At 62.9% G+C, this 108,233-nt stretch carries 113 protein-coding genes and 1 pseudogene (2 of these 114 running past the window's edge); 82 read left to right on the top strand and 32 right to left on the bottom strand.

All coding sequences use genetic code 11. The features are described 5' to 3' along the window. From PARACOCCUSGL_RS0103265 to PARACOCCUSGL_RS0103255, 3 genes are all read left to right on the top strand, one after another. Positions 1–543: the 3' portion of a hypothetical protein gene (locus tag PARACOCCUSGL_RS0103265; RefSeq protein ID WP_010393023.1), read on the top strand. 267 nt of this gene lie to the left of the window's left edge; the window shows 543 of its 810 coding nt (coding positions 268–810); its start codon lies beyond the left edge, outside the window; it ends in the stop codon at positions 541–543. A 77-nt stretch (positions 544–620) separates the two neighbouring features. Next, the gene (locus PARACOCCUSGL_RS0103260) at positions 621–1,772 is read left to right on the top strand and encodes an RsmB/NOP family class I SAM-dependent RNA methyltransferase (RefSeq protein ID WP_010393020.1); all 1,152 of its coding nucleotides are present in this window, start codon (positions 621–623) and stop codon (positions 1,770–1,772) included. Between the two features lie 54 nt (positions 1,773–1,826). Beyond that, positions 1,827–3,875, top strand: coding sequence for an ATP-binding protein (locus tag PARACOCCUSGL_RS0103255; protein ID WP_010393018.1), 2,049 nt, complete (start codon positions 1,827–1,829; stop codon positions 3,873–3,875). 7 nt (positions 3,876–3,882) lie between these two features. Here PARACOCCUSGL_RS0103255 and PARACOCCUSGL_RS0103250 read toward each other — a convergent pair whose 3' ends face one another. Continuing rightward, positions 3,883–4,467 carry a sulfotransferase family 2 domain-containing protein gene (locus tag PARACOCCUSGL_RS0103250; RefSeq protein ID WP_010393016.1) on the bottom strand — a complete coding sequence of 195 codons (585 nt, stop codon included), beginning with the start codon at positions 4,465–4,467 and terminating at the stop codon, positions 3,883–3,885. 235 nt (positions 4,468–4,702) lie between these two features. Between PARACOCCUSGL_RS0103250 and recA the strand changes: the two genes are divergently transcribed. The 4 genes from recA (at position 4,703) to PARACOCCUSGL_RS0103230 (ending at position 9,808) form a co-directional block, all read left to right on the top strand. Next, on the top strand, positions 4,703–5,773 hold the full coding sequence (gene recA / locus PARACOCCUSGL_RS0103245) for a recombinase RecA (RefSeq protein ID WP_010393014.1): 1,071 nt from the start codon (positions 4,703–4,705) through the stop codon (positions 5,771–5,773). A 229-nt stretch (positions 5,774–6,002) separates the two neighbouring features. Continuing rightward, entirely contained in the window at positions 6,003–8,660 is a 2,658-nt protein-coding gene (gene alaS / locus PARACOCCUSGL_RS0103240) for an alanine--tRNA ligase (RefSeq protein WP_010393011.1), read from the top strand. After that, positions 8,657–8,947 (top strand): DUF1330 domain-containing protein, encoded by a 291-nt coding sequence (locus tag PARACOCCUSGL_RS0103235; protein ID WP_010393009.1) that lies wholly within the window; start codon positions 8,657–8,659, stop codon positions 8,945–8,947. The genes alaS and PARACOCCUSGL_RS0103235 overlap by 4 nt, the downstream gene beginning before the upstream one ends. Before the next feature lie 66 nt (positions 8,948–9,013). After that, positions 9,014–9,808 carry a class II glutamine amidotransferase gene (locus PARACOCCUSGL_RS0103230; protein ID WP_010393007.1) on the top strand — a complete coding sequence of 265 codons (795 nt, stop codon included), beginning with the start codon at positions 9,014–9,016 and terminating at the stop codon, positions 9,806–9,808. Positions 9,809–9,818: 10 nt separating this feature from the next. On the opposite strand, the gene ureG is transcribed toward PARACOCCUSGL_RS0103230, so the two are convergent. From ureG to PARACOCCUSGL_RS0103185, 9 genes are all read right to left on the bottom strand, one after another. Beyond that, a complete protein-coding gene (gene ureG, locus PARACOCCUSGL_RS0103225; RefSeq protein WP_010393006.1) occupies positions 9,819–10,433 on the bottom strand; it encodes an urease accessory protein UreG in 615 nt (204 codons plus the stop codon). Next, positions 10,430–11,104 carry an urease accessory protein UreF gene (locus PARACOCCUSGL_RS0103220; protein WP_010393004.1) on the bottom strand — a complete coding sequence of 225 codons (675 nt, stop codon included), beginning with the start codon at positions 11,102–11,104 and terminating at the stop codon, positions 10,430–10,432. Before PARACOCCUSGL_RS0103220 ends, ureG begins: the two co-directional genes overlap by 4 nt. Next, positions 11,064–11,519 (bottom strand): urease accessory protein UreE, encoded by a 456-nt coding sequence (locus PARACOCCUSGL_RS0103215; RefSeq protein WP_010393002.1) that lies wholly within the window; start codon positions 11,517–11,519, stop codon positions 11,064–11,066. The genes PARACOCCUSGL_RS0103220 and PARACOCCUSGL_RS0103215 overlap by 41 nt, the downstream gene beginning before the upstream one ends. A gap of 19 nt (positions 11,520–11,538) precedes the next feature. Further along, positions 11,539–11,760: a hypothetical protein gene (locus PARACOCCUSGL_RS0103210; RefSeq protein ID WP_010393001.1), complete on the bottom strand. Its 222-nt coding sequence runs from the start codon at positions 11,758–11,760 to the stop codon at positions 11,539–11,541. A 121-nt stretch (positions 11,761–11,881) separates the two neighbouring features. Continuing rightward, entirely contained in the window at positions 11,882–13,582 is a 1,701-nt protein-coding gene (gene ureC, locus PARACOCCUSGL_RS0103205) for an urease subunit alpha (RefSeq protein ID WP_010392998.1), read from the bottom strand. Between the two features lie 10 nt (positions 13,583–13,592). Continuing rightward, complete coding sequence (locus PARACOCCUSGL_RS0103200; RefSeq protein ID WP_010392995.1) at positions 13,593–13,901, bottom strand: urease subunit beta; 309 nt, start codon at positions 13,899–13,901, stop codon at positions 13,593–13,595. Continuing rightward, positions 13,898–14,446 carry a HupE/UreJ family protein gene (locus tag PARACOCCUSGL_RS0103195; RefSeq protein WP_010392993.1) on the bottom strand — a complete coding sequence of 183 codons (549 nt, stop codon included), beginning with the start codon at positions 14,444–14,446 and terminating at the stop codon, positions 13,898–13,900. Before PARACOCCUSGL_RS0103195 ends, PARACOCCUSGL_RS0103200 begins: the two co-directional genes overlap by 4 nt. Positions 14,447–14,455: 9 nt before the next feature. Beyond that, complete coding sequence (locus PARACOCCUSGL_RS0103190) at positions 14,456–14,758, bottom strand: urease subunit gamma (RefSeq protein ID WP_010392992.1); 303 nt, start codon at positions 14,756–14,758, stop codon at positions 14,456–14,458. A 13-nt stretch (positions 14,759–14,771) separates the two neighbouring features. Beyond that, entirely contained in the window at positions 14,772–15,578 is an 807-nt protein-coding gene (locus tag PARACOCCUSGL_RS0103185; RefSeq protein ID WP_010392989.1) for an urease accessory protein UreD, read from the bottom strand. 199 nt (positions 15,579–15,777) lie between these two features. On the opposite strand from PARACOCCUSGL_RS0103185, the gene PARACOCCUSGL_RS0103180 reads away from it, so the two are divergent. The 4 genes from PARACOCCUSGL_RS0103180 (at position 15,778) to PARACOCCUSGL_RS0103165 (ending at position 19,173) form a co-directional block, all read left to right on the top strand. Further along, the gene (locus tag PARACOCCUSGL_RS0103180) at positions 15,778–17,070 is read left to right on the top strand and encodes an adenylosuccinate synthase (RefSeq protein ID WP_010392988.1); all 1,293 of its coding nucleotides are present in this window, start codon (positions 15,778–15,780) and stop codon (positions 17,068–17,070) included. A 4-nt stretch (positions 17,071–17,074) separates the two neighbouring features. After that, positions 17,075–17,287 (top strand): DUF2842 domain-containing protein, encoded by a 213-nt coding sequence (locus PARACOCCUSGL_RS0103175; RefSeq protein WP_010392987.1) that lies wholly within the window; start codon positions 17,075–17,077, stop codon positions 17,285–17,287. Then, positions 17,284–17,928, top strand: coding sequence for a thiamine diphosphokinase (locus tag PARACOCCUSGL_RS0103170; protein WP_010392986.1), 645 nt, complete (start codon positions 17,284–17,286; stop codon positions 17,926–17,928). The genes PARACOCCUSGL_RS0103175 and PARACOCCUSGL_RS0103170 overlap by 4 nt, the downstream gene beginning before the upstream one ends. 75 nt (positions 17,929–18,003) lie before the next feature. Beyond that, positions 18,004–19,173 (top strand): M20 aminoacylase family protein, encoded by a 1,170-nt coding sequence (locus PARACOCCUSGL_RS0103165; protein ID WP_010392985.1) that lies wholly within the window; start codon positions 18,004–18,006, stop codon positions 19,171–19,173. Positions 19,174–19,260: 87 nt separating this feature from the next. On the opposite strand, the gene lpdA is transcribed toward PARACOCCUSGL_RS0103165, so the two are convergent. The 4 genes from lpdA to queA are packed head-to-tail and all read right to left on the bottom strand — an operon-like array spanning position 19,261 to position 23,637. Beyond that, positions 19,261–20,652 (bottom strand): dihydrolipoyl dehydrogenase, encoded by a 1,392-nt coding sequence (gene lpdA / locus PARACOCCUSGL_RS0103160; RefSeq protein WP_010392984.1) that lies wholly within the window; start codon positions 20,650–20,652, stop codon positions 19,261–19,263. 45 nt (positions 20,653–20,697) lie between these two features. Then, complete coding sequence (locus PARACOCCUSGL_RS0103155) at positions 20,698–21,279, bottom strand: DUF924 family protein (protein ID WP_010392982.1); 582 nt, start codon at positions 21,277–21,279, stop codon at positions 20,698–20,700. Between the two features lie 58 nt (positions 21,280–21,337). Continuing rightward, positions 21,338–22,582, bottom strand: a complete 1,245-nt coding sequence (locus PARACOCCUSGL_RS0103150; protein WP_010392981.1) for an MFS transporter — start codon at positions 22,580–22,582, stop codon at positions 21,338–21,340. Then, positions 22,582–23,637 (bottom strand): tRNA preQ1(34) S-adenosylmethionine ribosyltransferase-isomerase QueA, encoded by a 1,056-nt coding sequence (gene queA / locus PARACOCCUSGL_RS0103145; protein ID WP_010392980.1) that lies wholly within the window; start codon positions 23,635–23,637, stop codon positions 22,582–22,584. The genes PARACOCCUSGL_RS0103150 and queA overlap by 1 nt, the downstream gene beginning before the upstream one ends. Before the next feature lie 121 nt (positions 23,638–23,758). Here queA and PARACOCCUSGL_RS21365 point away from each other — a divergent pair, with 121 nt between their 5' ends. Both PARACOCCUSGL_RS21365 and bfr read left to right on the top strand, forming a co-directional pair. Next, complete coding sequence (locus tag PARACOCCUSGL_RS21365; protein ID WP_010392978.1) at positions 23,759–24,049, top strand: bacterioferritin-associated ferredoxin; 291 nt, start codon at positions 23,759–23,761, stop codon at positions 24,047–24,049. Beyond that, a complete protein-coding gene (gene bfr / locus PARACOCCUSGL_RS0103140) occupies positions 23,997–24,482 on the top strand; it encodes a bacterioferritin (RefSeq protein WP_010392976.1) in 486 nt (161 codons plus the stop codon). The genes PARACOCCUSGL_RS21365 and bfr overlap by 53 nt, the downstream gene beginning before the upstream one ends. A 70-nt stretch (positions 24,483–24,552) precedes the next feature. Here bfr and PARACOCCUSGL_RS0103135 read toward each other — a convergent pair whose 3' ends face one another. Continuing rightward, positions 24,553–25,227 carry an HAD-IA family hydrolase gene (locus tag PARACOCCUSGL_RS0103135; protein WP_010392974.1) on the bottom strand — a complete coding sequence of 225 codons (675 nt, stop codon included), beginning with the start codon at positions 25,225–25,227 and terminating at the stop codon, positions 24,553–24,555. Positions 25,228–25,330: 103 nt separating this feature from the next. On the opposite strand from PARACOCCUSGL_RS0103135, the gene glmU reads away from it, so the two are divergent. The 3 genes from glmU to PARACOCCUSGL_RS0103120 are packed head-to-tail and all read left to right on the top strand — an operon-like array spanning position 25,331 to position 29,215. After that, on the top strand, positions 25,331–26,671 hold the full coding sequence (gene glmU / locus PARACOCCUSGL_RS0103130; RefSeq protein WP_010392971.1) for a bifunctional UDP-N-acetylglucosamine diphosphorylase/glucosamine-1-phosphate N-acetyltransferase GlmU: 1,341 nt from the start codon (positions 25,331–25,333) through the stop codon (positions 26,669–26,671). Between the two features lie 3 nt (positions 26,672–26,674). Next, the gene (glmS, locus tag PARACOCCUSGL_RS0103125) at positions 26,675–28,492 is read left to right on the top strand and encodes a glutamine--fructose-6-phosphate transaminase (isomerizing) (RefSeq protein WP_010392968.1); all 1,818 of its coding nucleotides are present in this window, start codon (positions 26,675–26,677) and stop codon (positions 28,490–28,492) included. 33 nt (positions 28,493–28,525) lie between these two features. Then, positions 28,526–29,215, top strand: coding sequence for a DNA alkylation repair protein (locus tag PARACOCCUSGL_RS0103120; RefSeq protein WP_010392966.1), 690 nt, complete (start codon positions 28,526–28,528; stop codon positions 29,213–29,215). Between the two features lie 3 nt (positions 29,216–29,218). Here the strand turns inward: PARACOCCUSGL_RS0103120 and PARACOCCUSGL_RS0103115 are convergent, their stop codons facing one another. After that, positions 29,219–29,755, bottom strand: coding sequence for a hypothetical protein (locus PARACOCCUSGL_RS0103115; RefSeq protein WP_040601670.1), 537 nt, complete (start codon positions 29,753–29,755; stop codon positions 29,219–29,221). A 144-nt stretch (positions 29,756–29,899) separates the two neighbouring features. On the opposite strand from PARACOCCUSGL_RS0103115, the gene moaA reads away from it, so the two are divergent. Further along, positions 29,900–30,907 carry a GTP 3',8-cyclase MoaA gene (gene moaA, locus PARACOCCUSGL_RS0103110; RefSeq protein ID WP_010392964.1) on the top strand — a complete coding sequence of 336 codons (1,008 nt, stop codon included), beginning with the start codon at positions 29,900–29,902 and terminating at the stop codon, positions 30,905–30,907. On the opposite strand, the gene PARACOCCUSGL_RS0103105 is transcribed toward moaA, so the two are convergent. Next, positions 30,904–31,257, bottom strand: a complete 354-nt coding sequence (locus tag PARACOCCUSGL_RS0103105; RefSeq protein WP_010392963.1) for a GFA family protein — start codon at positions 31,255–31,257, stop codon at positions 30,904–30,906. The genes moaA and PARACOCCUSGL_RS0103105 overlap by 4 nt on opposite strands. A 148-nt stretch (positions 31,258–31,405) precedes the next feature. Here PARACOCCUSGL_RS0103105 and uvrA point away from each other — a divergent pair, with 148 nt between their 5' ends. The 28 genes and pseudogenes from uvrA to aroA all read left to right on the top strand — a co-directional run bounded on the left by uvrA (position 31,406) and on the right by aroA (position 58,158). Beyond that, the gene (gene uvrA / locus PARACOCCUSGL_RS0103100) at positions 31,406–34,264 is read left to right on the top strand and encodes an excinuclease ABC subunit UvrA (RefSeq protein ID WP_010392961.1); all 2,859 of its coding nucleotides are present in this window, start codon (positions 31,406–31,408) and stop codon (positions 34,262–34,264) included. Then, on the top strand, positions 34,261–34,632 hold the full coding sequence (locus PARACOCCUSGL_RS0103095) for a DUF4260 domain-containing protein (RefSeq protein WP_010392959.1): 372 nt from the start codon (positions 34,261–34,263) through the stop codon (positions 34,630–34,632). The genes uvrA and PARACOCCUSGL_RS0103095 overlap by 4 nt, the downstream gene beginning before the upstream one ends. Before the next feature lie 179 nt (positions 34,633–34,811). Then, on the top strand, positions 34,812–35,177 hold the full coding sequence (locus PARACOCCUSGL_RS0103090; RefSeq protein WP_010392956.1) for an NADH-quinone oxidoreductase subunit A: 366 nt from the start codon (positions 34,812–34,814) through the stop codon (positions 35,175–35,177). After that, a complete protein-coding gene (locus tag PARACOCCUSGL_RS0103085) occupies positions 35,168–35,701 on the top strand; it encodes an NADH-quinone oxidoreductase subunit B family protein (RefSeq protein WP_010392952.1) in 534 nt (177 codons plus the stop codon). Before PARACOCCUSGL_RS0103090 ends, PARACOCCUSGL_RS0103085 begins: the two co-directional genes overlap by 10 nt. Positions 35,702–35,704: 3 nt before the next feature. Further along, a complete protein-coding gene (locus PARACOCCUSGL_RS0103080; RefSeq protein WP_010392949.1) occupies positions 35,705–36,331 on the top strand; it encodes an NADH-quinone oxidoreductase subunit C in 627 nt (208 codons plus the stop codon). Between the two features lie 53 nt (positions 36,332–36,384). Continuing rightward, positions 36,385–37,623 (top strand): NADH-quinone oxidoreductase subunit D, encoded by a 1,239-nt coding sequence (locus tag PARACOCCUSGL_RS0103075; protein ID WP_010392947.1) that lies wholly within the window; start codon positions 36,385–36,387, stop codon positions 37,621–37,623. Next, positions 37,623–38,330, top strand: a pseudogene (gene nuoE, locus PARACOCCUSGL_RS0103070) (NADH-quinone oxidoreductase subunit NuoE); the annotation flags it as partial. The gene PARACOCCUSGL_RS0103075 and the pseudogene nuoE, both read left to right, overlap by 1 nt. Before the next feature lie 38 nt (positions 38,331–38,368). Continuing rightward, positions 38,369–39,025: a hypothetical protein gene (locus tag PARACOCCUSGL_RS0103065; RefSeq protein ID WP_010392944.1), complete on the top strand. Its 657-nt coding sequence runs from the start codon at positions 38,369–38,371 to the stop codon at positions 39,023–39,025. Beyond that, the gene (locus PARACOCCUSGL_RS0103060) at positions 39,025–39,288 is read left to right on the top strand and encodes a DUF5337 domain-containing protein (RefSeq protein WP_010392942.1); all 264 of its coding nucleotides are present in this window, start codon (positions 39,025–39,027) and stop codon (positions 39,286–39,288) included. Before PARACOCCUSGL_RS0103065 ends, PARACOCCUSGL_RS0103060 begins: the two co-directional genes overlap by 1 nt. Before the next feature lie 4 nt (positions 39,289–39,292). Further along, entirely contained in the window at positions 39,293–40,588 is a 1,296-nt protein-coding gene (gene nuoF / locus PARACOCCUSGL_RS0103055) for an NADH-quinone oxidoreductase subunit NuoF (RefSeq protein WP_010392940.1), read from the top strand. 169 nt (positions 40,589–40,757) lie between these two features. Beyond that, positions 40,758–41,159 carry a DUF5333 domain-containing protein gene (locus tag PARACOCCUSGL_RS0103050; protein WP_010392937.1) on the top strand — a complete coding sequence of 134 codons (402 nt, stop codon included), beginning with the start codon at positions 40,758–40,760 and terminating at the stop codon, positions 41,157–41,159. A gap of 8 nt (positions 41,160–41,167) precedes the next feature. Next, positions 41,168–41,617 carry a hypothetical protein gene (locus PARACOCCUSGL_RS0103045; RefSeq protein ID WP_010392935.1) on the top strand — a complete coding sequence of 150 codons (450 nt, stop codon included), beginning with the start codon at positions 41,168–41,170 and terminating at the stop codon, positions 41,615–41,617. A gap of 109 nt (positions 41,618–41,726) precedes the next feature. Next, on the top strand, positions 41,727–43,745 hold the full coding sequence (gene nuoG, locus PARACOCCUSGL_RS0103040) for an NADH-quinone oxidoreductase subunit NuoG (RefSeq protein ID WP_010392933.1): 2,019 nt from the start codon (positions 41,727–41,729) through the stop codon (positions 43,743–43,745). A gap of 4 nt (positions 43,746–43,749) precedes the next feature. Then, a complete protein-coding gene (locus PARACOCCUSGL_RS0103035) occupies positions 43,750–44,523 on the top strand; it encodes a hypothetical protein (RefSeq protein WP_010392930.1) in 774 nt (257 codons plus the stop codon). An 18-nt stretch (positions 44,524–44,541) separates the two neighbouring features. Beyond that, positions 44,542–45,579: an NADH-quinone oxidoreductase subunit NuoH gene (gene nuoH, locus PARACOCCUSGL_RS0103030; RefSeq protein ID WP_010392929.1), complete on the top strand. Its 1,038-nt coding sequence runs from the start codon at positions 44,542–44,544 to the stop codon at positions 45,577–45,579. 3 nt (positions 45,580–45,582) lie between these two features. Continuing rightward, the gene (locus PARACOCCUSGL_RS0103025; protein ID WP_010392926.1) at positions 45,583–45,765 is read left to right on the top strand and encodes a hypothetical protein; all 183 of its coding nucleotides are present in this window, start codon (positions 45,583–45,585) and stop codon (positions 45,763–45,765) included. Continuing rightward, positions 45,765–46,256, top strand: a complete 492-nt coding sequence (nuoI, locus tag PARACOCCUSGL_RS0103020) for an NADH-quinone oxidoreductase subunit NuoI (protein ID WP_010392924.1) — start codon at positions 45,765–45,767, stop codon at positions 46,254–46,256. The genes PARACOCCUSGL_RS0103025 and nuoI overlap by 1 nt, the downstream gene beginning before the upstream one ends. After that, positions 46,253–46,657 carry a carboxymuconolactone decarboxylase family protein gene (locus PARACOCCUSGL_RS0103015; protein ID WP_010392922.1) on the top strand — a complete coding sequence of 135 codons (405 nt, stop codon included), beginning with the start codon at positions 46,253–46,255 and terminating at the stop codon, positions 46,655–46,657. The genes nuoI and PARACOCCUSGL_RS0103015 overlap by 4 nt, the downstream gene beginning before the upstream one ends. Beyond that, on the top strand, positions 46,654–47,256 hold the full coding sequence (locus PARACOCCUSGL_RS0103010) for an NADH-quinone oxidoreductase subunit J (protein WP_010392920.1): 603 nt from the start codon (positions 46,654–46,656) through the stop codon (positions 47,254–47,256). Before PARACOCCUSGL_RS0103015 ends, PARACOCCUSGL_RS0103010 begins: the two co-directional genes overlap by 4 nt. A 96-nt stretch (positions 47,257–47,352) precedes the next feature. Next, complete coding sequence (gene nuoK / locus PARACOCCUSGL_RS0103005) at positions 47,353–47,658, top strand: NADH-quinone oxidoreductase subunit NuoK (RefSeq protein ID WP_010392916.1); 306 nt, start codon at positions 47,353–47,355, stop codon at positions 47,656–47,658. A 6-nt stretch (positions 47,659–47,664) separates the two neighbouring features. Continuing rightward, positions 47,665–49,767 (top strand): NADH-quinone oxidoreductase subunit L, encoded by a 2,103-nt coding sequence (nuoL, locus tag PARACOCCUSGL_RS0103000; protein WP_010392900.1) that lies wholly within the window; start codon positions 47,665–47,667, stop codon positions 49,765–49,767. A gap of 1 nt (position 49,768) precedes the next feature. After that, positions 49,769–51,310 carry an NADH-quinone oxidoreductase subunit M gene (locus PARACOCCUSGL_RS0102995; RefSeq protein WP_010392899.1) on the top strand — a complete coding sequence of 514 codons (1,542 nt, stop codon included), beginning with the start codon at positions 49,769–49,771 and terminating at the stop codon, positions 51,308–51,310. 9 nt (positions 51,311–51,319) lie between these two features. Continuing rightward, complete coding sequence (gene nuoN, locus PARACOCCUSGL_RS0102990; protein ID WP_010392897.1) at positions 51,320–52,804, top strand: NADH-quinone oxidoreductase subunit NuoN; 1,485 nt, start codon at positions 51,320–51,322, stop codon at positions 52,802–52,804. Further along, positions 52,797–53,555: a biotin--[acetyl-CoA-carboxylase] ligase gene (locus PARACOCCUSGL_RS0102985; protein ID WP_010392896.1), complete on the top strand. Its 759-nt coding sequence runs from the start codon at positions 52,797–52,799 to the stop codon at positions 53,553–53,555. The genes nuoN and PARACOCCUSGL_RS0102985 overlap by 8 nt, the downstream gene beginning before the upstream one ends. A gap of 3 nt (positions 53,556–53,558) precedes the next feature. Further along, positions 53,559–54,338, top strand: a complete 780-nt coding sequence (locus PARACOCCUSGL_RS0102980; RefSeq protein ID WP_010392895.1) for a type III pantothenate kinase — start codon at positions 53,559–53,561, stop codon at positions 54,336–54,338. Continuing rightward, positions 54,331–56,007 (top strand): ribonuclease J, encoded by a 1,677-nt coding sequence (locus PARACOCCUSGL_RS0102975; protein ID WP_010392894.1) that lies wholly within the window; start codon positions 54,331–54,333, stop codon positions 56,005–56,007. The genes PARACOCCUSGL_RS0102980 and PARACOCCUSGL_RS0102975 overlap by 8 nt, the downstream gene beginning before the upstream one ends. Positions 56,008–56,052: 45 nt before the next feature. Next, positions 56,053–56,754 carry a tRNA (guanosine(46)-N7)-methyltransferase TrmB gene (gene trmB, locus PARACOCCUSGL_RS0102970; RefSeq protein ID WP_010392893.1) on the top strand — a complete coding sequence of 234 codons (702 nt, stop codon included), beginning with the start codon at positions 56,053–56,055 and terminating at the stop codon, positions 56,752–56,754. 72 nt (positions 56,755–56,826) lie between these two features. After that, on the top strand, positions 56,827–58,158 hold the full coding sequence (gene aroA, locus PARACOCCUSGL_RS0102965; RefSeq protein WP_010392892.1) for a 3-phosphoshikimate 1-carboxyvinyltransferase: 1,332 nt from the start codon (positions 56,827–56,829) through the stop codon (positions 58,156–58,158). Between the two features lie 232 nt (positions 58,159–58,390). On the opposite strand, the gene PARACOCCUSGL_RS0102960 is transcribed toward aroA, so the two are convergent. Continuing rightward, on the bottom strand, positions 58,391–59,056 hold the full coding sequence (locus PARACOCCUSGL_RS0102960; RefSeq protein ID WP_010392889.1) for a helix-turn-helix transcriptional regulator: 666 nt from the start codon (positions 59,054–59,056) through the stop codon (positions 58,391–58,393). Between the two features lie 72 nt (positions 59,057–59,128). Here PARACOCCUSGL_RS0102960 and PARACOCCUSGL_RS0102955 point away from each other — a divergent pair, with 72 nt between their 5' ends. Genes PARACOCCUSGL_RS0102955 through PARACOCCUSGL_RS0102945 form a run of 3 tightly spaced genes read left to right on the top strand, consistent with a single transcriptional unit; the run spans position 59,129 to position 60,193 of the window. Continuing rightward, the gene (locus PARACOCCUSGL_RS0102955) at positions 59,129–59,452 is read left to right on the top strand and encodes an NIPSNAP family protein (RefSeq protein WP_010392887.1); all 324 of its coding nucleotides are present in this window, start codon (positions 59,129–59,131) and stop codon (positions 59,450–59,452) included. Continuing rightward, entirely contained in the window at positions 59,449–59,811 is a 363-nt protein-coding gene (locus tag PARACOCCUSGL_RS0102950) for an antibiotic biosynthesis monooxygenase (RefSeq protein WP_010392885.1), read from the top strand. The genes PARACOCCUSGL_RS0102955 and PARACOCCUSGL_RS0102950 overlap by 4 nt, the downstream gene beginning before the upstream one ends. Further along, entirely contained in the window at positions 59,804–60,193 is a 390-nt protein-coding gene (locus PARACOCCUSGL_RS0102945) for a hypothetical protein (protein WP_010392884.1), read from the top strand. The genes PARACOCCUSGL_RS0102950 and PARACOCCUSGL_RS0102945 overlap by 8 nt, the downstream gene beginning before the upstream one ends. A 178-nt stretch (positions 60,194–60,371) precedes the next feature. Here PARACOCCUSGL_RS0102945 and PARACOCCUSGL_RS0102940 read toward each other — a convergent pair whose 3' ends face one another. Together PARACOCCUSGL_RS0102940 and PARACOCCUSGL_RS0102935 are read right to left on the bottom strand one after the other, a co-directional pair. Beyond that, the gene (locus PARACOCCUSGL_RS0102940) at positions 60,372–62,276 is read right to left on the bottom strand and encodes a propionyl-CoA synthetase (protein WP_010392882.1); all 1,905 of its coding nucleotides are present in this window, start codon (positions 62,274–62,276) and stop codon (positions 60,372–60,374) included. 240 nt (positions 62,277–62,516) lie between these two features. After that, positions 62,517–64,796 (bottom strand): NADP-dependent malic enzyme, encoded by a 2,280-nt coding sequence (locus PARACOCCUSGL_RS0102935; RefSeq protein ID WP_010392880.1) that lies wholly within the window; start codon positions 64,794–64,796, stop codon positions 62,517–62,519. Positions 64,797–64,955: 159 nt separating this feature from the next. Between PARACOCCUSGL_RS0102935 and PARACOCCUSGL_RS0102930 the strand changes: the two genes are divergently transcribed. From PARACOCCUSGL_RS0102930 to PARACOCCUSGL_RS0102905, 6 genes are all read left to right on the top strand, one after another. After that, positions 64,956–65,351 carry a cytidine deaminase gene (locus PARACOCCUSGL_RS0102930; protein WP_010392878.1) on the top strand — a complete coding sequence of 132 codons (396 nt, stop codon included), beginning with the start codon at positions 64,956–64,958 and terminating at the stop codon, positions 65,349–65,351. Further along, positions 65,348–66,640 carry a thymidine phosphorylase gene (locus tag PARACOCCUSGL_RS0102925; RefSeq protein ID WP_010392876.1) on the top strand — a complete coding sequence of 431 codons (1,293 nt, stop codon included), beginning with the start codon at positions 65,348–65,350 and terminating at the stop codon, positions 66,638–66,640. The genes PARACOCCUSGL_RS0102930 and PARACOCCUSGL_RS0102925 overlap by 4 nt, the downstream gene beginning before the upstream one ends. Then, the gene (locus tag PARACOCCUSGL_RS0102920; protein ID WP_010392875.1) at positions 66,637–67,821 is read left to right on the top strand and encodes a phosphopentomutase; all 1,185 of its coding nucleotides are present in this window, start codon (positions 66,637–66,639) and stop codon (positions 67,819–67,821) included. Before PARACOCCUSGL_RS0102925 ends, PARACOCCUSGL_RS0102920 begins: the two co-directional genes overlap by 4 nt. Further along, entirely contained in the window at positions 67,818–68,786 is a 969-nt protein-coding gene (locus tag PARACOCCUSGL_RS0102915) for an adenosine deaminase (protein WP_010392874.1), read from the top strand. The genes PARACOCCUSGL_RS0102920 and PARACOCCUSGL_RS0102915 overlap by 4 nt, the downstream gene beginning before the upstream one ends. Further along, positions 68,783–69,418: a uracil phosphoribosyltransferase gene (gene upp / locus PARACOCCUSGL_RS0102910; protein ID WP_010392872.1), complete on the top strand. Its 636-nt coding sequence runs from the start codon at positions 68,783–68,785 to the stop codon at positions 69,416–69,418. The genes PARACOCCUSGL_RS0102915 and upp overlap by 4 nt, the downstream gene beginning before the upstream one ends. A gap of 71 nt (positions 69,419–69,489) precedes the next feature. Continuing rightward, positions 69,490–70,533, top strand: a complete 1,044-nt coding sequence (locus PARACOCCUSGL_RS0102905; RefSeq protein WP_138918271.1) for an SPOR domain-containing protein — start codon at positions 69,490–69,492, stop codon at positions 70,531–70,533. Between the two features lie 100 nt (positions 70,534–70,633). Here PARACOCCUSGL_RS0102905 and PARACOCCUSGL_RS0102900 read toward each other — a convergent pair whose 3' ends face one another. The 3 genes from PARACOCCUSGL_RS0102900 to PARACOCCUSGL_RS0102890 all read right to left on the bottom strand — a co-directional run bounded on the left by PARACOCCUSGL_RS0102900 (position 70,634) and on the right by PARACOCCUSGL_RS0102890 (position 73,942). Continuing rightward, positions 70,634–71,653 (bottom strand): hypothetical protein, encoded by a 1,020-nt coding sequence (locus tag PARACOCCUSGL_RS0102900; RefSeq protein WP_010392866.1) that lies wholly within the window; start codon positions 71,651–71,653, stop codon positions 70,634–70,636. 291 nt (positions 71,654–71,944) lie between these two features. Beyond that, complete coding sequence (gene rpoH / locus PARACOCCUSGL_RS0102895; protein ID WP_010392865.1) at positions 71,945–72,850, bottom strand: RNA polymerase sigma factor RpoH; 906 nt, start codon at positions 72,848–72,850, stop codon at positions 71,945–71,947. Between the two features lie 66 nt (positions 72,851–72,916). Beyond that, entirely contained in the window at positions 72,917–73,942 is a 1,026-nt protein-coding gene (locus PARACOCCUSGL_RS0102890) for an RluA family pseudouridine synthase (RefSeq protein WP_010392862.1), read from the bottom strand. On the opposite strand from PARACOCCUSGL_RS0102890, the gene PARACOCCUSGL_RS0102885 reads away from it, so the two are divergent. Next, positions 73,941–74,246, top strand: a complete 306-nt coding sequence (locus PARACOCCUSGL_RS0102885; protein WP_040601659.1) for a DUF6476 family protein — start codon at positions 73,941–73,943, stop codon at positions 74,244–74,246. The two genes, PARACOCCUSGL_RS0102890 and PARACOCCUSGL_RS0102885, sit on opposite strands and share 2 nt — an antisense overlap. On the opposite strand, the gene PARACOCCUSGL_RS0102880 is transcribed toward PARACOCCUSGL_RS0102885, so the two are convergent. Continuing rightward, on the bottom strand, positions 74,237–74,530 hold the full coding sequence (locus PARACOCCUSGL_RS0102880) for an accessory factor UbiK family protein (RefSeq protein WP_010392859.1): 294 nt from the start codon (positions 74,528–74,530) through the stop codon (positions 74,237–74,239). The genes PARACOCCUSGL_RS0102885 and PARACOCCUSGL_RS0102880 overlap by 10 nt on opposite strands. Positions 74,531–74,683: 153 nt before the next feature. Here PARACOCCUSGL_RS0102880 and lgt point away from each other — a divergent pair, with 153 nt between their 5' ends. The 4 genes from lgt (at position 74,684) to PARACOCCUSGL_RS0102860 (ending at position 77,733) form a co-directional block, all read left to right on the top strand. Next, the gene (gene lgt / locus PARACOCCUSGL_RS0102875) at positions 74,684–75,574 is read left to right on the top strand and encodes a prolipoprotein diacylglyceryl transferase (RefSeq protein WP_010392857.1); all 891 of its coding nucleotides are present in this window, start codon (positions 74,684–74,686) and stop codon (positions 75,572–75,574) included. After that, entirely contained in the window at positions 75,571–76,644 is a 1,074-nt protein-coding gene (locus PARACOCCUSGL_RS0102870; RefSeq protein WP_010392854.1) for a class I SAM-dependent methyltransferase, read from the top strand. The genes lgt and PARACOCCUSGL_RS0102870 overlap by 4 nt, the downstream gene beginning before the upstream one ends. Then, entirely contained in the window at positions 76,628–77,392 is a 765-nt protein-coding gene (pgeF, locus tag PARACOCCUSGL_RS0102865) for a peptidoglycan editing factor PgeF (RefSeq protein WP_010392850.1), read from the top strand. Before PARACOCCUSGL_RS0102870 ends, pgeF begins: the two co-directional genes overlap by 17 nt. 86 nt (positions 77,393–77,478) lie before the next feature. Continuing rightward, a complete protein-coding gene (locus PARACOCCUSGL_RS0102860; protein WP_010392848.1) occupies positions 77,479–77,733 on the top strand; it encodes a hypothetical protein in 255 nt (84 codons plus the stop codon). A 52-nt stretch (positions 77,734–77,785) separates the two neighbouring features. Here PARACOCCUSGL_RS0102860 and PARACOCCUSGL_RS0102855 read toward each other — a convergent pair whose 3' ends face one another. After that, positions 77,786–78,289, bottom strand: coding sequence for an Lrp/AsnC family transcriptional regulator (locus PARACOCCUSGL_RS0102855; RefSeq protein WP_029371393.1), 504 nt, complete (start codon positions 78,287–78,289; stop codon positions 77,786–77,788). 162 nt (positions 78,290–78,451) lie between these two features. Between PARACOCCUSGL_RS0102855 and trxB the strand changes: the two genes are divergently transcribed. From trxB to PARACOCCUSGL_RS0102835, 4 genes are all read left to right on the top strand, one after another. Beyond that, positions 78,452–79,468, top strand: coding sequence for a thioredoxin-disulfide reductase (gene trxB, locus PARACOCCUSGL_RS0102850; RefSeq protein ID WP_010392844.1), 1,017 nt, complete (start codon positions 78,452–78,454; stop codon positions 79,466–79,468). 32 nt (positions 79,469–79,500) lie between these two features. Beyond that, entirely contained in the window at positions 79,501–80,310 is an 810-nt protein-coding gene (locus PARACOCCUSGL_RS0102845; protein WP_010392842.1) for a transcription antiterminator BlgG, read from the top strand. A gap of 73 nt (positions 80,311–80,383) precedes the next feature. Further along, positions 80,384–81,163, top strand: a complete 780-nt coding sequence (locus PARACOCCUSGL_RS0102840; protein WP_010392840.1) for a hypothetical protein — start codon at positions 80,384–80,386, stop codon at positions 81,161–81,163. Then, the gene (locus PARACOCCUSGL_RS0102835; protein ID WP_227493402.1) at positions 81,109–81,966 is read left to right on the top strand and encodes a glycosyltransferase family A protein; all 858 of its coding nucleotides are present in this window, start codon (positions 81,109–81,111) and stop codon (positions 81,964–81,966) included. The genes PARACOCCUSGL_RS0102840 and PARACOCCUSGL_RS0102835 overlap by 55 nt, the downstream gene beginning before the upstream one ends. A gap of 121 nt (positions 81,967–82,087) precedes the next feature. Here the strand turns inward: PARACOCCUSGL_RS0102835 and PARACOCCUSGL_RS0102830 are convergent, their stop codons facing one another. Together PARACOCCUSGL_RS0102830 and PARACOCCUSGL_RS0102825 are read right to left on the bottom strand one after the other, a co-directional pair. Further along, on the bottom strand, positions 82,088–82,315 hold the full coding sequence (locus PARACOCCUSGL_RS0102830) for a DUF1150 domain-containing protein (RefSeq protein WP_010392836.1): 228 nt from the start codon (positions 82,313–82,315) through the stop codon (positions 82,088–82,090). 13 nt (positions 82,316–82,328) lie between these two features. Beyond that, positions 82,329–82,739: an Hsp20 family protein gene (locus tag PARACOCCUSGL_RS0102825; protein ID WP_010392833.1), complete on the bottom strand. Its 411-nt coding sequence runs from the start codon at positions 82,737–82,739 to the stop codon at positions 82,329–82,331. Positions 82,740–82,926: 187 nt separating this feature from the next. Between PARACOCCUSGL_RS0102825 and PARACOCCUSGL_RS0102820 the strand changes: the two genes are divergently transcribed. From PARACOCCUSGL_RS0102820 to PARACOCCUSGL_RS0102810, 3 genes are read left to right on the top strand one after another with little or no spacing between them, the layout of a single operon-like run. Continuing rightward, a complete protein-coding gene (locus tag PARACOCCUSGL_RS0102820) occupies positions 82,927–83,145 on the top strand; it encodes a YdcH family protein (RefSeq protein WP_010392831.1) in 219 nt (72 codons plus the stop codon). Between the two features lie 52 nt (positions 83,146–83,197). Next, entirely contained in the window at positions 83,198–83,695 is a 498-nt protein-coding gene (gene purE, locus PARACOCCUSGL_RS0102815; protein ID WP_010392829.1) for a 5-(carboxyamino)imidazole ribonucleotide mutase, read from the top strand. Beyond that, positions 83,688–84,731: a 5-(carboxyamino)imidazole ribonucleotide synthase gene (locus tag PARACOCCUSGL_RS0102810; protein ID WP_010392827.1), complete on the top strand. Its 1,044-nt coding sequence runs from the start codon at positions 83,688–83,690 to the stop codon at positions 84,729–84,731. Before purE ends, PARACOCCUSGL_RS0102810 begins: the two co-directional genes overlap by 8 nt. On the opposite strand, the gene cobD is transcribed toward PARACOCCUSGL_RS0102810, so the two are convergent. Further along, positions 84,715–85,677, bottom strand: coding sequence for a threonine-phosphate decarboxylase CobD (gene cobD, locus PARACOCCUSGL_RS0102805; protein WP_010392825.1), 963 nt, complete (start codon positions 85,675–85,677; stop codon positions 84,715–84,717). The two genes, PARACOCCUSGL_RS0102810 and cobD, sit on opposite strands and share 17 nt — an antisense overlap. 227 nt (positions 85,678–85,904) lie before the next feature. Between cobD and PARACOCCUSGL_RS0102800 the strand changes: the two genes are divergently transcribed. The 7 genes from PARACOCCUSGL_RS0102800 (at position 85,905) to PARACOCCUSGL_RS0102770 (ending at position 92,073) form a co-directional block, all read left to right on the top strand. Beyond that, a complete protein-coding gene (locus PARACOCCUSGL_RS0102800) occupies positions 85,905–86,405 on the top strand; it encodes a YbjN domain-containing protein (RefSeq protein ID WP_010392823.1) in 501 nt (166 codons plus the stop codon). Between the two features lie 182 nt (positions 86,406–86,587). After that, positions 86,588–87,394, top strand: a complete 807-nt coding sequence (gene proC, locus PARACOCCUSGL_RS0102795; protein WP_010392821.1) for a pyrroline-5-carboxylate reductase — start codon at positions 86,588–86,590, stop codon at positions 87,392–87,394. Continuing rightward, positions 87,391–87,738 (top strand): tRNA-binding protein, encoded by a 348-nt coding sequence (locus tag PARACOCCUSGL_RS0102790; protein WP_010392819.1) that lies wholly within the window; start codon positions 87,391–87,393, stop codon positions 87,736–87,738. Before proC ends, PARACOCCUSGL_RS0102790 begins: the two co-directional genes overlap by 4 nt. Continuing rightward, positions 87,738–88,688, top strand: coding sequence for a D-glycerate dehydrogenase (locus PARACOCCUSGL_RS0102785; RefSeq protein WP_010392818.1), 951 nt, complete (start codon positions 87,738–87,740; stop codon positions 88,686–88,688). Before PARACOCCUSGL_RS0102790 ends, PARACOCCUSGL_RS0102785 begins: the two co-directional genes overlap by 1 nt. Beyond that, positions 88,688–89,923, top strand: coding sequence for a glycerate kinase (locus PARACOCCUSGL_RS0102780; protein WP_010392816.1), 1,236 nt, complete (start codon positions 88,688–88,690; stop codon positions 89,921–89,923). The genes PARACOCCUSGL_RS0102785 and PARACOCCUSGL_RS0102780 overlap by 1 nt, the downstream gene beginning before the upstream one ends. 52 nt (positions 89,924–89,975) lie before the next feature. Then, complete coding sequence (locus tag PARACOCCUSGL_RS0102775) at positions 89,976–90,935, top strand: magnesium transporter CorA family protein (RefSeq protein WP_010392814.1); 960 nt, start codon at positions 89,976–89,978, stop codon at positions 90,933–90,935. 91 nt (positions 90,936–91,026) lie between these two features. Continuing rightward, a complete protein-coding gene (locus PARACOCCUSGL_RS0102770) occupies positions 91,027–92,073 on the top strand; it encodes a DUF475 domain-containing protein (protein WP_029371390.1) in 1,047 nt (348 codons plus the stop codon). A gap of 56 nt (positions 92,074–92,129) precedes the next feature. Here PARACOCCUSGL_RS0102770 and PARACOCCUSGL_RS0102765 read toward each other — a convergent pair whose 3' ends face one another. The 4 genes from PARACOCCUSGL_RS0102765 to cobS all read right to left on the bottom strand — a co-directional run bounded on the left by PARACOCCUSGL_RS0102765 (position 92,130) and on the right by cobS (position 98,445). Beyond that, positions 92,130–93,947: an aminopeptidase P family protein gene (locus PARACOCCUSGL_RS0102765; RefSeq protein ID WP_010392810.1), complete on the bottom strand. Its 1,818-nt coding sequence runs from the start codon at positions 93,945–93,947 to the stop codon at positions 92,130–92,132. A 31-nt stretch (positions 93,948–93,978) separates the two neighbouring features. Beyond that, positions 93,979–95,232: an exopolysaccharide biosynthesis GT4 family glycosyltransferase EpsE gene (gene epsE, locus PARACOCCUSGL_RS0102760; protein ID WP_010392806.1), complete on the bottom strand. Its 1,254-nt coding sequence runs from the start codon at positions 95,230–95,232 to the stop codon at positions 93,979–93,981. 98 nt (positions 95,233–95,330) lie between these two features. Further along, entirely contained in the window at positions 95,331–97,193 is a 1,863-nt protein-coding gene (gene cobT, locus PARACOCCUSGL_RS0102755) for a cobaltochelatase subunit CobT (RefSeq protein ID WP_010392802.1), read from the bottom strand. A 277-nt stretch (positions 97,194–97,470) separates the two neighbouring features. Beyond that, a complete protein-coding gene (gene cobS, locus PARACOCCUSGL_RS0102750) occupies positions 97,471–98,445 on the bottom strand; it encodes a cobaltochelatase subunit CobS (protein ID WP_010392801.1) in 975 nt (324 codons plus the stop codon). A 142-nt stretch (positions 98,446–98,587) separates the two neighbouring features. Between cobS and PARACOCCUSGL_RS0102745 the strand changes: the two genes are divergently transcribed. The 9 genes from PARACOCCUSGL_RS0102745 to PARACOCCUSGL_RS20220 all read left to right on the top strand — a co-directional run. After that, positions 98,588–99,550, top strand: a complete 963-nt coding sequence (locus PARACOCCUSGL_RS0102745; RefSeq protein WP_010392798.1) for a DUF808 domain-containing protein — start codon at positions 98,588–98,590, stop codon at positions 99,548–99,550. A 68-nt stretch (positions 99,551–99,618) separates the two neighbouring features. Continuing rightward, positions 99,619–100,998: an FAD-binding oxidoreductase gene (locus PARACOCCUSGL_RS0102740; protein WP_010392796.1), complete on the top strand. Its 1,380-nt coding sequence runs from the start codon at positions 99,619–99,621 to the stop codon at positions 100,996–100,998. A 36-nt stretch (positions 100,999–101,034) separates the two neighbouring features. After that, a complete protein-coding gene (locus tag PARACOCCUSGL_RS0102735; RefSeq protein WP_010392794.1) occupies positions 101,035–101,487 on the top strand; it encodes a DUF2267 domain-containing protein in 453 nt (150 codons plus the stop codon). 137 nt (positions 101,488–101,624) lie between these two features. Then, positions 101,625–102,446, top strand: coding sequence for a GH25 family lysozyme (locus PARACOCCUSGL_RS0102730; RefSeq protein ID WP_010392792.1), 822 nt, complete (start codon positions 101,625–101,627; stop codon positions 102,444–102,446). Further along, the gene (locus PARACOCCUSGL_RS0102725; protein WP_010392789.1) at positions 102,422–103,078 is read left to right on the top strand and encodes a type II CAAX prenyl endopeptidase Rce1 family protein; all 657 of its coding nucleotides are present in this window, start codon (positions 102,422–102,424) and stop codon (positions 103,076–103,078) included. The genes PARACOCCUSGL_RS0102730 and PARACOCCUSGL_RS0102725 overlap by 25 nt, the downstream gene beginning before the upstream one ends. A 60-nt stretch (positions 103,079–103,138) precedes the next feature. Next, entirely contained in the window at positions 103,139–104,914 is a 1,776-nt protein-coding gene (gene aspS, locus PARACOCCUSGL_RS0102720; protein ID WP_010392786.1) for an aspartate--tRNA ligase, read from the top strand. 128 nt (positions 104,915–105,042) lie between these two features. After that, positions 105,043–106,410: a DUF1800 family protein gene (locus PARACOCCUSGL_RS0102715; RefSeq protein ID WP_010392785.1), complete on the top strand. Its 1,368-nt coding sequence runs from the start codon at positions 105,043–105,045 to the stop codon at positions 106,408–106,410. 10 nt (positions 106,411–106,420) lie between these two features. Then, positions 106,421–107,602 carry a DUF1501 domain-containing protein gene (locus PARACOCCUSGL_RS0102710; RefSeq protein WP_010392783.1) on the top strand — a complete coding sequence of 394 codons (1,182 nt, stop codon included), beginning with the start codon at positions 106,421–106,423 and terminating at the stop codon, positions 107,600–107,602. A gap of 21 nt (positions 107,603–107,623) precedes the next feature. Further along, a protein-coding gene (locus PARACOCCUSGL_RS20220; RefSeq protein WP_010392782.1) for a GNAT family N-acetyltransferase crosses the window boundary here: on the top strand, positions 107,624–108,233 show its 5' portion. 203 nt of this gene lie beyond the right edge of the window; the window shows 610 of its 813 coding nt (coding positions 1–610); the start codon lies at positions 107,624–107,626; its stop codon lies beyond the right edge, outside the window.

Below are 108,233 nucleotides of genomic sequence, written 5' to 3'. Positions count from 1 at the left end.
GAAGATCGGGTCGCGCAGGGGCGCACCAATATCGACATTGGTTGTTTTCAGCTGAACTATCGCTGGCATGGCGAGAATTTCTCCTCGGTCGCCGAGATGTTCGATCCGCTGGAAAACGCCCGTTACGCTGCCCGCTTTGTTTTTCAGCTTTATACCGAGACGGGTGACTGGCGTCAGGCGGCAGGCGCCTTTCACTCGCGCACGCCGGCCAATGCCCAGCGGTATCTGGCGCGGTTCGATACCCTGCACCAGATGCTGCGTGACCGCGGCTTTCAGGGTCTGAGCGACTCTCCCGAAACCTATAACCGCTTTGCCGGCATCGGTTCGGGCCAGCGCCGAAGGGTGCGGGAAAGGGTGATGCTGCTCGGCGCGCCTTTGGGCAGTCCAGCTACCGGTCAGCCGGGTTCGCTGGCGGTGCTGGCACCTGGCCGCTCGCCGCTTGGGGCAAGGGCCGGGCCGCTGGTCACCGTCCGGCTCGGCGAAGAGGGGGAAAGGCGGGCTTCGCTCTGGCCATCCGACACGACTCCCGAGGCGGTCCGGTAACGGGATTGACAAAGAGCCGCCAAGCTCGTTTCTGCGCTCCGTAATCCGTATTCGCCGCGTAAGGGACGCAGCCTGACATGACGCCCGCCGCCAGAGCTGCTGCAGCCATTGCCATTCTCGACCAGATCCTTGAAGGACAGCCCGCCGAGGCGGCGCTGATCCGCTGGGCACGCGCCAGCCGCTTTGCCGGATCTGGTGATCGCGCTGCGGTCCGCGATCTTGTCTTTGACAACCTGCGCCGTTTGCGTTCGCGTGCGGCCATGGGTGGTGCGATGTCAGGTCGTGGGCTGATGCTGGGTCTTTGCCAGGAGGAGGGAATTGATCCTGCGTCGCTCTTCACCGGCGAAAAGTTCGCGCCTTCTCTGCTGGTTGAGACAGAGCTGCAGGCGGGTCGCCAGCCCTCATCTGACGAGGTGCTGGATCTGCCCGACTGGCTTATCCCCCTGTGGCGTGAATCGCTGGGTCCTGACGCTGAAGCCGCAGCCGTTGCAATGCGGGAACGTGCTCCGGTCTGGTTGCGGGTCAATACGCTTCGAACCAATCCTGAGGAGGCAATTGAGGCGCTGGCAAAGGAAGGAATTGCCGTCCGGTCGCACCCCGTCCTGCCCTCGGCAATTTGTGTGACAAAGGGCGCGCGGCGTGTAGCGGGGTCTGATGCTTATCGGCAGGGGATGGTCGAATTGCAGGACCTCTCTCCGCAAATGGCCTGTGCATTGCTGCCGGCACAGGGCAGTCTTCTTGACCTATGTGCGGGCGGCGGGGGCAAGGCGCTGGCTATGGCCGCACAGGGTGCGGGGCCGATCACAGCCCATGACATCAATGCGGATCGCATGGCCGACCTGCCGGCGCGGGCCGAGCGCGCAGGTGTCCGGATCCGTCTGGCTCAGCCAGGCAAGGTAAAGGGGCAATTCGACACGGTGCTCGCCGATGTACCCTGTTCCGGCAGCGGAACATGGCGGCGCACCCCCGATGCGAAATGGCGTCTGACCCCCGATGATTTACGCCGTGTTCTAGCTACGCAAAGCCGTATTCTGGATCAGGCAGCCGGCTTTGTCGCGCCGGGCGGGGTGTTGGCCTATATGACCTGCTCGGTCCTGGCCGAAGAGAATGAGCGACAGGTTGGAGTTTTTCTTGCAAAAAACCAAGGGTTCCAGATGGTTCTGGAGCGCCGCTATTCACCACTTGATGCTTCGGACGGGTTTTATCTTGCGCTGATGCGCTGCCGTTAATCCTTCCTTAACTCGTGTGCCGTATCCGTCACCAGATAAGTCGCGAGAAGAGTAATGAGTTCGGAACGTACGGAAAGCTTGCGTTCGGCACGTATCGTGCTGCCCTTTCTGACACTGCCCATGGTGATCGGCGCCTTGTGGCTGGCAATATACCCGCATTGGCGGGAGGGCGGCTTGGTCCTGATCAGCGCGGGTGCCGTGATCATGGCCTGGTATCTTCTTGCCGGTGTTCTTTCGGCGCGCCATATCGGCCGTGCTCTGATCACAAAGCGTGATCTGGACGATGTATTGCCAGCCATCCACCAGCATGAACAGCCCGCCATGGCTACCGATGCGGCGGGTTTGATCCTGGCTCAGAATCAAGAAGCGCTGGACAGGTTCGGCGACCTGGTGGGGCGCCGAATTCATGAGGTGTTGGGGCGTAGCCACGCTGATCCGGAAAGGATGTGGAGCGATCTTACCATCAGGCTGTCTCGCCGCGGCAGAATACGGGCAGATCTGGGCAATGGTTGCGAATACACGGTGACCCGCAGGACCAGGTCCGAAATCCGGCTGTGGCAGGCTGTTGCCTGCGAACGTTCGGTTACCCCCCCGCCTGCAGTCCTGGGCAGCGATCACGACGATTTCGACTCACTGCCTGTCGCCCTTATTGTTCTGGATCCGACAGGAAATATCATCCGCGCCAATGCCGCGGCCCGCAATCTGCTGGGTGGGCAGATTCTGGGCCAGAAACTTTCCATTCTGCTCGATGGTCTGGGACGTGAGATCGGCGACTGGGTTTCTGACGTTTGTGCGGGCAGAACGGTTGGCGGCTCTGAGGTCCTGCATGTCAAAGCTGACGGGCCGGATCGTTTCGTGCAGCTCACATTGACGCGGGCGCGGGGTGACTACGTCACGGCCGTTCTGTCTGATGCAAGTGCGCTAAAGACGCTTGAGGCCCAGTTTGTTCAAAGCCAGAAGATGCAGGCGATCGGTCAGCTTGCCGGAGGTATTGCCCATGATTTCAATAACCTGTTGACTGCGATCACAGGGCATTGCGACCTGCTGATGCTGCGTCATGACAAGGCTGATCCGGATTATGCCGACCTCGACCAGATAAGCCAGAACGCCAATCGTGCTGCGGCGCTGGTGCGCCAGTTGCTGGCATTTTCCCGCAAGCAGACGCTCAAGCCGCAGATCATGGACCTGCGGGATACGCTTTCGGATCTGACGCATCTGCTAAATCGGCTGGTGGGCGAACGGGTGGTGCTGACCTTTGACCATGATCCTGCCCTGCGGATGATCCGCGCAGATCGCCGCCAGCTGGAGCAGGTTATTATGAACCTGGTGGTAAATGCCCGGGATGCCATGCCGGACGGCGGCGACATCAATATTTCTACCGACAATGTCCGACTTGAAACCAAGGCCGAGTTCGGGCGCGCCATTCTTCCAGCCGGTGATTATGTACGCGTTCAGGTACGCGATCAGGGTTGCGGGATTGCTCCGGATGATTTGGTAAAGATTTTCGAGCCGTTTTTCACCACCAAGCGCGTCGGTGAAAGCACGGGTCTGGGCCTTTCGACCGCATATGGGATCGTAAAACAGACAGGAGGTTATATTTTCTGTGATAGCATGCTTGGAGAGGGCAGCAGCTTTTCGCTGTTTTTTCCCGCGCATGATCGACATGAGCTTGAAAAGACGTCGCCTCCTGTTGTGGTCCCCATTCGACCTTTGCGCGAGCTTGAAGCGACTGTTCTGCTTGTCGAAGACGAAGCGCCGGTCCGTTCTTTCGCAAGCCGCGCATTGAAACTACAAGGGTTCAAGGTGCTTGAGGCAGCCTGTGCCGAGGATGCATTGTCCCTGTTGGCAGATGAGCGGCTGATCGTTGACGTCTTCGTCACTGATGTAGTTATGCCGGGAATGGACGGTCCTGCCTGGGTGCGCACTGCTTTACGCGACAGGCCTGACACCAAGGTGATCTTCATGTCGGGCTATACCGAAGATATCTTTTCTGAAGGACGCCCGCCCGTACCGGATGCAGCCTTCCTTGCCAAGCCATTCTCTCTGTCAGACCTGACTGCGTTGGTCACACGGCAATTGGGAGAACAGCGTCGGGATGAATGAGTGGGCATCACAATGAGGCATAGAGGGCAAAGTCATCTGCCATCACCCGCCGCAACTGCTCTGCTTGCCCGGGGCTAAGGCTGACATCCACGGCGGGAGGTACGTTGACACGCGGCAGGCTGATCCCGCAGTCCAGCCGATCTTCAAGAAAATGGGTAAAGCTTTCGATTTCCTCATAGCGAAAGATGCGATCAACCCGGTCAATTGTGGTTGTCAGGAAGTCGCTCTGAGTTCCGACCTGCGCAATTGCTGATCCCGCAGGATCAGCATAAGCAGCGGCGAAGTCTGCAAAGCTCATCCCGATCATGGTATGATCAGGGTCATCCCCATCATCGCGCAGGCGAAAACGATACCAGCTTTGCAGCCAGCTGATCGGTTCGCGCATGAGGGCGATGGTGGTAAATTTTTCGCCGGTGATCGAATGCAACCAAGGCTCGATATGGTGCCGATAGGTGCGTAGGTTGGTGTGTTTCAGCTCTGCAGGGCGTTGAACCGCCAGGTTAGCCAACCCCTCCAAAGCGGCTTCGATGGCTGTCGAGCCAGCCTTGGGTGTTGCCAGGAAAACCAGGCGTTTTTCCCAGAATATCAACATTTCTTAACACTCCTGACCACTTGACATGAGGGCTGCGATAGACATTTGCCATTCGGCTGTAAACGGCCTCTTAATCCTTTTCCCCTAACTATGCAGATCATTGGTGATGCTTGATTCGCAAACGAAGGCTTGCCTTTTGCAGCGATGAGGGGCAAATAAGAACAAGCCATGAACAAAATGGCGGTAGGCGCAGATTGCCCCGGATGGCGGGGTGTGAAATAAGCAAGAGGACCGCATGGCAGGGGCAACACTTTTTGACATGAACGACAAGCGATCCGCAGACAAGCAAAAGGCGCTGGATAGCGCTCTGGCCCAGATCGAACGGCAATTCGGCAAGGGTTCGATCATGAGGCTGGGTGCCGATAGTCCGGTGGCTGAGATCGAGGCGACCTCGACCGGCTCCCTGGGGCTCGATATCGCTCTGGGGATCGGAGGGTTGCCCAAGGGGCGGATAATCGAGGTCTTTGGCCCCGAAAGTTCGGGCAAGACCACACTGACGCTGCATGTCGTGGCTGAAGAGCAGAAAAAAGGCGGCGTTTGTGCCTTTGTCGACGCTGAGCATGCGCTCGATCCTCAGTACGCCAAGAAGCTGGGCGTGAATCTGGATGATCTGCTGATCAGCCAGCCCGATACCGGCGAACAGGCGTTGGAAATTGTCGATACGCTGGTGCGTTCGGGTGCGGTCAGCCTTGTCGTGGTCGATTCGGTGGCAGCGCTGACGCCCAAGTCCGAGATCGAAGGCGATATGGGTGATATGCAGATGGGCAGTCAGGCCCGGCTTATGAGCCAGGCCATGCGCAAGCTGACTGCAAGCATCGGACGCAGCAACTGCATGGTGATCTTTATCAACCAGATCCGGATGAAGATCGGTGTTATGTTTGGGAACCCCGAGACCACCACGGGCGGCAATGCGTTGAAATTCTATGCTTCGGTGCGATTGGATATCCGCCGCACCGGTGCGATCAAGGATCGTGACGAGGTGATCGGCAACACCACCCGCGTCAAGGTGGTCAAGAACAAGGTGGCACCGCCCTTCCGTCAGGTCGAATTCGACATCATGTATGGCGAAGGTATTTCCAAAGTCGGTGAGCTGATTGACCTGGGGATCAAGGCAGGTGTTGTCGAGAAATCAGGCTCTTGGTATTCCTATGGCGATGAGCGCATCGGCCAAGGTCGTGAGAATGCCAAGCAATATCTGCGCGATCATCCTGATGTTGCCTATGCCATCGAAGACAAGATTCGCGCGAGCCATGGCTTGGATTTCGGGGTCGCGGAAGATGGTGACGAGGTGATGGCTGACGAGTGATCGGGAGCCTGATGCTTCCGATGAGGGCGTGATGACTGACAACCGATTGCCATTTCGCTATTTGTCATTCGTCACGCGCCCGCTTTACGGCACTCTCTTCCTCGTGGATTTCGTGGGGGCAGATGTCTTTCGAGCCGCGCAGGATTGCTGGACAGCCGCCATGGCTGGGGATAGACCGTGCGCCAAACCGGGTCTGCCCCGGTGAACCGCTTTGCGATGAAGGCCCCACATGCCCAGCTTGAATGATATCCGCTCGACCTTTCTGAACTTCTTCGAACGCAACGGTCATCGCGTTGTCGAGTCAAGCCCGCTTGTGCCGCGCAACGACCCGACGTTGATGTTTACCAACTCGGGCATGGTGCAGTTCAAGAACCTGTTCACGGGTGTCGAAACGCGGGACTATAAGCGTGCTACCACGGCACAGAAATGTGTCCGGGCGGGCGGCAAACACAATGACCTCGATAACGTAGGCTATACTGCCCGGCACCATACTTTCTTTGAGATGCTGGGGAACTTCAGCTTCGGCGACTATTTCAAGGAAGGCGCCATTCCTTTCGCTTGGGAGCTTTTGACCAAGGATTTCGGCATCCCCAAGGATCGCTTGCTGGTCACTGTCTATCATACCGACGACGAGGCCGCGAATATCTGGAAAAAGGTTGCTGGCCTGTCGGATGACCGGATTATCCGCATTCCGACCTCGGACAACTTCTGGCAGATGGGTCCGACTGGCCCCTGCGGCCCCTGCACCGAGATCTTTTATGATCACGGTGATCAGATCTGGGGTGGCCCGCCCGGCTCGGCTGACGAGGACGGTGACCGGTTTATCGAGATCTGGAACCTCGTTTTCATGCAGAACGAGCAGTTCGAGGACGGCTCGATGCGCGCGCTGGAGATGCAGTCGATCGACACCGGCATGGGGCTGGAGCGGATCGGCGCGCTGCTACAGGGGAAGCACGACAACTATGACACGGACCTGATGCGTAGTCTGATCGAGGCTAGCGCACATGCAACCTCGAACGATCCTGATGGGCCCGGTAAGGTTCATCACCGCGTCATTGCCGATCACCTGCGCTCGACCAGTTTCCTGATCGCGGATGGCGTGATGCCCTCGAACGAAGGGCGGGGCTATGTCCTGCGCCGGATCATGCGCCGCGCGATGCGCCACGCCCATATGTTGGGTACCAAGGATCCGGTGATGCACCGTCTGGTTCCTGCGCTGGTGCGCGAGATGGGCGCAGCCTATCCCGAGCTCGGTCGCGCACAATCGCTGATCGAGGAGACATTGAAGCTGGAAGAGACCCGTTTCAAACAGACGCTCGACCGCGGATTGCGGCTGCTGGATGAGGAGCTTTCGAAGCTGCCCGAGGGGAGCGAGCTGCCGGGCGAAGCTGCGTTCAAGCTTTACGACACCTATGGCTTCCCGTTGGATCTGACGCAGGACGCGCTGCGTGAAAAGGGTCGGACCGTGGATACGGCCGGTTTCGACGCTGCTATGGCCGAGCAGAAGGCTAAGGCCCGCGCTGCCTGGAGCGGTTCGGGTGAAACGAAAGATGCCGCGATCTGGTTCGACATTGCCGAAGAACATGGCGCGACCGAATTCCTGGGCTATGACACCGAAATCAGCGAGGGACAGATCCTTTCCCTTGTTCAGGAAGGGACGGCCGTTGACAGCGCCGCAGAGGGTCAGCAGGTGCAGATCGTCGTCAATCAGACGCCCTTCTACGGCGAGGCCGGTGGTCAGGTTGGCGATACCGGTCTGATCAAGACCGAGACCGGCGCGGCTCGCGTGACCGACACCAAGAAATCGGGCGGTGTTTTCATCCATATTGCCGAGGTTACACTGGGTTCGATTCAGTGTGGTCAGGGCGCGCAGCTTTCGGTTGACCATGATCGGCGCAGTGCCATTCGCGCCAATCATTCGGCCACCCACCTGCTGCATGAGGCGCTGCGTCGCGCGTTGGGTGAACATGTCGCGCAGCGTGGCAGCTTGAATGCGCCTGACCGACTGCGTTTCGACTTTAGCCACGCCAAGGCTCTGGCCCCTGAAGAGGTCATTCGTGTTGAACGCGAGGTGAACGAATACATCCGCCAGAATACGCCGGTTGAAACCAGGATTATGACCCCGGATGAGGCGCGCGAGTTGGGCGCCCAGGCGCTGTTTGGTGAAAAATATGGCGATGAAGTGCGTGTCGTTGCCATGGGTGAGCTTGAGGGCTCGGGCAAGGGCGCGAATGGCCGAACCTATTCGCTGGAGCTTTGCGGCGGCACTCATGTCGCGCGCACGGGCGATATCGGGATGTTCGTCCTGACCAGCGAGACGGCCTCGGCCGCCGGTGTGCGCCGGATCGAGGCGTTGACCGGTCAGGCCGCGATGGACGAGTTGCGCCGCGTCGATGGCGAGCTGGGCGAGATTGCCGGTATCGTTAAGGCGCAGGCCGGTGATGTGGTGAGCAAGGTCCGGGCGCTGGCTGATGAACGCAAGGCTTTGGCAAACGAGGTTGCACAGCTTAAGCGTCAACTGGCCATGGGTGGCAGTGAAGCTGAGGCGCCGAAGGAAATCAACGGTATCAAGCTGATCGCCCGTCGGGTCGAAGGTGTCTCCGGCAAGGAGCTGGGGCCGCTGGTTGATGAGCTGAAATCCCGGCTGGGCTCGGGTGCAGTGGTTGTGCTGGCCGAGGCTGAAGGCAAGGCGACCGTTGCAGCGGGTGTGACTGGTGATCTGACTGACCGGATCAGCGCCGTCGAACTCGTGCAGGCCGCGACTGCTGCACTTGGCGGCAAGGGCGGCGGTGGTCGCCCTGACCGCGCCCAAGGCGGTGCGCCCAGCCTTGCAGCGGCAGATGCCGCCATCAACGCTATCGAGACCCTGATCGGAGAAAAGGCATGACCGCGCTGTGGATCGCCCATGTGAATGTCACCGACGCTGAGGCTTATGGCCGCTATGCCCAACTTGCCGGGCCGGCAATCGCAGCGTATGGCGGGGCGTTTCTGGCGCGTGGCTCGCGCTATGTGCAGCTTGAGGGCAAAGAGCGTGCCCGCAACGTCGTGGCGCGCTTTCCCAGCCTTGAGGCGGCCGTGGCTTGTTACAATTCCCCCGAGTATCAGGCCGCGTTGGAGCACGCCAAAGGCGCGGCAGAGCGCGACCTTGTGATCGTAGAAGAGAACCCGGCCTGAGACTTTTGGATGATTTCCCGCCCCTTTCGTGCTAACGCTTGAAAAAGACGTTGAAAGGGGCAGGGAATGTGCAGGTGGGCAGCCTATCTCGGCAGTCCGATCTATCTTGAGGATGTCATCTGTCGGCCCGGTCATTCGCTGGTCCGGCAAAGTCACGGGGCGACGCGCTGTCATACCCCGGTGAATGCTGACGGTTTCGGTATCGCGTGGTATGGAGAGCGGGCCGAGCCGGGCTTGTATCGCGACATCATGCCGGCCTGGTCGGACAGTAACCTGCGCAGCCTGACTGCGACGGTGAAATCACATCTGTTTCTTGCCCATGTCCGGGCCTCGACCGGGACGGCGACCAGCCGTAACAACTGTCACCCTTTTGTCGTCGGCAGGTGGAGCTTTATGCATAACGGCCAGTTCGGCGGCTATGACAGCTATCGCCGCCATGCCGAGGTGTTGATTCCGGATGAGCTTTACCACCACCGCAAGGGCGCAACCGACAGCGAGGCGCTGTTCCTGATGGCTTTGGGCGAGGGGTTGGACGACGACCCCGCCGGGGCCATGGCGCGCGCAACCGCGAAATTCGAAGCCTTGGCGCGTGCAAGGGGCACGACGCCGCATGTGCGGCTGACTGCCGCTTTTGCCGATGGGCAGCGGCTATATGCGCTGCGCTACGCGAGCGACGAGCACGCGCCGACACTGTATCATCGCTGGTCAGGCACCCGTGGTGGCCGAGCAGTGGTTTCAGAACCGTTGGAAAGCGACGAAACCGATTGGCTTGAGGTCCCCGCGCAAAGCTTTTGTACCTTTGAGGGGGCCGAGGTCGAGATTACGCCCTTTCGTCCCGGACCGCTGCGCGCCGCTGCCTGAGCGAGACTGATCAGCTGAACGCAAGCCCGCCCTCATGGGCGAGAAAGCGGGCGATTTCCTGTACGCCCCGGCCATGGCGCAGCTCGGCCATGACAAAGGGACGCTCGCCCCGGGCTTTGCGCGCATCGCTTTCCAGCAGCGCCAGATCGACGCCGACATGCGGGGCAAGGTCGGTCTTGTTCACCACCAGCAGATCTGAACGCGCGAGCCCCGGGCCCCGCTTGCGCGGGATGTCCTGTCCGGCGGCAGTATCGATGACATAGATGGTCAGATCGGCAAGTTCGGGCGAAAAGGTCGCGGCCAGGTTATCGCCCCCCGACTCGATCAAGATCAGCTCCAGATCCGGGAAGGCGGCGCGCAAGTCGGCGACAGCGGCTAGGTTGATGCTCGCATCCTCGCGGATCGCGGTATGCGGGCAGCCTCCGGTTTCGACCCCGCGGATACGCTCGGCCGGCAGAACCTGGGCGCGCATCAATGCCTCGGCATCCTCGTGGGTGTAGATGTCATTGGTGATGACCGCCATCGACAGGCGCGGCGCGAGGGCGCGGGCCAGCTGCTCGGTCAGGGTGGTTTTGCCAGCACCGACGGGACCGCCGATGCCGACGCGCAAAGGGCCGTTGGTCATGTGCGAAAAATCCTCACATCAAGGGTTTCATGGCGCATCGCCGCCAGATCGGCGCTAAAGCAGCAGCCTTCCAGCCGGTCGCGTCCGGCGGTCGCGGCTTGGCGCGCCAGAGTGTCGATAAGCGGATGCAGACGGGCCAGCGCCACCTGTGCCTGAACCTGACCCAGTGGCAGAAAGCGCGTCGCGCCAGCGATCAGGTTGGCAGCAAAGGCGTGCAGGTAATGGGCGATGATTTCTGCTGCGGGCAGGGCAAGGTGTCGGGCTGCCTCGCCGACTGCGACGGGCAGCGGCCGTTCAGGCTGTGACCGGCCTGTCAGTGCTGCGACAGTGGTGGCAAAGGCACGACCCTGATCCATTGTCTCGGCCAGCCGTTCGGCAGAGCTGGCCAGCGCGCGGGCCAGATCGGTAAGCTGATCCGCGTCCTCACCGCGCAGGACCAGCGCCAAAAGGACCGCGTCGATCCATCCCCCACCGTGGCGCAGTACATCCGCAACCCACGAGGCCACCCCGTCAGCGTTGCGCAGCCCCTCGGCCATCGCCTGCTCCAACCCATGTGAATAGGCAAAGCCGCCGGTCGGAAAAGCCGGGGACAGCCATTGGATCAGCGACAGGCGGTCTGGCATGGTCATATCAATGCGCGTGGTCGTGGCCCATGGTGCGACCGTGACCATAGGCGCCACCTTCGGGGGCAAAGGCAGTCATCGTTGGTGTCACCCGTGCGCCAAGACCGCGCAGCATGGCTTCAAGCACATGATCGGCCCGGATCAGCAGGTGATCGGCGTTGATCTGGCAGGGGGTGTGGCGGTTGCCGATATGCCAGGCGAGACGGGGCAACGGTCCCTCCACACGCAGACAGGGCTCCAGCGCGGCGGCGACGCCGATAAGCCGCCCGTCCTCAAGCTGCAGCGCGTCACCGGGGTCAAGGCTGACTGTTTCGGGCAGATCGGCAAGAAAGGACAGCCCGCTGCGCGAAGTCATGCGCTTGCGGCGTAGAAAGCGGCCCTCATAATCAAGGGCCACAGTATCGTCGGCACAGCCAGCGTTGCGGACCACCGCGACGGCGCGCAGGGTTTGGGGCGCGATCATTGCTGCGCCCCCCGGTTTGTCAGAACCAGATGCGGTCGCTGAAAACGTGATGAACGATCCGGTCGCGGGTCAGACCCATGCGGGCCAGTTCTGCGTCGGATTTCGCCTCCAGCGCCTCGATCTCGGCGCGGCGCGAATGTTTCTCGATATATGCTTCGGTCCCGCGCGAAAGCCATTTCAGGAATGCATCGAGCTTGGCCGGAAGGCGGGGCGAAGAAAGGTTGGTTGTGGTTGTCGTCATGGGAAACCCTTTCGTTATTGGCGAATGGCTTCCTCCCCTGACTGCGAACATAGCTGATTTTTGCGTTCATGGCCATGGCGTCTTTTGCAATGCTGCATTGCAGCGGCGACGTAAAGGGTTCTCAGAAAAGGAAATATCTCTGCGCCAGTGGCAGCTCTGTGACAGGCTGGCAGACCAGCAATTCGCCATTGGCGCGCACCTCATAGGTTTCGGGATCGACCTCGATTTCAGGGGTCGCGTCGTTCAGCCGCATGTCGGCCTTGCCGATGCCGCGCGTGTGGCGGATGGCGACGACGGATTTTTGCATGTCTTTGGCGCAACCGGCATCAAGCCCGGCCTGACTGACGAAGGTGACGCCCGAGGCATGGCGTGCCCGGCCCATCGCCCCCCACATGGGTCGCATATACATGGGTTGCACAGGGATCGAGCCGTTCGGGTCGCCCATCTGCGCCCATGCGATCATGCCTCCGATCAGCACCATCTCGGGTTTGGCGCCAAACATGGCGGGATCCCAAAGCACCAGATCGGCGCGCTTGCCTGACTCGATACTGCCAATTTCATGTGCGATGCCATGGGCGATGGCGGGATTGATGGTGTATTTGGCCACATAGCGCCGGGCGCGAAGGTTGTCGTTCTGGCTGGTTTCCTCGTCAAGACGGCCGCGTTGCAGCTTCATCTTATGCGCGGTCTGCCAGGTCCGGCTGACGACCTCGCCCACCCGGCCCATGGCCTGGCTATCGGACGAGATCACCGAGAAGGCGCCCATATCGTGCAGGATATCCTCGGCCGCGATGGTTTCGCGGCGGATGCGGCTTTCGGCAAAGGCCACATCCTCGGGCACGCGCTTGTCGAGGTGATGGCAGACCATCAGCATGTCGAGATGCTCTTCGACCGTATTGGCGGTAAAGGGCCGGGTCGGGTTGGTCGAGCTGGGAATGACATTCGGCGCGCCGACCAGCCGGATGATATCTGGCGCATGGCCGCCCCCCGCGCCCTCGGTATGGAACGCGTGGATGGTGCGGCCTTTGATCGCCGCCAGCGTATGTTCGACAAAGCCTGATTCGTTCAGCGTATCGGTATGGATCGTGACCTGCACATCCATGGCATCGGCGACGGTCAGGCAGCAGTCGATGGCGGCGGGGGTGGTGCCCCAATCTTCGTGCAGTTTCAGCGTCGCCGCACCGGCGCGGACCATTTCCTCAAGCGCCTCTGGGCGTGAGGCGTTCCCCTTGCCCGAGATCAGCATGTTTACCGGCACCGAATCCATCGCCATCAGCATGTGCCGGATATGCCAAGGACCCGGGGTGCAGGTGGTGGCAAGGGTGCCGTGTGCGGGCCCCGTTCCCCCGCCCAGCATGGTGGTGATGCCCGAGGCGATCGCGTCCTCGACCTGCTGGGGACAGATCAGGTGGACGTGGGCGTCCATGCCGCCAGCAGTGACGATGCGCCCTTCGGCCGCGATGATCTCGGTGCCCGGTCCGATCACAAGGGTCACCCCGGGCTGGGTGTCGGGGTTGCCGGCCTTGCCGATGCCGTGAATGCGACCGTCGCGCAGCCCGATATCGGCCTTGTAGATGCCCGAATGGTCAAGAATCAGCGCATTTGTGATGACGGTGTCCATGGCGCCATCGGCGCGGCTGGCCTGACTTTGCCCCATGCCGTCGCGGATCACCTTGCCGCCGCCGAATTTGACCTCTTCGCCATAGATGGTCAGGTCGCGCTCGACCTCGATGATGATATCGGTGTCGCCCAGACGCAGACGGTCGCCGGTAGTCGGGCCGTACATCTGCGCATAATCGCGGCGGGAAATGGTAAGCGCCATGATATCCTCTCTAATCCAGCGGGCCCATGACCGCGCTGTTGAAGCCATGGACCTCGCGCCGGCCGGCAAGCGGGATCAGCCGCACCTCGCGGCGCTGGCCGGGTTCGAACCTGACAGCAGTCCCCGAAGCGATATCCAGACGCATGCCCCGTGCCGCCGTGCGATCAAAGTCGAGGCCGGGATTGGTTTCGGCGAAATGGAAGTGACTGCCGACCTGTACCGGGCGGTCGCCGGTATTGGCGACCATCAGCGTGATCGCCTGACGGTCGGCGTTCAGCGTGATCTCGCCCCCGGCCGGAAAGATCTCGCCCGGGATCATGGCATCACCGCCAGCGCGACGCCCGCCGCCGTCGTGGCCGCGCCAAGAAACCGGCTTGCCCCCAGCCGGCCAAGGCCGATGCCGGCCAGATGCAGCGCCGTTGTTGCCAGCACAAAGCCTGCTGCATAGGCGACAAGACCCGACGCCGGTCCCTCGGCACCATGGGCATGCCCGTGCATCAACCCGAACAGTGCCACCGCTGGCAGGGCAAAGGTCAGCGACGGGCGCAGGGCCAGCGCCACGGCCAGCCCCAGGATGATTGACGAGGCCAGGATCATCGGCTCGACCGCGGGCAGGGCGATCCCCGCCGCCCCCAGCGCGCCGCCCGCGACCATCGCCCCGACAAAGGCAAGAGGCAGCGCCCAGATACCGCGCGGATCGCGTGCGGTTGCAGCCCAAAGCCCAACCGCCACCATAGCCAGCACGTGATCGGTTCCGCCCAGGGGATGCGCCCAGCCAGCCGCAAAGGGCGAGACATGGCCGGCATGACCGGGATGGGCCAGCGCCGCGGTCGGCATCAGCAGCAGGGGAAGAACACGTTTCATGGCAGCCTCTCAGCGGATGGGGTTATGGACGGTGACAAGCTTGGTGCCGTCCGGGAATGTGGCCTCGACCTGCACGGCGTGGATCATCTCGGCGATGCCCTCCATGCATTGATCGCGGGTGATGACATGGGCTCCGGCGTCCATCAGATCGGCGACCGAACGGCCGTCGCGCGCGCCCTCGACCACGAAATCCGAGATCAGCGCGATTGCCTCGGGGTGGTTCAGTTTGACGCCGCGGGTCAACCTGGCGCGCGCCACCATGGCGGCGACCGAGATCAGCAGCTTTTCCTTTTCGCGGGGGCTCAGGTTCATCCTGGGGGTTCCTTCAGCTTTGCCAGACGCGGGGCAGGGGGCCGGGCCGGATCGCCCGGATCAGACGCATCAGCGCCTGACGCAGCTCCCACCCGTCGGGGGCCATCAGCCGTGCTACAAGTTTGCCGTCAAAGGCGCTGGCGGCGCCCTCTGGACCCATTGCCAGGCGCGCGCGTTCCAGCCGGTCAGCGGCATCGGGGGCGACCAGAACCAGCGTGGCAAAGGCGCGGCAGCCCCCCAGCATCGCCTGGCCGGTTGCGGCCAGTGCCCGGTCGGTCAGGCGCAGGTTCTCGACAAAGACCGGACGTCCGTCACGGCTGATGCGGCGGCGGTCGCTAAGATCCAGACGGGTCACGGTTTCGCCCATGGCGGCGCGGCCAAGGATCAGCACCTCGGCCCAAAGGCAGGTTGCCGAGCCGGTCAACGTCACCTCTTGTGCACGGACAAGCGCGGCACCATCGAAAAGGATCGTCTCTTGCGGCAACAGGTCCAGATGAGCCCCATCAGCAACCGTATAGTGCGCGCTGACCCGCGCCCGACCGGTGACCGAGCGATAGGCGCGCTCTGCCGTCTGAGTCGTTACGACCAGATGTGTGCCGGGCCCCTGAGTGACGGAGATCTCGATCCGGTCGCCGCCGGTCAGCCCCCCCGAGGTGTTCAGCAGCACCAGCTCGCAACCTGCTGCCGGGGGCAACATGGCCCGGGCGCTGCCTGACTGATGCAGCCGCGCAAGCCGGGTCGCGCCGCCGCCAAGGGCGAAGTCTGCGCGAATCTGGCCTTGTGCGCGGGGCAACTGGCAGGAGATCGTCTGATGCAACATCGGGGCCTCTTTGCCTGAAGCATCGGCAAAGGCGGGTGATGAGTGCAAGAAAACGGACCAGTTTTGCCAGCATGATCCCGTTTCTGCGCGAAATGCGGGCAATCTGGCGAATTTGCAGGCAAGGCGGAATGCGCTTTCCCCGCGTGGCTTCGGCCATTATACGGTTTGCGGCATTCAATGACCGCAAGGGGATAGCACAATGGCCAATGTGGTGGTCGTCGGCGCGCAGTGGGGCGACGAAGGCAAGGGCAAGATCGTTGACTGGCTGTCGGAGCGCGCCGATGTGATCGCGCGCTTTCAGGGCGGCCACAATGCCGGCCACACGCTGGTCATTGGCAATCAGGTTTTCAAACTGTCGCTGCTGCCTTCGGGCATCGTGCGCAAGGGCAAGACGGCAGTGATCGGTAACGGCGTGGTGCTGGATCCCTGGTCCCTGTTCGCCGAGATCGACAAGCTTGCCGGTCAAGGCGTCGAGATCAGCCCCGAGAACCTGATGATCGCCGAGAACACTCCGCTGATCCTGCCGCTGCATCAGGACCTTGACAAGCTGCGCGAAGAGGCCGCTGGTGCCTCGAAGATCGGCACTACCGGTCGCGGCATCGGCCCGGCCTATGAGGACAAGGTTGGCCGTCGCAGCATCCGTGTCGCCGATCTGGGCGATGAGGAGACGCTGGATTCCCGCCTTGACCGCCTGCTGGCCCATCATGACGCATTGCGTCAGGGCCTGGGCGCGGCCCCCATCGACCGGGCCGAGCTGCGCGCCAGGCTGCTTGAAATCGCGCCAAAGCTTTTGCAATACGCGCAGCCGGTCTGGAAGGTGATGAACGATGCCCGCAAATCGGGCAAACGCATCCTGTTCGAGGGTGCTCAGGGCAGCCTTCTCGACATCGACTTCGGCACCTATCCCTATGTCACCAGTTCGACCACCATGTCGGGCATGGCGGCCAGCGGCACCGGGCTTGGCCCCTCGGCGATCGGCTTTGTGCTGGGGATCGTCAAGGCCTATACGACGCGCGTCGGCGAAGGTCCCTTTCCGACCGAGCTGGAGGATGCCGACGGTCAGCGTCTGGGCGAGAGAGGCCATGAATTCGGCACCGTCACCGGCCGCAAACGCCGCTGCGGCTGGTTTGATGCGGTTCTGGTGCGCCAGACCTGCGCCATCTCGGGCGTGAACGGCATTGCGCTGACCAAGCTGGACGTGCTGGACGGTTTCGAAACGCTGAAGATCTGCACCGGCTATGACGTCGATGGCCAGCATTACGACCATCTGCCCACCGCTGCCGCCCTGCAGGCCCGCGCCAAGCCGATATACGAAGAGATGGAGGGCTGGGAGGAATCGACCCAAGGTGCGCGCAGCTGGGCTGATCTGCCCGCGAATGCGATCAAATACGTTCGCCGCATCGAAGAGCTGATCCAGTGCCCGGTAGCGCTGCTTTCGACCTCGCCCGAGCGGGACGATACCATCCTTGTGACCGATCCCTTCGCCGATTGAAAAGATGGATCTGAGGACGCGCAAACTCTGGTCTCTGGTCATCCTGCTGGTCGGGCTGCCGCTGTATATCGTCGTGGCGGTGACGCTGGTGAACTGGATGGACCGGACCTGGGGGCGCCAGCCGATCCTGATCGAGCTGGCGGTCTATGTGGGTCTGGGGATCCTCTGGGCCTTGCCCTTTCGCAAGGTCTTTACCGGCATCGGCAAGGACGAATGAACAGGCTGTCGAGCGCCTGTCCGGTCACGCTGATCGGCGGCGCGCCGGTCAGCCGTGCTGATCTGGATCAGGCACTGGCGGTTGCCCCGGTGGTCGCTGCCGCTGACAGCGGTGCTGATACCGCACTGAGCCATGGGCTGATCCCGGCGGCGGTCTGGGGTGATTTCGACAGCATTTCGGCCCGTGCCCGTGCCGAAATCCCTGCCGAGAACCAGCATCCCGTCGCCGAGCAAGACAGCACCGATTTCGAAAAATGCCTGCAGCGCCTGGATGCGCCCTTTGTGGTCGCGGTCGGGTTTTCAGGTGCGCGTCAGGATCATTTCCTTGCGGCGCTGAGCGTGATCGCCCGCGGTATCGGCCCGCCGTGCCTGCTGATCGCGGGCGAGGATGTGATTGTGCGCCTGCCCTCACGACTGAGGCTGGATCTGCCGCCCGCGACGCGGGTGTCGCTTTTCCCGATGGGCCCGGCGCGGGGAACTTCACGCGGGCTCAGGTGGCCGATCGGGGGGGTGGAGTTCGCGCCCGGCACCCGGGTCGGGACCTCGAACCAGGCTGACGGAGCTGTCGAGCTTACCTGCGAGGGGCAGATGTTACTTATTCTGCCGCGCGAGTGCCTGCAAATACTTACGACCGCGCTTTAACAGGCTGCTGGCGCCGGACCAAGCCTTGCACACCCTTGGCAAAAGCGCCAACCTCGCAGGTGAAGGAGAGATATCATGCCAGTCAAGAACCGCTTTGCAGAACTCTTGCCGGAAATCACCGCGTGGCGCCGCGATTTCCATGAGAACCCCGAGTTGGATTACGCTGTGCATCGCACCGCGGGCCGGGTCGCGGAACTGCTGCGCAGCTTTGGTCTGGACGAGGTGGTCGAAGGGATCGGCCGTACCGGCGTCGTCGGCGTCATCAAGGGGCGCAGCAACACGAGCGGTCGTGTGATCGGCCTGCGCGCGGATATGGATGCGCTGCCGATTCATGAAAAAACCGGGGCGGAATATGCCTCAAAAACGCCTGGTGTCATGCATGCCTGCGGGCATGACGGCCATACCGCCATGCTGCTGGGTGCCGCGAAATACCTGGCCGAGACGCGCAATTTCGACGGTACCGCCGTGGTTATCTTCCAGCCCGCCGAAGAGGGCGGTGCTGGCGGTCTTGCCATGGTTCAGGATGGTCTGGTTGATCGCTGGGGCATTCAGGAATTTTATGGCATGCACAATATGCCCGGCTATCCGGTCGGCGCTTTTGCCATTCGTGAAGGTGCGATGATGGCTGCCGCCGATCAGTTCGAGATCACGGTTACCGGCAAGGGTGGCCACGCAGCCAAGCCGCATGAGGCGATTGATACGACTCTGGTCGCGGCGCACATCATCGTGGCGTTGCAATCCATCGTGTCGCGCAATGTCGATCCGCTGAAAAGTGGCGTGGTCTCGGTTTGTGTCGTCCAGACCGACTCGACGGCGCATAACGTTATCCCGCAGGTGGTCATGCTGAAAGGCACGGCCCGTACCCTTGATCCCGAGGTGCGCGACCAGATCGAGGAGCGGGTGCGGGAGGTTGCTGCCCACACCGCCGCCGCCTTTGGCGCACGTGCCGAGGTGGAGTATGAGCGCGGCTATCCGATTACCATGAACCACCCCGAGGCTACAGGCCATGCAGCCGAAGTTGCGCGGCAGATCGCGGGCGATGTGAATATGGACATGCTGCCGCTGATGGCAGGCGAAGATTTCAGCTATATGCTGAACGAACGCCCGGGGGCCTATATCTTTCTGGGCAATGGGGACACTGCCATGGTCCATCACCCCGCCTATGATTTTGACGACAATGCCATCCCGGCCGGGTCAAGCTGGTATGCCGGCATGGCCGAGGCGCGGATGCCGATCCAAGGGTAACTGTCGTGCCGGGGGCCGTCTGCCCCCGGACCCCCGAGGATATTTGATCACGAAAGAAGAAGGGGGCCTTTGGACCCCCTTTGCCGTTCAGAAGTGGATGGCGCGGCCATAGGCCGATAGTGTGGCCTCGTGCATCATCTCCGAGAGCGTCGGGTGCGGGAAAACCGTCTCCATCAGCTCAGCCTCGGTCGTTTCGAGCGTGCGGCCGACGACGTAGCCCTGGATCAGCTCGGTCACCTCGGCGCCGACCATATGGGCGCCCAGAAGCTCGCCGGTCCTGGCGTCGAAAACTGTCTTGATGAGGCCCTCGGGTTCGCCAAGGGCGATAGCCTTGCCGTTGCCGATGAAGGGGAAGCGGCCGACCTTGACTTCGTAGCCTGCGGCCTTGGCCTTTTCCTCGGTCAGGCCCACACTGGCGATCTGCGGGTTGCAATAGGTGCAGCCGGGGATCGAGTTCGGCTTGATCGGGTGGGGGTGGCCGCCCGCGATAAGCTCGGCCACCATCACGCCCTCGTGGCTGGCTTTATGTGCAAGCCACGGCGCGCCCGCCACGTCGCCGATGGCGTAAAGCCCCTCGACACCGGTGCGGCAATATTCGTCGGTGACGACATGGGTCCGGTCGATTTTGCTCCCCAGCTTTTCCAGCCCCAGGTTTTCGACATTGCCCACGATGCCGACTGCCGAGATGACCGTATCGAACTCCTGCGTCTCGGTCTTGCCGCCGGTCTCGATATGGGCGGTGACCTTGCCTTTGGCGCGGTCGAGTTTCTTGACCGTCGCCTTTTCCATGATCTTCATGCCTTGCTTGATGAACTGCTTTTTGGCGAGCGCCGAGATTTCGGCATCCTCGACCGGCAGAACGCGGTCCATTACCTCGACCACCGTGGTGTCCGCGCCTAGCGTGTTGAAGAAGCTGGCAAATTCAATGCCGATTGCGCCTGAGCCGATGACCAGAAGCTTTTTCGGCATGCGCGGCGGTTGCAGTGCGTGTTTGTAGTTCCAGACCAGATCGCCGTCGGGTTCGAGTCCCGGCAGCTCGCGGGCGCGGGCGCCGGTCGCCAGAACGATGGATTTTGCGATAACTTCTTCGGTCCCCTTGTCGGTCTTGACGCTGATCTTGCCGGGGGCGGTCAGTGAGGCCTCGCCCATGATCACAGTGACCTTGTTCTTTTTCAGCAGGTGGCCGACACCGCCGGCAAGCTGTTTGGCCACGCCGCGCGAACGCTGCACCACCGCGCTGAGATCATAGCCGATCTTGTCCGCCGAGAGCCCGAATTCCTTGGCGCGATGCATGAGGTGAAAGACCTCGGCCGAACGCAGAAGCGCCTTGGTCGGGATACAGCCCCAGTTCAGGCAGATGCCGCCCAGATGCTCGCGCTCGATGCAGGCCACTTTCAGCCCCAGCTGCGCGCCGCGAATGGCGCAGACATAGCCGCCAGGGCCGGAACCGATCACCACCATGTCGAAGCTCTGCGCCATGGATGTCCCCCTATCAGAAAAGATAGTTCAGCGTTAAACCATTTTTTAAACGTCAGCAAGCGACAGCTTGCCCGAGACAAGCGCGCCGTAGCCGCCCGCCTCCATCACGCGGATTTCCGCCTCTGTCGGGGTTCGTCCGAGCGCGGCGTTTCGCCATGGAAAGCGGCCGAACTTTGCGATCGTATCGCGATGCAGTTCGGCGTGGCGCAGGTTCTCGCCGGGCATGAATTCGCGGAACAGCTCAACCGCGCGGTGCTGATTGATCAATTCCTCGGAGTGCTCAAATGGCAGGTAGAAGAACTGTCGTGCCGGCGGCTGGATCTGCAGGTCGAAGCCTTGGGCGATGGCCGCATCCGCGGTCTTGAGCGCCAGGGCGTCGGTTGCAAATGCGCGCGGGTCCTCGCGAAACATGTTGCGCGGGAACTGGTCGGTCAGGATCAGGGCAGCCAAAGCACCCTCGGGCGTCGTGGTCCAGTCCGGGACCAGATCGGCGGCCGTTTCCCATAGCGAAAGAAAGCGCGTGCGGATGGTATCGTCCAGCGCATCCGAGCGGGCGTACCAGCCTTTATCGCCCACCTCGTCAATCCAGAAGCGGTTGATCTCTTGAGGGGTCGCGGTGTTGGTCATGGCCTTGCTCTCCGGTTTTCAGGGATGGTTGCAAAGCCGGGCGCTGGCCGCAACCCCGTCAGTCCGCTTTGTCGCTGTCGTCAGAACTTGCGGTCTCAAGCGCTGCCTCGACCGCGACGGGGGTGGCCGAGGGTGCGATGATGGCAAAGCTTTGATCCTGCATCGGGGTCGGGCGGCGGGTGCGGCGCCAGCCCGCATAGAAGGTCAGGGCGGCAAGGAGCAGGCCGATATAGACCCAGAACCCGTCCGGTCCCAGCATTGCCATCAGCCAGCCGGTAATCAGCGGTCCGGCCATTGCGCCGATGCCGTTGATAAAAAGAAGCCCGGCCGAGGCCGCTGCCATATCGCTGTTGTCCAGAAAATCGTTCGTATAGGCAAGAAGCAACGAATAGACCGGATTGGCGACGCCCCCGATCAACGCTGCCGCGATCAGCAGGCCCCAGATTCCCGGTTGCAGCGCCACGGTAGCAATACTGACCGCCGCGCCAAGGGCCGAGAGGCCAAGCACGATAAAGCGCCGGTCGCCATGGTCAGAAAGCCAGCCGATGGGATATTGCAGCAGCAGCCCGCCGATATAGATGGCGGCAACGAAGGCCGAGATTTCGCGTACCGTCAGGCCCTTGGTCGAGCCCCAGACCGAGGCCATTCCGAACAGCGCCGAGAATACCCCGCCCATAAGAAAGATACCGATGCAGCCCAGCGGAGAGACGCGAAACAGGCTGCCAAAGCTCATCCGTTTCAGCGTCGAAAATTGCGGCGCGGGTTGGGTGGACAGCAGGATCGGCAGGAACGAGACGCTGACCAGAACCGAGGGGATTACGAACAGCAGGTATCCCGCCGGGTCGGCAGCATTCATCAGAAGCTGGGCCGAGATGATTCCCAGCATCTGCATGATCATATAGGCCGACATGGCCTGGCCGCGGTTCTCGTTGGTGGTCCCGGCGTTCAGCCAGCTTTCCGCGGTGATATACACCCCCGAGAAGCAGAATCCGATCAACAGACGCATCAGTGCCCATGCGATCCAATGCGGCGCTGCGGCATAAAGGATCAGCACCGAAGAGATCATTGAGCCAAGCGCGGCAAAGACCCGCACATGGCCGACATTGCGGATCAGTTCGGGCACCACGCGTGAGCCAAGCAGGAAGCCGCCGAAATAGGCCGACATCACAACTGACATTTCAGTGGTTGATATCCCCTCGATATTGCCGCGAATACCGAGAAGGGTGCCCTGCATACCATTCCCGACCATCAGCAGCAGGATGCCCAGAAGCAACGGCCAGGTGGTGCGCAGGACGGTCAGCATCACGGATCCTTTGGTATCAGTAACGAGGCATCGCCGTAGCTAAAGAAGCGATAGCCCGATTCCACGGCATGGCGATAGATCCCCCGTATGCGGTCCTGCCCCATCAGGGCACTGACAAGCATCAGGAGGGTCGATTTCGGCAGGTGAAAATTGGTCATCAGCGCATCCGTCACACGGAAGCGATAACCCGGATAGATGAAGATTTCGGTAACGCCCTGAAACGGCTGGACGTGGCCTGTTTCATCGGCGGCGGTCTCGATCAGGCGCAGCGCCGTGGTGCCGACCGGGATCACCCGTCCGCCGGCATTGTGGGTGTCGTTGATCGCGGCGGCGGCCTGGGCCGTGACCTCGCCCCATTCGCCGTGCATCTTGTGGGTGGTGACGTCTTCGACCTTGACGGGCAGGAAGGTTCCCGCGCCGACATGCAGCGTGACATGGGCAAAGCGCACACCTTTGGCCTGCAGTTTTTCAAGCAGCTCACGGTCGAAATGCAGGCTGGCGGTCGGGGCGGCAACCGCGCCTGAATGACGGGCCCAGACGGTCTGGTAATCCTCGCGGTCCGCTTCGTCCGGGGCGCGCAGCGAGGCGATATAGGGTGGCAGCGGCATCGCGCCGACTTGTGCGAGTGCCTCGTCAAACGCCTCGCCCGAGGCGTCAAAGCGCAGGGTCAGCTCTCCGCCCTCGATCCCGGCGACCTCGGCGGACAGGGTCTCGCCAAAGCGGATCACCTCGCCTTGCTTCAGCTTGCGCAGGGGCTTGGCAAGCGCCTTCCATCCCTTTGCCCCAGGTTCCAGCAGCGTGACCTCGATTTTGGCAATCGCCTCGCCTTGCGGGGTCTGGCGCGTGCGCTGGCCGGTCAAGCGCGCCGGAATGACTTTGGTGTCGTTCAGCACAAGCAAGTCGCCCGGCTGCAAAAGGTCGGTCAGATCGCGCACATGCAGATCACGAATCGAATCACCCTGCGCCAGCAGCAGGCGTGCCGAAGTGCGCGGCCTTGCCGGGCGCGTCGCGATCAGGGTCTCGGGCAGGTGAAAGTCGAAATCGTCCAGCTTCATGGGCTTAGCTTGTGTCCGGGGTATCGGGGGGCGTCAAGCCGGGGCACTATCACAAAGAGAAAAACTCAGGCTTTACTTATCTGAGGAAATGGGTAAGTTTTCGAAGACCCGAGGTGAGTAAATGATCGTCTGTCACTGCACCCAGATTTCGGACCACGATATCAAAGCCGCGATCGACTGGATGCGTGCGGCTGACCCGCAGACTATCATCACCCCCGGCAAGATCTACCACGCCCTTGGCAAGCGCGCTGATTGCGGCGGTTGTATGCCTTTGTTTCTGGACACCATGCGCGGATGCGATAATCTGGCCGTGCCTCCTATCCTGAGGGGGCTGAAGGTTAATCGCACAGGGGTAAGCCATGAAGGGCGACGCAAAGGTCATCGAGTATCTCAACGCAGCGCTGCGGTCTGAACTTACCGCCGTCAGCCAGTACTGGCTGCATTATCGTCTGCAAGAGGACTGGGGCTATGGTAAGATCGCCGACAAGTCCCGCGCGGAATCCATTGAGGAAATGCATCACGCTGATCGCCTGATTCAGCGAATCATCTTTCTTGAAGGCCATCCGAATCTGCAAAAGCTTGATCCGCTTCGGATTGGTCAGAACCTCAAGGAAACGCTGGAATCCGATCTGGCTGCCGAACATGACGCCCGCACTCTTTATATCGAGGCGCGGCAGTATTGCGACAAAGTCGGTGACTACGTCAGCAGAAGCCTTTTCGACGAGCTGCTGGCGGACGAAGAAGGGCATATCGATTTTCTGGAAACCCAACTTGGTCTTTACGAAGAGATCGGGGCACAGAATTACGGTCAGCTCAACGCCAAGCCCGCCAGCGAGGCGGAATAAGCGTCAGTGTAATCTCACGGAAAATCTGTGGATCAGGGGGCCAATATGGCCCCTTTTTCCGTTTGCGGGACTAGTCCAGCCACTCGGCGGCAAGCGGCGGCAGGTCGTCGAAATGCGCAAGCAGCGCCTCGGGGGCAAGGCGGCGCAGTCCCTCGCCCTCGGGGCCAAAGGCGACCAGCGCCACCCGGACGCCAGCCGCAGCGGCGGTCTTGCGGTCGGTTTCGGTATCGCCAACCAGGAAGGAGCGCGCCACCTCGCCGCCCGAGGCCTCGACCGCTGCGGCATAAGGGCGTGGGTCGGGCTTGCGCACAGGCAGCGTATCGGCGCCGATCAGAGCGGCGAAACGATCACGGATACCAAGTTCGCGCAGCAGGGTTTCGGCCAGCGCGGCGGGTTTGTTGGTGCAGACCGCGAGCTGGCGCCCAGCGGCTGCCAGACGGTCCAGAGCAGCCTCGGTTCCCGGATAAAGCCGGGTATGGACCGCGATCGCATCGCCGTAATGGGTCAGCAGGCGAGGATAATCCTCATCCTCGGCGCCGGGCGGCAACAGCATATCGGCGGGCAGCCTTGCGTAACCGGCGCGCAGCATCGCGCGCCCGCCGTGGAAGGCGATCAGCGCATCGCGGACCGGGTCCAGCAGTGCTCCAAGGCCGCGCGCCTGAAAACAGGCATTGGCCGCGGCGATCAGATCGCCCGAGGTATCGGCCAGCGTTCCGTCCAGATCAAAGACCACCGTTCCTGCCATGCTGTAACCTTCCGTCAAAATGTGTGATCTGTCAGGGCCTTTCGCGCCTCACGTCCTCTAGGTAGAACGCTGCGGAGGGATAAGGAACAGGCAAGAGGCAGAGATGACCGATAAACCCGTAGCCCTGATCGTCCTTGCTGCCGGGCAGGGCAGCCGGATGCAATCGGATCTGCCCAAGGTTCTGCACCGGTTGGGAGGTGTGCCGCTGGTCGGTCATGCGCTGGCCGCTGGCCGGACGCTTGAACCCCAGGCGGTGGTCGTTGTTGCCGGTCACGGTGCCGAAGCTGTTCGCAAGGCGGTTACGCGTCTTGAGCCCGAGGCACGCATCGCGCTGCAAGAAGAACAACTCGGCACGGCTCATGCCGTCAGCCAGGCCATGCCGCTGCTTGACGGGTTCGATGGCAGGGTGATCGTCCTTTACGGCGACACGCCCTTCATCGGAGAGGAAACATTGTCGCGACTGGCCTCGCATCCCGCCGATGTGGTGGTGCTGGGGTTCGAAGCTGCAGATCCCGGGCGCTATGGCCGCCTGGTTACCGGTCCTGAGGGGCTGGAGCGTATCGTCGAATACAAGGACGCCGATGAAGCTACGCGGGCGATCCGGCTGGTCAACTCGGGCGTTCTGGCGGCGGATGCGGCGCTATTGCGTGAATTCCTGCCCCGTATCGGCAATCAGAACGCAGCCGGTGAATATTACCTGACCGACATTCCGGAACTGGCCCGCGCCGCCAGCCATCGGGTCGAGGTGGTCACCTGTGATGAGGCAGAGACTTTGGGCATCAACACCCGCGCCGAACTGGCCCGGGCCGAGGCGGTGTTTCAGACCCGCGCGCGCACGCGGGCGATGGAGAGCGGCGTGACCCTGATTGATCCCGACACGGTCTGGTTCGCACTTGATACGTACGTCGGCCGCGATGCCATCATCGGTCAGAACGTTGTTTTTGGCCCCGGCGTGACGATCGAAAGCGGGGCCGAGATCCTGCCATTTTGCCACCTCGAAGGTTGCCATGTCAGCGCAGGTGCCACGGTTGGCCCCTTTGCGCGGCTGAGGCCCGGCGCGGAGCTGGGTGGCGATGTGCACGTCGGCAACTTCGTCGAGATCAAGAACTCGGTGCTCGACGAAGGGGTCAAGGTCGGTCATCTGACCTATCTGGGCGATGCCCATGTCGGCGAAGGTACGAATATCGGTGCCGGCACCGTGACCTGCAATTATAACGGCGTTTCCAAGCATCGGACTGAAATCGGGGCCAATGCCTTCATCGGCTCGGATACGATGCTGGTCGCACCGGTGCGGGTAGGGGCTCGGGCGATGACCGGCTCGGGTTCGGTCATTACGCAGGATGTGCCGGACGACGCTCTGGCGCTGGGCCGCGCCCGGCAAGTGATGAAACCGGGTCTTGCCGCGCGACTGATGCAGGCCCTGCGGCAAAAGAAGGGAAATTGATCCATGTGTGGCATTATCGGAATTCTGGGCAACCATCAGGTCTCGCCCCAACTGGTCGAGGCACTGAAGAGGCTGGAGTATCGCGGCTATGATAGTGCCGGCGTCGCCACCGTGGATGACGACGGTCGGCTGGATCGGCGGCGCGCGGTCGGCAAGCTGGTGAACCTGTCGGACCGCCTGGTTCATCTGCCGCTGCCCGGTCATGCCGGCATTGGCCACACGCGCTGGGCCACCCATGGCGCCGCGACCGAGGCAAACGCGCACCCCCATCTTAGCGGCCCGGTTGCGGTGGTTCATAACGGCATCATTGAGAATTTTCGTGAACTGCGCGATGAGGTGACGCGGCTTGGGCTTCAGCCGGAATCCGAAACTGACACCGAAACCGTGGTGCTGCTGACTGCCTGGCATCTGGGGCAGGGCCTTGACCCGATCGAGGCCGCGCGCGCCACCCTCGCGCGGCTGCACGGTGCTTTTGCTCTGGCCTTTCTGTTTGAGGGCGAGACCGATCTGATGATCGGGGCGCGCAAGGGTAGCCCGCTTGCCGTCGGCCATGGCAAGGGTGAGATGTTTCTTGGCTCGGACGCCATCGCGCTTGCGCCCTTTACCGACCGGATCACCTATCTTGAGGATGGCGATCACGTCATCATCCGCCGCTCGGGGGCCGAGATCTTTGATGCCGAGGGTCGGCCTGCCAATCGCGAAATCCAGCAGATCGACGTCGGCGCGACCCAGATCGACAAAGGCGGCTACCGCCATTTCATGGCCAAAGAGGTCGCCGAACAGCCTGTCGTGCTGGCCGATGCTTTGAACCACTATATCAAGGGCGACCGGATCATGTTGCCCGAGGCACTGGATTTCAGTGCCGTTGACCGCCTGACGCTCGTCGCCTGTGGCACGGCCTCTTATGCCGCGCATGTAGCGCGCTATTGGTTTGAAAGCCTCGCCGGTCTGCCTTGCGATCTGGATGTAGCGTCCGAATTCCGCTATCGCGAACCGCCGCTTTCGCCGGAAAGCTGGGCGATCTTTGTCAGCCAGTCGGGTGAAACCGCCGATACGCTGGCCGCATTGCATTATGCGCGCGGCAAGGTTGCGCAGACCGTGGGTGTGGTGAACGTCGGTACCTCGGCTATCGCGCGCGACGCCGATATTGCCTTGCCGACGCTGGCGGGGATTGAGGTCGGCGTGGCCTCTTCCAAGGCTTTTACCTGCCAGCTTGCGGTCTTGGCGATCCTGGCGCTCAAGGCGGCAGTGGATCGCGGGCGGATGACCGAGGCTGAACTGGCTGGCCATCTCGCTGACCTGCGGGCTTTGCCGGGGCTGTTGCAGCAGGCGCTTGGAATCAGTGACGAATGCCGCCGCCTTGCTGGCTGGCTCTCTGAGGCACAGGACGTGCTGTATCTCGGCCGCGGCCCGCTTTATCCCGTGGCGCTCGAAGGGGCGCTGAAGCTCAAGGAGCTCAGCTATATCCATGCCGAAGGTTACGCCTCGGGTGAGCTCAAGCATGGGCCGATCGCGCTGATCGACCGCAACGTGCCGGTCGTGGTGCTGGCACCGCGTGACGGGCTTTTCGATAAGACTGTCTCGAACATGCAAGAGGTAATGGCGCGTCATGGTCAGGTGCTGCTGATCTCGGACGCAGAGGGGATTTCCGCCGCCGGCCACGGCGTGCGCGCGAGCCTTGCCATGCCCGAGGGCGGCGGGCTGTTTCAGCCGATCCTATATGCGGTCCCGATGCAGTATCTTGCCTATCACACGGCGGTCGCCAAGGGGACCGATGTGGACCAGCCGCGCAATCTCGCAAAATCGGTGACGGTCGAGTAAAGGGCAGCAGGGACCATTTTAGCGCAGGGAAAGATGCGGGAACTGGACGAGCTGAAGGCATTGGGCGACCCCGGAAAGGCGGCCGGGATGGCCGCCTATCACAAGGCGCCCCGTCCCTATCTGGGCGTCGCCGTCCCTGTGATCGACGAACTGGCGCGGGGGTGGCGTGCAGGGCTGGATCTGCCTGGTCGGATAGAACTCGCCCGTCACCTTTGGGACAGCAATGTGCATGAGGCACGGATCGCAGCGGCAAAGCTGCTGACCCAGGCCCGTATTCGCCCCGATGACGAGGTCTGGCGGCTGATTGCCAGCTGGGTGCCGCAGTTCGACGCCTGGGCCATCGCCGATCACGCTATGAAAGCGGGTTCCCGCCGGCTGATCTCTGATCCGGCGCGCCTGGATGAGGTCGAGACATGGCTCGAAGCCCCCGGTTTCTGGGTCCGGCGCGCAGCGCTTGTCGGGACTTTGCCCTGGACGTCGATCCGGAATCCCAAAGCGGACGATCTGGCCCGTCGTGATAGGGTGCTGACCTGGCTGGAAAAGCTTGCTGATGACCGGGAGTGGTTCATTCAGAAAGCTATCGGCTGGTGGCTGCGCGATCATTCGAAACACGATCCGCAGTGCGTCCGCGACTGGCTCGCGGCCAATGGGGGGCGGCTGAAACCCTTTGCTCGGCGTGAGGCGGGGCGCTGGCTGCCCGAAAATCGCAACAGCCACCCTTAGGCGTCAGTTCCCGTAAACCTCGATGGTGGGCAGATCGGTCAGGCTGACGCCGATCAGTTGTAGCGCGGGCAGCGAAACCTGACTGCCGCCACTGGCCGGACCACCAAGCGGGATCAGCCGCACTTTCGCGGATTTGCCGTTTTCGGGGTTTACGATACGGCCATCAGCTTCGGATTTCGCCAGCGGTGTCTTGATCCAGAAGCCCGGCTGCGACGGGTCGCCAAGCGAGGCGACCGTGGCACCCAGCCGACGCTCGGCCGCTGCGGGCGGGGCTGCGGCGGCTGCCTTTTGCTCACGTGTCGTGGTGTCGAACTCTGCCGCGGTGCGCGCTGCGGGCGAGGGGCGGGCAGCTGTAGTGATGGTCTTGCCCGGCGTGCGCGGCGCCGTTCCGGTCAGATCGGGGCCCGCAATTACCGGCTGGCCGGTCGCGGGGTCGATCACCTCGGCCTTAGGCGCGTTTTGTGTTTGCGATGGCTGGGTGCAGGCAGTCAGCACCAGCAGCGCCAGCGCGCCCGAAAACAGCATGATCGGCCTGGTCATCGGCAGTTCCTCGTCCTCATTGTCCGAAGAGAAGGCTAGCCCCGCGCGACCCTGCATGTCCACCCGAGCTTCAACTCGTGGTTATGACAATATTAACGGATCGGCTGGCTTGTGCCGATGCAAGCCCAGCCTTATCTTTAAGCAATGGACGCTCAGGCCCCGCTGACAGACCCTTTTGCCAGGCCGATCACCTATCTTCGGGTGTCGGTGACGGATCGTTGCGATTTTCGCTGCACTTATTGCATGGCCGAGCATATGCAGTTCCTGCCCAAGCGCGATCTGCTGACGCTTGAAGAGCTGGATCGCCTCTGTTCCGCCTTTGTCGGGCTTGGTGTGCGCAAGCTGCGGGTTACGGGTGGTGAGCCGCTGGTGCGGCGCAATATCATGGAATTCTTTCGTGCCATGTCGCGCCATTTGGGGGCGGGGCTTGATGAGATGACACTGACCACCAACGGCAGCCAGTTGGCGCGTTTCGCCGACGAACTGGCCGAATGCGGGGTCCGGCGGGTCAACGTTTCGCTTGATACGCTGGACAAGGACCGCTTTTCACAGATCACCCGCTGGGGCAGATTGCCGCAGGTGCTGGAGGGGATCGAGGCCGCGAAAGCGGCGGGCCTTCGCGTCAAGATCAACACGGTGGCGCTAAAAGGCTTTAATGAAGATGAGCTTTTCCCGCTGATAGATTGGTGTGCCGAACATGACCACGACCTGACCTTCATTGAGGTCATGCCGATGGGTGAGATGGGTGATGCGCAGCGGCTGGACCAGTATTGGGCGTTGTCGGAGCTGCGTGACCGGCTGGCCACGCGTTTTACGCTGACGCCTCTGGCCGAACGCACCGGGGGGCCGGCGCGCTATGTCCGCCTTGAAGAGAGCGGGCAAAAGGTCGGTTTCATCACGCCGCTGACCCATAATTTCTGCGAAAGCTGCAACCGTGTCCGGGTCACCTGCACGGGCGAGCTGTTCATGTGTCTTGGACAAGAAGACCGGGCGGATCTGCGTGCACCCCTGCGCGGCAGCGCAGAGGACGATGCGTTGCGCACCGCCATTCGCGAAGCGATTGCGCGCAAGCCTAAAGGTCATGATTTCGACTATTCCCGGCGACATGTGTCGGGCCGGGTCAGCCGCTATATGAGCCATACGGGCGGTTAGTAGCTGGCTCCGTCCACCGCCTGGCTGGCCAGCGCGCGCGGGTTGATTCCATCGAGGCAATTCACATTTACCGCCACCACATCGCTTCCATCGGGCCCCTTGCCAAAGGCATAGGCCTCGACTCCGCAGGTTGGGCAGAAGCGGTGGTGGATCTGCTGGCGATTGAACAGATACTCTGTCACCGGCCCGTCCTTGACCAGATGAAAGTCTTCCCTGGAAACAAAGGTCAGGACAAACCCCATCCGTTTGCAGCGTGAGCAATTGCATGTGAAGGTCCGTTCCAGATCGGCATCGACCTTATAGCTAATCGCACCGCACTGGCATCCTCCCGTGTAATGCTGACGGGTCATGGTCGCCTCCGCTTTCGACTCATGACCAAGGATGAGGCATGGTTGCCTTGGGACGCAAGTGGAAAATATTCACGGTTTGTTCCATTTGTGGTTGCCATTTCGGCCCGGATGCCTATCTGATGCACTTGGCGGAATCAGGACTGGCGCGATGGAACAAAAGTTCATCGAGGTTCGCGGCGCGCGCGAACATAATCTGAAGAACGTGGATATGGACATTCCGCGCGACAGGCTGGTGGTGATCACCGGGTTGTCGGGTTCGGGTAAATCGTCGCTCGCCTTTGATACCATCTATGCCGAGGGGCAGAGGCGTTATGTCGAAAGCCTGTCTGCCTATGCTCGGCAATTCCTCGACATGATGGGCAAGCCGGACGTGGATCATATTTCGGGCCTGTCTCCGGCGATTTCGATCGAGCAAAAGACCACCTCGAAAAACCCGCGCTCGACCGTCGGCACGGTGACCGAGATCTATGACTATCTGCGGCTGCTCTTTGCCCGCGCTGGCACGCCTTACAGTCCCGCGACCGGCCTGCCGATCGAGGCGCAGCAGGTTCAGGATATGGTGGACCGGGTGATGGAGATGCCCGAGGGTATGCGTGCCTATCTGTTGGCGCCCATCGTCCGAGATCGTAAGGGTGAGTATAAGAAAGAGTTTCTTGAGCTGCGCAAACAGGGCTTTCAGCGCGTAAAGGTGAACGGCCAGTTTTACGAGCTGGACGAGCCGCCGGTGCTGGACAAGAAATTTCGCCATAATATTGATGTGGTGGTTGACCGCGTCGTCGTGCGCGAGGGGATGGAGACCCGGCTTGCCGACAGTTTTCGTACCGCGCTGGATCTTGCGGACGGCATTGCCGTGCTTGAAACAGCCCCGGCGGAGGGGGAGCCGGAGCGGATTACCTTCAGCGAGAACTTCGCCTGCCCGGTCAGCGGCTTTACCATCCCTGAAATTGAGCCGCGGCTTTTCTCGTTCAACGCGCCTTTCGGGGCGTGCCCGGTCTGTGATGGGCTGGGGGTAGAGCTGTTTTTTGACGAGCGGCTGATTGTTCCCGATTCGGCGCTTTCGGTCGCACAGGGGGCTGTTGCACCTTGGGCCAAGTCGAAATCGGCCTATCTGACCCAGACTATCAATGCGCTGGCCAAATTTTACGGGTTCGACAAGAAAACTGCCTGGAAAGATCTGCCCGAGGATGTGCGGCGGATGTTCCTGTACGGCTCTGGCACGGATGAGATCCCCTTCCGTTTTGACGATTCCGGCCGTGTTTATGAAGTAACGCGCCGGTTTGAGGGCGTAATCCCGAATATGGAACGTCGGCTGCGCGAAAGCGACTCGTCCTGGGTGCGCGAAGAGTTCGAGAAATATCAGAACAACCGTCCCTGCGGTTCCTGTAACGGCTATCGGCTGAAGCCCGAGGCGCTGGCCGTCAAGATCGCCGGCAGCCACATCGGCAAAGTCACCGAGCTGTCGATCAAAGAGGCGCTGGCCTGGGTGGAAGAAGCCCCCAACCACCTTACCAGGCAGAAAAACGAGATTGCTGCAGCCATTCTCAAGGAAATTCGTGAGCGTTTGGGTTTTCTGGTCAATGTCGGGCTTGATTACCTGACGCTCTCGCGCGCTGCTGGGACGTTGTCGGGTGGCGAAAGCCAGCGCATCCGGTTGGCCAGTCAGATCGGCTCGGGGCTGACGGGCGTGCTTTACGTGCTTGATGAGCCGTCAATCGGCCTGCATCAGCGCGACAATGACCGGTTGCTCGCGACGCTGAAGGGGCTGCGCGATCAGGGCAACTCGGTGCTGGTGGTCGAACATGACGAGGATGCGATTCGCCATGCCGATTATGTCTTTGACATTGGCCCGGGGGCAGGGGTGCATGGCGGACAGGTTGTCGCCAAGGGCACTCCGGCCGAGATTGCATCCGATCCCTCAAGCCTGACCGGGCAATATCTGTCCGGTGCCCGCCGGATCGAGGTCCCGGCTGAGCGCCGCAAGGGCAATGGCAAGGCGATTACCGTGGTCGGTGCCAGCGGCAACAATCTCAAGAATGTGACTGCCGAGTTCCCGCTTGGAAAGTTTGTCTGCGTGACCGGCGTTTCGGGTGGCGGCAAATCAACCCTGACTATCGAGACGCTGTTCAAAACTGCGAGCCTGCGACTGAATGGCGCACGCCAGACCCCCGCTCCCTGCGAGACGATCAAGGGGCTGGAGCAGCTGGACAAGGTGATCGACATCGACCAGCGCCCGATCGGACGCACGCCGCGTTCGAATCCCGCGACCTATACGGGCGCCTTTACCCCGATCCGCGACTGGTTCGCCGGTCTGCCCGAGGCCAAGGCGCGTGGCTACAAGCCCGGCCGGTTCAGCTTTAACGTCAAGGGTGGTCGCTGTGAGGCCTGCCAGGGCGATGGGGTTATCAAGATCGAGATGCACTTTTTGCCCGACGTCTATGTCACCTGCGAAACCTGCAAAGGCAAGCGCTACAATCGCGAGACACTGGAGGTGACCTTCAAGGGCAAATCCATCGCCGATGTGCTCGACATGACTGTTGAGGACGCGCAGGAGTTTTTCAAGGCCGTTCCCTCGATTCGCGAAAAGATGGATGCGCTGGTCGAGGTGGGGCTGGGCTATATCAAAGTCGGCCAGCAGGCGACGACCCTGTCGGGCGGCGAAGCGCAGCGGGTCAAACTGTCCAAAGAGCTGTCGCGGCGTGCCACCGGAAAGACGCTTTATATCCTCGACGAGCCGACGACGGGCCTGCATTTCGAGGACGTGCGCAAGCTGCTGGAAGTGCTGCACTCCTTGGTTGATCAGGGAAATACGGTGGTGGTGATCGAACATAACCTTGATGTGATCAAGACCGCCGACTGGATCATTGATATCGGGCCCGAGGGTGGCGATGGCGGCGGACGCATTGTCGCCACCGGGACTCCGGAAGAGGTGGCAGAGGTTCCTGAAAGCCACACTGGCCGCTATCTGGCCCCGATGCTTGAGGCGGCGCGCAGCCGCGCTGCGGAATGAGCGCCATCCTCTGGCAGCGTGTCGAAGGCGCGGGGTTGGCTCTTGCCGGGTTGCTGATCGCGGCTCAGGCCGCTCCGGGTTGGGGCTGGCTGATCTGGCTGGCGGTGCTGTTTGCGCCTGATCTCAGCATGGTGGGCTATCTGGCCGGGCCGCGGGCCGGGGCCGTGCTGTACAACCTGGGTCACCTATATGCCCTGGCCTTTCTTATGATGGTTCTGGGCGTGGCGCTGGGATCGACAGGGCTGATTGCAGGGGGCGGTCTGTGGCTTGCCCATATCGGACTGGATCGGGCGCTGGGGTATGGGCTGAAAGAGCCTTTAGGCTTTCGCAACACTCATCTCGGCCAGATCGGCCGAAAAGTTGAGTAAAACACCTTATAGTATCTTTTGGCGCATTTCGCGTTTTTGCTGCCATGCGCGGGCCGTAAAGCCGGTGTGAAGCGGGGTCCTACCGTTGACCATATCCGCGACCGGGGATAAACGGACCCTAGCCAAACCCATCGCGGGGCGCCAGTCGGGTTCCTGCGAGTGAAAGGGAGCCCAATCCAGTGGAATATCTGCTGCAAGAATATCTGCCCATCCTGGTTTTTCTGGGAATGGCCTCGGCTCTTGCCATTGTCCTGATTCTGGCTGCCGCGATCATCGCCGTGCGCAATCCGGACCCGGAAAAGGTCAGCGCCTATGAATGCGGTTTCAACGCCTTTGACGACGCGCGGATGAAGTTCGACGTCCGCTTTTATCTGGTGTCGATCCTGTTCATCATCTTTGACCTCGAAGTGGCCTTCCTGTTCCCGTGGGCGGTCAGCTTTGCCAGCCTGTCGGATGTGGCCTTCTGGGGTATGATGCTTTTCCTGGGCGTTCTGACCGTGGGCTTTGCCTATGAATGGAAGAAAGGGGCGCTGGAATGGGCGTGATGACCGGAGCCAATACGGCCGGCGTCGATCGTGAATTCGCCACGGCCGAGCTGAACCGCGAGCTGCAGGACAAGGGCTTCCTGCTGACCACGACCGAGGACATCATCAACTGGGCCCGCAACGGCTCGCTGCACTGGATGACTTTTGGTCTGGCCTGCTGTGCAGTCGAGATGATGCAGACCTCGATGCCGCGCTATGACCTTGAACGGTTCGGGACCGCGCCGCGGGCTTCGCCGCGCCAGTCGGACCTGATGATCGTCGCGGGTACCCTGACCAACAAGATGGCCCCGGCTCTGCGCAAGGTTTATGACCAGATGCCCGAGCCGCGCTATGTCATTTCGATGGGCAGCTGTGCCAATGGCGGTGGCTATTACCATTATTCCTATTCGGTGGTGCGCGGCTGCGACCGTATCGTGCCGGTGGACATCTATGTTCCGGGCTGCCCTCCGACCGCCGAAGCGCTGCTTTACGGCATCCTGCAACTTCAGCGCCGCATCCGGCGTACCGGCACGCTGGTGAGGTGAGCCATGTCTCAAACCATCTCTGACGAAACGCTGCAGGAACTGGCCGAGCATATCTCGCTGCGCCGCGAAAGCGACGTGATCTCGACTGAGATTGCGTTTGGCGAACTGACAGTGAATGCGACGCTGTCGGGCGTGCTCGGGCTGATCGAATTTCTGCGCAACGATCCGAACTGCCGCTTTTCAACGCTGATCGACATTACTGCGGTCGACAACCCGGCACGTCCGGCGCGTTTCGACGTGGTCTACCACCTGCTGTCGATGTATCAGAACCAGCGCATTCGGGTGAAAGTTCAGGTGCGCGAGGATGAGCTGGTCCCGAGCCTGACCGGGGTTTTCCCCGGCGCCGGCTGGTATGAGCGCGAGGTCTTTGACCTGTTCGGCATCCTGTTCTCGGGCCATCCCGACCTGCGCCGGATCGTGACCGACTACGGCTTTCGTGGCTATCCGCTGCGCAAGGACTTCCCCACCACCGGCTATGTCGAGGTGCGCTGGAACGATCTTGAAAAGCGCGTGGTCTATGAGCCGGTGAATCTGGTTCAGGAATACCGCCAGTTCGACTTCCTGTCTCCGTGGGAAGGCGCGAAATACGTGCTTCCGGGTGACGAGAAGGCGCCGGAGGCAAAGAAGTGACCGCAGTCGCGCAGCAGGGGCTGCGCGCTCCGCATCGGATTTGAGGGCTGACCATGGACGGCGACATCCGCAAGAACAGCTATGACGACGGCTCGGTGGACGCCCTGACCGGCGAACAGAGCATTCGCAACTTCAACATCAACTTCGGTCCGCAGCACCCGGCCGCCCACGGCGTGCTGCGCATGGTGCTGGAGCTGGACGGCGAGGTCGTCGAGCGTGCCGACCCGCATATCGGCTTGCTGCATCGCGGCACCGAAAAGCTGATGGAGAGCCGCACCTATCTGCAGAACCTGCCCTATCTGGACCGGCTAGACTATGTTGCGCCGATGAATCAGGAGCATGCCTGGTGTCTGGCGATCGAGCGGCTGACCGGCACGGCGATTCCGCGCCGTGCAAGCCTGATCCGGGTGCTTTACTCGGAAATCGGTCGGATTCTGAACCATCTGATGGGCATCACCACCGGCGCAATGGACGTCGGCGCGCTGACCCCTCCGCTGTGGGGGTTCGAGGCGCGTGAAGAGCTGATGGTCTTTTACGAACGCGCCTGCGGCGCACGCCTGCACGCGGCCTATTTCCGGCCGGGCGGAGTGCATCAGGATCTGCCGCCTGATCTGCTCGATGATATCGAAGAATGGTGCGAGCGTTTCCCGAAGCTGGTCGATGACCTCGACACGCTGCTGACCGAGAACCGGATTTTCAAACAGCGCCTTGTCGATATCGGCATCGTGACCGAAGAGGACGCGCTGAACTGGGGCTACACCGGTGTCATGGTGCGCGGCTCGGGCCTTGCATGGGACCTGCGGCGCGCGCAGCCCTATGAATGCTACGACGAGTTCGACTTCCAGATCCCGGTTGGCAAGAACGGCGACTGCTATGATCGCTATCTGTGCCGCATGGCCGAGATGCGCGAATCGTGCAAAATCATGAAACAGGCAGTGCAAAAGCTGCGTGCTGAGCCGGTTGGGGACGTTCTTGCCCGTGGCAAGCTGACCCCACCGAAACGCGCCGACATGAAACGCGACATGGAAGCTCTGATCCACCACTTTAAGCTTTACACCGAGGGCTTCCGCGTCCCGGCGGGCGAGGTCTACGCCTCGGTCGAGGCGCCCAAGGGTGAATTCGGCGTCTATCTGGTGGCCGACGGCACCAACAAGCCGTGGCGAGCCAAACTGCGCGCGCCCGGTTTCGCGCATCTGCAGTCGATCGACTGGATGGCGCGCGGCCATATGCTGGCCGACGTTCCGGCGATCATCGCCACGCTCGACATCGTTTTCGGAGAGGTTGACCGCTGATGCTGCGCCGTCTGTCCCCCATCCAGCCTGACTCGTTCGAGTTCACGCCTGCGAACCTCGAATGGGCCCGTGCCCAGATGACCAAATACCCGGAAGGTCGCCAGCAATCGGCGATCATACCGGTCCTGTGGCGCGCGCAAGAGCAAGAAGGTTGGCTAAGCCGTCCGGCCATCGAATATTGCGCCGACCTGCTGGGCATGCCCTATATCCGGGCGCTTGAGGTCGCGACCTTCTACTTTATGTTTCAGCTGCAACCGGTTGGTTCGGTTGCCCATATTCAGGTTTGCGGCACCACCACCTGCATGATCTGCGGGGCCGAGGATCTGATCCGGGTCTGCAAGGAAAAGATTGCGGCCGAGCCGCACACGCTTTCCGCCGATGGCCGTTTCTCATGGGAAGAGGTCGAATGCCTTGGCGCCTGCACAAACGCGCCCATGGCTCAGATCGGCAAGGATTTCTACGAGGATCTGACGGCAGAGAAACTGGCCGAACTGATCGACCGTATCGCGGCTGGCGAGGTGCCGGTACCGGGGCCGCAGAACGGCCGCTTCTCGGCCGAACCTCTGGGCGGTCCGGTGGCGCTTGCCGATCTGAAGGGCGGCGAGGCTTATAACGGCAGCGTGGCGCGTGCGGTCCAGCTGGGCGAAACGATCAGGCGCATCGACGGGACCGAGGTTCCGCTCTCGACGCCTTGGCTTGCCGCGCGCAACGACGCCTGAAAGGAAAGAGGAGCAGTCGGGTCACGATGGAACGGGCAGAGTGCAACAGGAACTGCTGGATCTCGGCGGCAATCGCCGGGGTCGTGGTGCTGTTGTTCACCTCGGGCCTTGGTGAGCTGCACTGGTTCGCCGGTCTGTTCCTTGGTCTCGTGACCTTTGCTCTGTTCGGTGCGCTGATGGTCTGGCTGGTTTGTCACGACCGGCCCGAACTGTTTGAGGATGGCCGCCAGGGAATGACCGGCACCGATTGGCAGCGCGCCGCCGCAGACAGTCAGCCGGAAAGGCTGGTCGTCAGTGGCTCACTTGGCCCAGAGTGCGATGATACCGGCGCGCAGATACCAATCGTCGCCGGTGCCTTGCCGGGGCAGGGGATTTCGGAGCAGGTGCTTGGCCCTGTCAATGAATCGACAGCAACGGTGATCCCGGGTGACGAGCGCCGCGATGATCTGCGTCGGATCAAGGGTATCGGGCCCAAACTTTCGGACTGGCTGAACGCCAATGGCGTGACCCGCTATGAGCAGATCGCCGGTTGGGACAAGGCCCGGATTGCCGAATATGCCGAGCGGCTGGGCCGTATGGGCGGGCGGATCGAGGCTGACGACTGGGTTGGTCAGGCGCGACTTTTGGCGGCGGGGGGTGAGACCGAACACTCTCGCCGCGTCGACAAGGGCGAGGCCAGCTGATGGCGCGCCAAACAGGACAGCAGACGTCGCAGGGGCCCGGTGCCGCTGCGGCGGATGCCCGGCAGATGCGTCTGGTCGCGGTGGTGATCGCCGTGACCATGGTGCTGTGGCTGGGGGTGCAATGGTTGGGCGGTCAGGGGGACTGGCCCGCGAAATACGCCTTTCTCGCCGATCTTGTGGCGATTGGGGCCTTGATCTGGTCGCTTTTGGTGACCTGGCGGATCTGGCGGCGGCGCAATGCGTCCTCGCAGGGACAAGGATGAGACGATGCTGAACGATCAGGACCGGATCTTTACGAATATCTATGGCATGGGCGACCGCAGCCTTGCCGGCGCGAAAAAGCGCGGCTGCTGGGACGGCACCGCCGCCATTATCGCCCGCGGGCGTGACAAGATCATTGATGAGGTCAAGGCCTCGGGTCTGCGCGGTCGCGGCGGCGCGGGTTTCCCGACCGGGATGAAATGGTCCTTTATGCCCAAAGAGTCGGACGGCCGTCCCTCTTATCTGGTCATCAACGCCGATGAATCCGAACCGGCGACCTGTAAGGACCGCGAAATCATGCGCCACGATCCGCACACGCTGATCGAGGGTGCGCTGATCGCGAGCTTCGCCATGGGCGCGAATACCGCCTATATCTACATCCGGGGCGAGTTCATCCGCGAACGCGAGGCGCTGCAGGCTGCGATCGACGAATGCTATGATGCGGGTCTGCTGGGCCGTAACGCCGCTGGTTCGGGCTGGGATTTCGACCTGTTCCTGCATCACGGCGCCGGTGCCTATATCTGCGGTGAGGAAACCGCGCTGCTTGAATCGCTGGAAGGCAAAAAGGGCATGCCGCGCATGAAGCCGCCGTTCCCTGCAGGGGCGGGGCTTTACGGTTGCCCGACCACGGTGAACAACGTCGAATCCATCGCGGTGGTGCCGACCATCCTGCGTCGCGGGCCCGAATGGTTTGCGGGCTTTGGCCGTCCGAACAACGCCGGGGTCAAGCTGTTCGGTCTGACCGGCCATATCAACGCGCCCTGCGTGGTCGAAGAGGCCATGTCGATCCCGATGCGTGAGCTGATCGAAAAGCATGGCGGTGGCGTGCGTGGCGGGTGGAAAAACCTCAAGGCGGTGATCCCCGGCGGCGCCTCTTGCCCGGTGCTGACCGCCGAGCAATGCGAAAACGCGATCATGGACTATGATGGCATGCGTGAGCTGCGCTCGTCCTTTGGTACGGCCTGCATGATCGTCATGGATCAGTCCACCGATGTGGTTAAGGCGATCTGGCGTCTGTCCAAGTTCTTCAAGCACGAAAGCTGCGGCCAGTGCACCCCCTGCCGCGAAGGTACCGGGTGGATGATGCGGGTGATGGAGCGTCTGGTTCGCGGCGAGGCAGAGATCGAAGAGATCGACATGCTTTTCGACGTGACCAAACAGGTCGAAGGCCACACCATCTGCGCGCTTGGCGACGCTGCCGCCTGGCCGATCCAGGGTCTTATCCGCAACTTCCGCGAAGAGATCGAGGATCGTATCAAGGCCAGGCGTACCGGCCGCATGGGCGCGATGGCGGCAGAGTAAGCGCATGTTCCGGGCTCCGCACCTCATGACAAAGCCGGCCCCCCTGGGGGAACGGCGGCGCATGTGCGGGTTGCTGGCCCATGCGATCACGCGGGTTTCAACCCAAACTGGCAAATCTTTCCGCCGGTCCCATGTTATGGCTGTAGGTCATAACGAGGAGGCTGCTGCCATGAAAAAAATCCTGCCCGTTGCATTGATTGCCGCGATGCTGTCGAGCCCTGCCGTGGCGCTTGAACCGCTGAGCCAGGAAAAATACATCAACGACCGCCTAATTGCGGCACGGATTGCCGACCGTATCCGCCGGACCTGTCCCAGCATCGACGGTCGCATCCTTTATGCCTATGGCGAGGCGCGCAAGCTTAAGCGCTATGCCGAGAAAAAGGGTTACTCACGCGCTCAGATCGACGCCTTTCTGGACAGCAAAGAGGATAAGAGGCGCATCTACGCCATTGCCGATGACTATCTGACCCGGAATGGCGCAAAGAAGAGCGAGCCTGAAACCTATTGCCGCATCGGTCGGCAAGAGATCGCGCGTAATACCATTATTGGCAGCCTTTTGGTGGCGAAATGATGAGCTGGATGAACCGCATAGGTCTGACCCTGATGGCGGCGGCAGCGGCGGCGATGATCGCGGCTGATGCCTTTGCAGGCGAGCCGTCGCAGCCTTTCGCCCCGACGGCCGAGAAGTTCTATCTGAAGTTTTCGGTTTTTGCGCCGGCCGATATCAGATGCGATGCGACCGGACCGGGTGTGCGGACCAAGGTCAGCCGCAGCGTCACGGGCGCGCCGCTTTTGCGCATCACCGGCAATGCCTCGGATGCACAGATCCAGTGCTGGCGCCCGGATGGCAGCCGCTATACGACCGATGTTAACCGCAAGGTAAGCTATAACGCCGCTGGCGCCGTATGGGCGACGGTGATGCTGCAGACCGGGGGCGATGCTGCAAGCGTCATGGTCGAGCGTGATGGCGAACAGGACAGATTGGTGCCGACGATCTATTCCGGGGCCTTCGTAAAGGTACGGGAATGACGGCGCTCAGGACAACCAGGCCAGCCTTCGGCCAGCAATTGCATCGCATGGAACCTGACGGAGATCGGTCCGGCATGGTTTCCCGTCGCGAGGGATAAGGGAAGACAAGATGGCGGATCTTCGCAAGATCAAGATCGACGACAAGATTATCGAGGTCGATCCCAACATGACCCTGATCCAGGCCTGTGAACTGGCCGGAGTCGAGGTGCCGCGTTTCTGCTATCATGAGCGGTTGTCGATCGCCGGCAACTGCCGCATGTGCCTTGTCGAGGTCGTGGGCGGCCCGCCCAAGCCCGCCGCCTCTTGCGCGATGCAGGTCAAGGACCTGCGTCCCGGTCCCGACGGCGCGCCGTCCGAGATCCGCACCAACTCGCCCATGGTCAAGAAGGCGCGCGAGGGGGTGATGGAGTTCCTGCTCATCAACCACCCGCTTGACTGTCCGATCTGCGACCAGGGTGGCGAATGCGACCTGCAGGATCAGGCGATGGCCTATGGGATCGACTTCAGCCGCTATCGCGAGCCAAAACGCGCCAGCGAGGACCTGAACCTTGGTCCGCTGGTTGAAACCCATATGACACGCTGTATCAGCTGCACCCGCTGCGTGCGCTTTACCACCGAGGTCGCGGGCATCACCCAGATGGGTCAGACCGGCCGTGGTGAGGATTCCGAGATCACCAGCTATCTGAACCAGACGCTGGAATCGAACATGCAGGGCAATATCATCGACCTTTGCCCTGTCGGTGCGCTGGTAAGCAAGCCCTATGCCTTTACTGCCCGTCCGTGGGAACTGACCAAGACTGAATCGATCGACGTCATGGACGCGCTGGGGTCAAACATCCGCGTTGATACCAAGGGCCGCGAAGTGATGCGCATCCTGCCACGCAACCATGATGGCGTGAACGAGGAGTGGATCAGCGACAAGACCCGTTTCGTCTGGGACGGTCTGCGCCGCCAGCGTCTCGACAAGCCCTATATCCGCGAAAACGGCCGGCTGCGTCCGGCAAGCTGGCCCGAGGCGCTTGAGGCAGCTGCGCGTGCCATGCAGGGCCGTAAGGTGACGGGCCTGATCGGCGATCTGGTCCCGATCGAGGCGGCCTTCAGCCTTAAGCAACTGGTCGAGGGGCTGGGCGGTCAGGTGGAATGCCGCACTGACGGCGCGCGCCTGCCGATCGGCAATCGTTCAGCCTATGTCGGCACGGCGCGGATCGGGGATATCGACAGCGCCAAGCGCATTCTGCTGATCGGCACCAACCCGCGCGAAGAGGCTCCGGTCCTGAACGCCCGCATCCGCAAGGCGTGGACGCAGGGCGCTCAGATCGCGCTGATCGGCGAGCCGGTCGATCTGACCTATGAATACCATCACTTTGGCAATGATCGCGCCGCGCTGGCCAAGCTGCAGGACGAGGATCTGTCGAACAAGGATGGCACCCCGGGTATCGTCATCGTCGGGCAGGGTGCCCTGCGCGAAGCCGATGGAGAGGCTGTGCTGGCCCATGCCATGCGCATCTGCGAGCAAGGCGACTGCAGGCTTCTGGTGCTGCATACGGCGGCAAGCCGCGTTGGCGCCATGGATGTCGGTGCGGTGACCGAGGGCGGGCTGATCGCCGCCATTGAGGGGGCCGAGGTGATCTATAACCTCGGTGCGGATGAGGTCGATATCGCCCCCGGTCCTTTCGTGATCTATCAGGGCAGTCATGGTGATCGTGGCGCGCATCGCGCCGACATCATTCTGCCCGGCGCCTGCTATACCGAGGAAAACGGCCTGTTCGTAAACACCGAAGGCCGGCCGCAACTGGCGATGCGCGCCAATTTTGCGCCGGGTGAGGGCAAAGAGAACTGGGCGATCCTGCGGGCACTTTCGGCTGAACTGGGCAAGACCCAGCCTTGGGACAGTCTTGCCGGCCTGCGTCGCAAGCTGATCGAGGCCGTGCCGCATCTTGCCCAGATCGATCAGGTGCCGCAGAACGAATGGCAGCCGCTTGATCGCTTTGATCTGGGGCAGGCAAGCTTCCGCTATGCGATCAAGGACTTTTATCTGACCAACCCGATCGCGCGTTCGTCGCCGTTGATGGGCGAGCTTTCGGCAATGGCCGCGGCCCGCAGGGCTCCGGCTCTGGCGGCGGAGTAACGCGATGCGACCCCGCCTTGCATTGCTGCTCATCGGTATCGGCGCGCTTGGCCTGCTGGCGGCCTGCAGCGAGGATAAGGGTGCCGCGCGTCCGCAGCCCAAGCCGCCCGAACTGGGCGTGGCTGTGCTGCAAAGCGATGCGGGATCGCCCAACAAAAAGGTCCTGACCCGGGGCCGGATCTCGACCAAATCGGGAGAGATCCTGATTCTCGAACCCGACGGGTCAGTGACCGAAATGGCGCTGGACAGCCCCGAGGGGCGTAACGCCTTTGCTGTGAGCGAGGCCGATCTTCTGGCGCTGAATGCAAACCTGGAGCTGGACCTGTCTGGTCTGCCGGATATGGGGCCGGTCAAGCCGCGCGAACCGACGGCGCAGGAAAAGGCACTGGCCGATTTTGCTGCGCGGACCCGTCCGCTGCGGCTGAATCTGCCTGCGACATTCGAGGCTGATCCCAAGGATTATCAGGGTGCGCAGGTCGCAACGCTTGGAAACGGGCGCAAGGGTGAAGACAGTCTGGTCGAAGTGACCGCAAACCTTCGCCCCGGGGTGGACGGCGGCACCGCCTTCGCCTATGCCACATGCGCGCTGGCCAGCTGGGCCGAGGCGAAAGGGACGCTCTATGCCCGCCACATTCGCACGCTCCGGGACAAGCGCAACGGCAAGATGGTCGTCGGCTCGGTGTTCACCCTTTCCGAGAAAAAACCGATGGGCCTGACGGTGATGACAACGAAAGAGACCTTGCAGGAATGCAAGGCACGCGGCATTCCCGCGGCGTGATGAGAGGGACGAAAGATCATGGCTGAATTCTGGGCCTCGCCCTACGGTTTCGCACTCAGCCTGCTCTTGCAGGGTCTGGCGGTCATCGCCTTTGTCATGGGTTCGCTGATCTTCATGGTCTATGGCGACCGCAAGATCTGGGCGGCTGTTCAGATGCGCCGCGGCCCGAACGTCGTTGGCCCCTGGGGTCTGTTGCAGACCTTTGCCGACGCGATGAAATATGTCTTCAAGGAAATCGTCGTCCCGGCCGGTGCCGACAAGTTCGTCTATTTCCTGGCGCCCTTTCTGTCGATGATGCTGGCGCTGTTTGCCTTTGTCGTCATCCCGTTCGATGATGGCTGGGTGATGGCGAATATCAACGTCGGCATCCTGTTCATCTTTGCCGCCTCCTCGCTTGAGGTCTATGGCGTTATCATGGGCGGCTGGGCCTCGAACTCGAAATACCCGTTCCTTGCTTCGCTGCGGTCTGCGGCACAGATGATCTCGTATGAGGTGTCGCTGGGTCTGATCATCATCGGCGTCATCATTTCGACCGGCTCGATGAACCTGACCGCCATCGTTGAGGCGCAGCGCGGGGATTACGGCCTGCTGAACTGGTACTGGCTGCCGCACCTGCCGATGGTCGTGCTGTTCTTTGTCAGTGCGCTTGCCGAATGCAACCGCCCGCCCTTCGACCTCGTCGAGGCGGAATCGGAGCTGGTCGCGGGCTTCATGACTGAATATTCGTCGACGCCCTATCTGCTGTTCATGGCCGGTGAATACATCGCCATGTATCTGATGTGTGCGCTGCTTTCGCTGTTGTTCTTTGGCGGCTGGCTGTCGCCGGTGCCCTTTATCGCCGACGGCTGGTGGTGGATGGTCATCAAGATGTGGTTCTGGTTCTATATGTTCGCCATGGTCAAGGCGATCGTGCCCCGGTACCGCTATGACCAGCTGATGCGGATCGGCTGGAAGGTGTTCCTGCCCCTGTCGCTGGGCTGGGTGGTGCTGGTGGCGATCCTGTCGCGCTATGAAGTTCTGGGCGGTTTCTGGGCCCGCTTCACGGTCGGAGGGTAGGCCATGTATGCCAACAAGCTAGCCGAGGCATTCGCCAAAGCCAGTGAGACCGACAAGGTGGAACTGGCACATTTCCTCGCCAACAATCTGGACAGTGCAGAGCAGGCGAAAAGCAGTGCCCGTGTCCGGGAATATGTCGCCGCGTTCGACCGTTTCGCGGCTCCCAGGGAAGGGGAGCAGTTCTGATGGCCTTTGATTTCGCCCGTGCCACCAAATATTTCCTCATGTGGGATTTCATCAAAGGCTTTGGCCTTGGGATGCGTTACTTTGTTTCGCCCAAGCCGACGCTGAACTATCCCCACGAAAAGGGCCCGCTGTCACCGCGTTTCCGGGGCGAGCACGCGCTGCGTCGCTACCCGAACGGTGAAGAGCGCTGCATCGCCTGCAAACTGTGCGAAGCGATCTGCCCGGCGCAGGCCATCACCATTGATGCCGAGCCGCGTGAAGATGGTTCGCGCCGCACCACGCGCTATGACATCGACATGACCAAATGCATCTACTGCGGCTTTTGCCAGGAGGCTTGCCCGGTTGATGCCATCGTCGAGGGGCCGAACTTCGAATACGCGACCGAGACCCGCGAAGAGCTGTTCTACGACAAGCAAAAGCTGCTTGCGAACGGTGAACGCTGGGAGGCCGAAATCGCCCGCAACCTGCAACTGGATGCGCCCTACAGATGACCGACGCTTTCGCCCGGCTTTTCGCGCAGATGATGGCTTCGGGCCAGGAGATGGCGCGCGCCATCAATCCTGCGCTTGAACATCTCGACATGCGCAGCCTTGAAAAGCTGGTGCCGACGATTCCTGCCGACATGCTGGAAATGTGGTTCGGCAAGACTTTCAACCGCGAGGGGCTGGACGCCAAGACGCGCCTGCTTCTCACCATAGGCGCGATCACCGTTCAGGGTGCGCTGGCCGAGCCGCAGCTGCGCATGACCATCCGTCAGGCGCTTGCGGCCGGTGCCACGAAACGCGAGATCGCCGAGACGATCTTTCAGATGAGCATGTTCGGCGGGCTGCCTGCGATGCAGAAGGCGCTTGAAGTTGCCCAGAGCGTCTATGCCGAGGAGGACGAGGAATGATGACCTTCGCTTTCTACCTGTTCGCCATCAGTGTCTGCGTTGCGGGCTTCATGGTGGTGATCGGCCGTAACCCGGTGCATTCGGTGTTGTGGCTTATCCTTGCTTTCCTTGCTTCGGCGGGCCTCTTTGTGCTGCAAGGCGCGGAATTCGTGGCCATGCTGCTGGTCGTCGTCTATGTCGGCGCGGTGGCGGTGCTGTTCCTGTTCGTGGTGATGATGCTCGATATCGACTTTGCCGCGCTCAAGGGCGAGCTGGCGCGTTATCTGCCGCTGGCACTGGTGATCGGCGTCGTGCTTTTGGCGCAGCTGGGCATTGCCTTTTCGGGCTGGGTGCCTTCGGAAAGCGCCGAGGCGCTGCGCGCTGCGCCTGTGGACCCGACGGTTCAGAACACCTATGGGCTGGGCCTCGTGATCTATGACCGCTATGTGCTGATGTTCCAGCTTGCCGGTCTGGTGCTGCTGGTCGCGATGATCGGGGCGATCGTGCTGACCATGCGTCACCGCAAGGACGTCAAGCGTCAGAACGTGCTTGAGCAGATGTGGCGCGACCCGGCCAAGACACTGGAGCTGAAGGATGTGAAGCCGGGGCAGGGCCTCTGAAGCGCCCTTAGGGCCACCTAGCCAATTCGGGCCGCCTGCGCGGCCCATACAGCGAACGGATATTCAACGGGTGAACGACCCGGAGGGACCAGGACGATGATCGGATTGACTCATTATCTTGTTGTGGGGGCGATACTTTTCGTCACCGGCATTTTCGGGATCTTTGTGAACCGAAAGAACGTCATCGTCATCCTGATGTCGATCGAGCTGATGCTTCTGGCGGTGAACATCAATTTTGTCGCATTTTCGACCCATCTGGGCGACCTGGCCGGTCAGGTCTTTACGATGTTCGTGCTGACCGTGGCCGCTGCCGAGGCTGCCATCGGTCTGGCGATCCTGGTCGTCTTCTTCCGCAACCGCGGCACCATCGCGGTGGAAGATGTTAACGTGATGAAGGGATAAGCGGTCATGGAAAAGTTTGTCCTCTTCGCGCCCCTCGTCGGGTCGCTGATCGCCGGTCTTGGCTGGCGCGCGATCGGCGAAAAGGCCGCGCAATACCTGACCACAGGGCTGCTGTTCCTTGTCTGCTTTGCCAGCTGGTACCTGTTCCTGTCGTTTGACGGGGTGGTACGCCATATCCCGGTGCTCGACTGGGTGGTGACCGGCGATTTCCACGCCGAATGGGCCATCCGCCTCGACCGGCTGACCGCGATCATGCTGATCGTGGTGACCACGGTTTCGGCGCTCGTCCATACCTACTCGCTGGGCTATATGGCCCATGACGACAACTGGACGCATGACGAGCATTACAAAGCGCGTTTCTTCGCCTATCTGTCCTTCTTTACCTTCGCCATGCTGATGCTGGTGACGGCCGACAACCTGTTGCAGATGTTCTTTGGCTGGGAGGGCGTTGGCGTCGCCTCCTACCTGCTCATCGGCTTTTACTATAAAAAGGCCAGCGCGAATGCGGCGGCGATGAAGGCTTTCATCGTCAACCGTGTCGGCGACTTTGGCTTCCTGCTTGGGATCTTTGGCATCTATTGGCTGACCGACTCGGTTCAGTTCGATGCGATCTTTGCCCGGGTGCCCGAACTTGCGCAGACCAGCCTGCATTTCCTGTGGCGTGACTGGAACGCGGCGAACCTGCTGGGCTTCCTGCTCTTTATCGGCGCAATGGGGAAATCGGCACAGCTGCTGCTGCACACCTGGCTGCCCGACGCGATGGAAGGTCCGACCCCGGTTTCGGCCCTGATTCACGCTGCGACCATGGTGACCGCCGGGGTGTTCCTTGTCTGCCGTATGTCGCCGCTTTACGAATTTGCGCCTGATGCGAAGAACTTCATCGTCATCATCGGTGCGACCACGGCTTTCTTTGCTGCGACCGTCGGTCTGGTCCAGAACGACATCAAGCGCGTCATCGCCTATTCGACCTGTTCGCAGCTGGGTTATATGTTCGTGGCAGCCGGTGTCGGCGTCTATTCGGCGGCGATGTTCCACCTGCTGACCCACGCCTTCTTCAAAGCGATGCTGTTCCTTGGCGCCGGTTCGGTGATCCACGCCATGCACCATGAACAGGATATGCGGAATTATGGCGGGCTGCGGAAAAAGATTCCGCTGACCTTCTGGGCGATGATGATCGGTACCTTTGCCATCACCGGCGTCGGGATTCCGCTGACCCATATCGGCTTTGCTGGTTTCCTGTCGAAGGACGCGATCATCGAAAGCGCCTGGGCGGGCAGCAGCTATGCCTTCTGGATGCTGGTCATCGCGGCCTGCTTCACCAGCTTCTACAGCTGGCGGCTGATCTTCCTGACCTTCTACGGCAAGCCGCGCGGCGATCATCATGCCCATGACCATGCGCATGAAAGCCCGCCTGTGATGACCATTCCGCTGGGCGTTCTGGCGATTGGTGCGATCTTTGCCGGTATGGTCTGGTATGGTCCGTTCTTTGGCGACCATCACAAGGTGACGGAGTATTTCCACATCGCCGGCTCGCATGAAACGGCCGAAGGCGTGGGTGGGGAACACGCGACCGCCGAAGCGCCGGCTGAGCCTGCTGTCGCCGATGCTGCCGAGGGTGAGGCTGCGGCCGAGACCGCTCATGCTGCGATCGAAGCTCCGGTTGGTGGTGCGATCTATATGCATCCTGACAACCACACCATGGATGAGGCGCACAATGCCCCGGCCTGGGTCAAGGTTTCGCCCTTTATCGCCATGGTGATCGGACTGTTCACGGCCTGGATGTTCTACATCGTCAATCCGTCGCTGCCTCGGCGGCTGGCGGCCCAGCAATCGGCGCTGTATCAGTTCCTGCTGAACAAGTGGTACTTCGACGAGATCTACGACTTCATCTTTGTCCGGCCGACGAAATGGCTTGGCCGACTGCTGTGGAAGGGTGGCGATGGCGCCGTAATTGACGGCACGATCAACGGCCTGGCCCTGGGTTTGATCCCGCGGCTGACCCGTGCGGCGGTCCGGGTGCAATCGGGCTATCTGTTCCACTACGCCTTCGCGATGGTTCTGGGCATCGTGGGCTTGCTGATCTGGGTGATGATGCGGGGCGCGCACTGACATGACGAACCTTCTTTCTATCATCACCTTCCTGCCGATTGTTGCCGCCATCATCATGGCGCTGTTCCTGCGGGGTCAGGACGAAGCTGCTGCGCGCAATGCCAAATGGCTGGCGTTGCTGACCACGACGGCGACCTTTGTGATCTCGCTCTTTGTGCTGTTCCGGTTTGATCCTGCGAATACGGGCTTCCAGTTCGTCGAGGATCACCCCTGGATCATGGGGCTGCGCTACAAGATGGGCGTGGACGGCATTTCGGTGCTGTTCGTGCTGCTGACCACCTTTATGATGCCGCTGACCATTCTTTCGACCTGGAACGTCGGAGATAAGGTCAAGGAATACATGATCGCCTTCCTCGTGCTTGAAGGGCTGATGATCGGCGTATTTACCGCGCTGGACCTCATCCTCTTCTACCTGTTCTTCGAGGCGGGTCTGATCCCGATGTTCCTGATCATTGGGATCTGGGGCGGCAAGGATCGCATCTACGCCAGCTTCAAGTTCTTCCTCTACACCTTCCTTGGCTCGGTGCTGATGCTGGTGGCGATGATCGCGATGTATCGCATCTCGGGCACGACCGATATCGTCGCGCTGCTGCAGTATGAATTCCCGTCCGAGAATTTCCGCCTGCTTGGCATGACCGTAATCGGCGGCACGCAAATGCTGCTGTTCCTGGCATTCTTTGCCAGCTTTGCGGTTAAGATGCCGATGTGGCCGGTTCATACTTGGCTGCCTGACGCGCACGTTCAGGCACCGACCGCCGGTTCGGTCCTGCTGGCCGCGGTGCTGCTGAAGATGGGCGGTTACGGCTTTCTGCGCTTCAGCCTGCCCATGTTCCCGGTCGCCAGTGCTGTTGCCCAGCCCTATGTGTTCTGGCTGTCCGCCATTGCCATCGTCTACACGTCGCTGGTGGCGCTGGCGCAGTCGGACATGAAGAAGGTCATCGCCTATTCCTCGGTCGCGCATATGGGTTACGTGACCCTGGGGATATTTGCCGCCAATCAGGTTGGTGTCGACGGCGCGATCTTCCAGATGCTGTCGCACGGCTTTGTCTCGGGCGCGCTGTTCCTTTGCGTCGGGGTCATCTACGACCGCATGCACACGCGTGAGATCGACGCCTACGGCGGCCTCGTGAACCGGATGCCGGCCTATGCGGCGGTGTTCATGTTCTTTACCATGGCGAACGTGGGCCTGCCCGGCACCTCGGGTTTCGTGGGTGAATTCCTGACGTTGATGGGTACTTTCCGCGTCAATACCTGGGTGGCGCTGGTCGCGACCACGGGCGTGATCTTCTCGGCCGCTTATGCGCTGTGGCTTTATCGCCGCGTGACGCTGGGCCAGCTGATCAAGGAAAGCCTGAAGTCGATCACCGACATGACCCCGCGCGAGCGTTGGATCTTTGTGCCGCTGATTGCGATGACGCTGATCCTCGGTGTTTATCCGCGGCTCGTTACCGATGTGACCGGTCCGGCCGTCTCCGCGCTTCTTCAAGACTACAACCAGAGCCAGCCAGCGGCACCCGTTGCCGCGGTTCAGGCCAGCCACTAGGGGGCAGACATGACCTCGCTCGACTTCTCGACCATTCTGCCCGAGGTGGTTCTGGCGGTTTACGCGCTTGCCGCCCTGATGGCCGGGGCCTATCTCGGCAAGGACAGGCTGGCGCGGACGCTGCTGTGGCTGACTGTCGCGGCCTTTCTGATCGTCGCGGCCATGGTTGGTCTTGGCAATCGCACCGATGGCACCGCCTTCCATGGCATGTTCATCGACGATGGCTTTTCGCGCTTTGCCAAGGTGGTGACGCTGGTTGCTGCTGCCTGCGTGCTGGCGATGAGTGCTGATTACATGCAGCGCCGTAATATGCTGCGCTTTGAGTTCCCGATCATTGTCGCTCTGGCGGTGCTGGGGATGATGTTCATGGTCTCGGCCGGTGACCTGCTGACGCTCTATATGGGGCTGGAGCTGCAATCGCTTGCGCTTTACGTCGTTGCCGCCATGCGCCGCGACTCGGTTCGCTCGTCCGAGGCGGGGCTGAAATACTTTGTTCTGGGCTCGCTTTCGTCGGGCTTGCTGCTCTATGGCACCTCGCTGATCTACGGCTTTGTCGGCACCACCGGGTTCCAGGGCATCATTGCGACCATCTCGGCCGGACATCTGTCGCTTGGCGTGCTGTTCGGGCTGGTGTTCATGCTGGTCGGTCTGGCCTTCAAGGTTTCGGCCGTGCCGTTCCACATGTGGACGCCGGATGTCTATGAGGGCTCGCCGACCCCGGTGACCGCCTTCTTTGCGACCGCACCCAAGGTCGCCGCTATGGCGCTGATCGCCCGGCTGGTCTTTGACGCCTTCGGTCATGTCATCTCGGACTGGAGCCAGATCATCGCGGCGCTGGCGGTGATGTCGATGTTCCTTGGCTCGATCGCCGGGATCGGCCAGACCAATATCAAACGGCTGATGGCCTATTCTTCGATCACCCATATGGGCTTTGCGCTGGTCGGGCTCGCGTCCGGCACCGTGATCGGGGTGCAGAGCATGCTGCTCTATATGACCATCTATTCGGTGATGAACATCGGCACTTTCGCTTTCATCCTGTCGATGGAACGTGACGGGGTTCCGGTGACCGATCTTGCCGCGCTGAACCGTTTTGCCTGGACCGACCCGGTCAAGGGGCTGGCGATGCTGGTCCTGATGTTCAGCCTTGCCGGTGTGCCGCCGACCCTTGGCTTTTTTGCCAAGCTGGGCGTGCTGACCGCAGCGGTCGACGCGGGCATGGGTTGGCTTGCCATCGCCGGTGTCATCGCCTCGGTTATCGGTGCCTTCTACTATCTGCGCATCGTCTACTACATGTATTTTGGTGCCGAGAGTGAAGGCATCACCAGCCGCATGGGCGCGGTGCAGTATCTGGCATTGATGGTGCCGGCGCTGGTGATGCTGGTCGGCGCGGTCAGCATGTTCGGTGTCGATGCCGCTGCCGGTCGTGCCGCCGAGACTCTGGTAGGTCCGGTGGCCGCTGCCGAGCAGCCGGCCGAGTCTGCGCAAGGTGAGTGATACCTGGCCCGAAGGCGTGGCCCGCCATGTGCTGGCCCGCGTCGACAGTACCAATGCCGAGGCGCTGAGGCTGGCGCCCGGCCTCTCAGGTCCAGCCTGGGTGATGGCCCGCGAGCAATTCGCGGGCCGTGGTCGTCGCGGCCGGGACTGGGTGATGCCCGCCGGGAATTTCGCCGCGACCTTGGTAACCCGGCCCAGGGGTGGGGCGCTGGTCGCGGCACAACTGTCCTTTGTTGCGGCGCTGGCGCTTTATGATGCGCTTGGTGACGCCTGCGGCCCCTCGGTGCGGCTGGCGATCAAATGGCCAAATGACGTGTTGCTGAACGGTGGCAAGGTCGCCGGCATTCTTTTGGAAAGCGCGGGATCCGGTCCCGGCATTCAGGCTGTTGCGGTCGGGATCGGCGTCAATCTGGCGGATGCTCCGGATGCGGATCTGGTCGGGCCGGGGGCAGTTCCGCCTGTTTCGGTCAAAGGTGAGACCGGCCATACCGTCGCGCCCGAGGATTTTCTGGACCTGCTCGCCCCTGCTTTCGCGCGCTGGCAGGATCAGCTTGAAACCTACGGCTTTGGGCCGATCCGCAACGCCTGGCTTGCGCGCGCCGCCCGGCTGGGTGAGCCGATCATCGCTCGTGCTGGCACCAACGAAAGTCACGGTATCTTCGAAGGCATTGACGAAAGTGGCGCGCTGATCCTGCGCGGCTCTGACGGGCGGCAGGTTATTCCCGCCGCCGATGTGTATTTCAGAGGCTAGCCCATGCTGCTTTGCATCGACACCGGCAACACGAACACGGTCTTTTCAGTCTGGGACGGCGAACAATTCGTCGGCATGTGGCGTATTTCGACCGACCACCGGCGTACCGCGGATGAATATTTCGTCTGGCTGTCCACACTGATCTCATTGCAAAAGCTTGAGCTGAACATCGACAGCTGCATCATCAGTTCAACCGCGCCGCGGGTGGTGTTCAACCTGCGCGTGCTGTGCAACCGCTATTTTGACACCCGCCCGCTGGTTGTGGGCAAGCCTGACTGCCTGTTGCCGGTGGCCCCCCGGGTTGATTTTGGCACGGTGGTCGGTCCCGACCGGCTGGTGAACACCTGGGGCGCATTCGACCGCCACGGCCCCGATCTGATCGTGGTCGATTTTGGCACTGCGACGACTTTTGATGTGGTCGACACGGATGGCGCCTATGTCGGAGGTGTCATTGCGCCGGGGGTGAACCTGTCGCTTGAGGCGCTGCATATGGGGGCGGCCAGCCTGCCTCATGTCGATGTGACTATGCCGCCCAAGGTAATTGGTACAAATACGGTGGCTTGTATCCAGTCGGGCATTTACTGGGGTTATATCGGCCTTGTGCAGGGCGTGGTGGACAAGATCCGCGAAGAGCGAGGCCGCCAGATGAAGGTCGTCGCGACCGGGGGGCTTGCGCCGCTGTTCGACCAGGGCTTTGATCTGTTCGACGCGATCGAGGACGACCTGACCATGCATGGGCTGCGCCTCATTCACGATTATAACAAGGAGATGGGCAATGGCTGAGCGCCTGATCTATCTGCCGCTGGGCGGCGCGGGCGAAATCGGCATGAACGCCTATGTCTATGGCTATGGCGAGCCGGGACGAGAGCGGCTGATCGTCGTCGATCTGGGCGTTACCTTTGGCGATATGGAATCCGCCCCGGGTATCGACCTGATCATGGCCGATGTGTCATGGCTTGAGGCGAACCGCGACCGGATCGACGCAATCTTTATCACCCACGGGCATGAGGATCACGTTGGCGCACTTGGCCTTTTGTGGCCAAAGCTGCAAAAGCCTGTGCATTGCCGCCGCTTTACCGGTGCCTTGGCGCGGCTGAAGCTGGAAGAGGTGGGCCAGCCGACCGACCAGATACATATTCACGCTCCGCGGCCTGACGTGGTGACGGCAGGTCCCTTCCGTGTGCAATTCGTGCCGGTCAGCCATTCTATTCCCGAAAGTTCGGCCCTGATCATCGACACGCCGGCAGGTCGGATCGTCCATACGGGTGACTTTAAGCTGGACGGAACGCCAGTGGTGGGTGAGCCCTTTGACCCGATGGTCTGGCACGAGATTGCCAACGAAGGGCAGGGGGTCAAGGTCCTGACCTGCGATTCGACCAACGTGTTTTCCCCCCATCCCGGCCGGTCCGAGGCGCTTTTGGCCAATCCGCTGCTGGATTTCGTCATCGCGCAGCGCCAGATGGTGGTGGCCACGACCTTTGCCAGCAACATTGCCCGGCTCAAGACGCTGGCCGAGGCAGGCGTTGCCGCGGGGCGCAAGATCTGCCTTTTGGGCCGCGCCATGCGCCGCATGATCACCGTTGCAATCGAAACCGGCGTGTTGACCAACTTCCCCCCGGTGATCGGACCGGAAGAGGCCTCGGAACTGCCGCGCGACAAGGTGATGCTGATCGTCACCGGCAGTCAGGGCGAACGGCGCGCTGCGAGTGCCCAGTTGTCGCGTGGCCGCTATCTGGGCATTGACCTGAAAGAGGGCGACAGCTTCCTTTTCAGCTCACGCACCATTCCGGGGAATGAGCGCGGCGTCATTCGCATCATGAATGCGCTGTCGGAAAAGGGCGTGGACCTGTTTGATGCCGATGACGGGGTTTACCACGTTTCGGGCCACGCCAACCGCCCCGATATCGAGGCGGTGCATGATCTGTTGAAGCCGCAGATGGTTATTCCGATGCATGGCGAACACATGCATCTGCGCGAGCATGCCAAGCTGGCCGAGGCGCGCGGCATTCCGGCGGCAGTGGCGACGAACGGTACCATGCTGGACCTGTCCGGGACCGCGCCGCGGGTGGTCGATCAGATCGACACCGGCAGGCTGTATCTGGATGGTTCGGTGCTGATCGGTGCCATGGATGGCGTGGTGCGCGACCGCATCCGCATGGCGCTGAACGGTCATGCCATGGTCTCGGTCATCGTTGATGAGGATGACACGCCCTTGCCCGACGCCTGGGTTGAACTGTCCGGTCTGCCTGAACGGGGCCGTGGCGGTGCACCGCTGGCCGAGAATATCGAGGCTGCGCTGGCCGATTTCCTTGAGCGTGCCGATGATCGGACCGTCATGGATGACGAGCGGCTGGAAGAGGGCATCCGCCGCCTTACCCGTCAGGTCTCGATGGAAGAGATCGGCAAGAAGCCCGAGGTGACGGTGGTCATCTCGCGTCTGGCTGCCGAATGATCTGAGAGCATGGGCCGGTCCCGGCCGGCCCACCCGAGAAAGAGCATGAGCGAATTCGACCCGAAACCTCCGCGCCGTAACTTTTACGGCCGCCGTCATGGCAAAACTCTGCGCCAGAGCCAAAAGGGCTATCTGTCCGAGGATCTGGGCAACCTGCGCCCGCGCGGCATTACCCTTGATGAAAACCCCGAACGCAAGCCGATCGATCTGGCCCAGATCTTTGGCGATGACCGTCCGGTCTGGCTGGAGGTCGGCTTTGGCGGGGGCGAACATATGGTTCACATGGCCGCCCGCTATCCCCAGATCGGGATCATTGGCTGTGAGCCCTTTATCAACGGCGTCGCGATGCTGCTGGGCAAGATCCGCGCGGCGGGGGTGTCGAATGTCAGCGTCCATCCGGGCGATGCCCGCGATCTGATGGATGTCCTGCCCGAAGGCTCGATCAGCAAGGCGTTCCTGAACTATCCCGACCCTTGGCCCAAGGCGCGCCACCACCGCCGCCGTTTCGTCACGCCCGAACATCTGATCCCACTTTACCGGGTGATGAAGCCGGGGGCCGAATTCCGCGTAGCGACCGACATTCCTGATTATGTCCGCCAGACGCTGGAAGAAGTTCCGCAGGCCGGTTTCGAGCTGATCTCGGAAGGGAAAGACGCCTGGGACGACTGGCTGTCCACGCGCTATGAGCAAAAGGCCCTGCGCGAAGGACGGGTGCCGCATTACGTCACCTTTCGCCGCAGGGGCTGAAAGCTTCGGGGCCGATTGCATAGGCCAGCCGTGACCGCTATCACCTTGCGCGACACGTACAAGGGGGCCTTCATGTCACATTCCGCCGAACCGCTTCCGATGATTGCCCGCCGCTCGGGCCCCCTGAAGGGTGAGGCCAAGGTGCCGGGCGACAAGTCGATCAGCCACCGCGCGCTGATCCTTGGTGCCCTGGCTGTGGGAGAGACCCATATCACCGGCCTTCTGGAAGGTCAGGACGTTCTGGACACAGCCAAAGCCATGCAGGCCTTTGGCGCGCGTGTCGAACGTCTGGGAGAGGGTGAGTGGTTGGTGAACGGCGTCGGCGTCGGCGGCTTTTCCGAGCCTGAGGGCGTGATTGACTGCGGCAACTCGGGTACCGGTGTCCGGCTGATCATGGGTGCGATGGCGACGACCCCGGTCACCGCGACCTTCACCGGCGACGCCAGCCTGTCGCGGCGCCCGATGGGGCGCGTGACTGACCCGCTGGAGCTGTTTGGCTGCGAGGTAACAGCGCGCGAGGGCAAGCGGCTGCCTGTCACGATCAAGGGCGCGGCGGATCCGGTGCCCGTGCGTTACAAGACGCCGGTTGCCTCGGCCCAGATCAAATCGGCGGTGCTGCTTGCTGCGCTGAATGCCCCGGGTGAAACCGTGGTGATCGAATCCGAGCCGACCCGCGACCATACCGAGCGTATGCTTGCGGGCTTTGGCGCCACGATCTCGACCGAGGTGACGGATGAAGGGCAGGTTATCACCCTGCGAGGCCGGCCCGAACTGCGGCCGCAGCCGGTTGTTGTTCCGCGCGACCCTTCAAGTGCGGCTTTCCCGGTGGCTGCGGCGCTGATCGTTCCGGGCTCCGAGATTCGTGTGCCCGGCGTCAGCCGCAACCCGACGCGGGATGGGCTGTATGTCACCCTGCTTGAAATGGGGGCTGACATCCGCTTTGAAAATCCGCGTGAAGAGGGGGGCGAGCCGGTGGCCGATCTGGTCGTCCGCCACGGCCCGCTTAAGGGTGTGACCGTTCCGCCCGAACGCGCGGCAAGCATGATCGACGAATTCCCGATCCTGTCCGTGATCGCCTGTTTCGCCGAAGGCACGACCGTCATGCAGGGGGTCCATGAGCTGCGCGTCAAGGAAAGCGACAGGATCGAGGCCATGGCCGTCGGCCTTGTCGCCAATGGTGCCGAGGTCGGGGCGACGGATGATACCATGACCGTGCATGGCAAGGGCGGACTTAAGGGCGGCGCGATTTGCGCGACCCATCTAGATCACCGCATCGCCATGTCCTTCCTTGTCGCGGGGCTTGCCTCGGAACAGCCGATCAGCGTCGATGACGGCAGTCCGATTGCGACTTCGTTCCCTGACTTCCTGCCCTTGATGAAGGGGCTGGGCGCGCAGATCGGCTAAACCTGCCGCGCGGGGGCTGCCGTGTCTGTCAGGCGCGGCTGTCCCGACCATTGGCAGGCTGACATCGTGTCATCACTGAGCAGCAGTTATGCGGACGATTTCGCGCATATATGCACGAGACTGGTGGGGGGTGAAAAATCCTCAGCCTTGTGCATCTGCCGGCCACTGTATTTGCTGGAGAATAAAGTTACTGACATACGGAAATGTCAGCTATGCGAAACAAAGCCGCAGGTCAGCGCAGCCAGCCATGCAAGATCCGCTCACCTTCCGAAGTGAAATTGATGATGCGCGACGCAGGCACCCGACGCGCCCATGATCTGGCTATCAGATGATCTAGTATGGCCTTCCCCAGATGCCCGGCCAGATGCGGTCGCCGCTCGCTCCAGTCGAGGCAGGCACGGCACAGCGGCCGATTGCCTGGCGGAAGGCTATCAATATCCAGATCAATTTCGGCCAGTTTTTCCCTGCCGTAGCGGGTCACGGTCAGATCATTCGCCAACCACTCATCCGCCAGCATTTGCTTATAAAGCCGGACGCCCACCTCTCCAGCCAGATGATCGTAGCAGATGCGGGCCTTGCGCAGCGCCGGATCGCGCGGGCCGGTGCGCAACGAAGGCGCAGCATCGCTGGAAAACACCATCAGTGCTTCAAGCAGGCTGGCAACATTTGGGCCCGCCAGACGGAAGTAGCGGTGCCGGCCCTGCGCTTCGACCATCAGCACCTCGCCATCCACCAGTTTGGCAAGGTGAGAACTGGCGGTTTGTTTGGTGATCCCGCCAAGGCCGGCCAATTCGGTCGCGGTCAGGGCGCGCCCATCCATCAGCGCAATCAGCATCGTACTGCGGGCAGGATCGGCGACAAGGGCGGCGATGCGGGCGATATCGGGGCCTTCTCTCATGGTTCGATCCTAACCGAACCATCTGCTGCCGCCAATCGGGTAGGTCTGGGGTCAGCAAGAAAGGCCAGACCCATGATAACCTGCGTCATCACCTATGACATCGATCCGAACCGGCGTGAGCTGTTCGACCAATACGCCCGCAACTGGGGCGAATGCAGCCCGCGCTGCGGTGCTGATCTGATCGGCTATTTCGCCCCGCATGAGGGTTCGGCCTCGACCGCCTATGGCATTTATTCGCTGCCATCCCTTGCCGAATATGAAGCCTATCGGTCGCGGTTGGCGGCAGATCCACTGGGTCGGGAGAACTACGAATTCGCCAAACGTGAGGGCTTTATTCGCAGCGAGAACCGCCTTTTCGTCAAACTCGCTTCAGCTCCACATGGGGGTCGCACATGATTGCCGTCATTTTCGAAGCCTGGGTTCCCGGTGCGGCCCGGGCCGAATATCTTGATCTGGCGACCGGGCTGCGCCCGCTGCTGGCGGATCTGGATGGCTTTATCTCCATCGAGCGGTTCCAGAGCCTGACCAATCCCGGCAAGGTCCTGTCGCTGTCCTTCTGGCGCGACGAAGCTGCGGTCGCGGCCTGGCGTAACCTGCCGGAGCACCGGCGCGTGCAGATTGCAGGCCGCGATCATGTCTTTGCCGATTACCATCTGCGTATCGCCGCAGTGACGCGGGACTACAGCATGACAGCCCGCGCCGAGGCTCCGGCCGACAGCCGCGCGATCCACAAGGAGACCTCCGATCATGTTTGACCTTGAGTGCCATCTGGAAAACCGTCCCGGTGCGCTGGCAGAGCTTGGCGAGGCGATGGGGCGCGCCGGAGTTTCTTTCGAGGGTGGTGGGGTATTCAGCCATGGCGGGACGTCCATCGCACACTTCCTGTTTCGCGATGGCGAGGCTGCAGCCAGTGCCGCGAAAGACGCCGGGATCGCGGTCGCCATGCTCCGAAAGCCGATCATCCGTAAGCTGAAACAGGGCACTCCCGGCCAGTTGGGCGCGATCTCGCGCGCATTGGCCGAGGCAGGCGTGAATATACTGGTTCGGTATTCCGACCATCATAATCAGCTTGTTCTGGTCTGTGACAGCGAAGAACTGGCGGGAAATGCGACCACCGGATGGCCCGCCGATGAATGACTGCTAAGGGCTCTTCGTACGGATGGCCTGACCTCGCAGCAGGGCAGGATCTGACAGAAAATCGAAAGCATCCGACAGACGACAGAGCCGCTGCTGTGGCAGCGGCTCTTTGATCACTGGCTGTGTCATGTGGGACGGGCCGCAACAAGGATGCGGCCCGATAGGCCTGCAAAGCGCATTAGTCGGCTTTGGCGGCCTCGGGGTAGCCGATCTGTCCCAGCGCCTTGCGGATTTCGTCCAGAACGGAGGGATCGTCGATGGTGGCCGGGGTCTTGAACTCTTCTCCATCGGCGATCTTGGCCATGGTGGCGCGCAGGATCTTGCCCGAGCGGGTCTTGGGCAGTCGATCCACGACGCAGGCCGATTTGAACGCCGCCACAGGACCGATCCGGTCGCGTACCAACTGGACCACTTCGCGCACCACCTGGTCATGCGAGGTCGTTATCCCGGCCTTGAGGCAGAGGAATCCGACCGGAGACTGGCCCTTGAGGCTGTCCGCGACCCCGATTACCGCACATTCCGCAACGGCGGAGTGGCTGGCCAGAACCTCTTCCATTGCGCCGGTGGACAGGCGGTGGCCGGCGACGTTGATCACGTCATCGGTGCGGGCCATGATGTAAAGATAGCCGTCCTCATCTATATAGCCCGCGTCCCCAGTTTCATAATAGCCGGGAAAGTGGTCGAGGTAGGATTTGCGGAACCGCTCTTCGGCGTTCCACAGCGTCGGCAGCGTGCCGGGAGGCAGGGGCAGCTTGATCGCAATGGCTCCAAGCGTGCCTGCGGGTACCGGGTGGCCTGCCTCATCCAGCACCTGCACGTCATAACCGGGCATCGGCACCGAAGGGCTGCCCGGTTTGATCGGCAAGGTCTCGATCCCCATCGGGTTCGCGGCGATGGCCCAGCCGGTTTCGGTCTGCCACCAGTGGTCGATCACCGGTACGCCCAGATGCTCCTGCGCCCATTGCACCGTATCGGGATCGGCGCGTTCACCGGCAAGGAACAACGCCTGCAGATCGTGCAGCTTATAGCGACGGATCCAGTCGCCGTTCGGGTCCTCGCGGCGGATGGCGCGCAGCGCGGTCGGCGCGGTGAAAAAGCTTTTAATGCGAAGGTTCTGGATGGTGCGCCAGAAGACGCCGGGATGCGGGGTGCCGACCGGCTTGCCCTCGAATACGACGGTGGTGGCACCCGCGATCAGCGGGCCGTAGCAGATATAACTGTGGCCAACTACCCAGCCGACATCCGAGGCGGCCCAGAAACGGTCTCCGGCCTCGATGTTATAGATATTTGTCATCGACCATTGCAGCGCGACCAGATGGCCGGCGGTGTGGCGCACGACGCCCTTGGGCTGGCCAGTCGTGCCCGAGGTGTAAAGGATATAGGCGGGGGGGGTACCCTCGACCGGGACACAGTCGGCGGGTTTCACGCCATATTGAAAGCCGTGCCAGGAAAAGTCGCGGCCTTCGACCAGCTTGGCAACCTCTTGTTCGCGCTGGAAGATCACGCAGAACTCGGGCTTGTGGCTGGACATGTCGATGGCGGCGTCAAGCAGTGGCTTGTAGTGAACGACCCGGTTTGGTTCGAGCCCGCAAGAGGCCGCGATGATCGCCTTGGGCTGACAATCGTCGATGCGTACCGCCAATTCATTGGCCGCAAAGCCGCCAAAGACCACCGAGTGGACGGCACCCAAGCGGGTGCAGGCCAGCATCGCCTCGATCGCTTCGGGGATCATCGGCATATAGATGATGACGCGATCGCCCTTTTCGACGCCACGCATACGCAGCGCGCCGGCCAGTGAGGCAACGCGGTCGCGTAACTGACGGTAGGTGATCCCCTTGGTGGTCAGGGTGATCGGGCTTTCATGCCAGATGGCGATCTGGTCGCCGCGCCCCGCCAGGACATGGCGGTCCACCGCATTCCAGCAGGTGTTCACCAGCCCGTCCGAGAACCATTCGTAGATCGGGGCCTTGTCGTCAAAAAGCGCCTTTGAGGGTTTTTGCTTCCAGTCGATGGCCTCGGCGGCCTGCATCCAGAACCCCTCAGGATCGGCCTGCCACGCGGAATATATCTCGCGGTATCCCATGAAAACAACTCTCCTCCCCGAATGGATGGGTGGAGTTACGCGTGAGGTGGGGAGGGGCGCAAGGATGTTAACGCCCACAGCCCGCTATGCGACAGAAACTTGTGCGGTCTGTCGCCAAAGCGGGGAAAATAATTTTGCAAAGAAAAAATGAGTTTGCAGTGTGATGCAAACTCTGCCGCCTTTTGCAAAATGAAGCAGGGCAAGGGGTGGGCTGCGGTAGAATCACCGCAGCCCCATGGCTTAGCGATAGTGATCGACCGGCGTGCCGGCGATCGCGCTCATATTCAAAAGGCCGCGGGTGGTGATCGAGGGCGTGACGATATGGGCGCGGTTGCCCATACCCATCAGGATCGGCCCGACCTCAAGCCCGTTGGCCTTGAGCTTCAGCGCGTTGCGCACGCCCGATGCCGCATCGGTGCCCGAAAAGACCAGCGTATTTGCCGCCCCTTCCAGGATCGAGCGCGGCAACAGCCGCTCGCGGATTGATGGATCCAGCGCCGAGTCGACGTGCATTTCACCGTCAAAGATGAAGTCCACGCCGCGCGAGTGCAGGATCTCCATCGCGGCGCGCATCTTGACGCCGGTTTCGTTGTCGAGGTTGCCGAATTGCGAATGGCTGCACAGCGCGACCTTGGGTGTGACGCCAAAGCGGCGCACGTGGCGGGCGGCACCGATAGCGGCCTCGGCCACCTGTTCGGGCGTGGGGTTATGATGGACCTGAGTGTCGGCGATAAAGAGCGGCCCGTCCTCAAGGATCATCAGCGACAGCGCGCCATGCGGGCACAGCCCGTCCCGGGCGAGCACCTGGCTGACGTAATTCAGGTGCCAGCTATATTGGCCGAAAGTGCCGCAGATCAGGCTGTCAGCCTCGCCCCGGTGAACCATGACCGCGCCGATGGCGGTGGTATTGGTGCGCATGATCGCGCGGGCGATGTCGGGGGTGACACCGCGCCGGGCCATCAGATCGTGATAGGTGCCCCAATAGTCGCGATAACGGGGGTCGTTTTCGGGGTTCACGATCTCAAAGTCGCGGCCGGGGCGGATCGGCAGGCCGGCGCGTTCGGCACGCATGGCGATCACCTCGGGACGGCCGATCAGGATCGGCGCGTCGGTGGTTTCCTCCAGCATCGCATTGGCGGCGCGCAGCACCCGTTCATCCTCGCCCTCGGCAAAGACGATGCGGCGCTTGGCGGTTGCAGCGGCCTCAAAGACCGGGCGCATGATCATCGCCGAGCGGAAGACCGAGCCGTCAAGTTTGCGTTTGTAGACGGCGATATTGTCAAGCGGACGGGTGGCGACGCCGGTCTCCATCGCCGCCTTGGCGACAGCGGATGAGACCACGCCGATCAGACGTGGGTCAAAGGGTTTCGGGATCAGATAATCCGCACCAAAGGTCAGCGTTTCGCCCCGATAGGCCATGGCTGCTTCGGCACTGGTGGTGGCGCGGGCAAGCGCGGCGATCCCTTCGATACAGGCAAGCTGCATCTCGTCGTTGATCGTGGTCGCGCCGACGTCCAGCGCACCCCGAAAGATAAAGGGAAAGCACAGAACGTTGTTGACCTGGTTGGGATAATCGCTGCGGCCCGTGGCGATGATCGCATCCGGGGCGACGGCGCGGGCATCCTCGGGCAGGATCTCGGGTGTCGGGTTCGCCAGCGCAAAGATGATTGGACGCTTGGCCATTTTGGCGACCATTTCAGGTTTCAGGACACCGGGGCCGGAAAGGCCAAGGAACAGGTCCGCGCCATCGATCACCTGATCGAGCGTGCGCAGATCGGATTTCTGCGCATATTCGGCCTTTTGCGGCGTCATTTCCTCGGTCCGGCCCTCATAGACGAGGCCGGCGATATCGCAGAGCCAGACGTTCTCGCGCTTGACGCCCAGTTTCAGCAGCATGTTCAGGCAGGCAATGCCTGCTGCGCCACCGCCGGTCGAGACGACCTTGATATCCTGAAACCGCTTGCCGGCGATATGCAGCGCATTGGTCGCCGCCGCGCCGACCACGATGGCGGTGCCGTGCTGGTCGTCGTGAAAGACCGGGATGTTCATCCGCTCGCGGCACAGTTTCTCGACGATAAAACAGTCGGGGGCCTTGATATCCTCAAGGTTGATGGCGCCGAAGGTCGGCTCAAGCGCGCAGACGATATCGGCCAGCTTTTCGGGGTCCGATTCGTTCACCTCGATATCGAAACAGTCGATATTGGCGAATTTCTTGAACAGGACCGCCTTACCCTCCATCACGGGTTTTGAGGCCAGCGCACCGATATTGCCCAGCCCCAGCACGGCCGTACCGTTCGAGACAACGGCGACCAGATTGCCGCGCGAGGTATAGCGGGCAGCGGTGGCAGGATCGGCCTTGATTTCAAGGCAGGCTTCCGCCACGCCGGGCGAATAGGCGCGGCTAAGGTCGCGGCCGTTGGCAAGGGGCTTGGTTGCGCGCACCTCCAGCTTACCTGGGCGCGGAAATTCGTGATAATCCAATGCCGCCTGCCTGGCGTTGTCCTGCCTGCGTTCTTCCATGGCCAGACCCTCTCCTCTCAAGATGGTTCAGCGTTAAACTATTTCTTCGCCGGGGAACAGGGGGCATTGCGATCCGGGGGCGGGACTGCGCCGCTCTTGCATCGTGGGGGGCGGGCGCGCAAACTCATTATCCGGGAAAAGGGCAGGGAAAGGTGGACCATGGCGCTTTTGGATGCGGCTCGTGATGTGCGCGAAAGGGCCTATGCGCCCTATTCCAATTTCAAGGTCGGCGCGGCGGTTCGCGGTGCCTCGGGCAGGGTCTATGTCGGCTGCAATGTTGAGAATGTCGCTTACCCCGAGGGCACCTGCGCCGAGGCCGGGGCTATCGCTGCGATGATCGCAGCGGGCGAGACCGAGATTGTCGAGGTCGCGGTTATCGCCGACTCGCAGGGGCCGGTGCCGCCTTGTGGCGGCTGCCGACAGAAGCTTGCCGAATTCGGGCGTCCCGAAACCCCGGTGCTGCTGGCGACCATCCGAGGGACCGAGCTTGCCACCACGATCGGCGAGCTGCTGCCCGGTCGCTTTGGTATCAGTCATATGTCGGGTACGGAATGACCCCCGAGGCCTCGCGCCATGATCCGCGTCCGGTGATTGCTGCCGTCCGCGATGGGCATGGGCTGGATGCGGCGGGTGCGGGGCTGATCGCGCGCGGGCTGGCCGATGGCTCGGTCAGTGACGCCCAGGCGGCCGCGTTTGCCATGGCGGTGCTGCTGCGCGGGCTGGATAAGGGCGGTCGCGTGGCGCTGACCCGGGCGATGCGTGATTCCGGTCATGTCATGCGATGGGATCTGCCGGGGCCGGTGGTGGACAAGCATTCGACCGGAGGGATTGGCGATACGGTCAGCCTGATCCTTGCCCCTTTGGTTGCCAGCTGCGGGGGCTATGTGCCGATGATCTCGGGGCGCGGGCTTGGCCATACCGGCGGCACGCTGGATAAGCTTGAGGCCATACCGGGTTTCCGCACCGCGCTGTCTGAGAAAGAGTTTCGCCGCGTTACTGCCGGGGCCGGCTGCGCAATTGTTGCCGCGGGGCCTGAACTTGCCCCCGCCGATGCGCGGCTTTACGCGATCCGCGATGAAAGCGCGACGGTCGGTTCGGTGGATCTGATCACCGCCTCGATCCTGTCAAAGAAACTGGCGGCGGGGCTTGATGCGCTGATCTTGGATGTCAAACAGGGCAGTGGTGCCTTTCTGCGCAACCCCGAGGCGGCGCAGGACCTGGCGCGTGCGCTGGTCGATACGGCCAAGGGCGCGGGTTGCCGCACCCGCGCCTATGTCACCGACATGGATCAGCCGCTGGCCCGCGCCGCCGGCAATGCGTTGGAACTGCGCGAGGCGATCGTAGCCCTGACCGGTGGGCAAGGTGCGTTGCGGGATCTGTCGCTGGCGCTGTCCTCGGCCTGCCTTGATCTGGCCGGGCTATCCGATGGCACATTGCAGGCGCTGGAAAGTGGCGCTGCGGCTGAACGTTTCGCCCGCATGGTTGCCGCGCAGGGTGGCCCGACCGACCTGCTGGAACATCCCGACCGCTATCTGCCACCTGCGCCGGTGGTGCGTGCCGTGCCCGGTCGCGGTCGGGTTGCCGCCATAGATACCGAGGCGCTTGGCCATGCCGTTGTCGCTTTGGGCGGCGGGCGGCTGCGTGCCGGTGACCGGATTGACCCACGGGTAGGGCTTGCAGAACTGCTCCGCATCGGCGAGACGGCGGATGAGGGGCGCCCGCTGGCGCTGGTCCATGCCGCAACAGAGGCGGCGGCCGAGGCGGCGGTTGCCTCAGTCGCGGCTGCCTATCTGCTGGGCGATGGGCCGGAACCGGGTCCCCTGATCCGCAGCGAGGTGACATGACCGACAGACGCGCTGTCCTGATCGTGATGGATTCGGTGGGCATCGGCGGTGCCCCGGATGCGGCTGCCTATTTCAATGACGGGCTGCCCGATACCGGTGCGAATACGCTGGCCCATATCGCCCAGACGCGGCCGCTGCATCTGCCTCATCTGGACGCGCTGGGGCTTGGTGCCGCGATCCGCCTGGCAAGCGGGGCCGGGGCCCCCGGTCTTGACGCGGTCCCGCAGGGGCTTTGGGGGGCCGCAACCGAGGTTTCGCGCGGCAAGGACACCCCCTCGGGTCATTGGGAGATTGCGGGCGTTCCCGTGCCTTGGGACTGGCACTATTTCCCGGATACCCACCCGTCCTTTCCAGCCGATCTGACCGCGAATATCGCCCGTGCCGCCGGCACCGATGGCATTCTTGGCAACGAACACGCCTCGGGGACCGAGATCATCGCCCGCCTTGGCGCCGAGCATCTGCGCACAGGCCGGCCAATCTGCTATACCTCGGCCGATAGTGTGTTGCAGATCGCTGCGCATGAAGAGCACTTTGGCCTCGACCGACTTTATCGGCTCTGCGAAGCGGTGGCGGCCATGGTCCATCCGATGCGCGTCGGGCGGGTCATCGCCCGGCCGTTTCTTGGGGCTGAGGGCAGTTTTACCCGCACTCCGAACCGCCGCGATTATGCCATAGCTCCGCCGGCGCCGACACTGCTTGACCTCGCTCACGAGGCCGGTCGCATTACCCATGCCATCGGCAAGATCGGCGATATCTTCTCGCATCGCGGCATCTCGCATCTGCACAAGGGGCGCTCGGACGCCGACCTTGCCGATCATCTGCTGCGGCTTGCTGATGAGGCCGCGCCGGGCAGCCTGATCTTTGCCAATTTCGTCGAGTTTGACAGCCTTTATGGCCACCGTCGCGATATCGAGGGCTATGCAGAGGCGCTGGAATGGTTTGATGGCGTTGCCGGGGCGCTGATGGCCCGGCTGCGTCCGGGGGATCTGGCGATTTTTACTGCCGACCACGGCAATGACCCGACCTGGCACGGCACCGACCACACCCGCGAGCGTGTGCCGGTCTTGGGCTGGGGCTATGGTGCGCGCGCGATCGGGCAGGTGGGTTTTGCCGATATTGCCGCCTCGGTTGCCGCCCATCTCGGCCTGCCGCCCGCCGGTCCGGGGAGATCGTTTCTATGAAATCGCTGAAAAAGGTCGAACTGCATCTGCATCTGGAAGGCGCGGCACCTCCAGCCTTTATCCGCGCGCTAGCCGCTGAAAAACATCAGGATATCGGTCACATCTTTGATGAGCGGGGTGCCTATTCCTATAACGGATTCAATGAGTTTCTTCGCGTATATGAGGCTGCGACCTCGGTTTTGACGGCGCCGCGCGACTATGCGCGGCTCGTGACCGAAGTGCTTGGCAATTGCGCCGAAGAGGGCGCGATCTATGCCGAAGTTTTCGTCTCACCCGAGTTCTGCGGTGGGGCGGATCTGACGGCATGGCGCGACTACCTCGCCGCCATGGAAGAGGCAGCCGCCGAGGCGGAGCGCAGCGGCATCACCAGTCGCGCCATCCTGACCTGCATCCGCCATTTCGGCCCCGAGCGCGCCAGGAAAACCGCGATCTGCGCGGCCGAGACTTCGGGTAGCTGGGTCACAGGATTTGGCATCGGCGGGGCCGAGAGCGCGGGTGAGCTAAGCGACTTCGCCTGGGCCTTCGATTGCGCGCGCGAGGCGGGGCTGGGCCTGACCGCACATGCTGGCGAATGGCGGGGACCCGGGTCCGTCCGCGACGCGCTTGCCCTTGGTGTCACCCGCATTGGCCATGGTATCCGCGCCATTGAGGATGCCGCGCTGCTTAGCGATATTGCCGCGCGCGGTGTGACGCTGGAGGTCTGCCCCGGCTCGAATATTGCGCTGGGGATAGTGCCCGGCTGGCCCGCCCATCCTATCGCGCGGCTGGCCGATGCTGGCGTGCGCGTCACCGTCTCGACCGACGATCCGCCCTTTTTCCATACCACATTGTCGCAGGAATATCAGCGGCTTGCCGATGCTTTCGGTTGGGCCGAGGCCGAGTTTGGCCAGATGAACCTTTGGGCCGTCGAGGCGGCCTTCTGTGACGAGACCACCCGAACCCGCCTGCGAAAGGACCTCACATGACCCAAGCGCATCTGACCATCGTCGATCACCCGCTGGTGCAGCACAAGCTGACGCTTATGCGGGACAAAGGCACCTCGACCGCCGGTTTCCGCCGTCTTCTGCGCGAAATCAGCCTGTTGCTCGCCTATGAGATCACGCGTGAGCTTGAGATGACCACGGTGCGCATCCAGACCCCGCTGTGCGAGATGGAGGCCCCGACGCTTGAGGGCAAAAAGCTGGCGCTGATTTCGATCCTGCGGGCCGGGAACGGGCTGCTTGACGGTATCCTTGAGCTGATCCCGGCCGCCCGCGTCGGTTTCATCGGGCTTTACCGCGATCCCGAGACGCTGCAACCGGTGCAATACTATTCGAAAATCCCGAATGAACTGGACGCACGTATGACCATCGTGGTCGATCCGATGCTGGCCACCGGCAACTCATCGGTTGCGGCTATTGATCTGCTTAAGGCGGCGGGTGCGCGCAACCTGCGCTTTCTGTGCCTGCTTGCCTCTCCCGAAGGGGTCGCACGGATGCGCGAGGCCCATCCCGACGTGCCGATTGTGACGGCAGCCCTTGATGAGCGGCTGGACGATCACGGTTATATCGTCCCGGGTCTGGGGGATGCCGGAGACCGGATGTTCGGCACGAAATAAATCCGGATTAACGGGTTCTTCAGGGGTTCTGGCCTATTCCCGGATCGGATGAACGATTCGGGGATGGGATGATGCGGGTGATCCTGTGGCTCTTGCTGGTGCTGTTGCCGGGGCTGGCGTGGGCACGGGCCCTTTATCCGGCGGAAGAGCCGCCGCCGGGCTTCCCGGCCCAGCAATATATCGACAGCCGGGGCTGCGTCTTTGTCCACGCCGAAACAGGCGGGTGGCAGGCGCGTCTTGCGCGCGACGGCTCGCCGATCTGCGGCTATCCCCCGACGCTTTCTGCCCGGGGGGTGGACGGCGCGCCCAGGTTGCGGGCGCTTGATCCGAATGCCGGCCGCAGCCGCGCGGAGCTGGTGGCAGAGGCGCTGACCCGGCAGGTCATTCCCAATCTGCAACCCGGTGAGCTGGCCGGCGACCCAAGGCCGCTTGAGCCGTTGCCCGACCGTGGACCTGAGCCTGCCTCATCTGTCCCGGTCGATGCACTGCGTGCTGCGTTGGTGGCGGCTCCGGGTGTGCGTCAAAGCATGGCCGGCGCTCTGCGCCCGAACCTCAGACTGTGCGAGTTGCTGGGCTATGATGGCAAACCGGGCGAGGCGCAGCTTGACGACCCTACCCGTGGCTATTGCACCGGCCTGTCCGAAGTGGAGCTGTCGCGGCTCAGCTTGACCCGCCCAATTGGCAGCGGTGCGCAAACGGCTTCTGCCGCCAGCAGCCCCAAATCCGACGCCTCGCCTCCGCAGGTTGCGCGGGTCGGGCACGGCCCCAAGGTTTCCGGGGCGAGGCCAACCGCCAGAAGCCCGTTGCCTGCGGCCAAGACACCCGTGCGGCCGTCCGGGATTCAAGCGACCCCGCCGCCGATGTCGCCCAAGGTTGGTCTGATCCCCGCAGGTGCGCGTTATGTGCAGGTCGGTACCTTTGCCCGGCCCGAAAATGCCGAACGTGCGATCAGACGTGTTGCCGGAATGGGTTATCCGGTCCTGCGCGGCAGGGATCAAATGGGCAGGCGCGAGGTCGAATACCTGATCGCTGGTCCTTTTCCTGATCGCGAAGGTATCGTCCGTGCGCTTGACCGGATTCGCAAGGCAGGGTTCCGCGATGCCTTCCCGCGCTGATAGGGTGGTGGGTAGGCGAAATACCATCACGCAATCAAGGCGTGGCCTGGGCCACCATCAGGTTTGCAGTGTCACCAGCCTGTTTCCTGTTGCGCAACGGCTACTGATCGCAGATTTCCTGCAGTGCGATCCATTCCCGGTCGCTCAGAACCGGGCGGGGCTCGGCGGTGCGGAAGGGGTCGGCCTCGATCAGGCCGAGAACTGCTTCGCCGGTTGGATCCAACGAGCGGGCATAGGGTTCGCTCGAAATTCCGGCACGGGTGAAATAGGCCAGCAGTGGCTCATCTTCGGGGCGCGGAACGGGGTCGGCCAACAGCTTTTCACCATAGCCCGCCAGGGATTTTGCCGACAGATTGCCAGCAGTCAGCAGATGAAAGGTTGCGCGGGGCCCGGCATAGCGCAGGGCCGCCAGCATCGGGTCGTTCTGCACCGCCATCGCCTGGGCCGCAAGAATATGACCGGCCGCGACCTCGGGGGTAACCTGATCTTCGATCAGATCTTCGCCGATGACGATGATCTCTCCGGGCAGACGGATCGCGCCTTTCAGGGCCGTCGGCAGTACGACGATCTGCGCATCCGGCCCGATCAGCCGCATGGCCAGTTTTTGGCGCACCATATCGCCCGCCGGGCGCGAACAGGCGCTGCCGGTGGTCTTGGCGATCTCGGCCAGCACCATACGTCCGATCTCGGCCCGCTGCGCAGGCGGGGCGATGTCCGCGGCGTGGCGCACCAGCGCCGGCGGCACCCAAAAGGCCGCGAGCAGCGCCATGATCGCAGCCGCCCCCAGCATCAGCCCGCCACGCAGACGGCCGGGGTGGGGCTTGTTTGCCTCGATCACATGATGGACCTTGGAGATAGCCGAGATCATCAGCTCGTCGTCGATCTCAAGCTCTTCATAGGGTTCGGCCCCGCCCGGCCCATAACACGCGGGCAGCTTGCCGGGGTTAAGCCGGGTGACGGCAGGCAGCGACCAATGCGCAAGCGGCATTTCAGAGCGCGGATCGGACAGGATCAGCGTGGCGTCGCCGAAAGACACGATCACATCCCGCGCCTGCGAGCGGGGCGTCTCACGCCAGAGTCCTGCGGCTTCCAGCCGCTGATATTGGTTCAGCGCCGTCATTTCCGCGCCATCGGCTCCTGCTGTCCTGTCCCGACCATAAGCCAAGCCGGGTGCCGGTCAACTCTGCCCGCCATCACGATATTTCGCGCTGCCGGGGCGCTGGAAGACGGCCGGCGCGGCAGGGATAACCGCAATATTGCGCCCGTGTTCGCACGACCCGGCATCCGCTCGCAAGAGCCCTTGCCGCGCGAAGCCCACCTCAGCGGCAAGGGATTGCTTGGCAAGGGAAAAATGGTCCCATATCGGCCCTGCTGCAGCAGGGTGCGGGCGAACAGGGGCGGCAATCCCGGATCAGACCGTTTCGGGCACCGTCATGCCACGTTCGCGTGCCAGTTCGCGGATGCGCTTTTGCAGCTTTTCAAAGGCTCGGACCTCGATCTGGCGGATACGCTCGCGCGAAACATCGTAGCGAGTGGACAGATCCTCAAGCGTCATCGGATCGTCGCGCAGGCGCCGCTCGATAAGGATGTCTTTTTCGCGGTCGTTCAGCACGTCCATGGCCGCGACAAGGATCTCGCGACGGGCCGAAAGCTCATCCGCCTCGGCGAAGGCTTCGGCCTGATCTGCATCCTCATCTTCAAGCCAGTCCTGCCACTGAGCAGTAGAATCGCCGTCACCCGACCCGACCGTAGCGTTCAGCGACGCATCGCTGCCCGACATGCGGCGGTTCATGTCGATGACGTCCTGCTCGGTCACGTTCAGATCATGCGCGATCTGGGCGACGTTTTCGGGGCGCAGATCGCCCTCTTCCAACGCGCCAAGCCGGGATTTGGCTTTGCGCAGGTTGAAAAACAGCTTCTTTTGCGCCGAGGTGGTGCCCATTTTGACCAGCGACCACGAGCGCAGGATGTATTCCTGAATCGAGGCGCGGATCCACCACATCGCATAGGTTGCCAGACGGAAACCCTTTTCAGGGTCGAACCGCTTGACCGCCTGCATCAGCCCGACGTTCGCCTCGGATATGACCTCGGCCTGCGGCAGGCCATAACCGCGATAGCCCATGGCGATCTTGGCGGCGAGGCGCAGGTGGCTGGTCACCAGCTTTTGCGCCGCCTCGGCGTCCTGATGATCGACCCAGGCCTTGGCGAGCATGTATTCTTCGTCCGGATGCAGAAGCGGAAACTTGCGGATCTCCTGCAAGTAGCGGTTCAGGCCCTGTTCAGGGCTGGGTGCCGGAAGGTTCTGATAGTTCGCCATCTGAGAATTCCCTGTCCCGCCCACCGGCGGGTAATTGTGAACGCTATCAGCGCGGGCCGGGTTCCATTATCCGGACGCTTCGCGCAGTTTTGCCAGCAATCCGGCCATGTCGGGCGGCAGCGGGCTGGTAAAGGTCAGCGTCTCGCCGCTGACCGGATGTTCAAAGCCCAGCTCGGCGGCGTGCAGCGCCTGGCGGGAAAAGGCGGCGACCGCCGCTGCGGCATCTGTTCCCAGAGCCCGGGCCGAGGCCCGCCTGTTCCCACCATAGACCGGGTCGCCGACAAGGCCCAATCCCGCATGGGCCATATGCACGCGGATTTGATGGGTCCGGCCCGTTTCCAGCCAGCATTCGACCAGCATGGCGGTGGGGGGCGTGCCGAATGTTTCAAGCACCCTTGCGCGGGTCACAGCATGACGGCCGCTGTGAAAGCTGACGGCCTGACGCTGCCGGTCGGTCGGGTGGCGGCCGATCATGGTCGCAATCCGCAGCACGCCGCCCGCTTCAAAGCTGACGCCAGGCAGGCCACGGAGTCGCGGATCGGCAGGGTCGATCATGCCATGGGCGATGGCGATATAACGTCGCCGTGCGGTGTGATCGGCAAATTGCCGGGCAAGCCCCTGATGCGCGCGGTCGGTTTTTGCCACGACCAGAAGGCCCGAGGTCTCTTTGTCGATGCGGTGCACGATGCCTGGACGGGCGGTCCCTCCGATACCCGACAGGCTGCCTGCGCAATGGGCAAGCAGCGCATTGACCAGCGTGCCCGAAGGCGCACCGGGCGCGGGGTGGACCACCATGCCGGCGGGTTTGTCGATGACGATCAGGTCCTCATCCTCATGGGCGACGGACAGGGGGATCGCCTCGGGCTGGGCGTCCAGCGGCTCGGGCTCGTTGATGCGGATAAGATAATCCCCGGTTTCCGCCCGCGCCTTGCCATCCGCCACCGGGCCAGATGGTCCGGTGACTGCGCCATCGGCGATCAGCTTTGCCAGGCGCGAGCGCGACAGAGCCGCCTGCTCTGGTGCGGCCAGCGCAAGCGCCTTATCAAGGCGTTCGGACAGCCCTTCGGGAATGGTGATGAGGATTTCTGCCATGACACGGGATGATAGGCCGGATGCGGGGCCAGAGGAAGCGTTGCCGATGCTGCGCTGGCTGCGCCTTCTGGTGACTGCGCTGGCGGTGGTGATGGGGGTGGGCGTGCTGGTGATCGCCGCGCTGCTGTGGCTGCGTCTGTCGCAACCGCTGCTGCCTGAACTGCCCGAACAGATTACCCTGCCTGCAGGCGCGCAACCCGCCGCTGTCACCTTTGCCCGCGATTGGCTGGTGGTGGTGACCCAAGCGGGCGAGGTGCTGCTTTATGACAAGCAGGGCAGGCTGCGCGGACAGGTTCAGCCCTGATCGCTGCCCGTGTTCAGCGGGCCGGCCGGATTGACCGAGGTCACACCCTTGCCCTCCAGCGCGTCAAGGCGGGCACGCAGTTCGGCATTCTCGGTCCGGGCCTTGATCGCCATTTCGCGCACCGCTTCGAATTCTTCGCGGGTGACGAAATCGCGATCGGCCAGCCAGCGATCAATCCAGCCGTTAAAGGCGGTCTGGGCCTCGTCCTTGGCGCCCTGGGCCACGCCCATGGCGTTGGTCATCAATTTCGAGAGATCGTCGAGAAAGCGGTTGTTTGCAGTCATGGCGGGCCTTTCGGTTCAGCGAGACCTTCTATATGGCCCCGCTTGCCGGCCTGTTCAATTGCCCGCGCCCCTTCCTGCGCCGGCGAGTTCCAGATGGCCGGTTGACACCGCGGTCCCCCCGCGTAGCCTGCGCCCGCGCCAGATGAGGAGCCCATGATCCCCTTTCCCCGCATTTCGCCCGAGATATTTACCGTCGACATTTTCGGGTGGGAGCTCTCGTTGCGCTGGTATGCGCTGGCCTATCTGGTCGGGCTGCTGATCGGCTGGCGCATTATCGTTGCACTGATGCGCCGCCCGCGTCTTTGGGGCGGTGGCGCGCCCATGCGCCCCGAACAGGTCGAAGAGTTGCTGACATGGGTGATCGTCGGCGTGGTCCTGGGCGGGCGGCTGGGCTTTGTGCTGTTCTACCAGCCGGCCTATTACCTGGCCAATCCTTCGCAGATTCCGGTGATCTGGCAGGGCGGTATGTCCTTTCACGGCGGTTTTCTGGGTGTGGTTATCGCGGCGTGGTGGTTCTGCCGCCGCCACGGCATAGCGCCGATGCGGCTTGCGGATGCGTTGTCGGTTGCGACGCCCATTGGGCTGGGCCTTGGGCGGGTGGCGAACTTCATCAACGCCGAGCTTTGGGGGCGTCCGACCGACGCGCCCTGGGGGGTGATTTTCCCCGGGGTCGAGGCGCAGACCTGCCCCGGCATCACCGGCCCCTGTGCCCGTCACCCCAGCCAGCTGTATGAGGCGGGTCTTGAGGGCGTGCTTTTGGCTATCGCGCTGTTTTTGCTTGTCCGTGCCGGTGGGCTGCGCCGGCCGGGGCAGGCGCTGGGACTGTTTCTGGCCGGCTATGGCCTGTCGCGTTTCGTGGTCGAGTTCTTTCGTCAGGCTGATGCCCATTTCATCACCCCGGACAATCCGTTGGGCCATGTGCTGGGCGGGCCGGTCTGGGGCGTGACCATGGGCCAGCTTCTGTCGTTGCCGATGGTGCTGATCGGCCTTGCTTTCCTGATCCGGGCGCGCATGAGACCGCCTGTGGCCCAGACCGTCGCATGACGGCGTTGGCCCGCCTGATCGCTGGGCGCATCCGGCTGTCGGGGCCAATGCGGCTGGACGAATATATGCAGCTTTGCCTGCTGCATCCTGAACATGGCTATTACGCCACCCGCGATCCCTTTGGCAGCGTGGGCGATTTCATCACCGCACCCGAGATCAGCCAGATGTTTGGCGAGATGATCGGCCTTGCGCTGGCGCAAACCTGGCTTGATCAGGGCAGTCCTGCGCCATTTACGCTGGCCGAGATCGGGCCGGGCCGGGGTACGCTGATGGCCGATATCCTGCGCGCCATCCGCATCGTACCCGGCATGGCCGAGGCGGCGCGGGTCACGCTGGTTGAGGCATCTCCCCATCTGCGGCGGGTCCAGCGCGAACGTCTGGGGGAGGCCACGCACCTTGATCAGGTCGCGCAACTGCCCGAGGGGCCGCTGTTTCTGATCGCCAACGAGTTTTTCGACGCCCTGCCGATCCGCCAGTTTCAGCGTCGCGCACAGGATTGGGCTGAACGCATGGTTGCCTTGACGCCCGAGGGCGATCTGCATTTCGCCCTTGCCCCGGCGGATGAGGCTATTGCTGCGACGCTGCCTCTGGTTCCCGAGGGCACGGTGATCGAGCTTTGCCCCGAGGCCGCGCCGATTGCTGCGCAGATCGCCGGACGTATCGCCGGGCATGGTGGCTGCGCGATTTTTATCGACTACGGCAACTGGCGGGGGCAGGGCGACACCCTGCAGGCTTTGCGCCGCCATCAGCCCGAGGACCCCCTGGCCAGTCCCGGCGATGCCGATCTGACCGCGCATGTCGATTTCGCACCCCTTGCTGCCGCTGCGCATGGTGCGGGGGCACGGGTCTCTCGCATGGGGGCACAGGGTGCGTGGCTGCGGCATCTGGGGATCGAGGCGCGCGCGCAGCGTCTGGCCCAGGCCGGGGACGCAGGCGCGATGGCCGCGCTTCATCGCTTGACCGCGCCCGGCGAAATGGGTCACCTGTTCAAGGTGCTGGCCATCTGGGCTCGCCATGCGCCCGTGCCTCTTGGATTCGAGCCCCTGGACAAAGATGCACACGACGCTTGAAATACTGACCCATCCGCTGCTGACTTCGGCGCGGCACGGCTTTTTTACCCGGCGCGGCGGCGCCTCTTCGGGGGTGTTTTCGGGGCTGAACTGTGGTTACGGCTCGGGCGATCAGGCCGAGATCGTGACCATCAACCGCGGCCGGGTTGCCGAGGCGATGGGTGTCCCTGCGGGCAGGCTGGCGACCGTGCATCAGGTCCATTCCCCCGATGTCGTGGTGCTGCGTGACGGCGACGATCCGGCAGAGATCGCCAAGATCCGAGCCGACGGTATCGTGACCAACCAGCCCGGCGTGGCGCTGGCGGTGCTGACCGCCGATTGCCAGCCGATCCTGCTGGCGGATCCCGAGGCCGGGGTGATCGGCGCGGTGCACGCCGGCTGGCGCGGGGCGCTGTCAGGGGTGATCGAATCGACAGTGGGGGCAATGAACGACCTTGGCGCGCGCCATATCCGCGCGGTGGTCGGTCCATCGATCAGTCAGCGCGCCTATGAGGTGGGTGAGGATTTCATGGATGAATTCCTTGCCGAAGATCCGGGATACCACCGCTTTTTCGCTGGGGGGGCAAACGGACGGCCGATGTTTGATCTGCCGTCCTTTGGTCTGATGCGACTGCGCGAGGCCGGGGTTGAGGCTGAATGGACGGGCCATTGCACCTATTCCGATCCCGAGCGGTTCTATTCCTACCGCCGCAGCACCCATCGGAATGAGGCCGATTACGGCCGGCTGATCTCGGCCATCGCACTGTAACGCGGGTATTTTCTGGTCATATCGGTTGTCTCATCTGCTGCCATATGCCAGTATCCTGGACATTGATTTTGACAGGAGATGGTGTTTTGCGGGACTTCTTTATTGTGTGGATGGAACGGATCATCAGTGTGGTCATGGTTCTTGGGGCTGTCGCGGTCCTGCTCGGCGGGCTGGGCGTGATGACCGCGCCTCAGGGGGGGCTTCTTCCAGGCCTGATGGTCTGGATCGCCGGCACTATCTACCTGATTCTGATCGGTGGCATGGTCTACCTGGGCCTGGGTATCTACAACAATACCAAGCGCACGGCCGAGGCGATCGAACGCCTTTCGCAGCGGTCCTGAGCGTCGCTTGACAATCCTGTTACCCGGTTTATGGCCGGGTGACAGCACGCTCTTACCCCAGTGCTGCCGCTGCGCGTTCTTCGACCACGCTGAAGGGAACGCCGGGCTCATCCTTGGCACAGCGGATCACCAGCGAGGTCTTGACCGAAGCGACGTTTGGCGCGGCAGTCAGCTGCTCGGTCAAAAAGCGCTGGAAGCTGGTCAGATCGGGCGAGACGCATTTCAGGATAAAGTCGATCTCGCCGTTCAGCATGTGGCATTCGCGCACAAGCGGCCATTCGCAGGCCAGCGCCTCAAATGCGGACAGGTCGCGCTCGGACTGGCTGACCAGACGGACCATGGCAAAGACCTGCACCTCAAAGCCCAGTTCACGGGCATCAATATCGGCGTGATAACCGCGGATATAGCCCATCTCTTCCAGCGCGCGGACGCGGCGCAGGCAGGGCGGCGCGGAAATGCCCACGCGCCGGGCCAGCTCGACGTTGGTCATCCGGCCATCGGCTTGCAGTTCTGCCAGAATTTTGCGGTCGATTTCGTCAAGTCTGGCGGCGGTCATCTGGTCCCCTGATTTGCCTTGCGGGCAAAAAACATGCCGGAAACTATCTTGCAAGGCCGGGTTGCGCAACATTCTTTCCAACATTGTGGAAAAGGGCCTTATGGATTGCATGGAGGCTCGGCGGTGATTAGCTAATGCAGCGCCAAGCAAGAGGTCCGTTCCATGTCCCAAGTCCCTGCCGAGATTGCTGCCGACACCAGCCTGCCTGCCCATAGCCGTGTGCTGATCGTGGGTTCGGGGCCGGCGGGTTATACCGCTGCCGTCTATGCCGCGCGGGCGATGCTGAAGCCGGTGCTGATTCAGGGGATGCAGCCGGGCGGTCAGCTGACCATTACGACCGAGGTCGAGAACTGGCCGGGCGTGACCGAGATTCAGGGCCCCGACCTGATGGTCAGGATGGAGGCCCACGCCCGGGCCATGGGCGCGCGCATTTTTGTCGATACCGTGACCCGGCTTGACCTTCAGCAGCGGCCTTTTGTCGCCGAGCTTGATTCGGGTGCGCGTATCACGGCGGATGCGGTGATCCTTGCCACCGGCGCGCAGGCGCGTTGGCTGGGGCTGCCGAGCGAAGAGAAATTCAAGGGCTTTGGCGTTTCGGCCTGCGCCACCTGCGACGGCTTCTTCTATCGGGGCCGCGAGGTCGTGGTGGTCGGCGGCGGCAATACTGCTGTCGAAGAGGCGCTGTTTTTGACCAATTTTGCCAGCAAGGTGACGCTGATCCATCGCCGGGACAGCCTGCGCGCCGAAAAAATCCTGCAAGAGCGGCTGTTCCGCAATCCCAAGGTCTCGGTCCTGTGGGATCATGAACTGGTCGAGGTCGCCGGAACCGACGGTCCTCTGGGCGTGACCGGCGTTCGCGTGCGCCACGTCCGGGAAGGGGCCGAACAGGTGGTACCAGCGGACGGGGTTTTCATCGCTATCGGCCATGCCCCGGCCTCAGAGCTGGTCAAGGACCAGTTGGAGCTGCACAACGGCGGCTATGTAAAGGTCGAACCGGGTTCGACCCGGACCTCGATCCCCGGCGTTTTTGCAGCAGGTGACCTGACCGACCATGTCTATCGTCAGGCAGTGACCAGTGCGGGCATGGGCTGCATGGCCGCACTTGATGCAGAGCGGTGGCTGGCCGAACATGACATGGCTGGCGAGCCCGTCCCCGAGGCGGCAGAGATCCCGGCCTGATCGTCCCCCATCCTTCGCTTCGGAGCCTGACCATGATCCTGCCGCATCATCAACCGATCCGCGAGCTTTTGGTCAGCGCCGAGGCAGGGCGCAAACTGCTGGATGAGACAGCGCGCCTTGCGATCTGGGATCTGACCGGGGACCAGCTTGCCGATCTGCGACTGTTGGTAAACGGCGGCTATGCGCCGCTGCGGGGGTTTCTGCCCCAGGCGGACCATCAGGCGGTGCTGGAGCAGATGCGGCTGGCCTCGGGCGCGCTGTGGCCCGTGCCGGTGCCTCTGGATATCAGCGCGGAGTTCGCCGCTGAGATTGATGCGGGCGAAGATATTGCCTTGCGTGCGCCGGATGGCACGATCCTTGCCATCATGTCCATCACCGACAAGTGGGGCCCTGACTGGCGGGCCGAGGCTGAAGAGCTGTTTGGAGGCTGTGACCCCTCTCATCCCGGGGTGGTGCGGATGGCGGCGCTTGCCGGGCGGGTCTGTCTGGGCGGGCCGGTCAAGGGGTTGCCGGTGCCGGATGCTGTCGCGGGCGGGCCGAATGCGATGCGCTCTGACTGGCGCGAGCAGGGACGGGCGCGGGTGCTTGCCTGTGACCCTGGCGATGAGGCATTGGCCCGGCCGGTTGCGCAGGCGCTGGACGCTACGCTGCTGACGCTGCCTGCCCCACGCCACTATGGTCCGCGCGAGGCGCTGCGCCTTGCAATTCTTGCGCGCAATTATGGGGCGACGGATCTGCTGCTGCCTGCGGATGAGGCCGCGCAAGATCTGCTGCGCGCCCATCAGGACGAGATTGGCGTGACGCTTGCACGGCGCGACTCCGCCGACGTGCTTTCCGGCTGAAAACTGGCAACGTTGACCGGACAGGTGCCTTCGCCTATCGCGGAAACCAGCGCAAAGCAGCAAAGGAAAGCGGATGACCGAACCGGTCCTGATCCTGACCATGAAATGGGGCACCGTTTACGGGGCCGAGGATGTGAACAGGCTTTACCGCCAGGTCGCCCGCCACCTGTCCCGGCCCCATCGCTTTATCTGCTTTACCGATGATGCCAGGGGTATCGACCCCGGCGTCGAGGCGTTGCCGCTGCCCGAACTTGGCCTGCCGCCCGGTCATGGCGATACGCGCTGGCGCAAGCTTGCGCTGTTCCGGCGTGATCTGGGCGGGTTCACCGGGAAGACGGCGCTGTTTCTGGATCTCGATCTGGTGGTCGTGGACGATCTGTCGCCGTTCTTTGACCTGCCGGGCAAGTTCCTGATCATCCGTGACGACGATCTGTTCCGCGCCAAGCCGCTGCGCAAGATCAACCCTGCGCGCGATCGGTTCCTGCATTCGGTCGGCAACTCGTCGGTCTTTCGTTACGAGGTCGGGGCGCATTCCTATATCCTTGACGCCTATCTGGCCGATCCGGGCGCCGCGACTGCGGGCTATGAGATCAGCCAGCAGTTCCAAAGCGCCCAGCTTGCCGCCCATGGCCATCTGCAATACTGGCCCAAAGGCTGGTGCGTCAGTTTTAAAAATGATTGCGTCCCGCGCGGTCTGCGCAGCTATCTTCGCGACCCGAGCCTGCCAGCCGGCGCCAGGATCGTTCTTTTTGCAGGTGCCCCAAAGATGGAAGATGTCTTCGCCGGGCGCGGACATAAATGGTATCGCCGTATCGGCAATATCGACTGGCTGCGGGCGGCCTGGCAGGGATGATCGGGGATGTGCTGCGGCGTCTGAAACAGGCGCGCCGGATTGCCCGCGCCGAGGCCGAGATATTGGCCCGGCAGCTATCGCCCGCGCCGCATGGCTTGCGCGCGCCGCTGATCGTCAGCCTGACCAGCTATCCCGCGCGCTTTGCCAGCCTGCATCTGGTGCTGCGCTCAGTTTTACAGCAGACGGTGCGGGCTGACCGGGTGATCCTGTGGCTGGATGAGGGGGATCAGGACAGGCTGCCCGCTGAGGTCCGCGCGCTGGGTGTCGAAACACGCATTTGCCCGAACTGGCGCAGCTATAAAAAGATCGTTCCGGTGCTGCTGGAAACGCCTGACGCTTATGTCGTGACGGCGGATGACGATGTGTATTACGGTCCTGACTGGCTTGAGGCGCTGGTGCGCCGTGCCGAAAGCCGCGTGGTTTGCCACCGCGCCCACCGGGTTGTGCTGGCCGCAGGCGATCCGCTGCCTTACGGCGACTGGCAACGCAATATCTCGGTGCCCGAGACCGGGCCGCTTGTCTTTCCGACCGGGGTGGGGGGCGTCCTTTATGCGCCGGGCGTGTTTCACCCGGATGTCACCGACGCGGCGTTGTTTCAGGAACTGGCCCCCTCGGCCGATGATGTCTGGCTGTACTGGATGCATCGGCTGGCAGGCAGCAGACCGGAAAAGATCGGCGGGCGTTTTCGCATCACGGAATGGCCCGGCACGCAGCAGCAGAACCTGCGGCAGGGCAATCTGACGGGGGACGGCAATGATCGTGCCGTCCGCGCCCTTGTCGAGCATTACGGCTTTCCTGGCTGAATTTCCTGCCCGGATCGGGCCATGCGGCTTGAATGGCGCGGGTCTGGCTGGCTGTGGGCTGGCTTTCGCCCGGCGCCGCCGCCCGAAGCAATGCGACGGCGCCGGTTCTGATGGCCCGGGGTCAGTGCACGCTGACCGGGGTCAGTTCATTCTGGCGGGCCAGAAGAAAGGCGAGGCTGCGATCCTTGACCAGTGCCAGCCGTTCTCCGTCCGCGCCATGTACGGCGTAAAGCGCATCCGCGCCGGGCACCTGACGGCGAACCTCATCCGGCAGCGTGTCCATGGCGACACGGCGGATATAGACGATGTTGCCCGCGTTCTCTGAGCCGAAATCAAACTTCTCGTTCATTTGCGATCCCCTTTCATTTGCGGCTGATCGGTATCGTCTGCACGATGCTGTCCGGGACAGAGCGGCGCAGGTCGATGTTCAGAAGCCCGTTTTCCAACCCCGCCGAGACCACCTCGACCCCATCGGCCAGCACAAAGCTGCGCTGGAAGGCGCGGGCGGCAATGCCCCGGTGCAGGAACACGCGGCCCTCTTCGGTCTCTGCCTGACGGCCGCGAATCACCAGCTGGCGGTCCTCCAGCGTGATCGACAGATCGTCGTCGGAAAAGCCCGCCACGGCCAGCGTGATACGGAAGCCGTTCGGCCCCTGATGTTCAATATTGTAGGGCGGATAGCCCTCGGCGCCCTTGGCTGCCCTTTCCGCCAGACGCTCCAGCTGGTCAAACCCCAGCAGGAACGGATGAGCGGCCAGACTGATCTTGGTCATCCCCAAGCCCTTTGCATCAAAGCGACTGTCGGCCGGACCCCGGAAGTGGCGATCCGACAAGATCAATATGTGAACGCGCGCGACGCTGCGCAAGATGCAGGTGGCGTGTTGGCGCTGGAACGGCAAGGCCCATTAACACTGCGTTCGCACTGGGTTATAACCGCATCAGTCCAGCCCGAGGCACGACATGAACGCCCAATACGAGATGTCCCCCGAAGAGATCACCCGCGCCAGGCTGGAAGTGCTGCGGCGCGAACATCGGGATCTGGACGAGGCGATCGCGGCGCTGGCCAGCCAGAGCCTGACCCATTCGCTGACCCTGCAGCGGCTGAAAAAGCAAAAGCTCGCGCTCAAGGACCGCATTGCCCGGCTTGAGGACGAACTGACCCCTGACATTATCGCCTGATTGCATGATGCAGCCCGTCGCGTTAGGGCGGGGCGCAAAAGGGGATCGAGCCATGGATAAAGCCGCCGCAAAACCGGTCGGGATCATCATGGGCAGCCAGTCCGACTGGCCGACCATGCGCGAGGCCGCCACGATTCTGGACGAACTGGGCATCAGTTACGAGACGCGCATCGTCAGCGCCCATCGCACGCCGGACCGGCTGTGGGACTATGGTAAGACCGCCGTTGCGCGCGGGCTTAAGGTCATCATCGCCGGGGCGGGCGGTGCTGCGCATTTGCCGGGCATGATGGCCAGCAAGACGCGGGTGCCGGTGATCGGCGTGCCGGTCCAGACCCGGGCGCTGTCGGGTGTCGATTCGCTTTATTCGATCCTGCAGATGCCCAAGGGCTATCCGGTCGCCACTATGGCTATCGGCGCGGCGGGCGCAGCTAATGCCGGGCTGATGGCGGCGGGGATTCTGGCGATCTCTGACCCCGATCTGGCGGCGCGGCTCGACGCATGGCGGCAGGCCCTGTCCGATTCCATCCCCGAGGAGCCCAAGGATGAGTGAACTGAAACCCGGCGCCACCATCGGTATTCTTGGCGGCGGGCAGTTGGGCCGCATGCTGTCGGTCGCGGCAAGTCGTCTTGGTTACCGCTGCCATGTCTATGAGCCGGGTGCCGCTCCGGCCGGGGATGTCGCCCATCAGCTGACGACCGCCCCTTACGAGGATCACGAGGCCCTGCGCGCCTTTGCCGAATCGGTCGACGTGATCACCTATGAGTTTGAGAATGTGCCGACAGCGGCGCTGGATCTGCTTGAGGCCTTGCGCCCGATCCGGCCCAATCGCCGCGCGCTTGCCATCTCGCAGGACCGGCTTGGCGAAAAAGACTTTCTGACCGGCATCGGCCTGCGCACCGCGCCCTATCGCAATGTCGAGACCGAGGCCGATCTGCCCGAGGCGCTTGCCGCCCTTGGCGCGCCCTCGATCCTCAAGACCCGGCGGCTGGGTTATGACGGCAAGGGGCAGATCCGCTTTTCGGATGCCGGACAGCGCGACTGGACCGGCGCGCCCTCGGTGCTTGAAGGTTTTGTCGATTTTTCGGCCGAGATCAGCGTCATCGTGGCGCGGGGCGCGGATGGCCAGGTGTCGGCCTATGATCCGGGGCTGAACGTGCATCGTGAAGGCATCCTGCGCACGACCACCGTGCCTTGCGGTTTACCAGCCGGTCTTTTGACCGACGCGGTGCTGATCGCCGGTCGTATCGTCAATGCGCTGGACTATATCGGCGTCATGGGGGTCGAGCTGTTCGTCACCAGGACCGGACTGATCGTGAACGAGATTGCGCCGCGCGTCCATAACTCGGGCCACTGGACCCAGGCTGGTTGCGCCGTCGATCAGTTCGAACAGCACATCCGCGCTGTTGCTGGCCTGCCTTTGGGCGATGGTCAGCGTTATGCGGATGTCGAGATGGAGAACCTGATCGGCGACGATGTCCTGCGTATCCCCGAACTGTTGAAACAGCCGCGCACGCAGGTCCATCTTTACGGCAAGGGCGAGGCTCGCCCCGGCCGCAAGATGGGTCATGTCAACCGGCTGATTTAAGGGCTTCGGCCAGGCGGTCGAATTCCTGCCGGTTACCGGGTACGCCCAGACGCAGCCAGTGCGGATGCCAGGGAAAGATGCGGCTCCAGATCCCGGCGCGGGCCAGAAGGTCGCGTGCCGTTTCTGCATCGGGCGTTTCATATAGCCGGAAAAGATGCGTGCCGCCGGCCAGAGACCAGTGCGGCGTGACGATCCGGTCAAGATACAGCGCGGCCTCGGCCAGCCAGACTACCGTATCATCGGCCCATGCCACATCTGCGAGTGCCTGGGTGCCGATCTCGATCGCCGGACCGCCGACTGACCATGGACCGGCCCGCTCGGCCAGCCTGGCAAGCAGATCGGGCGTGGCCAGCGCAAAGCCAAGGCGCAGACCGGCCAGCCCCCAGAACTTGCCAAAACTGCGCAGCACGGTGACGTTTTCGGGCCGCTGTCCCGCCACCGACAGATCAGGGCGCGGATCGGCAAAGCTTTCATCGACGACCAGATGACCAACCGTTGCGGCGATGTCGGCGATCCGGGCGGGGGTGAACTCGCGGCCATCGGGGTTGTTTGGGTTCACGATCACCGCCAGATCGGCCCCGGTCAGGGCGGCGGGGTCATTGGGCTCGGTGACCTCCCAGCCTGCGGCGCGCAGGCTTGCGGCATGTTCGTTATAGGTCGGGGACAGCACTGAGGCCCGCCGCCCAGTCAGCACATGCGGCAATAGCTGGATCGCGGCCGAGGCCCCGGCCAGTGGCAGGACCTGATCCGGGTCGCAGCCGAATCGCTGCGCTGCGACCCGGGTCAGCCGGGCGTTATCGGCGCGTGTCGGCAGTGCTGTCAGGGCATGCGGGGACAGCGGCGCGGGCTGCCATGGGCGGCGGTTGATTCCTGTGGACAGGTCGATCAGATCCGCCCGTCCGGAATGGTATGCCGCCTTGTCGATATCGCCGCCGTGATCGCGCATTGGGCAAATCCTCCTGTCAGCGTCCTTGAAGCCGGGCAAAGGCGGCTGGTCAAGCGCGGGCAGGGCAACTGTCGTCAACCAGTAACGGAATTTTCGCTTTACAGCCTCATGGAACCATCACACGATATGTTGTAGGCACACTGCGGCGATTATGCCGGGTGTAGTCTGGGCCACCAAGGGTTGGGGTTTGACCTTGCCCCGATCTCAGACAGGCAGGGGGACAGGATATGGCACAGCTGGACTTCATCCATAGCGATGACATCCATCCCATCGACATCGTGGAAACCGTTGCGGCGCATCATGAGTGGGATTTTGACCGTCTGGCCGAGGATCAGATCGCCATGGCGGTCGAGGGGCAATGGCGTACCTACTCGATCACACTGGCATGGTCGCCGCGCGAAGAGGTGCTGCGGCTGATCTGCACCTTTGACATGGACCCTCCGGCGGGCAAGCTGCCGGCGCTTTACGAGGTGCTGAACCTCGCCAATGATCAGGTCTGGGATGGCGGCTTTACCTTTTGGGCGCAGCAAAAACTGATGGTCTGGCGTTATGGTCTGGTCCTGTCAGGAGAGGCGATTGCCGCCCCCTCGCAGATCGATCAGATGATCGGCAATGCCATTCTGGCCTGCGAGCGATTCTATCCCTGCTTCCAGCTTGCCTGCTGGGGCGACGCCTCGCCCGAAGCTGCAATGGGCATCGCCATTTCCGAGGCTTACGGCCACGCCTGATCCCCATGGGATCTGATCGGTCGGGCTGCCTGCCTCTGGCCCGACCTTCCTTGCCCGGCAAAGATCGCGGCCTTTCGCTTCCGCCTTTCCGTGGGTAAATCTGTGTGCAAGGGTGCGAGGGCATCGGCGTCGGAGATCCCGGCGCGCTGATGCAAGGACATGTAAGAGGGCAGGCATAGGCAATGACGGAACTATCGGCGTTGAACGGGCGCGGTCTGGTGCTGGTCGGCTGCGGCCGGATGGGCAGCGCGCTGCTGCAAGGCTGGCTGAAACAGGGGCTTGCAGCCTCGGCGGTGCATGTGATTGACCCCAACCCCCGGCCCGAACTGTCGGCGTTGGGTATTTCCGTCAACGGCGCGCTGCCGGCTGATCCTGCTGTTCTGGTGATCGCCGTCAAGCCGCAGATGATGGCCGACGTCCTGCCCCGGCTGGCAGTCGGGGAATCGACGCTGGTGGTCTCGGTCGCGGCGGGGGTGACACTTGCGGCTTATGAGCGCGCCTTTCCTGCTGCGCCGATCGTGCGCGCCATGCCGAACACTCCGGCCGCCATCGGTCAGGGCGTCAGCGCCATCATCGGCAATGCCAAGGCCGGTGCGGCCGAGCTTGAGCTGGCAGAGGCACTGATGAGTGCCGTTGGCCGCGTCGTGCGCCTGGAATCCGAGGGGCAGATGGATGCGGTCACTGCGCTGTCGGGTTCTGGTCCTGCCTATGTCTTTCATATGATCGAGGCGATGGCCGCGGCGGGCGAGGCAGAGGGGCTGCCCCCGGCGCTGGCGCTGGAGCTGGCGCGGGCAACCGTGGCCGGCGCAGGCGCACTGGCCGTTCATGAGGATGAGGACCCGGCGCGGCTGCGCGAGGCCGTGACCTCGCCCGGCGGGACCACGGCGGCGGGGCTGAAAGAGCTTATGGACCCTGAAACCGGTCTGCCACCCCTGATGCGCCGCACCATCGCGGCGGCTGCCGAACGCGGGCGGGAGCTGGGCAAATGACCGGAACCGCACAGATCAGCTGGGATGATTTCGCTGCCGTTGATATCCGCGTCGGTCGCATCACCCGCGCCGAGCCGTTCCCCGAGGCGCGGCGTCCGGCGATCAAGCTATGGGTCGATTTCGGCCCCGAGATCGGAACCCGCAAAAGCTCGGCCCAGATTACCCGGCATTACACGCCCGAGGCGCTGATCGGGCGGCAGGTTCTGGCGGTCGTGAACTTCCCGCCGCGCCAGATCGGCCCCTTTATGTCCGAAGTTCTGGTTCTGGGGCTGCCCGATGATGCGGGCGAAGTCGTGCTGATCGGCCCGGATCAGGAAGTGCCGGTCGGGGGGAGGATGTATTGATGAAGCTTCTGGTGACGCGTCGCATGACGCAGGCGGCGGAACGCGCGCTTTCGGCCCGGTTCGAGACCAAGATCCTTGACCGCAAGGACGGGCTGAGCGTTCAGGAGGCTGCGCAGGCCCTTGCCGATTATGACGCGATCATGCCGACGCTGGGCGACCGCTTTACGGCCGAGGCTTTTCAGGGTCAGCCGCGCTGTCGGCTGCTGGCGAATTTCGGCGCGGGCTACAATCATATTGATGTTAAGGCGGCGGCCGACGCGGGCGTGGCGGTCACGAACACCCCCGATGCCGTAACCGAGGCGACCGCAGATATCGCCCTGACCCTGATTCTGATGACTGCGCGCCGCGCGGGCGAAGGTGAGCGGCTATTGCGCCGTGGTGAATGGGGCGGGTGGGAACCGACACAGCTGCTTGGCCGTCATGTCACCGGCTGTACCGTTGGCATCATCGGCATGGGCCGTATCGGCAAGGCCATCGCCCGGCGCTGCCATTTCGGTTTTGGCATGGAGGTGCTGTTCTACAACCGCTCGGTGGTCTCATCTCTGGACTTTCCGGCCCGGCAGGTCGACTCTCTGGATGAATTGCTGACTCAGGCAGATTTCGCCGTCGTTGCCGTGCCCGGCGGGGCAGAGACCCGTCACCTGATCACCACGCCCGAGCTTGAGCGGCTTGGCCCGCGTTCATTCCTGATCAACATCGCCCGTGGTGACGTTGTCGAAGAGGCGGCGCTTATCGACGCGCTTAGCCGGGGCCGCATCGCCGGTGCGGGGCTGGACGTCTATGAGTTCGAGCCGAAGGTCGCCCCCGAACTGATCGGGATGGAGAACGTGACATTGCTGCCCCATCTTGGCACCGCTGCCGAAGAGGTGCGCACAGCAATGGCGATGCGCGCCATGAACAACCTTGTCGCCTTTGATGAGGGTAATGCGCTGCCCGACCGGGTGAACTGATGACGCCATCGGACCGGGCCATGGCACTGATCCGCGAGGGGATCGCCGCAGCAGAGCCGGGTGCGGCTGTGGCCCGCGCCATGGCCGAGGTTCTGGCCGATCCGCCGGGGCAGGGTGGGCGCTGGCAGGTGATCGCGGTTGGCAAGGCTGCCCGTGCCATGGCAGCGGCCGCTTTGCAGGCGCTGCCGGATGCCACGGCTCTGGTCGTGACCAATGCAGGCAATGACGCGCCGCTGGACGGGGCGGTGGTGCTGCGGGCCGGTCACCCCCAGCCTGATGCCGGGGGGGCGGCCGCGGCGGATGAGGTGATCCGCAGGCTGTCTGATGCCGGGCCACAGGACCGGGTGCTGGCGCTGATCTCGGGCGGTGGCTCGGCGATGTTGCCCGCGCCGGCCGAAGGGATGAGCCTTGCTGATAAACAGGCGGTGAACCGGCTGCTGCTTGCCTCGGGCGCGGATATCTCACAGGTCAACCTGATCCGGCAGGGGCTTTCGCGGCTTAAGGGCGGTGGCTGGCTGCGGCTGTCGCGTGCGCCGGTGACTGCGCTGATCCTTTCGGACGTGCCGGGGGATGATCTGCGGGTCATTGCCTCGGGGCCGACGGTCGCCCCGGTCGGCAGCCGTGGACAGGCGGTCACGCTGGCGCAGGACCTGGGCATTTGGGATCAGATGCCCAAAGCGGCGCAAGATGCGCTGCGGCGACCCGAGGACAGGTGCGCCCTGCCGCAGGCGCGTAACATCCTTGTCGGCTCAAACGCGCTGTCGGTCGCGGCTATGGTCGGGGCGGGGGCCGATCCCGCGCCCATCCCGCTGAAAGGCGATGTGCAGGACTGCGCCGAGGCGATCTGGGCGCTGGCGGCGGATCTGTGCCCCGGTCAGGCGCTGGCCTTTGGCGGCGAGACGACGGTGCGGCTGATCGGCGACGGCATGGGCGGGCGCAATCAGGAACTGGCCCTGCGCCTTGCTCTTCTGGCCGAGGCGCGGCCTGTGCCTTTTGACTGGGCCTTTGCCTCGGTCGGCAGCGACGGGCGCGACGGCCCGGGCGAGGCGGCCGGAGGTCTGGTCGTCCCCGGCACGCCGCGGGCGATCCGGGCGGGCGGCATCGATCCGGTTGCGGCCTTGGCGCGCAACGATTCGACCCCGGCCTTGGCGGCAGGCGATGCGTTGGTGACAACCGGCGCGACGGGCACCAATGTCGCGGATCTGGCGGTGCTGGTGCGCGCAGCGGGGGCTTGACCCGGCGCGCGGGCCCTGCTCAGGCTGACGCCACAGGCCAAGGCGGAACCGCATGCTTTACAGCTATATCAGTCACGGGACCGGCCTTTTGCCGCTGCCCGAGGGGCGCCCGCTCGCGGACGCGATCTGGATTGATCTTTACCGCCCGCTGGATGCACAGGTCCGGGCGGTTTCTGACCTGGGGTACGAGATCCCGACACTTGCCGATATGGAAGAGATCGAGATCTCGAACCGGCTGTATATCGAGGGCGGGCGGCTTTACATGACCGGGGTACTGCCGGGGCAGTTGCCTGATGCAACCCCCGTCGCGATGCCGGTCACCTTTATCGTGGACGATCAGCGTCTTGTCACCGTGCGTCACCACGCGCCGCGCCCCTTTGAGACCTTTCCGGCCCGGGCCGAGCGTTCCAGCAGCGGCTGTGCCAGCGCCGAGCGCGTCCTGTTGGGCCTGATAGAAGAGATCGTCGGCAGGCTGGCCGATATCTCGGAAGGGGTGACGAAAGTGCTCGACAAAACGACATCGCAGGTGCTGACGATGAACTCTGCCAAGGCGGCCGGGCGGTTGCAGGCCGCGCTGGTCACGCTTGGCCAACAGGCTGAACTGATGAGCCGGGTGCGCATGGGTCTTTTGTCGATGGACCGCATTCTGGTCTATCACGCCAGCAACACCGCCCATCGGCCCGACAGCACCCGCATGCGCCCCCTGCATAGTGCCATTCAGCGCGACATTCAGGCGCTTGAGGTTCATGCCGATTTCCTGGGTTCGCGCATCGGCATGGTGATGGACGCGGCCATGGGCATGATCGGGCTGATGCAAAACGACCGGGTACGCATCCTGTCGGTGGTGACGGCGCTGTTTCTGCCTCCGACGCTGATCGCCAGTGTGTATGGGATGAACTTTACCCATATGTCACAGCTTGAACTGGAATGGGGCTTTCCGATGGCGCTGGGGATGATGGTTGCCTCGGCTGTCATTACCTTTCTGGTGCTGAAATGGCGCAACTGGCTTTGAGGCAGATTGGCGATGCCCGGCAGGGTTGCCTTGCCTGCCTTCGCACCTGCGCCTAAGACCGGGGCATAGGCCAAATGAAGGGGAACCGCGGATGAGATCGACGCTCAGCTACATGACCTGGCCCTTCATCCTGACAGGGGTCGGACTAGCCCTCGCCGCATTTCTGGGATGGGAGTATCACGGCACAGGCGCAGGCGCGCTGGCCTTTCTGCTGATCGCAGGGATCCTGGCGGTGCTGGAAATCTCGCTGTCTTTCGACAATGCCATCGTCAACGCCAACAAGCTGCGCGAGATGACGCCGAAGTGGCAGCACCGGTTTCTGACCTGGGGCATTGTCATCGCGGTGTTTGGTATGCGGGTGATCTTTCCGCTGTTGGTGGTGGTCATCGCCGCCCGCCTTGCCCCGTGGGAGGCGCTGCGCCTTGCCGCCACCCAGCCGCAGGAATATTCGCGTATCATCCATGAGGCGCATTTGCCCATCGCAGCCTTTGGCGGGGCTTTCCTGATGTTGGTGGCGCTGAACTATTTCTTTGATCAGGCCAAGGATGTGGACTGGATCAAAGGGGTCGAGGCCGCCTTGCGCAAACTGGGCGAGATCCGCGGCATGGAGGTCGGTTTCGTGCTGATCTGCATGTTGGTGATCGTCAGCCAGATGCCGGCGGAAAGTGAGCATACCTTTATCATCGCCGCGATCTGGGGGATAATTACCTATCTGCTGGTCGATATGCTGGGCCATGTGCTTGACAGTTGGGGGGCATCGCGCAGCCATGCCGATATGGCGCGTGGTGGCTTTGGCGCGTTCCTTTACCTTGAGGTGCTGGACGCCTCGTTCAGCTTTGACGGTGTGATCGGGGCCTTTGCGCTGACCCAGAACCTGTTTCTTATCGCTATCGGACTGGGCATCGGGGCCTTTTACGTCCGGGCCATGACGGTCATGATGGTCGAGCGCGGTACGCTATCCGCCTTTCGTTACCTTGAACACGGGGCGTTCTGGTCGATCCTTGTCCTGTCGGTGCTGATGTTCGTTCAGACGTTGCGCCCCATCCCCGAGGTGGTCACCGGGCTTTTGGGTGCAGGCTTCATCGGCATGGCTTTTCTAAGCTCGGTTGCCTGGCGCCGCCGTCACCCGCAAGACTGACCGGGCGGCGGCAAATGGGGTGGGCCTTTGTGGCCCGGCCCCCTTTCGCGCATGACTCAGACGCTGCTCCCAAGGGGGCGGGTCGCCAGAAAGAGCCAATCGCGGACCCCGCCTTCGACCAGGGGCGAGATCTTGTCCCAGACCTCGGCATGATAGGCGTCAAGCCAGGCCACCTCGGCAGGTGACAGCAGCCCCGGTTCAATCAGGCGGCGGTCGATCGGGGCAAAGGTCAGCGTTTCGAACCCCAGCATCCCGCGCCCATCGGGGCTTTGGCGGTTCTCGATCACGATCAGGTTTTCGATGCGGATGCCAAAGGCCCCTTCGCGGTAATAGCCCGGCTCGTTCGACAGGATCATGCCGGGTTGCAGCGGAATGTCCGAGATGCGCGAGATCCGCACCGGCCCCTCATGCACCGACAGGCCCGCGCCGACGCCATGGCCGGTGCCGTGGTCGTAATCCATGCCCTCGGACCATAGGGGCGCGCGGGCGAGCGCGTCGATGTGGCATCCGGCGACGCCTTTCGGGAACTGGACCTGCGAAACGGCGATCATGCCTTGCAGCACCCGTGTATAGGGGCGCCGCACTGCCGGATCGACCGGGCCCATCGGCAGGGTGCGGGTGATGTCGGTGGTGCCGTTTTCATATTGTCCGCCAGAATCGACCAGCAGTACATGGCCAGGCTCGATCCGCAGGTTGCTGTCCTGACTGACGTGGTAGTGCGGGATCGCAGCATGGGGGCCGGTCGCCGAGATGGTGTCAAAGCTGATGTCGAGGATGCCGCGCGCGGTGCGCAGTGCCTCAAGCTTTTGCGCGACGTCGATTTCGGTCAGCGGCTCGGCCCCAAGCAGCGGAGCACGGCTGTCAAGCCAGCATAGCAGTTCGGTTATTGCTGCACCGTCCTGCAGATGGGCGGCGCGCATGCCGGCAACTTCGGCCGGGTTTTTGCAGGCCTTTGGCAGGATCACCGGATCGGGTGCCTCGACGATCGGGGTCTTCATGCTTTCGATCAGCGCAAACACCCGGTCGGGCGCGCTGGCGGGATCGACCCGCACCGGCCCGGCAAGGTTGGTCAGCGCCGGCGTCAGCGCGACCAGAGGCAGGACCGAGACCTCATTGCCAAGGGCGGTCCGCACCTCGGGGCCGAATTTGGCGGGGTCGGTAAAGACGGCAACATGGCCGTTTTCCTCGATGATGGCAAAGCACTGTACCACCGGGTTCTTGGGCACGTCCGCGCCGCGGATATTAAGCAACCACGAGACCGAGTCGGGCAGGGTCAGCACTGCCGCCTGTTGCCCGGCCTTGCGCAGGGCGTCGGCGATGCGGGCGCGCTTTTCCGCCGCGGTTTCGCCTGCGACCGCGTCGGGCCATAGGCGCACCACCCCGACCGGAGGTTCGGGCTGGTCAGTCCAGATCGCATCGACCGGGTTCGTTTCCAGCGCGATCAGGGCAATGCCGGTCCCGGCAAGACCCTTTTCCATCTCGCGGATCTCGCGCCGGGTGTGCAGCCAGGGGTCATAGCCGATGCGGCCGCCTTCGGGCAGGGCCTGATGCAGCCAATCCGAGGGGCGGGTTTCCGGCCAGGGGACCGGGGTGAAATGTGCGGGATCCACCTCGGCCTTGACCTGCACCCGATAGCGGCCGTCGATGAACACGCCCGCCCGGTCGGGGGTGACGATGCAAAAGCCGGCACTACCGGTAAAGCCGGTCAGCCAGGCCAGCCGCGCATCGCGGGCTGCGACATATTCCCCCTGATGCGCATCCGCACGCGGCACCAGAAAGCCGTCGAGGTCACGCGCCGCAAGTTCGCGGCGCAAGGCTGCCAGCCGGGGCGGATGCGCGGCGGGGTTGGAATAGCTGTCATAGGTCTGGAACATGCTCGCCTCTGGCTTTCTTGTGCTTGGGATATCAGGCGCGGGTCAGCGCCTCTTTCGCGCCGGGCAGGGTGCGGGCCAACCCGTCGGCCACCGCCTCGGCACTGCGGCGATGGTGAAAATCGGTGGCGACCCGCGCGCGCGAAGCCTGTGTCAACCGCAAGGCCCTGGCAGGATCCGCGCAGAGCCGCGCGATCTCGTCAGCCATGGCCTCGGGGTGCTCGGGTGGGACAAGGATAGCGTCGCGGCCCGATGTGATCAGCTCATGATTGCCGCCGACATCGGTGACGACGACCGGCATTTCCATTGCCATCGCCTCCATGATCGCTACGGAAATCCCTTCGTTCAGGCTGGCCAGCGCAAAGATATGGGCGTTCTCAAGCCCTTCGCGCACGCGATCCTCACTGACCGCGCCCAGCAGGGTGACTGCATCGCCCAACCCCTTGGCGGCGATCAGCGCATCAAGCTGGCGGTGATAGCCCGAACCACCCTGTTCGTCCTCGCCCGCGATTTCAAGCCGGGCGTCGATACCGCGGGCGCGTAGCAGGGCGACCGTCTCGATCAGGTGGTCATGCCCCTTGATTGCGTTAAGTCGTCCGCAGCTGAAGATGCGCACTGGCCCACCCGGAGCAGGGGGCTGCCATGGTCTGCGGCGCTTGATCTGGTCCAGATTGACCCCCATCGGCGCAATCAGGATGGTCGAGGGACGGTCCGCCCCGATATCGTGTTCGGCCACGCGGGCGAGCAGTTGTGAAATGATGGTGACGAACCGTGCATGCCGCCATTTCTGGCGCTGGTTCGGGCCGTAGCCCTCTAGCGTCGGGCCGTGCAGGGTCAGGCTGTAACCCGGCCCCCCCAGCCGTTCGGCGAACATGGCGATATTGGCGCTGTCGGCGCAGCTATGGACATGGATATGGCTCCAGCCCTGTTCGCGGGCAATGCGCTTGAGCCGCGCCCCCATGCCAAGCAGTGCGAGCATCCGCAGCCGTGCCTTCAGGCCGTGCGCCTCGGCCGTAAAGGCCGCGCCAAGGCCACGTGCCCAGCCCGAGGGGCCCGAGCGCAGGAATTCCGCGATCATGCCAAGACCTTCGGCCCCAAGCGGCATCAGATAGCGGGTACGCGCCTGCGCTTCGGCCGCCCAGCTGTGCGAGGCGACGGCGCGCGGCGGCGGTCGGGTCGAGACAAGGTCGGCCTCGATCCCCAGCTCTGCCAGCGCCTGCCGTTCGCGCCACAGAAAGATATGGGTCTGGCCCGGGAACTCGGGTATGAAAAATCCGATCTTCAACACGTCGAAGCCTCTTGGCCTGCGAGGCGAAAGCGGCCCCGGCCTGACCGAACTGGTCGCATGGGAGACCGGGGCAGATCAAGCAGCCGGAAAGGACAGGATTACCCCACCCGGCGCAGGTTCATCGCGCGCGCGCGCTTTCTGGGATCGGATTCGAACAGGGCGGCAAGCTGTTCGGTCATTGCCCCGGCCAGTTGTTCGGCATCGGTGATCGTGACCGCGCGTTCGTAATAACGGGTCACGTCGTGGCCGATACCGATGGCCAAAAGCTCAACCAGCTTCTTGCGTTCGATCATCGAGATCACGTCGCGCAGGTGCTTTTCAAGAAAGTTCGCCGGGTTGACCGACAGGGTCGAGTCATCGACCGGCGCACCATCCGAAATCACCATCAGGATCTTGCGTGCCTCGGACCGGCGGGACAGGCGACGATGCGCCCACTCCAGCGCCTCGCCGTCGATGTTTTCCTTCAGCAGTCCCTCTTTCATCATCAGACCAAGGTTCGGACGCACGCGCCGCCATGGCGCATCGGCGCCCTTGTAGATAATGTGGCGCAGGTCGTTCAGCCGCCCGGGTTGGGCGGGGCGACCGGCTGCCAGCCATTTTTCACGGCTTTGCCCACCTTTCCATGCACGGGTGGTAAAGCCAAGGATCTCGACCTTGACCTGAGTGCGCTCAAGCGTGCGGGCAAGGACGTCGGCGCAGATCGCGGCAATGCTGATCGGCCGGCCCCGCATCGAGCCCGAGTTGTCCAAAAGCAGCGTCACAACGGTGTCGCGGAATTCGGTGTCCTTTTCGATCTTAAAGGACAGGGGCGTCGTCGGGTTCGCCACCACCCGGGCAAGGCGTCCGGCGTCAAGCACGCCCTCTTCCTTATCAAACTCCCAGCTGCGGTTCTGCTGTGCCTGCAGGCGGCGCTGCAACTTGTTGGCCAGCCGCGAGACCGCGCCGCGCAAGGGTTCAAGCTGTTTGTCGAGATAGGCGCGCAGCCGCTCAAGCTCGGCCGGGTCGGCCAGATCCTCGGCGCGGATCTCTTCGTCGTATTCCTGAGTATAGACTTTGTAATCCGGGCTGGCCTCGCTGACCTGAGGCGGCAGGTCGGGCGGGGTTTCGGATTCCGAGATTTCGGCGTCGTCTACCAGCTCTTCATCGGACTGGTCGTCCATACTGACCTGAGCCTGACGCTCATCCTGCGTCTGGTCCTGGGTGCGCTCGGGGCTGGCTTCGGCCTCGTCGTCCTGGTTCTGGTCGCGGGACTGGTCGTTGCCTGCTTCCTCGTCCTGTTCGGCGTTCTCGTCGGCCTCATCCTCTTCCGGTTCGTCAGGGTCCTCACCCAGCTGGTCGCCATAGCCCAAGTCGGCGATGAGCTTGCGGGAAAGACGCGCAAAGGCGGCCTGATCGGGCAGTACCTCGCCGACGTGCCCCAATTCGCTGCCGGCCTGTTCCTCGATAAAGGGGCGCCACAGGTCCGCGACATGCTGCGCGGCCGGGGGCAGGGGGCGACCGGTTGCGATCTGGCGCAGGATATAGCCCGCCGCGACGGCCAAAGGCGCATCGGCCGGGGCCTTGATCTGGCCATAGCCCTTGCGCTCGGCCTCTTGCCCCAGCTTGGCGTCGATATTGGACAGCGCGCCCGGCATGTCGCGCGCGCCCAATGCCTCGCAGCGCACCGTTTCCATCGCCTCATAGAGGTCGCGCGCCATCGGTCCGGCGGGGGCGTATTTCGCGTGGGTTGCGGGATCGTGGTGACGCAGTTTCATCGCCAGTGCATCGGCGGTACCACGCGCCAGCAATACCTCGTCCCGGGTCATGCGGCGGCTGACCTGAGGCAGGCGCATCGTGTCGCCTGCCACCCCCGCAGGATCGGCGGTGAAGGTCACGTTCAGCTCGCGCTCTTCGGCAAGGGCGCGGGTGGCCTCGGTCAGGGCCTTCTTGAACGGATCGGCGGGGTTGTCGGATTTTTTCATCGGATGTTCCAGAAACCTGCTTTGGCCGCCATCACAGCATATCCCCTGCCGCCAGCAATGAAAGGCGGGAAGGGACAGCTTTCATTTCACGCAGGCCCTTGGCCGCAGGGCCCAGGGGCCCGTGCGGCACTGGTCCTGTGGTCCGCAAGCGGTCCTTGGGCGGGGGGTTGCAAAGGGGCCGTTTGGGTTCGGGCAGGATGGCCGGACATTCCCGCTACGTTCCTGCCCGGCGTTTCCCGGAGCAGGGCCGTGGCGGAAAAGCCTGTCGCCCGCCGCATCACCCGGCCTTGACTGCCGCGCTTTCCGGCAGTTCCTCGTCGAACAGGCGCTGGTAGAACTCGGCCACCGTCTGGCGCTCGAGTTCGTCGCATTTGTTGAGGAAGGTCAGCCGGAAAGCATAGCCCACATTGTCGCCAAAGATGCGCGCGTTCTGCGCCCAGGAAATCACCGTGCGCGGGCTCATCACCGTCGACAGGTCGCCCTGCATGAAGGCCGTCCGCGTCAGGTCGGCCAGCGCGACCATCTGGCTGATCTGCTTGCGGCCCTTTTCGGTGTTGTATGTCGGGTTCTTGGCCAGAACGATCGCGGCCTCGGCGTCGTGGCTGAGATAGTTCAGCGTCGTCACGAGGTTCCAGCGGTCCATCTGGCCCTGGTTGATCTGCTGGGTGCCGTGATAAAGGCCGGTCGTGTCGCCCAGACCCACCGTGTTTGCCGTGGCAAACAGGCGGAAATAGGGGTTCGGTGTGATGACCTCGTTCTGGTCAAGCAGCGTCAGCTTGCCATCCGCCTCCAGCACGCGCTGGATCACGAACATCACATCGGCGCGGCCTGCGTCGTATTCGTCAAAGACGATGGCGGTCGGGTTGCGCAGCGCCCAGGGCAGAATGCCTTCGTGAAAAACGGTGACCTGCTTGCCATCGACCAGCTTGATCGCGTCCTTGCCGATCAGGTCGATCCGGCTGACGTGGCTGTCAAGGTTCACGCGCACGCAAGGCCAGTTCAGCCGTGCCGCCACCTGCTCGATATGGGTCGATTTGCCGGTGCCGTGATAGCCTTGGATCATGACCCGGCGGTTGTAGGCAAAGCCGGCCAGGATCGCCAGGGTCGTGTCGGGGTCGAACTTGTAGGTCGGGTCGACATCGGGCACGCGGTCGGATCGTTCGGCAAAGCCCTTGATCTTCATGTCGCTGTCTAGGCCGAAGACCTCGCGCAGGTCGATGTCCTCGGTCGGTTTCGCGTTCTGATCAAGCATTGGGCGGCCCTTTCGATTCTTCTGTGCTTGATGAATGATTCCCCGCGCAGGTGCAAGCCGGACAAGGGCTTAAGGGTGAATTGCGCACAAGTGCGGCGCCCCGTAAGCTGTCCCTCCGGAAAGCTGGAACAGGACGGGTTGCATGAGCGGATTGCTGGCGCTGCTGGATGACGTCGCGGGGATCGCCAAGATCGCCGCTGCCTCGATCGACGATGTGGCCGGTCAGGCGGTCAAGGCGGGCAGCAAGGCCGCCGGAGCGGTGATCGACGACGCGGCGGTGACACCGAAATACGTGCACGGCTTTTCCGCCGCGCGCGAAGTGCCGATCGTGATGAAGATTGCGCGCGGATCACTGTTCAACAAGCTGGTGATCCTGCTGCCGATTGCGCTGTTGTTGTCGGCCTTTGCGCCATGGGCAATCTCGCCCCTGCTGATGATCGGCGGCGCGTATCTGTGCTTTGAGGGGGCTGAAAAGATCGTTCACGCCCTTGGCCGTCACGGGGCCGGGGACGCGCATCTTGCCGTCACCGAGGGCGGCGGCGCCGGTCTGGAAGAAGAGCGGGTGCGCGGCGCGATCAAGACGGATTTCATTCTGTCGGCCGAGATCATGACCATTGCCCTTGCCGCCATCCCGAACGGAGACCCGATCTGGATGAAGGCGCTGATTCTTGCCATGGTTGCCGTGGGCATCACGCTGGCTGTCTATGGTTTCGTCGCGCTGATCGTTAAGGCGGATGATTTCGGCCTTCACCTGAATGAGCGGGGTGGGGTCTTGGGTGCGCTGGGGCGCGGCATCGTCCATGTCATGCCGGGTTTCATGAAGGCTCTGACCATCGTCGGCACTGCCGCGATGATCTGGGTCGGCGGCCAGATCGTCATTCACGGGCTGCATGAGCTGGGCCAGCACCAGCCCTATGAATGGATCCATCGCATGGCCGAGGCCGCTGCCCATGCCGCCCCAGCCGCGCCGGGCCTTGTCGGCTGGGTCACCACGGCCTTTTTCGATGGCGTTTTCGGCGTCATTCTGGGGCTGATCCTTATTCCCGTCGCGCATTACCTCGTTACCCCGGTGATCGAGGCGGTCAGGCGCGCGCTTGGCGCCTGACCTCTCTGGCTTGCTCTTGTCTGGGTCACGGGTCTATTTCCGTGCAATGCCAATTCAGGAGGACTGCCATGCCGATTCCCGCCCCGGCGCTTGAGGCGCTTTCCGCGCTTTTGGGCGCGCGTCTGTCCACCAGCGGTGCCGACCGCGATCTGCATGCCCAGTCCGAGACTTTTCACCGCGCGCCGCCCCCTGATGCCGTAGCATGGCCGCTGTCGACCGGCGAGGTCTCGCGCATCGCTGCGATCTGCCGTGCCCATCACGTGCCGATGATCGGCTGGGGCACCGGAACCTCGCTTGAGGGGCAGGCGCTGGCTCCGCAAGGGGGACTGGTGATCGACCTGTCCAAGATGGATCGGGTGCTGGAAATCCGGGCCGAGGACATGCAGGTTTCGGTTCAGCCCGGTTGCACGCGTGAGGCGCTGAACACCGAACTGCGCGCGACGGGGCTGTTCTTTCCGGTCGATCCCGGCGCCAACGCCTCGCTGGGCGGGATGGCCGCGACGCGGGCCTCGGGCACCACGGCGGTGCGCTATGGCACCATGCGCGACAACGTGCTGGGGCTTGAGGTGGTGCTGGCCGACGGGCAGGTGATCCGCACCGGCACCCGGGCGGCGAAATCCAGCGCGGGTTATGATCTGACGGCGCTGTTTGTCGGCTCGGAAGGTACGTTGGGGATCATCACTGAACTGACGCTGCGCCTGCATGGCCAGCCCGAAGAGGTCGCCGCGGCGGTCTGCGGTTTCCCGACGCTGGAACAGGCGGTGGAATGCGTCACTGCAACGATCCAGTCCGGCATCCCGATGGCGCGGATCGAGTTCGTTGATGCCGATGTCGTACGTGCCTTCAACAATGTTTCCGGCGCGCAGATGCACGAAGGGCCGCATTTGATGGTCGAGTTTCACGGCTCTCCGGCCTCGGTCAAGGGCGATGCCGAGGCTTTTGGCGCGCTGGCGGCCGAATTCGGCGGTACCGGCTTTGACTGGGCAACCACGCCCGAGGCACGCGCCGCGCTGTGGAAGATGCGGCATAACACCTATCGTTCCTGTCTTGCCTTGCGTCCGGGGGCAACTGCGGTTGTGACCGACGTTTGCGTGCCAATGTCGCATCTGCCTGCTGCCGTGGCTGCGGCGGCCGAGGATATCCGCGCCGAGGGTCTGCTTGGTCCCATCGTCGGCCATGTCGGCGACGGCAATTTCCACGCCCAGATCCTTGTGATGCCGGGTGATGAGGCCGAACTGGCGGCCGCGAAACGCGTTGCTACCCGCATGGCCGAGCGCGCGATCGGGGTCGGTGGGACCATCACCGGCGAGCATGGTGTCGGTATCGGCAAAAAGCCCCTGATGCCCGCCCAGCACGGCCCGGCCATCGCTGTCATGGCGGCAATCAAGCAGGCGCTTGACCCCGAGGGCGTGCTGAACCCCGGCAAGCTGGTTCCGCAGATGGGTTAAGGGCGCTGCCCCAAGCCAGCTGCAAGGGAGGCGCTGATGCCCATGCCATGGACCTATCGCCATGCCTCGAAAGAGTGGCGGGCGATTCTGGACGATCTGAAGGATCGGATGGACCTCGTCTCGGATAACAGCGCCTATACGGCGCTGGATGGGGTCCTGCAGGTCTTTCGTCGGCGACTCACTGCGCAGCAGGGTCTGGATTTTGCCTCGGTCCTGCCAGCGATTCCCCGCGCGATCTTTGTCGCGGGCTGGCGGCCAGAGGCGGAACCGCCCCCCTTTGCCGACCGCGCGACGATGACGCGCGAGGCGCAGCAGGTCCGGCCGCATCACAACCTGACGCCCGATAGTGCCATCGAGGCGGTGGCATGGACCATGCGCCGTTATGTGAATGCGGCCGATTTTCAGCGGGCTCTGGACCAGTTGCCGCCGGGTGCGGCAGGGTTCTGGCATGTTGATGACCCCGAAGGGGCCCGGCCGAGGATCTTTTGATGCGCGGGGCTTGTGTGCGTGCAGCGATGCAGATCGGCCACAATGTGCCTGACAAACTCGTGACCGTCACGCCATCGTGACAGAGCCTCGCGCCTTTGCGATAAGGGCAGGGAAGCGCCGGTCACAGGCGCAAAGACATGGCGCGCGACAGCGCGCGGGGCGCGAGGGCAGAAATGAAGCTTTTGAGCAAGTTGTTGACGGTTTTGATGCTGGTGGCGCTGGCGTCCTGTGGACGTGGTCCGTCCAGCGGCCCGGCCGTGATGGCAGGACAGGGGCGCGGACCGCAATTCGGTGATACCGCACCGCATCCCTGGGTGGGTGGGCATCCCTATGACCATCTGGTGCATGGCATCGATATTTCCCGCTATCAGGGCGATATCGACTGGGGCCGCGTCCGTGGCTCGGGCGTCAGCTTTGCCTTTATCAAGGCGACCGAAGGTGGCGACCATGCCGACCCGAACTTCCGCCGCTATTGGTATGAGGCCGCGCAGGCCCGGATTCCGCGCGGCGCCTACCACTACTTCTACTTCTGCCGCTCGGGTGCGGAACAGGCGGCGTGGTTCATCGCCAACGTGCCGAGAGAGCGTGGTGCCATGCCGCCGGTGGTGGATCTGGAGTGGACCCCCTCGAAAACCTGCCCGCGCCGCCCGCCAAGCGATGAGGTTCTGCGCGAGGCCCGGATTTTCAAGGATATCCTGCACCGCCATTACGGCCAGCGGCCGATCATCTACACGACGGTCGATTTCTATCGTGACAACAACCTGGCCTCATGGTCCGAAGAGTTCTGGCTGCGCTCGGTCGCGGGACATCCGCGTCTGGTCTATCCCGGCCAGCGCTACACCTTCTGGCAATATACCGGGACCGGGGTTGTGCCGGGCATTCGCGGGAATGTCGATCTGAACGTCTTTGCGGGTTCGCCCGCGCAGTGGCGGAAATGGCTGAACCTGCGGCTGCAGTAAACCGAGGCCTGCTTTGGGCCGAGTTTCTGGCGCTCTATTTCGGGGCGCCGCTGGTTATCGCGTTGTTCATGCCCGGGCGCCTGCTGTTTCAGGCGCTCGCGGTGTTCAGCATTGCGGGGCTTTTGCTGCTGTGGCGGACCGGCGGCTTTCACTGGCGCGGCCTTGTCCATGGATGGGGCAGCCTGCCATGGGGCGGGATCGGCCTTGTTGCGCTGGTCACGCTGATCGTCAGCGTGGCGATATTGTGGGTGACCAGCCCCGAGTCGATCTTTCGCCTCATATGGTTGCGTCCCCATGTTCTGCTGATGATCTGGTGCCTTTACCCGCTGGTGTCGGCTTTGCCGCAAGAGCTGATCTTTCGCCCGCTGTTCTTTCACCGCTACGGCGCGCTTTTGCCGTCGGGGCAGGCGGCGATCATTCTGAACGCGGCGGTCTTTTCCTTTGCCCATCTGATGTACTGGTCGTGGGTGGTGGCGATCCTGACCTTTCTGGGGGGCTGGGTCTTTGCCTATGCCTATGTCCGACGCGGCTTTCCGGCGGCCTGGGTGCTGCATGCGGTGGCCGGGAATGTGCTCTTTGCGGTCGGAATGGGGGTATATTTCTACTCTGGCAACGTGGTGCGGCCATTCTGATTGCTTGACTTCCCCCGCGTGGCGCGGTTGATGCATCGCCGACACGCAAGGGGAAGAATGATGAGCGTCTATCGCAGCCATACCTGCGGCGAGCTGACCGCCGCTGCCGCCGGAAACGAGGTTCGTTTGTCCGGTTGGGTCCACCGGGTCCGCGACCACGGGGGCGTCCTGTTCATCGACCTGCGCGACCATTACGGCATCACCCAGGTGATTGCCGACAGCGACTCGCCCGCTTTTGCGGCGCTTGAGCGGCTGCGGGCCGAGACGGTCATCCGCATCGACGGCAAGGTCAAGCTGCGCGATCCCTCGCTCGTCAACCCCAGGCTTCCCACCGGCGAGGTCGAGGTCTATGCCACCGCGATGGAGGTTCTGGGCCCGGCCGAGGATCTGCCGCTGCCGGTGTTCGGCGATCAGGAATACCCCGAGGAAACGCGCCTGGCGTATCGCTTTCTCGATCTGCGCCGCGACAGCCTGCACAATAACATCATGCTGCGTTCGCGCGTCATCAAATGGCTGCGCGATGCGATGTGGGATGCAGGGTTCACCGAGTTCCAGACGCCGATCATCACCGCATCGTCGCCCGAGGGCGCGCGCGACTTCCTCGTGCCCTCGCGTCTGCATCCGGGCAAGTTCTACGCCCTGCCGCAGGCCCCGCAGCAGTTCAAACAGCTGATCATGGTCGCGGGCTTTGACAGATACTTCCAGATCGCGCCCTGCTTCCGCGACGAAGACCCGCGTGCTGACCGCTCGCCCACTGATTTCTATCAGCTGGACGTCGAGATGTCCTTTGTCGAGCAGGAGGACGTCTTTAACGCCGTTCAGCCGGTCATTCAGGGGCTGTTCGAGACCTTTGGCGGCGGTCGTCGTGTCGATTCTGACTGGCCGCGCATTCCTTATGCCGAGGCGATGCTGAAATATGGCTCTGACAAGCCTGACCTGCGCAACCCCATCGAGATGCAGGTGGTCAGCGAACATTTCCGCGGCTCGGGCTTTGGTATCTTTGCCAAACTGCTTGAACAGGACGGCACCGAGGTCCGCGCCATTCCCGCACCCGGCGGCGGGTCGCGTAAATTTGCCGACCGCATGAACGCCTATGCCCAGCAGCAGGGCCTGCCCGGCATGGGTTACATTTTCTGGCGCAAGGCCGATGACGGCTCGACCGAGGCGGCTGGCCCCATCGCCAAGGCGCTGGGTCATGAGCGGACCGAGGCGATCCGCGAGCAGCTGGGGCTGGGCGAAGGCGATGCCGTCTTTTTCCTGGGCGGCCGACCCGAGACCTTTGAAGCTGTCGCAGGCCGCGCCCGCAACGAGATTGGCCGCGAACTGGGCCTGATTGATGAGAACCAGTTCAAATTCGCCTGGATCGTCGACTTTCCGATGTATGAGAAGGGCGAGGACGGCAAGATCGACTTCAGCCACAACCCCTTCTCGATGCCGCAGGGCGGGCTTGAGGCGCTTGATGGCGATCCGCTGGAGGTCAAGGGTTATCAATATGACCTTGCCTGCAACGGCTATGAGCTGATCTCGGGCGCGATCCGTAACCATCGTCCTGAAATCATGTTCCGCGCCTTTGAGCTGGCCGGCTATGGCCGGGATGAGGTCGAGCGGCGCTTTGGCGGCATGGTCAAGGCGTTCCGTTATGGCGCTCCTCCGCACGGTGGCTGCGCGGCGGGCATCGACCGGATCGTGATGCTGCTGGCGGATGAGGTGAACATCCGTGAGGTCATCATGTTCCCGATGAACCAGCGGGCCGAAGACCTGATGATGGGCGCACCAAGCGAGCCTGCGAACGAGCAATTGCGCGAACTGCGCCTGCGTGTCCTGCCTCGCGAATGATCCCTTGCCATGCGGCATCGGCGGGCCTTTGCCGCGATGCCGCATGCTGAAGAAAGCGTGAACTGACCTTAGCCCGCGATCATGCGATACATCCGCGCAGGGGGTGTTTCCCCGGCAAGGATGTGTGCATGAGCTTTGGTTTTCCCGAGCTGGCGGCGATCCGTCTGGGCTTTGGTCTGTCGCCGCTGACCCCTCCGCCCGCTGACGCCGAGACGGTGCTGGCCAGCGTTGCGCGCTCCGGTCCCGACCCCGCGGCGATGACTACTGCCGAAGCAAGCCAGATCGCGCTGAGCTTTCGCGCCGGTGTTGTCGCCCGGCGCAGCGGCAAGCCTGAACCGCCCGGTTCTAAGGAAGCTGAACAGCAACTTGCCTCCATGCCGATCGAGGATTTGCGGCGGCGGGTGGTCCGCGCGGTCGATGATCCGGTCGGCTTTGGCGAAAGGCTGGTACAGTTCTGGAGTGACCATTTCACTGTACGCGCCATCAATCGGGTGCATTACGGTCTTTCCATGACCTTTCAGGACGAGGCGATCCGTCCTTATGTGAACGGCCGGTTCGAGGACATGTTCTTTGCCGCCGACACCCATCCGATGATGCTGGTCTATCTGGATCAGATCTCCAGCCGGGGGCCGAACTCGGTTCTGGCCAAGCGCCGGCCCGAGCGTCACCTTGGCCTGAACGAGAACCTTGCACGCGAGGCGCTTGAGCTGCACTCGATGGGGGTCAGCGCCGGCTATGAGCAAAAGGACGTGCGTGAACTGGCCGAGCTGTTGACCGGGCTTAGCTTTTCGCACAAAGGCGGCTTTGCTTTTCAGCAGGCCTGGGTCGAGCCTGGGGCCGAAACGGTGCTGGGCAAAAGCTATGGCGGCGGCCGGCGCGGCGGGCTGGACGATATCCGCGCCGCCTTTCGCGATATCGCCCGCCGGCCTGAGACCGCGCAATATCTGTCGCGCAAGCTGGCGGTGCATTTCGTTTCGGACGACCCCTCCCAAGATCTGGTCGAGGCGATGGCGGCAACCTGGCGCGCGACCGGGGGCGATCTGCCGCAGGTCTATCGCGTGCTCGTCACCCACCCGGATCTGGCCTCGAATCTGCGCAAGAAGGTGCGTCAGCCTTTTGACTATTGCGTGGCAGGGCTGCGGGCGCTTGGGGTGCGGGGCAAAGATCTGGCCGCCCTTGATCGAAAGGTCTTCAACCGCGCAGTCTGGGAGCCGATCCGTTCCATGGGGCAACCATGGTGGCAGGCCAAAGGGCCGGACGGCTGGCCTGAAGAGGTCGAGGCATGGATCGCGCCGCAGACGCTGGCCGCCCGCATCAACTGGTCGTTGCAGGTTCCGCGCATGCTGCTGAAAGAGCTGCCGGATCCGCGCGAAATGCTGGTTTCGGCCTTTGGCGGGACCCAGTCGGCAGAGCTTGCCTGGGCGGTGCCCAAGGCCGAATCCGCAGCCGAGGGTGTGGCGCTGATCCTCGCCTCGGGCGATTTCAACCGGCGATAGGAGGGGGCGGATGCTGAAAATGGATCGACGCCTGTTTCTGAAGGGAACGGCGCTGCTTGGCTGCTCGGCTGCGGCGCATCCGCTGATGAACTCGATCACCTTCGCGGCGCTGCCCGGCGATAACCGGCTGGTGGTTATTATCCTGCGCGGCGCCATGGACGGGCTGGATGCGATCCAGCCTTATGGTGATCCGATGCTGCGCAAGCTGCGCCGCAATCTTTCGGTTGGCCCAGATAATGGCGCGCTGGACCTGGACGGGTTCTATGCGCTGCACCCGCGGCTAGAACCGCTGCTGCCTCTTTGGCAAAAAGGGGAGCTTGCCTTTGCTCATGCGGTTTCGACCCCCTATCGCGACAAACGCAGCCATTTTGACGGTCAGGACGTGCTGGAGGCCGGGACCGGCAATGACCTGCCGGTGGATCGTCAGGTGGGCGGATGGCTGAACCGGATGCTGCAGGTGATGCCCGGAACCAGTGCCGAGACGGCCTATTCCGTGGGTGTCGAGCAGATGAAGATCCTGACCGGCAAGGCCGCACATCTTAGCTGGGCACCTCAAGCATCGCTGACGCTTTCGCCGCAGGCGCAGATGCTGCTTGAGCATGTCTATCACGATGATCCGCTGTTCCGGGATGCGGCCCAGGGGGCGATGCAGATCAGCGGCGAGGTTTCGGATATCGGCAAGATGCGCGGCCCGACGGCGGATGCTCAGGCGCTGGCCGCCTTTGCCGCCAGCCGGCTGAACGCTGAAAGCCGGATCGCCGCTTTTTCGATCCCGGGCTGGGACAGTCACGCCAGCCAGTCCGCTGTTCTGGGCCGGGCACTTGACCGGCTGGCGGCTGCGATCCTGAAACTGCGCGAGGGGCTGGGGCCGAACTGGCAGAGCACCGCCGTTCTGGCTATGACCGAGTTTGGCCGCACCGCGCGCGAGAACGGGTCGGGTGGCACCGATCATGGCACGGGCGGCGCGCTGCTGATGGCCGGTGGAGCCATCCGGGGCGGTCACGCCTTTGGCGACTGGCCGGGGCTGGGCGAGGGTCAGCTTTACGCCGGGCGTGACCTCATGCCGACCCGGGACATTCGCGCCTATGCCGCTTGGGCAATGCACGGGCTTTTCGGGATCGAGCGTGACAAGCTGGAACGCACCATCTTTCCCGGGCTTGAACTGGGCAGCGATCCGGGGATGCTGGCCTGAGCCTGTGAGGGAGCTTAGCCCATGCCTGATGATTCCCTGAGCAATCCGCGCCAGCCGGTCGATGGACGGTCTGACGTTTCCGCCTCTTTGACACCGCCCGGCTCTCACGCGGTGGTTGTTGCTGATCCCGGCACCAAAGCCGGCCAGCGTCAGGCACCGCGCCCGGTCGGACCAGCCGTTCCCGACTTTACCCCGCCGCCTGCACCCGGACCCGCAATGATCGAGGGGCGCTATGTCCAGCTTGAGCGTCTTGATCCCGACCGCCACGCTGACGGGTTGTTTGCTGCCAACCAGGGGCATGACTGGGTATGGGACTATATGGGCTATGGCCCGTTTGCCGATCTTGACGCCTATCGCGGCTGGCAGGCCGAAATGGCTGCCAGGCAGGACCCGTTCCTATATGCCCTGCGTGAGCGGTCGGGGAACGGTATCGGCGGCCTTGCCGCGTTTCTGCGTATCGACAGGGCCAATGGCGTGATCGAAATCGGCCATATCCAGATCTCTCCTGCGATGCAGCGCACCCCCGCGGTGACCGAGGCGATCTCGTTGATGATTGGATGGGCCTTTGACGCCGGCTATCGTCGGGTTGAGTGGAAATGCGATGCGCTGAATGCTCCTTCCCGCCGCGCGG

Origin of the sequence: Paracoccus sp. TRP (assembly GCF_000185925.1) — a bacterium.
Taxonomy (GTDB): Bacteria; Pseudomonadota; Alphaproteobacteria; order Rhodobacterales; family Rhodobacteraceae; genus Paracoccus; species Paracoccus kondratievae.
Note: the sequence above shows the minus strand (reverse complement) of the source record. Positions and strands in the feature narration are given on the sequence as shown.

What these genes read in the sequence shown, in the direction of transcription:
- PARACOCCUSGL_RS0103060 (WP_010392942.1), top strand. Translation starts at nt 39,025, where the DNA reads ATGGCGCGCCAAACAGGACAGCAGACGTCGCAGGGGCCCGGTGCCGCT.
- PARACOCCUSGL_RS0103250 (WP_010393016.1), bottom strand. Translation starts at nt 4,467, where the DNA reads ATGTTGATATTCTGGGAAAAACGCCTGGTTTTCCTGGCAACACCCAAG.
- nuoF (WP_010392940.1), top strand. Translation starts at nt 39,293, where the DNA reads ATGCTGAACGATCAGGACCGGATCTTTACGAATATCTATGGCATGGGC.
- PARACOCCUSGL_RS0102900 (WP_010392866.1), bottom strand. Translation starts at nt 71,653, where the DNA reads ATGACGGCGCTGAACCAATATCAGCGGCTGGAAGCCGCAGGACTCTGG.
- PARACOCCUSGL_RS0103115 (WP_040601670.1), bottom strand. Translation starts at nt 29,755, where the DNA reads ATGACCAGGCCGATCATGCTGTTTTCGGGCGCGCTGGCGCTGCTGGTG.
- aroA (WP_010392892.1), top strand. Translation starts at nt 56,827, where the DNA reads ATGTCACATTCCGCCGAACCGCTTCCGATGATTGCCCGCCGCTCGGGC.
- PARACOCCUSGL_RS0102935 (WP_010392880.1), bottom strand. Translation starts at nt 64,796, where the DNA reads ATGGAAGAACGCAGGCAGGACAACGCCAGGCAGGCGGCATTGGATTAT.
- PARACOCCUSGL_RS0103215 (WP_010393002.1), bottom strand. Translation starts at nt 11,519, where the DNA reads ATGATCGCGCCCCAAACCCTGCGCGCCGTCGCGGTGGTCCGCAACGCT.
- PARACOCCUSGL_RS0102885 (WP_040601659.1), top strand. Translation starts at nt 73,941, where the DNA reads ATGACACGGGATGATAGGCCGGATGCGGGGCCAGAGGAAGCGTTGCCG.
- PARACOCCUSGL_RS0103105 (WP_010392963.1), bottom strand. Translation starts at nt 31,257, where the DNA reads ATGACCCGTCAGCATTACACGGGAGGATGCCAGTGCGGTGCGATTAGC.
- PARACOCCUSGL_RS0102905 (WP_138918271.1), top strand. Translation starts at nt 69,490, where the DNA reads ATGCGGGTGATCCTGTGGCTCTTGCTGGTGCTGTTGCCGGGGCTGGCG.
- PARACOCCUSGL_RS0102890 (WP_010392862.1), bottom strand. Translation starts at nt 73,942, where the DNA reads ATGGCAGAAATCCTCATCACCATTCCCGAAGGGCTGTCCGAACGCCTT.
- PARACOCCUSGL_RS0103035 (WP_010392930.1), top strand. Translation starts at nt 43,750, where the DNA reads ATGCGACCCCGCCTTGCATTGCTGCTCATCGGTATCGGCGCGCTTGGC.
- PARACOCCUSGL_RS0103120 (WP_010392966.1), top strand. Translation starts at nt 28,526, where the DNA reads ATGCGGGAACTGGACGAGCTGAAGGCATTGGGCGACCCCGGAAAGGCG.
- PARACOCCUSGL_RS0102710 (WP_010392783.1), top strand. Translation starts at nt 106,421, where the DNA reads ATGCTGAAAATGGATCGACGCCTGTTTCTGAAGGGAACGGCGCTGCTT.
- PARACOCCUSGL_RS0102725 (WP_010392789.1), top strand. Translation starts at nt 102,422, where the DNA reads ATGGCTGAACCTGCGGCTGCAGTAAACCGAGGCCTGCTTTGGGCCGAG.
- PARACOCCUSGL_RS0103150 (WP_010392981.1), bottom strand. Translation starts at nt 22,582, where the DNA reads ATGCTGACCGTCCTGCGCACCACCTGGCCGTTGCTTCTGGGCATCCTG.
- trmB (WP_010392893.1), top strand. Translation starts at nt 56,053, where the DNA reads ATGAGCGAATTCGACCCGAAACCTCCGCGCCGTAACTTTTACGGCCGC.
- purE (WP_010392829.1), top strand. Translation starts at nt 83,198, where the DNA reads ATGGATAAAGCCGCCGCAAAACCGGTCGGGATCATCATGGGCAGCCAG.
- PARACOCCUSGL_RS0102945 (WP_010392884.1), top strand. Translation starts at nt 59,804, where the DNA reads ATGTTTGACCTTGAGTGCCATCTGGAAAACCGTCCCGGTGCGCTGGCA.
- PARACOCCUSGL_RS0103050 (WP_010392937.1), top strand. Translation starts at nt 40,758, where the DNA reads ATGAAAAAAATCCTGCCCGTTGCATTGATTGCCGCGATGCTGTCGAGC.
- PARACOCCUSGL_RS0102775 (WP_010392814.1), top strand. Translation starts at nt 89,976, where the DNA reads ATGCTTTACAGCTATATCAGTCACGGGACCGGCCTTTTGCCGCTGCCC.
- PARACOCCUSGL_RS0102975 (WP_010392894.1), top strand. Translation starts at nt 54,331, where the DNA reads ATGGCTGAGCGCCTGATCTATCTGCCGCTGGGCGGCGCGGGCGAAATC.
- PARACOCCUSGL_RS0103010 (WP_010392920.1), top strand. Translation starts at nt 46,654, where the DNA reads ATGATGACCTTCGCTTTCTACCTGTTCGCCATCAGTGTCTGCGTTGCG.
- PARACOCCUSGL_RS0102715 (WP_010392785.1), top strand. Translation starts at nt 105,043, where the DNA reads ATGAGCTTTGGTTTTCCCGAGCTGGCGGCGATCCGTCTGGGCTTTGGT.
- nuoI (WP_010392924.1), top strand. Translation starts at nt 45,765, where the DNA reads ATGGCCTTTGATTTCGCCCGTGCCACCAAATATTTCCTCATGTGGGAT.
- PARACOCCUSGL_RS0103230 (WP_010393007.1), top strand. Translation starts at nt 9,014, where the DNA reads ATGTGCAGGTGGGCAGCCTATCTCGGCAGTCCGATCTATCTTGAGGAT.
- upp (WP_010392872.1), top strand. Translation starts at nt 68,783, where the DNA reads ATGACCCAAGCGCATCTGACCATCGTCGATCACCCGCTGGTGCAGCAC.
- PARACOCCUSGL_RS0102800 (WP_010392823.1), top strand. Translation starts at nt 85,905, where the DNA reads ATGGCACAGCTGGACTTCATCCATAGCGATGACATCCATCCCATCGAC.
- PARACOCCUSGL_RS0102980 (WP_010392895.1), top strand. Translation starts at nt 53,559, where the DNA reads ATGCTGCTTTGCATCGACACCGGCAACACGAACACGGTCTTTTCAGTC.
- PARACOCCUSGL_RS0102920 (WP_010392875.1), top strand. Translation starts at nt 66,637, where the DNA reads ATGACCGACAGACGCGCTGTCCTGATCGTGATGGATTCGGTGGGCATC.
- glmS (WP_010392968.1), top strand. Translation starts at nt 26,675, where the DNA reads ATGTGTGGCATTATCGGAATTCTGGGCAACCATCAGGTCTCGCCCCAA.
- nuoL (WP_010392900.1), top strand. Translation starts at nt 47,665, where the DNA reads ATGGAAAAGTTTGTCCTCTTCGCGCCCCTCGTCGGGTCGCTGATCGCC.
- PARACOCCUSGL_RS0102820 (WP_010392831.1), top strand. Translation starts at nt 82,927, where the DNA reads ATGAACGCCCAATACGAGATGTCCCCCGAAGAGATCACCCGCGCCAGG.
- PARACOCCUSGL_RS0102765 (WP_010392810.1), bottom strand. Translation starts at nt 93,947, where the DNA reads ATGTTCCAGACCTATGACAGCTATTCCAACCCCGCCGCGCATCCGCCC.
- PARACOCCUSGL_RS0102930 (WP_010392878.1), top strand. Translation starts at nt 64,956, where the DNA reads ATGGCGCTTTTGGATGCGGCTCGTGATGTGCGCGAAAGGGCCTATGCG.
- PARACOCCUSGL_RS0103255 (WP_010393018.1), top strand. Translation starts at nt 1,827, where the DNA reads ATGAGTTCGGAACGTACGGAAAGCTTGCGTTCGGCACGTATCGTGCTG.
- PARACOCCUSGL_RS0103025 (WP_010392926.1), top strand. Translation starts at nt 45,583, where the DNA reads ATGTATGCCAACAAGCTAGCCGAGGCATTCGCCAAAGCCAGTGAGACC.
- cobS (WP_010392801.1), bottom strand. Translation starts at nt 98,445, where the DNA reads ATGCTTGATCAGAACGCGAAACCGACCGAGGACATCGACCTGCGCGAG.
- PARACOCCUSGL_RS0103015 (WP_010392922.1), top strand. Translation starts at nt 46,253, where the DNA reads ATGACCGACGCTTTCGCCCGGCTTTTCGCGCAGATGATGGCTTCGGGC.
- PARACOCCUSGL_RS0103235 (WP_010393009.1), top strand. Translation starts at nt 8,657, where the DNA reads ATGACCGCGCTGTGGATCGCCCATGTGAATGTCACCGACGCTGAGGCT.
- PARACOCCUSGL_RS0103045 (WP_010392935.1), top strand. Translation starts at nt 41,168, where the DNA reads ATGAACCGCATAGGTCTGACCCTGATGGCGGCGGCAGCGGCGGCGATG.
- PARACOCCUSGL_RS0103095 (WP_010392959.1), top strand. Translation starts at nt 34,261, where the DNA reads ATGAGCGCCATCCTCTGGCAGCGTGTCGAAGGCGCGGGGTTGGCTCTT.
- PARACOCCUSGL_RS0102845 (WP_010392842.1), top strand. Translation starts at nt 79,501, where the DNA reads ATGATCCTGCCGCATCATCAACCGATCCGCGAGCTTTTGGTCAGCGCC.
- PARACOCCUSGL_RS21365 (WP_010392978.1), top strand. Translation starts at nt 23,759, where the DNA reads ATGATCGTCTGTCACTGCACCCAGATTTCGGACCACGATATCAAAGCC.
- PARACOCCUSGL_RS0103165 (WP_010392985.1), top strand. Translation starts at nt 18,004, where the DNA reads ATGCCAGTCAAGAACCGCTTTGCAGAACTCTTGCCGGAAATCACCGCG.
- lpdA (WP_010392984.1), bottom strand. Translation starts at nt 20,652, where the DNA reads ATGGCGCAGAGCTTCGACATGGTGGTGATCGGTTCCGGCCCTGGCGGC.
- PARACOCCUSGL_RS0102735 (WP_010392794.1), top strand. Translation starts at nt 101,035, where the DNA reads ATGCCCATGCCATGGACCTATCGCCATGCCTCGAAAGAGTGGCGGGCG.
- nuoN (WP_010392897.1), top strand. Translation starts at nt 51,320, where the DNA reads ATGACCTCGCTCGACTTCTCGACCATTCTGCCCGAGGTGGTTCTGGCG.
- PARACOCCUSGL_RS0102790 (WP_010392819.1), top strand. Translation starts at nt 87,391, where the DNA reads ATGACCGGAACCGCACAGATCAGCTGGGATGATTTCGCTGCCGTTGAT.
- PARACOCCUSGL_RS0102745 (WP_010392798.1), top strand. Translation starts at nt 98,588, where the DNA reads ATGAGCGGATTGCTGGCGCTGCTGGATGACGTCGCGGGGATCGCCAAG.
- PARACOCCUSGL_RS0103185 (WP_010392989.1), bottom strand. Translation starts at nt 15,578, where the DNA reads ATGTTGCATCAGACGATCTCCTGCCAGTTGCCCCGCGCACAAGGCCAG.
- PARACOCCUSGL_RS0103220 (WP_010393004.1), bottom strand. Translation starts at nt 11,104, where the DNA reads ATGGTCACGGTCGCACCATGGGCCACGACCACGCGCATTGATATGACC.
- moaA (WP_010392964.1), top strand. Translation starts at nt 29,900, where the DNA reads ATGGACGCTCAGGCCCCGCTGACAGACCCTTTTGCCAGGCCGATCACC.
- pgeF (WP_010392850.1), top strand. Translation starts at nt 76,628, where the DNA reads ATGCACACGACGCTTGAAATACTGACCCATCCGCTGCTGACTTCGGCG.
- PARACOCCUSGL_RS0102915 (WP_010392874.1), top strand. Translation starts at nt 67,818, where the DNA reads ATGAAATCGCTGAAAAAGGTCGAACTGCATCTGCATCTGGAAGGCGCG.
- proC (WP_010392821.1), top strand. Translation starts at nt 86,588, where the DNA reads ATGACGGAACTATCGGCGTTGAACGGGCGCGGTCTGGTGCTGGTCGGC.
- PARACOCCUSGL_RS0103200 (WP_010392995.1), bottom strand. Translation starts at nt 13,901, where the DNA reads ATGATCCCGGGCGAGATCTTTCCGGCCGGGGGCGAGATCACGCTGAAC.
- PARACOCCUSGL_RS0102960 (WP_010392889.1), bottom strand. Translation starts at nt 59,056, where the DNA reads ATGAGAGAAGGCCCCGATATCGCCCGCATCGCCGCCCTTGTCGCCGAT.
- PARACOCCUSGL_RS0103080 (WP_010392949.1), top strand. Translation starts at nt 35,705, where the DNA reads ATGTCTCAAACCATCTCTGACGAAACGCTGCAGGAACTGGCCGAGCAT.
- PARACOCCUSGL_RS0103260 (WP_010393020.1), top strand. Translation starts at nt 621, where the DNA reads ATGACGCCCGCCGCCAGAGCTGCTGCAGCCATTGCCATTCTCGACCAG.
- PARACOCCUSGL_RS0102880 (WP_010392859.1), bottom strand. Translation starts at nt 74,530, where the DNA reads ATGACTGCAAACAACCGCTTTCTCGACGATCTCTCGAAATTGATGACC.
- PARACOCCUSGL_RS0103210 (WP_010393001.1), bottom strand. Translation starts at nt 11,760, where the DNA reads ATGACGACAACCACAACCAACCTTTCTTCGCCCCGCCTTCCGGCCAAG.
- PARACOCCUSGL_RS0102835 (WP_227493402.1), top strand. Translation starts at nt 81,109, where the DNA reads ATGGTATCGCCGTATCGGCAATATCGACTGGCTGCGGGCGGCCTGGCA.
- PARACOCCUSGL_RS0102840 (WP_010392840.1), top strand. Translation starts at nt 80,384, where the DNA reads ATGACCGAACCGGTCCTGATCCTGACCATGAAATGGGGCACCGTTTAC.
- alaS (WP_010393011.1), top strand. Translation starts at nt 6,003, where the DNA reads ATGCCCAGCTTGAATGATATCCGCTCGACCTTTCTGAACTTCTTCGAA.
- PARACOCCUSGL_RS0103075 (WP_010392947.1), top strand. Translation starts at nt 36,385, where the DNA reads ATGGACGGCGACATCCGCAAGAACAGCTATGACGACGGCTCGGTGGAC.
- nuoH (WP_010392929.1), top strand. Translation starts at nt 44,542, where the DNA reads ATGGCTGAATTCTGGGCCTCGCCCTACGGTTTCGCACTCAGCCTGCTC.
- PARACOCCUSGL_RS0103135 (WP_010392974.1), bottom strand. Translation starts at nt 25,227, where the DNA reads ATGGCAGGAACGGTGGTCTTTGATCTGGACGGAACGCTGGCCGATACC.
- bfr (WP_010392976.1), top strand. Translation starts at nt 23,997, where the DNA reads ATGAAGGGCGACGCAAAGGTCATCGAGTATCTCAACGCAGCGCTGCGG.
- PARACOCCUSGL_RS0103175 (WP_010392987.1), top strand. Translation starts at nt 17,075, where the DNA reads ATGGATCTGAGGACGCGCAAACTCTGGTCTCTGGTCATCCTGCTGGTC.
- PARACOCCUSGL_RS0103065 (WP_010392944.1), top strand. Translation starts at nt 38,369, where the DNA reads ATGGAACGGGCAGAGTGCAACAGGAACTGCTGGATCTCGGCGGCAATC.
- ureC (WP_010392998.1), bottom strand. Translation starts at nt 13,582, where the DNA reads ATGGCGCTTACCATTTCCCGCCGCGATTATGCGCAGATGTACGGCCCG.
- PARACOCCUSGL_RS0102830 (WP_010392836.1), bottom strand. Translation starts at nt 82,315, where the DNA reads ATGAACGAGAAGTTTGATTTCGGCTCAGAGAACGCGGGCAACATCGTC.
- PARACOCCUSGL_RS0102940 (WP_010392882.1), bottom strand. Translation starts at nt 62,276, where the DNA reads ATGGGATACCGCGAGATATATTCCGCGTGGCAGGCCGATCCTGAGGGG.
- PARACOCCUSGL_RS0102925 (WP_010392876.1), top strand. Translation starts at nt 65,348, where the DNA reads ATGACCCCCGAGGCCTCGCGCCATGATCCGCGTCCGGTGATTGCTGCC.
- uvrA (WP_010392961.1), top strand. Translation starts at nt 31,406, where the DNA reads ATGGAACAAAAGTTCATCGAGGTTCGCGGCGCGCGCGAACATAATCTG.
- lgt (WP_010392857.1), top strand. Translation starts at nt 74,684, where the DNA reads ATGATCCCCTTTCCCCGCATTTCGCCCGAGATATTTACCGTCGACATT.
- cobD (WP_010392825.1), bottom strand. Translation starts at nt 85,677, where the DNA reads ATGCGCGATCACGGCGGCGATATCGACAAGGCGGCATACCATTCCGGA.
- queA (WP_010392980.1), bottom strand. Translation starts at nt 23,637, where the DNA reads ATGAAGCTGGACGATTTCGACTTTCACCTGCCCGAGACCCTGATCGCG.
- cobT (WP_010392802.1), bottom strand. Translation starts at nt 97,193, where the DNA reads ATGAAAAAATCCGACAACCCCGCCGATCCGTTCAAGAAGGCCCTGACC.
- PARACOCCUSGL_RS0102950 (WP_010392885.1), top strand. Translation starts at nt 59,449, where the DNA reads ATGATTGCCGTCATTTTCGAAGCCTGGGTTCCCGGTGCGGCCCGGGCC.
- PARACOCCUSGL_RS0103155 (WP_010392982.1), bottom strand. Translation starts at nt 21,279, where the DNA reads ATGACCAACACCGCGACCCCTCAAGAGATCAACCGCTTCTGGATTGAC.
- PARACOCCUSGL_RS0102785 (WP_010392818.1), top strand. Translation starts at nt 87,738, where the DNA reads ATGAAGCTTCTGGTGACGCGTCGCATGACGCAGGCGGCGGAACGCGCG.
- nuoK (WP_010392916.1), top strand. Translation starts at nt 47,353, where the DNA reads ATGATCGGATTGACTCATTATCTTGTTGTGGGGGCGATACTTTTCGTC.
- PARACOCCUSGL_RS0102780 (WP_010392816.1), top strand. Translation starts at nt 88,688, where the DNA reads ATGACGCCATCGGACCGGGCCATGGCACTGATCCGCGAGGGGATCGCC.
- rpoH (WP_010392865.1), bottom strand. Translation starts at nt 72,850, where the DNA reads ATGGCGAACTATCAGAACCTTCCGGCACCCAGCCCTGAACAGGGCCTG.
- PARACOCCUSGL_RS0103170 (WP_010392986.1), top strand. Translation starts at nt 17,284, where the DNA reads ATGAACAGGCTGTCGAGCGCCTGTCCGGTCACGCTGATCGGCGGCGCG.
- PARACOCCUSGL_RS0102855 (WP_029371393.1), bottom strand. Translation starts at nt 78,289, where the DNA reads ATGACCGCCGCCAGACTTGACGAAATCGACCGCAAAATTCTGGCAGAA.
- PARACOCCUSGL_RS0102870 (WP_010392854.1), top strand. Translation starts at nt 75,571, where the DNA reads ATGACGGCGTTGGCCCGCCTGATCGCTGGGCGCATCCGGCTGTCGGGG.
- PARACOCCUSGL_RS0103180 (WP_010392988.1), top strand. Translation starts at nt 15,778, where the DNA reads ATGGCCAATGTGGTGGTCGTCGGCGCGCAGTGGGGCGACGAAGGCAAG.
- ureG (WP_010393006.1), bottom strand. Translation starts at nt 10,433, where the DNA reads ATGACCAACGGCCCTTTGCGCGTCGGCATCGGCGGTCCCGTCGGTGCT.
- PARACOCCUSGL_RS0103195 (WP_010392993.1), bottom strand. Translation starts at nt 14,446, where the DNA reads ATGAAACGTGTTCTTCCCCTGCTGCTGATGCCGACCGCGGCGCTGGCC.
- aspS (WP_010392786.1), top strand. Translation starts at nt 103,139, where the DNA reads ATGAGCGTCTATCGCAGCCATACCTGCGGCGAGCTGACCGCCGCTGCC.
- trxB (WP_010392844.1), top strand. Translation starts at nt 78,452, where the DNA reads ATGTCCCAAGTCCCTGCCGAGATTGCTGCCGACACCAGCCTGCCTGCC.
- PARACOCCUSGL_RS0103190 (WP_010392992.1), bottom strand. Translation starts at nt 14,758, where the DNA reads ATGAACCTGAGCCCCCGCGAAAAGGAAAAGCTGCTGATCTCGGTCGCC.
- PARACOCCUSGL_RS0103085 (WP_010392952.1), top strand. Translation starts at nt 35,168, where the DNA reads ATGGGCGTGATGACCGGAGCCAATACGGCCGGCGTCGATCGTGAATTC.
- glmU (WP_010392971.1), top strand. Translation starts at nt 25,331, where the DNA reads ATGACCGATAAACCCGTAGCCCTGATCGTCCTTGCTGCCGGGCAGGGC.
- recA (WP_010393014.1), top strand. Translation starts at nt 4,703, where the DNA reads ATGGCAGGGGCAACACTTTTTGACATGAACGACAAGCGATCCGCAGAC.
- PARACOCCUSGL_RS0102770 (WP_029371390.1), top strand. Translation starts at nt 91,027, where the DNA reads ATGAGATCGACGCTCAGCTACATGACCTGGCCCTTCATCCTGACAGGG.
- nuoG (WP_010392933.1), top strand. Translation starts at nt 41,727, where the DNA reads ATGGCGGATCTTCGCAAGATCAAGATCGACGACAAGATTATCGAGGTC.
- PARACOCCUSGL_RS0102995 (WP_010392899.1), top strand. Translation starts at nt 49,769, where the DNA reads ATGACGAACCTTCTTTCTATCATCACCTTCCTGCCGATTGTTGCCGCC.
- PARACOCCUSGL_RS0102825 (WP_010392833.1), bottom strand. Translation starts at nt 82,739, where the DNA reads ATGACCAAGATCAGTCTGGCCGCTCATCCGTTCCTGCTGGGGTTTGAC.
- PARACOCCUSGL_RS0102955 (WP_010392887.1), top strand. Translation starts at nt 59,129, where the DNA reads ATGATAACCTGCGTCATCACCTATGACATCGATCCGAACCGGCGTGAG.
- PARACOCCUSGL_RS0102810 (WP_010392827.1), top strand. Translation starts at nt 83,688, where the DNA reads ATGAGTGAACTGAAACCCGGCGCCACCATCGGTATTCTTGGCGGCGGG.
- PARACOCCUSGL_RS0102740 (WP_010392796.1), top strand. Translation starts at nt 99,619, where the DNA reads ATGCCGATTCCCGCCCCGGCGCTTGAGGCGCTTTCCGCGCTTTTGGGC.
- PARACOCCUSGL_RS0102730 (WP_010392792.1), top strand. Translation starts at nt 101,625, where the DNA reads ATGGCGCGCGACAGCGCGCGGGGCGCGAGGGCAGAAATGAAGCTTTTG.